Annotated in this window: 92 protein-coding genes (1 of these 92 only partly in view); 56 read left to right on the forward strand and 36 right to left on the reverse strand. The window is 64.1% G+C overall.

Annotated elements, in window-relative coordinates; genetic code table 11:
* On the forward strand, positions 1-401 hold the 3' portion of the coding sequence (gene trmD / locus CKW40_RS26120) for a tRNA (guanosine(37)-N1)-methyltransferase TrmD (RefSeq protein ID WP_095202706.1). The gene continues 298 nt to the left of window position 1, outside the view; only the last 401 of its 699 coding nucleotides appear in the window; the start codon falls outside the window, past its left edge; it ends in the stop codon at positions 399-401.
* On the opposite strand, the gene CKW40_RS26125 is transcribed toward trmD, so the two are convergent.
* Positions 383-1,135: a sulfite exporter TauE/SafE family protein gene (locus CKW40_RS26125; RefSeq protein WP_095202707.1), complete on the reverse strand. Its 753-nt coding sequence runs from the start codon at positions 1,133-1,135 to the stop codon at positions 383-385. The genes trmD and CKW40_RS26125 overlap by 19 nt on opposite strands.
* Positions 1,136-1,464: 329 nt before the next feature.
* Between CKW40_RS26125 and rplS the strand changes: the two genes are divergently transcribed.
* The 9 genes from rplS to CKW40_RS26180 all read left to right on the forward strand — a co-directional run bounded on the left by rplS (position 1,465) and on the right by CKW40_RS26180 (position 10,424).
* Entirely contained in the window at positions 1,465-1,998 is a 534-nt protein-coding gene (rplS, locus tag CKW40_RS26135) for a 50S ribosomal protein L19 (RefSeq protein WP_095202708.1), read from the forward strand.
* A gap of 155 nt (positions 1,999-2,153) precedes the next feature.
* Positions 2,154-2,567: an organic hydroperoxide resistance protein gene (locus CKW40_RS26140; RefSeq protein WP_095202709.1), complete on the forward strand. Its 414-nt coding sequence runs from the start codon at positions 2,154-2,156 to the stop codon at positions 2,565-2,567.
* A complete protein-coding gene (locus CKW40_RS26145; RefSeq protein ID WP_095202710.1) occupies positions 2,564-3,100 on the forward strand; it encodes a MarR family winged helix-turn-helix transcriptional regulator in 537 nt (178 codons plus the stop codon). Before CKW40_RS26140 ends, CKW40_RS26145 begins: the two co-directional genes overlap by 4 nt.
* Positions 3,101-3,258: 158 nt before the next feature.
* A complete protein-coding gene (locus tag CKW40_RS26150; RefSeq protein ID WP_095202711.1) occupies positions 3,259-4,056 on the forward strand; it encodes a transporter substrate-binding domain-containing protein in 798 nt (265 codons plus the stop codon).
* Positions 4,057-4,373: 317 nt separating this feature from the next.
* A complete protein-coding gene (locus CKW40_RS26155; protein WP_095202712.1) occupies positions 4,374-5,189 on the forward strand; it encodes an amino acid ABC transporter permease in 816 nt (271 codons plus the stop codon).
* Between the two features lie 50 nt (positions 5,190-5,239).
* Positions 5,240-5,875 (forward strand): class I SAM-dependent DNA methyltransferase, encoded by a 636-nt coding sequence (locus CKW40_RS26160; RefSeq protein WP_095202713.1) that lies wholly within the window; start codon positions 5,240-5,242, stop codon positions 5,873-5,875.
* A gap of 494 nt (positions 5,876-6,369) precedes the next feature.
* Complete coding sequence (leuC, locus tag CKW40_RS26170) at positions 6,370-7,779, forward strand: 3-isopropylmalate dehydratase large subunit (RefSeq protein WP_095202714.1); 1,410 nt, start codon at positions 6,370-6,372, stop codon at positions 7,777-7,779.
* Between the two features lie 162 nt (positions 7,780-7,941).
* A complete protein-coding gene (locus CKW40_RS26175) occupies positions 7,942-9,138 on the forward strand; it encodes a GGDEF domain-containing protein (RefSeq protein WP_095202715.1) in 1,197 nt (398 codons plus the stop codon).
* Between the two features lie 74 nt (positions 9,139-9,212).
* On the forward strand, positions 9,213-10,424 hold the full coding sequence (locus CKW40_RS26180) for a GGDEF domain-containing protein (RefSeq protein ID WP_095202716.1): 1,212 nt from the start codon (positions 9,213-9,215) through the stop codon (positions 10,422-10,424).
* Positions 10,425-10,485: 61 nt separating this feature from the next.
* Here CKW40_RS26180 and CKW40_RS26185 read toward each other — a convergent pair whose 3' ends face one another.
* Complete coding sequence (locus tag CKW40_RS26185) at positions 10,486-10,848, reverse strand: hypothetical protein (protein WP_095202717.1); 363 nt, start codon at positions 10,846-10,848, stop codon at positions 10,486-10,488.
* A gap of 261 nt (positions 10,849-11,109) precedes the next feature.
* Between CKW40_RS26185 and CKW40_RS26190 the strand changes: the two genes are divergently transcribed.
* The 9 genes from CKW40_RS26190 (at position 11,110) to CKW40_RS26230 (ending at position 17,545) form a co-directional block, all read left to right on the forward strand.
* Positions 11,110-11,550 carry a hypothetical protein gene (locus CKW40_RS26190; RefSeq protein WP_095202807.1) on the forward strand — a complete coding sequence of 147 codons (441 nt, stop codon included), beginning with the start codon at positions 11,110-11,112 and terminating at the stop codon, positions 11,548-11,550.
* A gap of 259 nt (positions 11,551-11,809) precedes the next feature.
* The gene (sdhC, locus tag CKW40_RS26195; RefSeq protein ID WP_095202718.1) at positions 11,810-12,229 is read left to right on the forward strand and encodes a succinate dehydrogenase, cytochrome b556 subunit; all 420 of its coding nucleotides are present in this window, start codon (positions 11,810-11,812) and stop codon (positions 12,227-12,229) included.
* Between the two features lie 2 nt (positions 12,230-12,231).
* Complete coding sequence (gene sdhD, locus CKW40_RS26200) at positions 12,232-12,630, forward strand: succinate dehydrogenase, hydrophobic membrane anchor protein (protein WP_095202719.1); 399 nt, start codon at positions 12,232-12,234, stop codon at positions 12,628-12,630.
* 1 nt (position 12,631) lies between these two features.
* A complete protein-coding gene (sdhA, locus tag CKW40_RS26205; protein ID WP_095202720.1) occupies positions 12,632-14,467 on the forward strand; it encodes a succinate dehydrogenase flavoprotein subunit in 1,836 nt (611 codons plus the stop codon).
* 1 nt (position 14,468) lies between these two features.
* On the forward strand, positions 14,469-14,804 hold the full coding sequence (locus tag CKW40_RS26210) for a hypothetical protein (RefSeq protein ID WP_095202721.1): 336 nt from the start codon (positions 14,469-14,471) through the stop codon (positions 14,802-14,804).
* 1 nt (position 14,805) lies between these two features.
* Positions 14,806-15,243 (forward strand): DUF3052 family protein, encoded by a 438-nt coding sequence (locus CKW40_RS26215; protein ID WP_095202722.1) that lies wholly within the window; start codon positions 14,806-14,808, stop codon positions 15,241-15,243.
* On the forward strand, positions 15,243-16,022 hold the full coding sequence (locus CKW40_RS26220) for a succinate dehydrogenase iron-sulfur subunit (protein ID WP_010912301.1): 780 nt from the start codon (positions 15,243-15,245) through the stop codon (positions 16,020-16,022). The genes CKW40_RS26215 and CKW40_RS26220 overlap by 1 nt, the downstream gene beginning before the upstream one ends.
* Positions 16,023-16,169: 147 nt before the next feature.
* The gene (locus CKW40_RS26225; protein WP_095202723.1) at positions 16,170-16,919 is read left to right on the forward strand and encodes a nucleotidyltransferase domain-containing protein; all 750 of its coding nucleotides are present in this window, start codon (positions 16,170-16,172) and stop codon (positions 16,917-16,919) included.
* A complete protein-coding gene (locus tag CKW40_RS26230) occupies positions 16,916-17,545 on the forward strand; it encodes a YceH family protein (protein WP_095202724.1) in 630 nt (209 codons plus the stop codon). The genes CKW40_RS26225 and CKW40_RS26230 overlap by 4 nt, the downstream gene beginning before the upstream one ends.
* 64 nt (positions 17,546-17,609) lie before the next feature.
* Here the strand turns inward: CKW40_RS26230 and CKW40_RS26235 are convergent, their stop codons facing one another.
* A complete protein-coding gene (locus tag CKW40_RS26235) occupies positions 17,610-18,035 on the reverse strand; it encodes an OsmC family protein (RefSeq protein WP_010912297.1) in 426 nt (141 codons plus the stop codon).
* A 220-nt stretch (positions 18,036-18,255) separates the two neighbouring features.
* Between CKW40_RS26235 and CKW40_RS26240 the strand changes: the two genes are divergently transcribed.
* From CKW40_RS26240 to CKW40_RS26250, 3 genes are all read left to right on the forward strand, one after another.
* Positions 18,256-18,483, forward strand: coding sequence for a hypothetical protein (locus CKW40_RS26240; RefSeq protein ID WP_095202725.1), 228 nt, complete (start codon positions 18,256-18,258; stop codon positions 18,481-18,483).
* Positions 18,480-18,836, forward strand: a complete 357-nt coding sequence (locus CKW40_RS26245) for a YciI family protein (RefSeq protein ID WP_095202726.1) — start codon at positions 18,480-18,482, stop codon at positions 18,834-18,836. The genes CKW40_RS26240 and CKW40_RS26245 overlap by 4 nt, the downstream gene beginning before the upstream one ends.
* Positions 18,837-18,988: 152 nt before the next feature.
* Positions 18,989-19,516 (forward strand): hypothetical protein, encoded by a 528-nt coding sequence (locus CKW40_RS26250; protein WP_095202727.1) that lies wholly within the window; start codon positions 18,989-18,991, stop codon positions 19,514-19,516.
* Positions 19,517-19,637: 121 nt separating this feature from the next.
* On the opposite strand, the gene CKW40_RS26255 is transcribed toward CKW40_RS26250, so the two are convergent.
* Positions 19,638-20,897 (reverse strand): ubiquinone biosynthesis hydroxylase, encoded by a 1,260-nt coding sequence (locus CKW40_RS26255; protein WP_095202808.1) that lies wholly within the window; start codon positions 20,895-20,897, stop codon positions 19,638-19,640.
* A gap of 99 nt (positions 20,898-20,996) precedes the next feature.
* Between CKW40_RS26255 and tesB the strand changes: the two genes are divergently transcribed.
* The 4 genes from tesB (at position 20,997) to CKW40_RS26275 (ending at position 24,479) form a co-directional block, all read left to right on the forward strand.
* Complete coding sequence (tesB, locus tag CKW40_RS26260) at positions 20,997-21,857, forward strand: acyl-CoA thioesterase II (protein ID WP_095202728.1); 861 nt, start codon at positions 20,997-20,999, stop codon at positions 21,855-21,857.
* A 289-nt stretch (positions 21,858-22,146) separates the two neighbouring features.
* A complete protein-coding gene (locus CKW40_RS26265; RefSeq protein WP_010912291.1) occupies positions 22,147-22,485 on the forward strand; it encodes a P-II family nitrogen regulator in 339 nt (112 codons plus the stop codon).
* Between the two features lie 31 nt (positions 22,486-22,516).
* Complete coding sequence (locus CKW40_RS26270) at positions 22,517-23,878, forward strand: ammonium transporter (RefSeq protein WP_095202729.1); 1,362 nt, start codon at positions 22,517-22,519, stop codon at positions 23,876-23,878.
* Positions 23,879-24,203: 325 nt separating this feature from the next.
* On the forward strand, positions 24,204-24,479 hold the full coding sequence (locus CKW40_RS26275) for a hypothetical protein (RefSeq protein ID WP_095202730.1): 276 nt from the start codon (positions 24,204-24,206) through the stop codon (positions 24,477-24,479).
* 70 nt (positions 24,480-24,549) lie between these two features.
* On the opposite strand, the gene CKW40_RS26280 is transcribed toward CKW40_RS26275, so the two are convergent.
* Positions 24,550-24,921 carry a hypothetical protein gene (locus CKW40_RS26280; RefSeq protein WP_095202731.1) on the reverse strand — a complete coding sequence of 124 codons (372 nt, stop codon included), beginning with the start codon at positions 24,919-24,921 and terminating at the stop codon, positions 24,550-24,552.
* Between the two features lie 197 nt (positions 24,922-25,118).
* Here CKW40_RS26280 and CKW40_RS26285 point away from each other — a divergent pair, with 197 nt between their 5' ends.
* The 3 genes from CKW40_RS26285 (at position 25,119) to CKW40_RS26295 (ending at position 29,571) form a co-directional block, all read left to right on the forward strand.
* Positions 25,119-27,782, forward strand: coding sequence for a DNA translocase FtsK (locus tag CKW40_RS26285; RefSeq protein WP_095202732.1), 2,664 nt, complete (start codon positions 25,119-25,121; stop codon positions 27,780-27,782).
* Between the two features lie 131 nt (positions 27,783-27,913).
* The gene (locus CKW40_RS26290; RefSeq protein ID WP_095202733.1) at positions 27,914-28,594 is read left to right on the forward strand and encodes an outer-membrane lipoprotein carrier protein LolA; all 681 of its coding nucleotides are present in this window, start codon (positions 27,914-27,916) and stop codon (positions 28,592-28,594) included.
* A gap of 170 nt (positions 28,595-28,764) precedes the next feature.
* Positions 28,765-29,571: an exodeoxyribonuclease III gene (locus CKW40_RS26295; protein WP_095202734.1), complete on the forward strand. Its 807-nt coding sequence runs from the start codon at positions 28,765-28,767 to the stop codon at positions 29,569-29,571.
* Here the strand turns inward: CKW40_RS26295 and CKW40_RS26300 are convergent, their stop codons facing one another.
* The 3 genes from CKW40_RS26300 to CKW40_RS26310 form a co-directional block, all read right to left on the reverse strand.
* Positions 29,572-30,063 (reverse strand): GNAT family N-acetyltransferase, encoded by a 492-nt coding sequence (locus CKW40_RS26300; RefSeq protein WP_095202735.1) that lies wholly within the window; start codon positions 30,061-30,063, stop codon positions 29,572-29,574.
* A 4-nt stretch (positions 30,064-30,067) separates the two neighbouring features.
* Positions 30,068-30,523 (reverse strand): Crp/Fnr family transcriptional regulator, encoded by a 456-nt coding sequence (locus tag CKW40_RS26305; protein WP_095202736.1) that lies wholly within the window; start codon positions 30,521-30,523, stop codon positions 30,068-30,070.
* A 124-nt stretch (positions 30,524-30,647) separates the two neighbouring features.
* Positions 30,648-31,331: a response regulator transcription factor gene (locus CKW40_RS26310; protein ID WP_010912284.1), complete on the reverse strand. Its 684-nt coding sequence runs from the start codon at positions 31,329-31,331 to the stop codon at positions 30,648-30,650.
* 144 nt (positions 31,332-31,475) lie between these two features.
* Here CKW40_RS26310 and CKW40_RS26315 point away from each other — a divergent pair, with 144 nt between their 5' ends.
* Entirely contained in the window at positions 31,476-32,012 is a 537-nt protein-coding gene (locus CKW40_RS26315; RefSeq protein ID WP_179298117.1) for a L,D-transpeptidase family protein, read from the forward strand.
* Between the two features lie 210 nt (positions 32,013-32,222).
* Here CKW40_RS26315 and CKW40_RS26320 read toward each other — a convergent pair whose 3' ends face one another.
* Positions 32,223-32,480: a hypothetical protein gene (locus CKW40_RS26320; protein ID WP_095202738.1), complete on the reverse strand. Its 258-nt coding sequence runs from the start codon at positions 32,478-32,480 to the stop codon at positions 32,223-32,225.
* A 130-nt stretch (positions 32,481-32,610) separates the two neighbouring features.
* Here CKW40_RS26320 and gcvA point away from each other — a divergent pair, with 130 nt between their 5' ends.
* A complete protein-coding gene (gene gcvA / locus CKW40_RS26325; RefSeq protein ID WP_095202739.1) occupies positions 32,611-33,540 on the forward strand; it encodes a transcriptional regulator GcvA in 930 nt (309 codons plus the stop codon).
* 27 nt (positions 33,541-33,567) lie between these two features.
* On the opposite strand, the gene CKW40_RS26330 is transcribed toward gcvA, so the two are convergent.
* The 7 genes from CKW40_RS26330 to tsaD form a co-directional block, all read right to left on the reverse strand.
* Positions 33,568-34,311, reverse strand: a complete 744-nt coding sequence (locus tag CKW40_RS26330; RefSeq protein WP_095202740.1) for a glycosyltransferase family 25 protein — start codon at positions 34,309-34,311, stop codon at positions 33,568-33,570.
* Between the two features lie 16 nt (positions 34,312-34,327).
* The gene (locus CKW40_RS26335) at positions 34,328-34,744 is read right to left on the reverse strand and encodes a DUF1761 domain-containing protein (RefSeq protein ID WP_095202741.1); all 417 of its coding nucleotides are present in this window, start codon (positions 34,742-34,744) and stop codon (positions 34,328-34,330) included.
* Positions 34,745-34,873: 129 nt separating this feature from the next.
* A complete protein-coding gene (locus CKW40_RS26340) occupies positions 34,874-35,572 on the reverse strand; it encodes a class I SAM-dependent methyltransferase (protein WP_179298114.1) in 699 nt (232 codons plus the stop codon).
* The gene (locus CKW40_RS26345; protein ID WP_095202742.1) at positions 35,527-35,952 is read right to left on the reverse strand and encodes an EVE domain-containing protein; all 426 of its coding nucleotides are present in this window, start codon (positions 35,950-35,952) and stop codon (positions 35,527-35,529) included. The genes CKW40_RS26340 and CKW40_RS26345 overlap by 46 nt, the downstream gene beginning before the upstream one ends.
* Positions 35,953-35,991: 39 nt before the next feature.
* Positions 35,992-36,288 carry a YciI-like protein gene (locus CKW40_RS26350; RefSeq protein ID WP_095202743.1) on the reverse strand — a complete coding sequence of 99 codons (297 nt, stop codon included), beginning with the start codon at positions 36,286-36,288 and terminating at the stop codon, positions 35,992-35,994.
* 37 nt (positions 36,289-36,325) lie between these two features.
* Positions 36,326-37,357 (reverse strand): NAD(P)H-dependent glycerol-3-phosphate dehydrogenase, encoded by a 1,032-nt coding sequence (locus CKW40_RS26355; protein ID WP_095202744.1) that lies wholly within the window; start codon positions 37,355-37,357, stop codon positions 36,326-36,328.
* Entirely contained in the window at positions 37,354-38,439 is a 1,086-nt protein-coding gene (gene tsaD, locus CKW40_RS26360) for a tRNA (adenosine(37)-N6)-threonylcarbamoyltransferase complex transferase subunit TsaD (RefSeq protein WP_179298118.1), read from the reverse strand. The genes CKW40_RS26355 and tsaD overlap by 4 nt, the downstream gene beginning before the upstream one ends.
* A 158-nt stretch (positions 38,440-38,597) precedes the next feature.
* Between tsaD and hemC the strand changes: the two genes are divergently transcribed.
* From hemC to CKW40_RS26390, 6 genes are all read left to right on the forward strand, one after another.
* Positions 38,598-39,524 carry a hydroxymethylbilane synthase gene (hemC, locus tag CKW40_RS26365; protein ID WP_095202746.1) on the forward strand — a complete coding sequence of 309 codons (927 nt, stop codon included), beginning with the start codon at positions 38,598-38,600 and terminating at the stop codon, positions 39,522-39,524.
* 2 nt (positions 39,525-39,526) lie between these two features.
* Positions 39,527-40,243, forward strand: coding sequence for a uroporphyrinogen-III synthase (locus CKW40_RS26370; protein WP_095202747.1), 717 nt, complete (start codon positions 39,527-39,529; stop codon positions 40,241-40,243).
* Between the two features lie 110 nt (positions 40,244-40,353).
* Complete coding sequence (locus CKW40_RS26375; RefSeq protein WP_095202748.1) at positions 40,354-41,823, forward strand: COG4223 family protein; 1,470 nt, start codon at positions 40,354-40,356, stop codon at positions 41,821-41,823.
* A 10-nt stretch (positions 41,824-41,833) separates the two neighbouring features.
* Complete coding sequence (locus tag CKW40_RS26380) at positions 41,834-43,435, forward strand: heme biosynthesis protein HemY (RefSeq protein ID WP_095202749.1); 1,602 nt, start codon at positions 41,834-41,836, stop codon at positions 43,433-43,435.
* Positions 43,436-43,487: 52 nt separating this feature from the next.
* Entirely contained in the window at positions 43,488-43,967 is a 480-nt protein-coding gene (locus CKW40_RS26385) for a tellurite resistance TerB family protein (protein ID WP_095202750.1), read from the forward strand.
* Positions 43,968-43,985: 18 nt separating this feature from the next.
* Positions 43,986-44,702: a glutamine amidotransferase gene (locus tag CKW40_RS26390; protein ID WP_095202751.1), complete on the forward strand. Its 717-nt coding sequence runs from the start codon at positions 43,986-43,988 to the stop codon at positions 44,700-44,702.
* Between the two features lie 53 nt (positions 44,703-44,755).
* Here the strand turns inward: CKW40_RS26390 and CKW40_RS26395 are convergent, their stop codons facing one another.
* The 3 genes from CKW40_RS26395 to CKW40_RS26405 all read right to left on the reverse strand — a co-directional run bounded on the left by CKW40_RS26395 (position 44,756) and on the right by CKW40_RS26405 (position 46,936).
* Positions 44,756-45,064, reverse strand: a complete 309-nt coding sequence (locus CKW40_RS26395) for an NIPSNAP family protein (RefSeq protein ID WP_095202752.1) — start codon at positions 45,062-45,064, stop codon at positions 44,756-44,758.
* A 48-nt stretch (positions 45,065-45,112) separates the two neighbouring features.
* A complete protein-coding gene (locus tag CKW40_RS26400; RefSeq protein ID WP_095202753.1) occupies positions 45,113-46,351 on the reverse strand; it encodes an MFS transporter in 1,239 nt (412 codons plus the stop codon).
* A gap of 159 nt (positions 46,352-46,510) precedes the next feature.
* A complete protein-coding gene (locus CKW40_RS26405) occupies positions 46,511-46,936 on the reverse strand; it encodes an Lrp/AsnC family transcriptional regulator (protein WP_095202754.1) in 426 nt (141 codons plus the stop codon).
* A gap of 136 nt (positions 46,937-47,072) precedes the next feature.
* Here CKW40_RS26405 and ctlX point away from each other — a divergent pair, with 136 nt between their 5' ends.
* Positions 47,073-48,035 carry a citrulline utilization hydrolase CtlX gene (ctlX, locus tag CKW40_RS26410; RefSeq protein WP_439331008.1) on the forward strand — a complete coding sequence of 321 codons (963 nt, stop codon included), beginning with the start codon at positions 47,073-47,075 and terminating at the stop codon, positions 48,033-48,035.
* A gap of 57 nt (positions 48,036-48,092) precedes the next feature.
* On the opposite strand, the gene CKW40_RS26415 is transcribed toward ctlX, so the two are convergent.
* The 6 genes from CKW40_RS26415 to CKW40_RS26440 form a co-directional block, all read right to left on the reverse strand.
* A complete protein-coding gene (locus CKW40_RS26415) occupies positions 48,093-49,193 on the reverse strand; it encodes an aminotransferase class I/II-fold pyridoxal phosphate-dependent enzyme (RefSeq protein ID WP_095202755.1) in 1,101 nt (366 codons plus the stop codon).
* Between the two features lie 123 nt (positions 49,194-49,316).
* Positions 49,317-49,775 carry a Ros/MucR family transcriptional regulator gene (locus tag CKW40_RS26420; protein ID WP_095202756.1) on the reverse strand — a complete coding sequence of 153 codons (459 nt, stop codon included), beginning with the start codon at positions 49,773-49,775 and terminating at the stop codon, positions 49,317-49,319.
* Between the two features lie 213 nt (positions 49,776-49,988).
* Complete coding sequence (locus tag CKW40_RS26425; RefSeq protein WP_095202757.1) at positions 49,989-50,687, reverse strand: ROK family protein; 699 nt, start codon at positions 50,685-50,687, stop codon at positions 49,989-49,991.
* 14 nt (positions 50,688-50,701) lie between these two features.
* Positions 50,702-52,078 (reverse strand): glucose-6-phosphate dehydrogenase, encoded by a 1,377-nt coding sequence (zwf, locus tag CKW40_RS26430; protein WP_095202758.1) that lies wholly within the window; start codon positions 52,076-52,078, stop codon positions 50,702-50,704.
* A 22-nt stretch (positions 52,079-52,100) separates the two neighbouring features.
* Positions 52,101-53,117, reverse strand: a complete 1,017-nt coding sequence (gene gnd, locus CKW40_RS26435) for a phosphogluconate dehydrogenase (NAD(+)-dependent, decarboxylating) (RefSeq protein WP_095202759.1) — start codon at positions 53,115-53,117, stop codon at positions 52,101-52,103.
* A 51-nt stretch (positions 53,118-53,168) separates the two neighbouring features.
* Positions 53,169-55,577, reverse strand: coding sequence for a glucan 1,4-alpha-glucosidase (locus CKW40_RS26440; RefSeq protein ID WP_095202760.1), 2,409 nt, complete (start codon positions 55,575-55,577; stop codon positions 53,169-53,171).
* 196 nt (positions 55,578-55,773) lie between these two features.
* Between CKW40_RS26440 and CKW40_RS26445 the strand changes: the two genes are divergently transcribed.
* The 5 genes from CKW40_RS26445 to CKW40_RS26465 all read left to right on the forward strand — a co-directional run bounded on the left by CKW40_RS26445 (position 55,774) and on the right by CKW40_RS26465 (position 62,440).
* Positions 55,774-56,787 carry an ABC transporter substrate-binding protein gene (locus tag CKW40_RS26445; RefSeq protein ID WP_095202761.1) on the forward strand — a complete coding sequence of 338 codons (1,014 nt, stop codon included), beginning with the start codon at positions 55,774-55,776 and terminating at the stop codon, positions 56,785-56,787.
* 49 nt (positions 56,788-56,836) lie between these two features.
* The gene (locus CKW40_RS26450; RefSeq protein ID WP_095202762.1) at positions 56,837-58,306 is read left to right on the forward strand and encodes a sugar ABC transporter ATP-binding protein; all 1,470 of its coding nucleotides are present in this window, start codon (positions 56,837-56,839) and stop codon (positions 58,304-58,306) included.
* 1 nt (position 58,307) lies between these two features.
* A complete protein-coding gene (locus tag CKW40_RS26455) occupies positions 58,308-59,288 on the forward strand; it encodes an ABC transporter permease (RefSeq protein ID WP_095202763.1) in 981 nt (326 codons plus the stop codon).
* Between the two features lie 3 nt (positions 59,289-59,291).
* Entirely contained in the window at positions 59,292-60,239 is a 948-nt protein-coding gene (locus tag CKW40_RS26460; protein ID WP_095202764.1) for an ABC transporter permease, read from the forward strand.
* Positions 60,240-60,367: 128 nt separating this feature from the next.
* Entirely contained in the window at positions 60,368-62,440 is a 2,073-nt protein-coding gene (locus CKW40_RS26465; protein WP_095202765.1) for a 3-hydroxyacyl-CoA dehydrogenase NAD-binding domain-containing protein, read from the forward strand.
* 27 nt (positions 62,441-62,467) lie between these two features.
* Here the strand turns inward: CKW40_RS26465 and CKW40_RS26470 are convergent, their stop codons facing one another.
* A complete protein-coding gene (locus CKW40_RS26470) occupies positions 62,468-63,280 on the reverse strand; it encodes a response regulator transcription factor (protein ID WP_095202766.1) in 813 nt (270 codons plus the stop codon).
* Positions 63,281-63,395: 115 nt separating this feature from the next.
* Here CKW40_RS26470 and CKW40_RS26475 point away from each other — a divergent pair, with 115 nt between their 5' ends.
* The 5 genes from CKW40_RS26475 (at position 63,396) to CKW40_RS26495 (ending at position 68,188) form a co-directional block, all read left to right on the forward strand.
* Entirely contained in the window at positions 63,396-64,532 is a 1,137-nt protein-coding gene (locus CKW40_RS26475) for an ABC transporter ATP-binding protein (protein WP_095202767.1), read from the forward strand.
* Positions 64,513-65,676 (forward strand): ABC transporter substrate-binding protein, encoded by a 1,164-nt coding sequence (locus CKW40_RS26480; RefSeq protein ID WP_095202768.1) that lies wholly within the window; start codon positions 64,513-64,515, stop codon positions 65,674-65,676. Before CKW40_RS26475 ends, CKW40_RS26480 begins: the two co-directional genes overlap by 20 nt.
* Positions 65,677-65,740: 64 nt before the next feature.
* Positions 65,741-66,604, forward strand: a complete 864-nt coding sequence (locus CKW40_RS26485; protein WP_095202769.1) for an ABC transporter permease — start codon at positions 65,741-65,743, stop codon at positions 66,602-66,604.
* Positions 66,604-67,416 carry an ABC transporter permease gene (locus CKW40_RS26490; protein ID WP_095202770.1) on the forward strand — a complete coding sequence of 271 codons (813 nt, stop codon included), beginning with the start codon at positions 66,604-66,606 and terminating at the stop codon, positions 67,414-67,416. The genes CKW40_RS26485 and CKW40_RS26490 overlap by 1 nt, the downstream gene beginning before the upstream one ends.
* Positions 67,417-67,426: 10 nt before the next feature.
* On the forward strand, positions 67,427-68,188 hold the full coding sequence (locus tag CKW40_RS26495) for an SDR family NAD(P)-dependent oxidoreductase (RefSeq protein ID WP_095202771.1): 762 nt from the start codon (positions 67,427-67,429) through the stop codon (positions 68,186-68,188).
* 19 nt (positions 68,189-68,207) lie between these two features.
* Here CKW40_RS26495 and CKW40_RS26500 read toward each other — a convergent pair whose 3' ends face one another.
* The 9 genes from CKW40_RS26500 to CKW40_RS26545 all read right to left on the reverse strand — a co-directional run bounded on the left by CKW40_RS26500 (position 68,208) and on the right by CKW40_RS26545 (position 76,539).
* Positions 68,208-69,716: an aldehyde dehydrogenase family protein gene (locus CKW40_RS26500; protein WP_095202772.1), complete on the reverse strand. Its 1,509-nt coding sequence runs from the start codon at positions 69,714-69,716 to the stop codon at positions 68,208-68,210.
* A 20-nt stretch (positions 69,717-69,736) separates the two neighbouring features.
* Complete coding sequence (locus CKW40_RS26505) at positions 69,737-70,081, reverse strand: cupin domain-containing protein (RefSeq protein WP_095202811.1); 345 nt, start codon at positions 70,079-70,081, stop codon at positions 69,737-69,739.
* Positions 70,082-70,098: 17 nt separating this feature from the next.
* Entirely contained in the window at positions 70,099-70,440 is a 342-nt protein-coding gene (locus CKW40_RS26510; RefSeq protein WP_095202812.1) for a cupin domain-containing protein, read from the reverse strand.
* Between the two features lie 93 nt (positions 70,441-70,533).
* On the reverse strand, positions 70,534-70,884 hold the full coding sequence (locus CKW40_RS26515) for a cupin domain-containing protein (protein ID WP_095202773.1): 351 nt from the start codon (positions 70,882-70,884) through the stop codon (positions 70,534-70,536).
* The gene (locus CKW40_RS26520) at positions 70,881-72,155 is read right to left on the reverse strand and encodes a glycosyltransferase (protein ID WP_095202774.1); all 1,275 of its coding nucleotides are present in this window, start codon (positions 72,153-72,155) and stop codon (positions 70,881-70,883) included. Before CKW40_RS26520 ends, CKW40_RS26515 begins: the two co-directional genes overlap by 4 nt.
* Before the next feature lie 10 nt (positions 72,156-72,165).
* Entirely contained in the window at positions 72,166-73,239 is a 1,074-nt protein-coding gene (locus tag CKW40_RS26525; RefSeq protein WP_095202775.1) for an ABC transporter ATP-binding protein, read from the reverse strand.
* The gene (locus CKW40_RS26530; protein WP_095202776.1) at positions 73,236-74,027 is read right to left on the reverse strand and encodes an ABC transporter permease; all 792 of its coding nucleotides are present in this window, start codon (positions 74,025-74,027) and stop codon (positions 73,236-73,238) included. Before CKW40_RS26530 ends, CKW40_RS26525 begins: the two co-directional genes overlap by 4 nt.
* A gap of 243 nt (positions 74,028-74,270) precedes the next feature.
* Positions 74,271-75,113: an ABC transporter permease gene (locus tag CKW40_RS26540; protein WP_095202778.1), complete on the reverse strand. Its 843-nt coding sequence runs from the start codon at positions 75,111-75,113 to the stop codon at positions 74,271-74,273.
* A gap of 361 nt (positions 75,114-75,474) precedes the next feature.
* Positions 75,475-76,539 carry a polyamine ABC transporter substrate-binding protein gene (locus CKW40_RS26545; RefSeq protein WP_095202779.1) on the reverse strand — a complete coding sequence of 355 codons (1,065 nt, stop codon included), beginning with the start codon at positions 76,537-76,539 and terminating at the stop codon, positions 75,475-75,477.
* Positions 76,540-76,776: 237 nt separating this feature from the next.
* Here CKW40_RS26545 and CKW40_RS26550 point away from each other — a divergent pair, with 237 nt between their 5' ends.
* Genes CKW40_RS26550 through CKW40_RS26565 form a run of 4 tightly spaced genes read left to right on the forward strand, consistent with a single transcriptional unit; the run spans position 76,777 to position 81,692 of the window.
* Positions 76,777-77,715 (forward strand): GntR family transcriptional regulator, encoded by a 939-nt coding sequence (locus CKW40_RS26550; protein WP_095202780.1) that lies wholly within the window; start codon positions 76,777-76,779, stop codon positions 77,713-77,715.
* 10 nt (positions 77,716-77,725) lie between these two features.
* Complete coding sequence (locus CKW40_RS26555; RefSeq protein ID WP_095202781.1) at positions 77,726-79,009, forward strand: nucleotide disphospho-sugar-binding domain-containing protein; 1,284 nt, start codon at positions 77,726-77,728, stop codon at positions 79,007-79,009.
* A gap of 5 nt (positions 79,010-79,014) precedes the next feature.
* Positions 79,015-80,391, forward strand: coding sequence for a glutamine synthetase family protein (locus CKW40_RS26560; protein WP_095202813.1), 1,377 nt, complete (start codon positions 79,015-79,017; stop codon positions 80,389-80,391).
* 2 nt (positions 80,392-80,393) lie between these two features.
* The gene (locus tag CKW40_RS26565) at positions 80,394-81,692 is read left to right on the forward strand and encodes an NAD(P)/FAD-dependent oxidoreductase (protein ID WP_179298115.1); all 1,299 of its coding nucleotides are present in this window, start codon (positions 80,394-80,396) and stop codon (positions 81,690-81,692) included.
* 237 nt (positions 81,693-81,929) lie between these two features.
* Here CKW40_RS26565 and CKW40_RS26575 read toward each other — a convergent pair whose 3' ends face one another.
* Positions 81,930-82,700, reverse strand: coding sequence for an IclR family transcriptional regulator domain-containing protein (locus CKW40_RS26575; RefSeq protein WP_095202782.1), 771 nt, complete (start codon positions 82,698-82,700; stop codon positions 81,930-81,932).
* A gap of 120 nt (positions 82,701-82,820) precedes the next feature.
* On the opposite strand from CKW40_RS26575, the gene CKW40_RS26580 reads away from it, so the two are divergent.
* The 4 genes from CKW40_RS26580 (at position 82,821) to CKW40_RS26595 (ending at position 86,861) form a co-directional block, all read left to right on the forward strand.
* Positions 82,821-83,678, forward strand: a complete 858-nt coding sequence (locus CKW40_RS26580; protein ID WP_095202783.1) for a CoA transferase subunit A — start codon at positions 82,821-82,823, stop codon at positions 83,676-83,678.
* A complete protein-coding gene (locus CKW40_RS26585) occupies positions 83,675-84,469 on the forward strand; it encodes a CoA-transferase subunit beta (protein ID WP_095202784.1) in 795 nt (264 codons plus the stop codon). The genes CKW40_RS26580 and CKW40_RS26585 overlap by 4 nt, the downstream gene beginning before the upstream one ends.
* A 1-nt stretch (position 84,470) precedes the next feature.
* Positions 84,471-85,676, forward strand: coding sequence for a 3-oxoadipyl-CoA thiolase (gene pcaF, locus CKW40_RS26590; RefSeq protein WP_095202815.1), 1,206 nt, complete (start codon positions 84,471-84,473; stop codon positions 85,674-85,676).
* Positions 85,677-85,829: 153 nt separating this feature from the next.
* Positions 85,830-86,861 carry a BMP family protein gene (locus tag CKW40_RS26595; protein WP_095202785.1) on the forward strand — a complete coding sequence of 344 codons (1,032 nt, stop codon included), beginning with the start codon at positions 85,830-85,832 and terminating at the stop codon, positions 86,859-86,861.
* Positions 86,862-86,919 lie beyond the last annotated feature (58 nt).

The following is an 86,919-nucleotide window of genomic DNA, read 5'->3' on the forward strand; positions in this document are numbered from 1 at the left end:
TGCGCGAGCTTGCCGCCGGGCCGGGCGCCGTCATCCTGTGCGGCCGCTTCGAGGGCGTCGACCAGCGGCTGATCGACGCGCGGGGATTAGAGGAAGTTTCGATCGGCGATTTCATCCTCTCCGGGGGCGAACCGGCAGCACTTGTGCTGCTCGACGCCGTGGTGCGGCTGCTGCCCGGCGTGATGGGCAATGCGGTGTCCGGCGAGGAAGAGAGTTTCGAGAACGGCCTGCTCGAACATCCGCACTACACGCGGCCGCAGGAATTCGAAGGGCGGGAGATTCCCGACGTGCTGATCTCAGGCAATCACAAGAAGATTGCCGCATGGCGTCGGGAGCAGTCGGAGAGGCTGACCAGGGAGAGGCGGCCTGATCTGCTCAGCGTTCAGCCCTTGCCGAAGTAATAAAAGGCGAGAAACAGGCCGACGGCGACGACGAAGCCGCGCACCACGTTCTGCGGCACGCGCTTGGCGATCCACACACCGGCATAGCCGCCGAGCGCACCGCCCGGGATCATGATGATCGCCTGCGGCCAGGCGACGACGCCGCCCGAGACGAAGACGACGATGGCGACCGCCGCGATGACCACGGCCAGCATGTTCTTCAGCGCGTTCAGCCGGTGGTAGTCGCCGGCCTGGGTGAGGCCGAGCGTCGCCAGCATCATCACGCCCATGCCGGCGCCGAAGAAGCCGCCATAGATGGCGGTGATGAACTGCGCCAGCGAACCGGCGAGCGAGCCGACCGCCGCCTCATGACCGGGTTTTGGCGCTGGCTTCAGCCACGGCCCGGCGGCAAACAGGGCGGTTGCGCCCAAAAGCAACCACGGCACCAGGGCGCGGAAGGACGGGTTGGACAGCGCCAGCAGGATCAGCGCGCCGGCCAGCGCGCCGATCGCCGATATGGCGCAAAGCAGCAGGGCACCGCGCCAGAAGTGGCGGATGTCGGTCCAGTAGGCCAGCGTCGAGGTGATATAGCCCGGGAATTGCGTCACCGAGGAGGTGGCGTTGGCGACGATCGGCGGCACGCCGACCAATGTCATGGCGCCGAAGGTGATGAAGGTGCCGCCGCCGGCGACCGCATTGGCGGCGCCGGACAGGAAGCCCGCCAGGAACAGCAGGATGGCGTCGAAGACAGACATGGAATGCCGCCGCGGAAAACTGTGTCATGTCAGGCTTAGAAAGGCCTGAGGGCCGGCGCAACCCGGCACGGAGCGATTACGATGGTGCCATGCCGGCAAAAAAGACTCGTGCGCGGGCGTGACAAAGCCCTGAAATAGCTGTATGTGCCCGCCGAACCGGAAGAAGAATCTGCCGGACCCGTCAACAATGACGGTGTAGTCGCCCCTGTCCGATGTCTTGGAGACAAAAATGTCTCAGAGCCAAAGGACATAGCCGAGCGGTCAATGGAACTGCAAGGCGAGTGTCGGACGCTCTGACTGTCGGAAGAACAAGAAGTGGATTACCCAAGATGGATCTCATCCGTCAGCTCGAGGCCGAGCAGGCCGCCAAGATCGAAGCCAAGCGCAAGCTCCCCGAATTCCAGCCCGGCGACACCGTGCGCGTCCAGGTCCGCGTGACCGAAGGCACCCGCACCCGCGTCCAGGCCTATGAGGGCGTCGTCATCGCCCGCGCCGGTTCCGGCTTCCAGGAAAATTTCACCGTCCGCAAGATCTCCTACGGCGAAGGCGTCGAGCGCGTGTTTCCGGTTTTCTCGCCGATGGTCGAGGGCGTCGAGATCGTGCGCCGCGGCAAGGTGCGTCGCGCCAAGCTCTATTACCTGCGCGACCGTCGCGGCAAGTCGGCCCGTATCTCGGAAAACACCGGCGTGCGCGCCCGCAAGCTCAACGATGAGGAGCGCGACGCGCTGAACGCCGAGAAGGCCCGCATCGAAGCCGAGAAGGTCGCCGCCGCCCAGGCGCTGGCCGCCGAGACGGCCGCCGAGAAGAAGGCAGCCGCTGAGGCTGAGGCCGCCAAGGCCGCGGAAGCGACCCCCGCCGAATAAGACTTCGGAAATCCCATTCAAAAAGGCGGCTTCGGCCGCCTTTTTTCGTTTCACCAGACTGTGAACGCTTTCAGCCCAGAAAATCGGATCCCGGCGTTGACGTCATATTATCTTGTGTACTAAATAATCGTTCACAAGATAATTGGAGATTTGATATGGCACTCTACACCACACAGGCTCACGTCACCGGCGGCCGCGCCGGCCATGGCGAGACCAGCGACGGTCTTCTCAAGGTCGATCTGGCGATGCCCAAGGAGCTCGGCGGGCCGGGTGGCGCCACCAATCCCGAGCAGCTTTTCGCCATCGGCTATGCCGCCTGCTTCGAAAGCGCCATCCGCTTCGTCGCGCGCAAACAGAAGCTGCCGCTCACGGATGCGGGGGTAAGCTCGACCGTCAGCCTGCTCCCCAATGGCGAGGGCTTCAAGCTCGGCGTCGCGCTCGCGGCGGAAACGAAAGGCCTTGATCAGGCGGCGGCGGAAGCGCTTGTATCGGAGGCGCACAAGATCTGCCCCTATTCCAACGCCATCAGGGGCAATGTCGAGGTGGCGCTTACGGTAAAGGCGGCATGACGGGAAAGACCACAAACAGCGCCAGCGACGTCCCTGCGGAGACCGCCGGGACGGTGAGGGTTCCGCGACTCGACCAGCAGCTCTGCTTCGCGCTCTATTCGGCGAGCGGGCTGATGACCAAGCTCTATCGGCCGTTGCTCGATCCGCTCGGCCTGACCTATCCGCAATATCTGGTGATGTTGGCGCTGTGGGAGCACGCGCCGAGCACGGTGGGCACGCTTGGCGAGGCGCTTGGCCTGGATTCCGCGACGCTGACGCCGCTGCTCAAGCGAATGGAGGCGGGCGGCCTCCTCACCCGTCGCCGCGATGCCGCCGATGAGCGCCGGGTGCTGGTCGAGCCGACGGCCAAGGGCCAGGCGCTGCGCGCACGCATCAAGGATGTGTCCTTGGCCCTTGCCTGCAGCGTGCCGCTGCAGCCTGGCGAAGCGAAAGCCCTGCACGCAACACTCACCCAGCTTGTTGCCGGTCTGCGCGACGCTGTAACGGAAGACGCGTCGGCGGATGCGGAAGCGTTGGTCTCTGGCTCGAGATAAGCAGATCATCCGGAAATCCCTGAATTGAGGGTATTGGAATCCCTTTTCGCGCGCGCTGACGCAGCGGACCGTCTTGCATGGCGCATGCGGAAAGCTAAAGTCGGCGCCGGATTTTCTTGTAAGCCCATCCGGGCGCTTTCAATTTTCGGGAGTGTGTCATGACCAAGTCGAAACTGCTGCTGGCCGGCCTGCTGGCCCTTGTGCTGGCGCCCGTTGCCGCCTTTGCGCAGGCGCTGCCCGATCTCGGCGGGAAGAAGGTGGTGGTGGTGACGGAGAACGCCTATCCGCCGCTGCAGTTCATCGATCCCAAGACGGGAAAACAGATCGGCTGGGAATATGACGCGATGAACGAAATCGCCAAGCGGCTGAATTTCAAGGTCGAGTACCAAAACACCTCCTGGGACGCGATGATCCAGGCGGTTTCCGACAACCAGTACAACATCGGCATGACCGGCATCACCATCAAGGACGACCGCAAGGAGAAGGTCGATTTCTCCGACCCCTATATGCGCTCGGAGCAGTTCATGCTGGTGCGCGGCGACGAAAGCCGCTTCACCGACGCCAAGACCTTCGGCGCCTTCAAGGACGGGCTGATCGGCGCGCAACCTGGTACGACGCCGTTCTACACCGCCGTCTACAGCGTGCTCGACGGTAATGAGCAGAACCCGCGCATCAAAATGTTCGAGACTTTCGGCGCCACCGTGCAGGCGCTGAAATCCGGCGACGTCGATGTTGTGCTGACCGACGGCACCGCCGGCAAGGGCTATGTCGATGCGTCCGAGGGCAAGCTGAAGCTCATCGGCGGCCCGCTCGGCACCGAGGATTTTGGCTTCATTTTCCCGAAGGGATCGGATTTGGTGAAGCCGGTCAACGCCGCGATCGCCGCGCTGAAGGCGGACGGGACGCTCGATACACTGAACAAGAAGTGGTTCCTTGATTACAAGATGGGGCAGTAGGTCCTGTTGTTGACGGGAGTGCCCGTGCGGGAAATCACGCTGAGTTTGCGCTTGAGCACCCCCCTCTGCCCTGCCGGACCTTCGTCGTTCGGAAAGCCAAGCAATTGGCTTTCCGTCCGCTGCGCGGACCACTTCCTCAACCCCCGCAAGGGGGGAGATTGGCCGCTTCGCGTACAGCGCTTCCTTTTCAACGTCGGTTATTGGCGAAGGCCAAGGCGACATCCGATCTCCCCCCTTGAGGGGGAGATGCCCGGCAGGGCAGAGGGGGGTGCCTCGGCGCTACCCTTTCGGGGCTTCCATTCTGGCGACATCGCCTGATGGCACCGCCTTCGTCCTCCTCCACCAAAGCCGAATTCCCCTGGTGGCTTGCCGTTGCCGCGGTGCTTGCATTGGCGGCGGCCTTGTTCATCGCGGCCAGCGATCTCTATGCCCAGGTCTTCGCCACGGTCGCCAAGGGCATCGGCATCACTGTCTTCGTCACCGTGATCGCTTTCGCGCTGGCATCGGTCATCGGTCTCGGCATTGCGCTGATGGGCCTGTCCGCTTCACCCTGGCTGCGCCAGATCGCCCGCTTCTATGTCGAGATCATTCGCGGCGTGCCGATCCTGGTGCTTTTGTTCTGGATCGCGTTTGCCGGCGCGCCGGCCTTTGTCGCGGCCTGGAATGTGCTGACCTCGCCGCTGCAAAGTGCCGGCTATTTCGGCGAGCTCCTGGTGCGCGACGTGTCGCTGTTGTGGCGAGCCATCATGGCGCTGACCATCGGCTACTCGGCCTTCATCTCCGAGGTCTTTCGCGCCGGCATCCAGGCGGTCGAGAAAGGCCAGATCGAGGCGGCCAAGGCGCTGGGCTTGAGCCGCGCGCAGCGCTTCCGGCTGATCGTGTTTCCGCAGGCGATCCGCACCATATTGCCGCCGCTCGGCAATGATTTCGTCGCGCTGGTCAAGGATTCCTCGCTGGTCTCGGTGCTCGGCGTCGCCGACATCACGCAGATGGGCAAGGTTTATGCCGCCGGCTCGTTCCGCTTCTTCGAGACCTATTCGATCGTAGCCTATATATATCTCATCCTCACCGTCGGCCTGTCGCTGGCGCTCAGGGCGCTGGAGCGGCGTCTGCGCCGCCAGCACGAGGAATAGTTTTTCGGCGAAGACAGCGTTACGATCCTGTCGACACAGAGGGAGGTCTCATGATCGTCGACAAGGCCAATGCGGCGCTGGATTCCGTCTATGGCGCCGACACGCCGGAAACGCTGGCGCAGGCTTACGCCGCCTGGGCCGCGACCTATGACAGCGAGACCGCCTCGCTCGGCTATCTCTTGCCGTTCCTGATCACGGCCTGGGTGGCGCGCTATGTTCCGGCCGGCGAAGGGCCGCTGCTCGACGCCGGCTGCGGCACCGGCCTGTCGGGGCCGTCGCTAAAGGCGTTGGGCTACGGCGACATTGCCGGGCTGGATCTCTCGGACGACATGCTCAAGATCGCCGGCAGCCGCAATGCCTATAGCGAGCTGAAGCAGGCGATGCTGGGCGGGCCGTTGCCCTGGCCCGACGGGTATTTCCGCGCCTTCTTCTCGACCGGCGTCTTCACCATCAGCCACGCGCCGGCGTCGGGCTTGCACGAACTGGTGCGCATCACCAAAAAGGGCGGCCACGCGATCTTCACCGTGCGCGACCAGGTGTTCGAGAGCGGCGGTTTTCAGGGCGTGTTCGATGAGCTCACGCAGGCGAAGAAATGGCGGCTGGTCGAGCAAAGCCCATGGTTCCGCTGCTACGCCATCGCAGAGCCGGATGCGCTGGTGAAGACTTTCGTGTTCGAGGTGCTGTGAGCCGGTAAGCTTGGCGCTGGTTCCTCGCCCCCGTGAAGCGGGGGAGAGGTGGCCCGGCGAAGCCGTGTCGGAGAGGGGGACGACCTACGCGAAGCCAGAACCCGGTGAAAGACGAAGCGCGAGACGGGCCAGGATCGAAGCTATCGGAAGGCAACAAATTCCAGACGCCGCGCAGGCCCCTCTCCGTCCCGGCTTCGCCGGGCCACCTCTCTCCACTTCGTGTGGCGAGGAACCCAAGTCCGGCCAAGCACGCCGCAATTGCCGAAAAGCCAAAACATTGGTATGAGCCACGCCATGGAAGAGCTTTTTGGCGATCCGGCTTACAAGGGGTTCGTGCTGCAGGACAGAAAACGCCTGCCGTCGCGCTTCTCCGCGCGCGTCAGCGGCGCTTTGACCAGCCGACTTAGCTAGGCCGACCTGTCCAGGTCGTTGCGCCGGACCAAGACCTGCCGGCATCTGCTCTTTCCCATTCTCATATCGACGGATTTACGCACATGAGCGCACCGCGCACCCTCTACGACAAGATTTTCGACGACCACGTCGTCGACCGCCAGGACGATGGCACCTGCCTGCTCTACATCGACCGCCATCTCGTCCATGAAGTGACCAGCCCGCAGGCCTTCGAAGGCCTGCGCATGAGCGGCCGAAAGGTCCGCCATCCGGAAAAGACGCTGGCCGTGGTCGATCACAATGTCTCGACCTCGCCCGAGCGCAAGTTCGGCATCAAGAACGAGGAAAGCCGCATCCAGGTCGAGGCGCTGGCCAAAAACGCCAAGGATTTCGGCGTCGAATATTATTCCGAGAACGATATCCGCCAGGGCATCGTCCACATTATCGGTCCCGAGCAGGGCTTTACCTTGCCCGGCATGACCATCGTCTGCGGTGACAGCCACACCTCGACGCATGGCGCGTTCGGCGCGCTGGCTCACGGTATCGGCACGTCGGAAGTCGAGCATGTGCTGGCAACGCAGACGCTGATCCAGCGCAAGGCCAAGAACATGCTGGTGCGCGTCGATGGCCAGTTGCCGGAAGGCGTCACCGCCAAGGACATCATCCTTGCCATCATCGGCGAGATCGGCACTGCCGGCGGCACCGGCTATGTCATCGAATATGCCGGCGAGGCGATCCGCGCGCTGTCGATGGAAGGCCGCATGACCATCTGCAACATGTCGATCGAGGGCGGCGCGCGCGCCGGCCTGATCGCCGCCGACGAGACCACCTTCGCCTATGTCAAGGACAAGCCGCGCGCCCCGAAGGGCGCTGCCTGGGATGCGGCACTCGCCTACTGGAAGACGCTGCAGTCCGACGAAGGCGCGCATTTCGACAAGGTCATCGTGCTCGACGCGGCGAAACTGCCGCCCATCGTCTCCTGGGGCTCCTCGCCCGAGGATGTCGTCTCCGTGCAAGGCATCGTGCCGAACCCGGACGATATCACCGACGAGAACAAGCGCACCTCCAAGCAGCGCGCGCTCGACTATATGGGCCTGACGCCGGGCACCAAGATCACCGACATCGCGCTCGACCGCGTCTTCATCGGCTCCTGCACCAATGGCCGCATCGAGGATCTGCGCGCCGCCGCCAAGGTGATCGAGGGCAAGACCGTCAATCCGCGCGTCAACGCCATGATCGTGCCGGGCTCCGGCCTGGTCAAGGAACAGGCGGAAGCCGAGGGTCTCGACAAGATCTTCCGCGCCGCCGGTTTCGACTGGCGCGAGCCGGGCTGCTCGATGTGCCTGGCCATGAACGACGACCGGCTGAAGCCGCATGAACGCTGCGCCTCGACCTCGAACCGCAATTTCGAGGGAAGGCAAGGCTTCAAGGGCCGCACCCATCTGGTGTCGCCGGCGATGGCGGCGGCAGCGGCGATCGCCGGCCACTTCGTCGACATCCGCGACTGGAAATAACGTCCCGTCTACACGGTTTATTGATTGCCAGACCCCGGATCGCATTGCGGTTCCGGGGTCTTTTTCATTCGCGCAGCCCACATATTCGCTTGCGCTTAACCGCTTGTTTGGGCTTGCGGCCTAGGGTCTTCCCCGACGTAAGTGAGGGGAAGTCACGGTCCTTTGGACACCGGCCTGTTCATCGCGCTGCTCAATCCGACGATCGCGCTGGCGCTCGGCTCGGCCTTCCTCGTGCTATGGGCCTATCAGCGCCACCGGCCCTATCTGGCCGTGCTGGCACTCAGCTACTGTCTTTCGGCATTCGGCTTTCTGTTCCAGTATTTCACCTTGCCCGTCGGCATGGTGCTGACCAAGCTGGTGTCCAACATCTGCTTCACCATCGCCGGCTGTTGCCTGTCGGGTGCCATCGTCGCCCGCTATGGCCGCAACGTGCCCTATGTCGGGATCGGCGTGCTGGCAGGTGGCGGGCTGGCCTCGTTCAGCTGGTTCCTGTTCATCGCGCCGGATCTCACCTGGCGTATCCTGGCGATGAACTTTGGCTTCGGCGGGCTCAGCCTTCTGGTCGGCGCCGAACTCAGGCCGGTGCGCAACAACGGCCCGACCGAGAAAATCCTGTTCGTGCTGTCGCTGCTGTCGGGCCTCAACTTCTTCGTGCGCACGCTTGTCGTCGTCATCGCGCACGGGCCGTTCACCAGCTATGACGGATTCTATGGCTCATCCTACTGGACGACGGCGCTGCTGTCGCACGCGCTCTTGTCGCTGCTGATCGCGCTTTGCCTGTTCAGCGCCGCGGCGCTCGACGTGATGAAGGCGCTGAAGGCCGAGACATATACCGATCCGCTGTCGGGCCTGCTCAACCGGCGCGGTTTCGAGGAGCGCGCCGAGTTCCTGTTGCAGCGTTGCGCCGCGGCGAAGTTTCCGGTGGCGCTGGTGCTGGCCGACCTCGATCATTTCAAGGCACTCAACGATGTGCACGGGCATGCGGCAGGCGATCGGGTGATCTCCGACTTCGCCGCCAAGCTGCGGGCGGCCACCGGCGCGCGCGGAGCCGCCGGGCGCATCGGCGGCGAGGAGTTCGCCGTGCTTCTACCGCTGAGCGATCTCGCCGCTGCGCGGCTGTTCGCCGAGGCGGTGCGCACGCTCTATTCGGCAGGCGGCGTCGATGGGCTTCCCCCCGGCACCAAGGTCACCGCCAGTTTCGGCGTGGCAGCCCGCAGCGGCGAGGAAGCGCTGCAGCCCTTGATGCGCCGCGCCGACGAGGCGCTTTACAAGGCCAAGAAGAACGGCCGCGACAGCGTACGCCTGTCCTATGAACGGCCCGAAACGCTGTTCGTGCCGGAACCGTCCAAGACCGCCTGACACCGGGCTTTCCAGCCCACGTTAACGTCTTTTTCGCCCGTCGATGTTTAGCTGCGGCACGGGGTACGAAAGAGATGAGCGGCGCGAACTTCATCCTGCTGATCAATCTGTCGGTTGCCGGCCTGCTGGCGGCATCCTTCATGGCGGTCGCGTTCCACGATGTCGGCCGCATCCCGGCGCGCTGGTTTGCCTTTGGCTATGTCCTGGGCATGGCCTATTCGGCCATCGAATTCAGCATTCCCGCCTTTACCGATGCCAGAATCCCGGTGGTCACCGCCTTCGCGGTCTTCCTTGGCGCCACCATGGCCTTCAATGCCGGGCTGGCCCGCAAATACGGTATCGCGCCGCCATGGCCGCCGATGCTGTTCTTCCTGGTCGCCGCCACCATCGCCGTCTATTTCGTCCAGGATCTGCCGCGCCAGTCGCTGGCCCGCATGATGGCCTACCAGCTTCCCTATGCCGTCATGCAATTCGTCGGATTGGCCATCGTCTGGTCGTCCAGGCAAAGGCGTGGCCGGCTCGAACGCATCCTGATGGCGGTGCTTGCCGCCAGCGGTGTGCAGTTTGCCTCAAAGCCGTTCATCGCCCACGCGCTCGGTGGCTGGGGCGCCAATCCGCAGGCCTATCTGCAAAGCAACTACGCGCTGGTATCGCAATCGCTCGGCACCGTCTTTGCCATGGCCCTGGCGCTGCTGATGCTGGCCATCCTGGTTCGTGAGGTGTTGGCCGATGTGACGTCGAAGTCGGAGACCGATACGCTTTCGGGACTGCTCAATCGCGGTGCCTTCACGCGCCAGGCCGAGCAAGCCGTGCTTGGCGCCATGCGGCAAGGCGTCCCGGTCACGCTGGTCATCGCCGATCTCGATCATTTCAAGAGCATCAACGACAATTTCGGCCATGCCTCTGGCGACCGCGTGATCGAGACCTTTGCCGGTTTCCTGCGCGGGGCGGCCGCCAGGCACCATGTCGCGGGTCGTATCGGCGGCGAGGAATTCGCCATCATCCTGCCGGGGGCCAACCTTGCCGCCGCCCGGCTGTTCGCCGAGGGCACACGCAGCGCGTTCGGCGCGCTGCCCATCGACGGTCTGCCGCCGGACAATCGCTGCACCGCGAGTTTCGGCATCGCCGAACTTCATCCCAGTGAGACCATTGCCGATCTCATGCGGCGCGCGGATGAGGCGCTTTATCTGGCGAAGAATGCCGGGCGCGACTGCGTACGCGCTTCAGCCGGGCTGGGAGGCGAGTGGCCGTCCAACGCAATCGTCGTCAACTCCAGATCAGGATGACCTTGGTTGAATCGTCATCCTGATCCATCTCTTCGCCGTTTCCGTGAAACGGCGAACTGTTCTAGCGGCAGGGGCTGAGTTCCGGCATTTCGCCGTCGGAAAGCCCGTACATGTAGCTGCGGCCTTTGACGAACACCGGCGGCCGGTAGCAATCGCTGTAGCCCGAAATCTCGTCGGATTCGTTCTGGTAGATCACCTTGGGCTGGCCGGCACTGGTGTAGTCGGACAGCTGCTTGGCCAGCTTGCCCTCGCCGACGATGATGCGCTTGTAGCCGGCGGCGCTGTCGATGACGAGATTGCCGAAGGAATCGGCGTAGACGCGATCCTGGTGGCGTCCATCGGCCAGCGTGGGCGTCGCCAGGCCGGCGACCGAGACCGCCACAATGAGCGCAGCACGGCGCAATCTGCTCGAGTTTGAACGCATGGCGTTTTCCTTGTTTGAGGCAAGCCTCCTCGAATCAGAAATTAACCCTTTCTTAACCTTTGTTAAGAGGCCGGCACGCTGCGCGGCGATGTCTCGGTAAACATGGTTAATTTCCGACTGGAGGGAAAACCCGATGGCCATCATTCGGCCATGCTTGGCGGCACCATCGCGGCCGGCATCGAATGGATCCAAAGGTGGCGTTGGGGCAACCTTGATCTTGGCGCAGCATCGTGGCTAGTCTGCCGCGCGGGGGGACAGCATATGGCGTTACGTCGGACGGTTTGGGTGTCCGTTTTCCCGTTGCTGGCCATCGTTGCTGCCTGTGTGCCGCAGGATGGCGCGCCGAAGGCGGCCAGTACCGTCTCGCCTGTGCCGGCGCAGCAGCCCATCGCGGCCGCCGCGCCGCCGGCATCCGCGCCTCCAGCACCGGCAACCAAGATCACCACCGATCTCACCGCGCCGCGATCCGGCATAGGCACGGCCACCTACAGATGCGGCAATAACGGCATGATCACCATCCAAAATCTTGGCACGGCGTTGCGTGTGGTCGGGCCCGACGGCGCGACCGAGGAGTTCGCGGCGTCGCCCGCCAACCAGTCCAGCCGCTACCAGGAGGCCGCCACGCATGACGCAATCGTGATCGACGGGCGTGAGGCGCTGGTGATGAAGAGAGGCTCGACGCCGCAGACCTGCAAGCGATAGTGCGAATCGCAACACAGCCGTGCTCCGGACCAGACATGCTGCACTGCAGCGATATAGAGTCGGCTGCAGGCCATCAGCCCCTAATCGATTGAAGCCCGAGCCTGCCTTTTTGTCAGACTAAATGACTTTTCCAAAACGATTTTCTGGCTTTGACGCGGTGCAAAAAGAGCATTAGAAACCGGCTGTCCGAAGTCGCAACCGGAAGCGGCAATGCCGCATTCCCAGCTGAGGCTCCAGAGACGCCGAACCTGGGGGAGCCATGAGCAAATCACCAGCCACCCGCGAATTCGCCAGACGTGAACGGCCGCTCTCGCCGCATCTGACGATCTACCGGCCGCCGATCACCATGACGATGTCGATCATCCATCGCATCACCGGCGGGGCGCTTTATTTCGGCACGCTGCTGGTCGCGGTCTGGCTGATGGCGGCGGCGAGCTCGCAACCGGTTTTCGACTGGGTCAACTGGGCCTTCGGCAGCTGGCTCGGCCGGCTCATCCTGTTCGGTTACACCTGGGCGCTGATGCACCACATGCTGGGCGGTGTGCGCCACCTGGTCTGGGATACCGGCGCCGGCCTCGAAAAGCACACCGCCTCGAAGATCGCCTGGGCGACGCTGGCCGGCTCGGTCCTGCTCACCCTGCTGATCTGGATCGCCGGCTACATGGCGCGGGGAGCCTGATCATGAGCGGCAAAAACAACACCGACATGCGCACGCCGCTGGCGAAAGTCCGCGGCCTCGGCTCCGCCCGCGAAGGCACCGGGCATTTCTGGCGCCAGCGCCTCACGGCCATCGCCAACATCCCGCTGACCTTGTTCTTCGTCGGGTTCCTGATAGCGCTCAACGGCGCCGGTTATGCGGAAGTACGGGCGGCGCTCGCCAATCCGTTCGTGGCTCTGGTGCTGGCCCTGGTGCTGGTCTCCGGGCTCATCCATATGCGGCTCGGCATGCAGGTGATCATCGAGGATTACGTGCATGGCGAGGGCATGAAGCTGGCGCTGATCGCGCTCAATACGTTTTTCACCATAGCGGTCGGCGTCGCCTCGATCTTCGCCCTGCTCAAGCTGGCATTCGGAGGCTGAGTTGGCCAAGGACGCGAAATCAGCCAACAAAGCAGGCTATAGCTTTGTCGACCACAAATTCGACGTGGTGGTCGTCGGCGCCGGTGGTGCCGGCCTCCGCGCCACGCTCGGCATGGCCGAGCAGGGCCTGCGCACCGCCTGCATCACCAAGGTGTTCCCGACGCGCTCGCACACCGTTGCCGCGCAAGGCGGCATCGCCGCTTCGCTGTCCAATATGGGCCCGGATTCCTGGCAGTGGCACATGTACGACACCGTCAAGGGCTCGGATTGGCTCGGCGATGTCGACGCCATGGAATATCTGGTGCGTGAAGCCCCGGCCGCCGTCTACGAGCTCGAGCATTACGGCGTGCCGTTCTCGCGCACCGAAGAGGGCAAGATCTACCAGCGGCCGTTCGGCGGCCACATGATGAATTACGGCGAAGGTCCGCCGGTGCAGCGCACCTGTGCCGCCGCCGACCGCACCGGCCACGCCATCCTGCACACGCTCTACGGCCAGTCGCTGAAGAACAACGCGCAGTTCTTCATCGAGTATTTCGCGCTCGACCTGATCATGGAGCCGGACGGCACCTGCACCGGCGTCGTTGCCTGGAATCTCGATAACGGCACCATCCACCGCTTCTCGGCCAAGATGGTGGTGCTGGCGACCGGCGGCTACGGCCGTGCCTATTTCTCGGCGACCTCCGCGCACACCTGCACCGGCGACGGCGGCGGCATGGCGGCCAGGGCCGGCTTCCCGCTGCAGGACATGGAATTCGTGCAGTTCCACCCGACCGGCATCTATGGCGCCGGCTGCCTGATCACCGAAGGCGCGCGCGGCGAGGGCGGCTATCTCGTCAACTCCGAGGGCGAGCGCTTCATGGAACGCTACGCGCCGTCGGCCAAGGATTTGGCCTCGCGCGACGTCGTCTCGCGCTGCATGACGCTGGAGATCCGCGAGGGGCGCGGCGTCGGCAAGAAGAAGGACCACATCTTCCTGCATCTCGACCATCTCGATCCGGCCGTGCTGCATGAGCGGCTGCCCGGCATTTCGGAATCGGCCAAGATCTTCGCCGGCGTCGACCTGACCAAGGAGCCGATCCCGGTGCTGCCGACGGTGCACTACAATATGGGCGGCGTGCCGACCAATTACTGGGGCGAGGTGCTCAACCCGACGACGCGGAGCCCGGACAAGGTGTCGCCCGGCCTGATGGCGGTCGGCGAGGCCGGCTGCGCCTCGGTGCACGGCGCCAACCGGCTCGGCTCGAACTCGCTGATCGATCTGGTGGTGTTCGGCCGCGCGGCCGCGATCCGCGCCGGCCAGGTGATTGACCGCAAGTCGGCCATCCCTTCGCCCAACGAAGCCTCGGTCGACAAGATCATGGACCGCTTCGACGGTCTGCGCCACGCCAATGGTTCGACGCCGACAGCGGTGTTGCGCGAGAAGATGCAGAAGGCGATGCAGGAAGACGCTGCCGTGTTCCGCACGCAGGAATCGCTGGAAAAAGGCTGCAAACGCATTTCGGAAATCTGGGGCGAGCTCAAGGACATCAAGGTTTCGGACCGCTCGATGATCTGGAACTCCGACCTGGTCGAGACGCTGGAGCTGGAAAATTTGATGGCCAACGCCATCACCACCGTCTACAGCGCCGAGGCCCGCAAGGAGAGCCGCGGCGCGCATGCGCGCGAAGATTTTGCATCGCGCGATGATGCCACCTGGCGCAAGCATACGCTGGCGCGGCTTAGCGAAGACGGCAAGGTGACGCTCAGCTACCGGCCGGTGCATACCGAGCCGCTGCTGGCCGAAAAGGACGGCGGCATCAGCCTCGCCAAGATCGCGCCCAAGGCCAGGGTGTACTGAGATGAAATACCTGGTGGCCGCGATGCTTTCGATTGTCGCAAGTGGCTGCACGACGACGGCAGCTACGTCGGCGGATACGGTCTACATCTATGATAACGCTGACAAAATCTCAAAGTCGGTGAACGACATTCCGGTTTGGAAGGATGCGTCCAGTGCGCAGTCGTCAAACAGGTTCTGGTTCAAGAAAGGCAACGGGCCCGTCAACTGCGTGGTGGGAGATGGCCATTTGCCAGCCCGTGCCGCGAAAAAGCAGACAATCGGCAAAGCCGTGGAAGTGCGCGTATACGGCAGTTGTACGGGATTCGTGAATTCCCGCTACGTTCACGTGGAGGAATAGGGTGGCGCTGGCAAGCTCGGGATATTCCGGCAAGCCCCTTCCGGCCAAGCTCGGCCTGAAGGACGGCATGACTGCCGCCTTCATTGCGCTGCCGGCGGAACTCGACGAATTGGTTGACGCCGTCGATTTTGCAGAGGTCGACCGGCTTGCCGAATGGTCCGACATTTCGGGCAGCCATCAGAGATACGACGCTGTCCATGCCTTCACCCGGCATCGCGCCGAGATCGAGGATCGCCTCGGCGATGTCGAGGCGGCGATCAAGCGCGACGGCATGGTCTGGGTGTCCTGGCCGAAAAAGGCATCGAAAGTGCCGACCGACGTCACCGAAGGCGTCGTCCGCACCGAAGCGCTGAAGCGCGACCTTGTCGACGTCAAGGTCGCCGCCGTCAATGAAATCTGGTCCGGGCTGAAGCTCGTCATCCGAAAGGACCTGAGGTAATGGTCGAACTGACGCTCCCCAAGAATTCGAAGATCCAGCAAGGCAAGACCTGGCCGAAACCGGAAGGTGCCACCAATCTGCGGGAATACCGCATCTACCGCTGGTCGCCGGACGATGACGAGAACCCGCGCATCGACACCTATTTCGTCGACATGGACGATTGCGGGCCGATGGTGCTCGACGCGCTGCTGTGGATCAAGAACAAGATCGACCCGACGCTGACCTTGCGCCGCTCCTGCCGCGAAGGCATTTGCGGCTCCTGCGCGATGAACATCGACGGCTCCAACACGCTGGCCTGCACCAAGGGCTGCGACGACATTTCCGGCGCCGTGAAAGTCTATCCGCTGCCGCATATGCAGGTGGTCAAGGACCTGGTGCCCGACCTCACCAATTTCTATGCCCAGCATGCCTCGATCGAGCCGTGGCTGAAGACGGTGTCGCCGCAGCCGGCCAAGGAATGGCTGCAGAGCCATGAGGACCGCGAGAAGCTCGACGGGCTCTACGAGTGCATATTGTGCGCCTGCTGCTCGACCTCGTGCCCGAGCTACTGGTGGAACGGCGACCGCTATCTCGGCCCGGCGACGCTCTTGCAGGCCTATCGCTGGCTGATCGACAGCCGCGACGAGGCCAAGGGCGAGCGGCTCGACAATCTCGAAGACCCGTTCCGGCTCTATCGCTGCCACACCATCATGAACTGCGCGCAGACCTGTCCCAAGGGCCTCAACCCGGCCAAGGCGATCGCGGAGATCAAGAAGATGATGGTGGAGCGCCGGGTCTAACCGCGATCGCTTTTCCTTTTTGCGCGCCTTCGGCGACGCGGCTGCGGAGATCAAGAAGATGATGGTGGAGCGCCGAGTCTGACGCCGAAACTACCCGCTGACTTTTCGCCGGACGCCGTCGCGGCCCTCCGCGCGCGCCTCGATCTGGTGCGAAGCCAGGGTGTAAAAATCCAGTTCGCCATCGAAAGCGGCAGTCGCGCCTGGGGCTTTCCGTCTCCGGACAGCGACTATGACTGCCGCTTTGTCTATATCAGGCGCGTGTCGGATCACCTCGTCCTGCAACAGCCGCGCGACGTCATCGAGTTTCCGATCGAAGGCGAGATCGATGCCGGGGGCTGGGATCTGCGCAAGGCCTTGCTCCTGGCGCTCGGCGGCAATGCGGTCATCGTCGAATGGGCAAAGTCACCCATCGTCTATGAGGAAGTCCCGGGATTTCGCGCACGCCTTCTCGACCTGCTGGCCGAGATCGTCGATCCGGCGAAGGTATCGCAGCACTATCTCGGTCTGGCGCGCTCGCATGTCGCCAAGATCGGCAGTTTTTCCGGCGAGGTGAAGCTGAAGAAGCTGTTCTATTTGATCCGGCCGTTGGTGGCCCTGGATTGGATGGAACAGCGCGGCTTTGCCGACCTGCCGCCGATGAACCTTGGCGAATGCCTCGACCAGACGGACGTGCCGGTGCCGGCAGCAGGGGAAATCCGCGCCCTGATCGAGCGGAAGAGCCAGACGCGGGAGATGGGGTCTGGTCTCATCCCCGCCGCCATCGCGCGCTATCTCGAAGCCCGCTATGGTCACCACGCAATGAACCTTGCCGCCACGGTCAGGGATGATGCCCGCCAGGCGCGCAAACATGCCCTTGCAACCGCGTTTTATCGTCAGGAGGCTGAACAACTTTCATGAGCGAAGACCTTCCCGTCCTTAATCCCGTCGAAGCCCGCGTGCTTGGCTGCCTGATCGAGAAGAAGGAGCTGACGCCTGATGTCTATCCGCTGACGCTCAACAGTGCACTTGCCGCCGCCAACCAGAAGACGGCGCGGGACCCGGTGATGGCGCTGGAACAGACGGAGGTGCACCGGGCGCTGAAGCTGCTCGAGCACAAGGGGCTGGTGCGGCAGATGTTCGGCTCGCGCGTCGAGCGCTACGAGCATCAGATGGCGCAGCGCTTCTCGCTGACCACGCCGCAGACCGCCGTGCTCGGCCTGCTCCTGCTGCGCGGGCCGCAGACGGCGCATGAGCTTTTGGCGCGAGCCGAGCGCATGGCGCGGTTTTCGTCGATCGAAGACCTGCGTGCTGAACTCGACATGCTGATCGGCCGCCGGCCGCCGCTGATCCAGGAAATCCCGCGCGGGCCAGGTCAGCGCGAGGACCGCTACGTGCATCTCCTCGCCGGACCGGTGGACGTTGCAGCCCTGTCGGCGCAGCGCAGTGCGCCGGCCATGCCTCATTCCGAGCTGGAGGCGAGAGTGGAGGCGCTGGAGCAGGAAGTCGCCGCTATGCGCGCTCGGCTCGACGCGTTGGGGGCTTAGGCCGCCAGCTCCGTCATGAAAACGCCGGCCCGAAGGCCGGCGTTGTCGCTTCAGGTCACCCTGCTCAGCCGAGCCTGGCGTCGAGCGACACCTTGATCGCACCAAGCGCCTTGGAGACCGGGCATTCGGCCTTGGCCTTCTCGGCCAGTTCCTTGAATTTCGCCGCATCGATGCCGGGCACCTTGCCGACCAGCGTGATCGCGCTGCCGGTGATGCCGGTGCCTGGAACCAGCGTCACCACGGCTTTGGCGTCGAGCTCGGCCGCGGGTGTGCCGTTCTCGGCCAGGAAGTGCGACAGCTGCATGGCGTAGCAGCCGGCATGGGCGGCCGCGATCAGCTCTTCCGGATTGGTGCCGGATTTGCCGCTTTCATCCTCGAAGCGCGCCTTGAACGAATAGGGCGTGCCCTTGAGCGTCCCGCTCTGGCTGTCAAGCGTGCCCTTGCCTTCTTTCAGATTGCCTTTCCAGACGGCGGTTGCAGTGCGGTCCATGAAGTCCTCCTTGGCCTCGATTGCGCCGGCCCGGCGCCAGCGTTCCTCTCAACTATAGCGCGGGCGCGAGGGAAGGCCATCGCGTCATCGCAGCGGAAATGGCGACATCGGCGTCAGCGGCGAAATTTTTTCCAAAAAAAGCGCATGCAAAAATGTCGGGTTCCATCCGGCCCGGCCGTCCTGCGGGCGGCCATGGGATTGTGGCCGGTTGGAGGTTCACATGGACAATCTGTTTTTCGCACTGTGGAAGAGGCCGGGCGATAGAGCCGGGCGACAGGAAGACTTCTGGATGGATCCGCCGGCGCCCGTCTTCGGCCGGTTGCTGGCGGCTGTTGCCATCATCGGGGTCGCGGCATGCCTTCTCGACCATGCAGCGGCGGTCGAAGGCAAGGGCGACACGCTCGTCGCCGCATCCTATGGTTCGTCACAGCAAGGGAGCTGGAAATGAAATATATGTGCCTGGTCTATGGTGAGGAAAAAGACCTTTACGCGCTCACCGCCGAGCGAGGGGCCAAGCTCGACGCCGATTCGCTGGCCTATGACAGGGCGTTGGATCAACAAGGCAAGCTGATCGTCGCCGAGGCGCTGCAGTCGGTGAAGACAGCCAAGACCGTGCGCCGGCGCCAGGGCAAGCGGCTGATCATCGATGGCCCCTTTGCCGAAACCAAGGAGCAGTTGCTGGGGTTCGTCATGGTCGAGGCAGACAGTCTCGAGGAAGCGCTGGACATCGCCGCCGGCATTCCGCTGGCCGAGATCGGCACGATCGAAGTGCGGGCGATCTACGACATACCGGGGTCATAGGCGGAGGCTGGCTTGGCGGCGTGGACCGGCTTGTTTGATCGCCTAAGCTTCACCAGCCGCAAATTGAATTTTCTTGGCCAGGGTCAACTCTCGCGTGTTGAAGCAAGGCGACAGTTCTCTTATCGTCCGTCGGATTCTTGGGGGATTTCGACATGCCTTTCCTGATTGCGATCCTTGGCGCGCTCGGAGCGGCGGCGTTCTGGTGGTACCGGATGAAGGCCATGAACGACGCCGCGCGCGAGGTCGCCGACGTCGTCGGGCGCGTGCAAGGCAACATCAGGCGCAAGAAGCTGCGCAAGCAGGCGGCCCTGTCGCCGCTGACGGCGATCGACGATCCGGTGGTCGCCGCGGCGACGCTGATCACATCGATCGTCTCCGAAAATGGACCCATCCTGCCGCAGCGCGAGGCCGTCATCCGCGCTGTCATTTCCGAGATCGCCGACAAGAAGAAGACCGACGAGGCGGTGATCTACGCCAAATGGGCGGCGTCACAGATCGACGACACCACCGTCGTCATCGACAAGCTGGCACCGTTCCTGCGTGAGCGTCTGGATGTCGCCGAGCGGAACGACCTGCTGCAGATGGTCAACCGCGCGGCCCAGGGCGGCGAGAAGCGCCTTGAGATCGCCGATCAGCGCATGCTGCGGCTGCGGCAGAAGCTGGGTTTCGAGGTGAATTGAGATCGCCGGCCTCGGCGATTGGCGCGAAACACCCTTTGCCTCGTCATCCTCGGGTCTTCGCCGCGTCGCTGCGCTCCTTGCTCCGCCAGTGGATGACGAAGTTGGGCGCGTGGCGAGACGGTCAGATCGCCTCGCCCTTCAACAGTCTCGGCGTTCCGGCGGAAAGCCCCGATGCCTGCCGGATGAAAAACGCCTTCAAGCGGGGCATGCGCTCGACCAGGCCAAGGCCGATGTCGCGGACGGTGCGCAGCGGGGTGATGTCGTTGGAAAACAGCCGGTTCAGCACATCCGTGGTGACGCCCATCTGCACCGTGTCGAAGCGGCGCCATTGCTGATAGCGTTCGAGCACGTCGAGCGCGCCGATGTCCTGGCCGAGCCGGTCGGCCTCGACGATCACCTCGGCAAGTGCCGCCACATCCTTGAAGCCGAGGTTGAGGCCCTGTCCGGCGATCGGGTGGATGCCGTGCGCGGCGTCGCCGGCAAGGGCCACGCGCGGCGCGACGAAGGCGCGCGCGATGGTCAGGCCGAGCGGCCAGGCGCGCGGCTTGTCGGCAACGCGGATCTCGCCGAGCTTCAGGCCGAAACGCTGTTCGAGTTCATGCTCGAAGACGAGATCGTCGCCTTCCACCAGCGTTTTGGCATCTTCCGCGCGTTCGACCCAGACGATCGACGAACGATTGGTGCCGTCCTCGTCGGGTTTCAGCGGCAGCGTGGCGAAGGGGCCGGCGGGCAAAAAATGCTCTTCGGCGCGGCCATTGTGCGGGCGTTCATGCGCAACCGTGCAGACGATCCCGGACTGGCCGTATTCCCATTTCACCGTCTTGATGCCTGCCATGTCGCGCAGCTTCGAGTTGACGCCATCGGCGGCGACCAGCAACCGCGCCGTCAGCGCCGCCCCGTCGGCCAGATGCACCGTGATGCCAGCGCCATTGGTCTCGAAACCCTGCACCGCGACGCCTTCGATGATGTCGATGCCGAGCTTTTCGGCCCTGGCCCGCAAGGCGCCGTTCAGCGACTTGTTGGCGACCATATGCGCGAAGGGCTCGCCCGGCGCCACTTCGCCACCGAAGGTCAGGAACACCGGGCGTACCGGATCGGCGCTGCGCGAATCGGTGATGATCATCTCGGTGATCGCCTGTGCCTGCGGCGCGATTTCGGCCCAGACGCCGAGCTGGTCGAGCATGCGGCAGGCGGCCGCGGCAATGGCCGAGGCGCGGCCGTCGCGTTGCCAGGCGCCGGCGGGCGCGGCATCGACCAGCGCCACGGCCAAATGGGGCCGCGCCTGCTTCAGCGAGACGGCAGTGGCCAGCCCGACATAGCCGGCGCCGGCGACGAGAACATCGAGCCCGGATCTGGTCTTGGCGTCCGCCTTGCGTTCCATTGTCTTGGCTCCTTGCGCGCCGGCCGCGGCTGGCGCCCTTGACGGCTCGTTCTTCCTGTCGGAAACCGCCATAGCAATTTTGCGGCGAGGTCACAAAACATGACGGCGGCGATCGACGAGCTTCTGCGCATTCTCGACCTCGAGAGGCTGGAACACAATCTGTATCGTGGTCGCAGCCCCCAGGTGGAGTGGCAGCGCGTGTTCGGCGGCCAGACCATCGCCCAAGCGCTGGTGGCGGCGCAGCGGACGGTGGAGCCGGACCGCTTCGTGCATTCGCTGCACGGCTATTTCATGCGGCCGGGCGACATCAGGGTGCCGATCGTCTACGAGGTCGACCGCATCCGCGACGGCGGCTCCTTCACCACCCGCCGCGTGCTGGCGATCCAGCATGGACAGGCGATCTTTTCGCTGGAAGCCTCGTTCCAGGTCGACGAGAAAGGGCTGGAACACCAGTTCGCGCTGCCCGACGATGTGCCGCCGCCGGAAGGGCTGCAGACGCAGCGGCAGCTGCTCGAAAGGGCCGAACGTGTGCCGGAGGCGGTGCGCCGCTTTTGGGCGCGCGAGCGGCCGCTGGAGCTCAGGCCGGTCAATCTCCAGCACTATGAAAGCCGCGACAAGCTGCCGCCCCGGCAGAACGTCTGGATCCGCCTTGCCGGGCCAGTTCCCGACGATCGCGCGCTGCAATCGGTGCTGCTCGCCTATCTCTCCGACATGACGCTGCTCGACACCTCGACCTTCGCGCATGGGCGCGGCCTGTTCGATCCCGACATCCAGGCGGCGAGCCTCGACCATTCGATGTGGTTCCACCGGCCGCATTCGCTCGACGGCTGGCTGCTCTATGCGCAGGACAGCCCGTCGAGTTCGGGATCGCGCGGCTTCAGCCGCGGCACGCTCTACGCGCGCGACGGCACGCTGATCGCCTCGATGGCGCAGGAAGGGTTGATCCGGCTCAAGCGTTGAGCACTCCGAGTCTTGTTTGAGCAGGAAACCGGGCCCGACTTTTCGGGACCATACCCAAAGCCGGCAAATTAGGCATTTTCGAAAAATTGCATAATTTTTAAGCATGTGGCGTGCCGCAGGCACCGGCACCGGCTGGCTTCGGCCGCCCCATTCCCTTTGTTTACAACAGGTTAACACGCTGCTTCGGCACTTGGCACGGAGCTTGAATCCTTGGGGGCACTCTCCGGCTCTTTGGGATCGGTGAAGTCGTGCAAACGCGGGGGACCGCAACAGCAAAGGGTGAAACCTTATGAAAATCGTGATGGCAATCATCAAGCCGTTCAAGCTGGACGAGGTACGCGAAGCGCTCACCGCCGTCGGCATCCAGGGCCTGACCGTCACCGAAGTCAAAGGCTACGGGCGTCAGAAGGGGCATACGGAAATCTATCGCGGAGCGGAATACGCGGTCAGTTTCCTGCCGAAGATCAAGATCGAGGTCGCGGTCAGTGCCGACACGGTCGACAAGGCCGTCGAAGCCATCACCGCCGCGGCCAAGACCGGCCAGATCGGCGACGGCAAGATCTTCGTTTTCGGCATCGACCAGGCGGTGCGCATCCGCACCGGCGAAACAGACACCGACGCGCTCTAAGCGGCGAACACGTATTCCAATGGAGAGTTCAATGAATATTTCTTCCACCTTGAAGACGACGGGACGGGCGGCCCTTCTGGGCTCGCTTGCTCTCGCAGCGTTGGGCAGCGTCGCCGCCTTCGCGCAGCAAGCCGCTCCGGCCGCTGCCGCCGCGGCGCCGGCTGCCGCTCCCACCCCGGTGCTCGACACCGGCAACACCGCCTGGATGCTGACCTCGACGGCGCTGGTGCTGATGATGACCATCCCGGGCCTGGCGCTGTTCTACGGCGGCATGGTGCGCAAGAAGAACGTGCTCGCCACCATCATGCAGAGCTTTGCCATCACCTGCCTGGTGACGGTGCTGTGGTTCATGTTCGGCTATTCGCTCGCCTTCACCACCAATGACTCCGCCAGCCTGAACAACTATATCGGCGGCTTCTCGAGGTTCTTCCATCACGGCATCACGGTCTCGACGCTGTGGCTGCCGGGGGTCTCGAACATCCCTGAATTCGTCTTCTCGATGTTCCAGATGACCTTCGCCATCATCACGCCTGCCCTCATCGCCGGCGCCTTCGCCGAACGCATGAAGTTCTCGGCGCTGCTGCTGTTCATGGCGTTGTGGCTGCTGGTCGTCTATTGCCCGATCGCGCATTGGGTCTGGGGCGGCGGCTTCCTTGGCGCGGCTGGCGTGCTCGACTTCGCCGGCGGCACGGTCGTCCACATCAACGCCGGTGTCGCGGGCCTGGTCTGCGCGCTGGTCCTGGGCAAGCGCGAAGGCTACGGCACCACCAACATGGCGCCGCACAACCTGGTCTATTCGGTGATCGGCGCTTCGCTGCTGTGGGTCGGCTGGTTCGGCTTCAACGCCGGTTCGGAACTGGCGGCTGATGGTCTTGCCGGCGCCGCCATGCTCAACACCCAGGTCGCCACCGCCGCTGCGGCTCTGGCCTGGATGTTTGCCGAATGGATCGTCGCCAAGAAGCCGTCCGTGCTTGGCATCATCTCCGGTGCCGTCGCCGGTCTCGTCGCGGTGACGCCGGCTTCCGGCTTCGTCAACCCGACCGGCGCGTTCATCGTCGGCATTCTCGCCGGCGTTATCTGCTACATCTCGGCGGTCAAGGTGAAGCATATGTTCGGCTATGACGACTCGCTCGACGCCTTCGGCGTTCATGGTATCGGCGGTATCGTTGGCGCACTGCTCACCGGCGCGCTCGCCGATCCGGCGATCAATGCGCTCGGCAAGGACGCTTCGGTCGGCAAGCAGCTCTATGGTATCGCCTTCACCATCCTGTGGACGGCGGTTGCCACCTTCGTGATCCTGTACATCGTCAAGGCGCTGGTCGGCCTGCGTCCGACGACCCAGGAAGAGGTCGAAGGCCTCGATATCTCCCAGCATGGCGAAGTGGTGCCGTAAGGCCAGCCTCGCCAACGGGGCCGGCGGAACCCTCCTCCCGCCGGCCCCATGATTCCCTCACGCAATTCCAGGAAACCCGCATTCGGCTTTCCCTGGAACTGCTCCAAAGATCCCGTCGTGACGTTCTCGAAAGAGGCTCACGCATTGAGGCCCGGAGCGATCCGGGCCTCTTTTTTGGCAAATTCGTCCCGATTGAGATCAATCTTGCGCAGTCACGTTCGCGTGAGGACGCTGTTCGAGGAAACATCGACCGGCCTGGCTCCGAACTGTGGATGCGATCGTCGTTCTGACGCTCGTGTGTAAAAACACAGGGAAGGAACTTCTCATGAACCTCAAGAACATCTGCCTCGGGGCACTTGCTCTTTCCATGGTCAACGGCGTTGCATTTGCCGGTGCACTCGATGAGCCGGACAATATGGCGCCGTTCTTTACCGATTCCAGCATGAAAACCATGAAGCCGATGGAAGAATTCAAGATGGTCTTCATGGCCATGCCGAAGGAGAAGCAGGACGCCATGATGAAGGAATGCAACGACGCGGCGATGAGCAAGCCTCATGCCGAGTTCTGCGCCAATGTGCACGCCCTCGGCGGTAGCAAGTAACACGCTGCCTGGCGGACTGTGTGCAAAGCCGCGCTTCCAGGAAAGGTGTGAGACGGGGTCGGCGGCAGGTCTATCCGCCGATCCCGTCGTCCATCATGGTGTTTGTCAGCGCCTCATAGGCGTTGCTGCAGGTCTGCGAATGGGGACAATTCCGGACAATCAACGCCGGCGCCACCGTCAGGATGGCCGCGATCAGAATTTGCAGGCCTAGACCCAGCACCCCAAATCCCTTGCCGAAGAGAGTTCTATACAGAAAATACAGGCCCTGTATCAGACAGGCTGCGGCAAGCAGGTGCAGGAGAGGGCCGGTCGCCCGCGCGAAGGGCGTGATGTAACCATCAGGAAAGCCCACCATGCCGAGGTCGACGAACCAATGCAGGGCGAGCAGGAGACTAAGCCCTGCCCAGGCGAGAGCCGCCACGCGAAGGAAGACAGATTGCATGCCTCTATCCACCTTGGTGGTCGCACGGCGACGTTGCACGCCCTGCCCGCTTCCGCTTCAACCTGAAGTGACCGGGTTTGATGATCTCAACCTCTTATAGTTAATGCGCCCTTAACCTTCCCACCGATAGTCTGGCATCCGAATCTGCCGGAGTGCCTCATGTGCTGCGGCCAGGCAAATCACTGACGGGGAAGAGCATGCGTTCAGGGGCTTCAGCACCGCTCGCGCTGACCGATACGGGGCACGGCATCCAGGCTTTCGCGCGGCGCCAGGTCGGCCGGCTGGTCGGCGCTGGTCTGTTCCTGGCTGTGGCCTTCGGGGTCGCCAGCCTCGCCACCTGGAACGTTGCCGATCCAAGCTTCTCGCACGCCACCAGCAACACCGTCACCAACGCCATGGGCTATGCGGGTGCCGTGTTCTCCGACCTTGCCATGCAGTTCTTCGGCCTCGCCGCGGTTGCCGCGCTGGTTCCGGCTGTGATCTGGGGGTATCTTTTGTTTTCGGCGCGCGGCGTCGACAGGCTGCCTAAGCGCGGACTGTTCTGGTTCGGTTTCGCGCTGCTCGCCGCGGCGATCGCCGGCTGCATCGTTCCGCCCAAGACCTGGCCGCTGCCCACCGGCCTTGGCGGCGTCTTCGGCGACATGGTGCTCAAGATTCCCGGTGTGCTCATCGGTGGCTATCCGACCGGGCTGATCGCCAGCGTGCTCGCCGTGCTGCTGGCCGCGCCGACGCTGTGGCTTTTCGCCTATGGCTCGGCGCTGATCGGGCGCAAGAATGGCTTCGCCGTGATGGAAGAGCCGGCGGCCGCGGACCCGCGCGAGGACGATCTTCTGTTCGACAATGACGAGGATGAGGGCGACGAGGGCATATTGGCGCTCGGTGCCATCACCCATTGGTGGCTGTCGCTGCGCGCGTGGATGCATCGCCGTGCGGTGCGCCGCAGGCAGGAGCGCGACGAGTACGAGCCGGAGATGGAGCCGCGCTCCACCGCTTGGCGGCGCGCCGCCGAACGGGTCGAATCGGCCGAATTCGCCGAACAGCGGATGAGTCCGGGTGGCCGCGCCCGCGTCGAACCGGAATTCTTCGCCGCCATGGTCAATGACCGCAGCGTTTCCGTCGATCCGGACGATGACGATATCTTCGACCGCGACGATGAGGACATGGATTTTGACGCGGAGCCCGTCAGCCAGCGCCGTGGGGCCCCCACGGCCAAGGTGCAGCAGTTCCGCTCCGATGCCGCAACCCGGGTCGAGGCGCCGGCGCCTCGCCCGGCTCCCGGCGCCCGCGTCCAGCGCGAGGCGCAGACCTCGCTGATCGGCTCGGACAAGTTCGAGATGCCGTCGCTGCATTTCCTGTCCGAACCGAAGAACGTCGCGCGGGACCCAAGTCTCTCCAAGGACGCGCTGGAACAGAATGCGCGCCTGCTCGAGGGCGTGCTGGAGGATTTTGGCGTCAAGGGCGAGATCATCGCCGTACGTCCCGGTCCGGTGGTCACTCTCTATGAGCTGGAACCCGCGCCCGGTATCAAATCGTCGCGCGTCATCGGCCTTTCGGACGACATCGCCCGCTCGATGAGCGCGATCGCCTGCCGCGTTGCCGTCGTGCCGGGGCGCAACGCCATCGGCATCGAACTGCCGAACGCCAAGCGCGAAACGGTATATTTGCGCGAGATCATGGCCAGCCGCGACTTCGAGACAACCAAGGCCAAGCTGGCACTGGCGCTGGGCAAGACCATCAATGGCGAGGCCGTCATCGTCGACATCGCCAAGATGCCACACGTGCTGGTCGCCGGCACCACCGGCTCGGGCAAGTCGGTCGCCATCAACACCATGATCCTGTCGCTGCTCTACCGGCTGACGCCGCAGGAATGCCGGCTGATCATGATCGACCCGAAGATGCTGGAACTCTCCGTCTATGACGGTATCCCGCATCTGCTCACGCCCGTCGTCACCGATCCGAAGAAGGCCGTGGTGGCACTGAAATGGACCGTGCGGGAGATGGAGGACCGTTACCGCAAGATGTCCAAGGTCGGCGTGCGCAACATCGACGGTTTCAACGCCCGCGTTCAGCTGGCCGAGAAAAAAGGCGAGAAGATTTCGCGCACCGTGCAGACCGGCTTCGACCGCCAGACTGGCGAGGCGATCTACGAGACCGAGGATCTCGATCTCGAGCCGATGCCCTATATCGTCGTCATCATCGACGAAATGGCCGACCTGATGATGGTTGCCGGCAAGGACATCGAGGGCGCTGTGCAGCGCCTGGCGCAGATGGCGCGCGCTGCCGGCATCCACGTCATCATGGCGACGCAGCGTCCGTCGGTCGACGTCATCACCGGCACCATCAAGGCCAATTTCCCGACCCGCATCTCCTTCCAGGTCACCTCCAAGATCGACAGCCGCACCATTCTGGGCGAGCAGGGCGCCGAGCAGCTGCTCGGCATGGGTGACATGCTCTATATGGCCGGCGGCGGCCGCATCCAGCGCGTGCACGGCCCCTTCGTTTCCGACGACGAGGTCGAGAAGATCGTCGGGCACCTGAAGCTACAGGGCGTGCCCGAATATCTCGACGCCATAACCGAGGACGACGACGAGGACGATGACGAACCGTCCGGCAAGGGTGGCGGTTCCGGTGGCGGCGGCGGTGGCAATTTCGAGGATTCCGACGATCCTTACGACCAGGCGGTGGCGGTGGTGCTGCGCGACGGCAAGGCGTCCACCAGCTACATCCAGCGCCGTCTCGGCATCGGCTACAACCGCGCCGCCTCGATCATCGAGAAGATGGAAAAGGAAGGCATTGTCGGCCCGGCCAACCATGCAGGAAAACGCGAAATCCTGGTGCCGACCGAAGACGACAAATTCTGATGGGGAGCCGGCCGCAACTTTGAACCGTGCGGCGCGTTGAAGCGAGGGAGCACCGTCCGTCCGCCAAACTTCAGCCCAACTGGGGGATCAGGACAACGACAGCTACAGGAATCACCAAGAGAGTGACCGCCATGAAAAACGATCTTTCCGCACTCGGCAATTTTGCCCCGACCCGCCGCCAGCTGCTCGGCCTCGGCCTTGTTGCTGCGGGTGCCGCCGCCCTCAATGTAGTACCCGGCTTCGAATTGCTGGCCTCGGCGCAGGCCGCCGTGCCCGCGGCCGCGCAGAAGATCGCCGACCATTTTTCCTCGGTCAAATCGATGAGCGGCGAATTCGTCCAGTTCGGCCCCAAGGGCGAGCAGACCGGCGGCAAGTTCTTCCTGGAACGGCCGGGCAAGATCCGCTTCAACTATGACGGAGCGTCGAACTTCAAGGTGATCTCGGACGGCAAGTCGGTGGTCATCCTCAACAAGAAAATGAACACATCAGACCTTTATCCGCTGTCGAAGACGCCGCTCAAGCTGCTGCTCGACGACCGCATCGATCTCTCCGGCGACCGCGTCAAAAGCGTCAAGGAAGAGGACGACCTCACCACCATCAAGCTTTCCGACAAGTCGGTGTTCGGCAATGCGATGATCACCATGATGTTCGATCCGAAAACCTACGATCTGCGCCAGTGGACCATCACCGACGCGCAGGGCAAGGACACCACGGTGATGATCTTCAACACCAAGGAAGGCGTCAGCTTTGCGCCCGACACTTTTGCGATCGATTACACCGCGAATCGCGAGCTCAACACCAAGACGCGGTAGACCGATCGCTCCAATAGCTGTGGAAAGTAATGGGCCGCGGTTCGCCGAGCGCGGCCCGGCTTGTATTTGCAGCCTTCGGCTGGCAGGTTCCCGGGACTGACTCCGTCAATAGGCGTCTTCTCCGCCAGAGCCCATCGGTCTGGCCGGATACACGCTGTCCTGGATTGCGAATGCCCTTTTCGATTGCCACCTGGAACATCAACTCCGTTCGCCTGCGCATGCCGATCGTCGAGCGACTGCTCGATGAGCACGCCCCCGATGTGCTCTGCCTGCAGGAAACGAAAGTTCCCGATGAGCTGTTTCCCGAAAAGGCATTCCGCAGGCTCGGCTACCAGCACATCGCCTTCCATGGCCAGAAGGGCTATCACGGCGTCGCGACGGTGGCGCGGCGGCCGATCGAGGTGGTCGAAAAGCGCCGCTTCTGCGAGATCGAGGACAGCCGACATTTGTCGGTGACGGTACGGGCCGGCGGCAAGACGATCCTGCTGCACAATTTCTACGTTCCGGCGGGCGGCGACGAACCCGATCCCGAGATCAACAAGAAATTCAAGCACAAGCTCGATTTCGTCGCCGAGATGAACGCCATCCGCGCCGAGCATAGCGAGGTGTCCGCCTCGGTGCTGGTCGGCGACCTCAACATCGCGCCGCTCGAGCACGATGTCTGGTCGCACAAGCAATTGCTCAACGTGGTCAGCCACACACCCATCGAGACCGAAAACTTCGAGGCGATGCGGCTCGCCGGCAACTGGGTCGACCTGATGCGGCTCGACGTGCCGCTAGACCAGAAGCTCTACACCTGGTGGAGTTATCGCGCGCAGGACTGGGAGGCGTCAAACCGGGGCCGTCGGCTCGACCATGTCTGGTCGTCACCAAACCTGGTGACCGATTTCGCCGGCTACGAAATCCTGAGGGCGGCGCGCGGCTGGGAGCGACCGTCGGACCATGTTCCGGTCATTGCGCGGTTTGATCTCGACTAATTATCCGGACCGGCGCTTTTCCCACTCCGGCCGCAGCTGCGCCATGACCAGTTCGTCGCGGTGCACACCGTTGAAGAATGCGCTGCCTCGCGCAATGCCTTCGGCCGTGAATCCAACCGCCTCATAGGCGCGCCGCGCGCGATTATTGTCCGGAAAGAGGCCGATGCAGAGCCGGTAGGCGTCGGTCTCGACAAAGACCCGATCAAACGCCGCCGCCAGCAGTATTCGGCCCTGGCCTTGCCCCGGCGCGACGACGGCAATGCGCTTGACCAGTGTCACACGTTCGGGGGAAGCCCAACCGCGCAGGATGACGAAGCCGATCGGCACGGAACCCTCGGTCCCTACGAAATAGGCGTGCGCGCCGTCGGAAAGGGCTTGGCGATGACGTGGCTCGTCCCAGCGCCCGACGAACGCGTCGTAGCCCTCGCGGCGTTCCGTGGCCATGATGAAGGGCAGGTCATTTTCGGTGGCGCGAACAAGCTGAAAGGTCATGTCCTCAGCCGGAAAACCGCGGCCCCAGCTCTTCGATGCGACGGATCATGGCCTGGAATTCCTCGGAGATACGCTTGTGCAGCTTCACCGCCACTTCCGGATATTCCTCCAGGATGCGGCGGAACATCTTGCGGCTGAGCCTGATGACTTCCGAGTCGATTTCGGCCGACGCGCTGGTCAGCCGGTTGGTGTCGGCGATCAATGCCAGTTCGCTGAGGATGGTGCCGGGGCCGGCGGTACCGATCGGGATACGTTCGCCACCCTGCTCGCGATAGAGCACGATGCGTCCGCTGACCACGACATAGGCCGAATCGGCCTCGTCGTCCTCGCGGTAAAGCTTGTGGTTGGCTTGCAGCAGGGTGTTCTCGGCGCCGAAGGCGAGCAGGCGCAGCTGTTCCTGCGTGAAACCCTGGAAGAGGCTCACGGCGGACAGGATGCGGATGTCGTCATCCAACGCCATCTCTAGCTGCGTCCCCGAACGGTCAGTCCAATCCCTCCTTCACGAGCAGATCCCGAAAATCTCCTCCAACAGGATCGCACCCGAAAGCGGCCCCGCCCTGACCGCGCATTGGATAATGAAATGTTTAAGGAACCAGCTTGTAGCCACCGCTTTCTGTCACAAGAATTTCCGCATTGGAAGGATCGCGCTCGATCTTCTGGCGCAGCCGGTAGACATGGGTTTCCAGCGTGTGCGTGGTGACGCCGGAATTGTAGCCCCAGACTTCCTCGAGCAGCACGTCGCGCGTCACCACCTTCTGGTCGGCGCGGTAAAGATATTTGATGATCGAGGCTTCCTTCTCCGTCAGCCGCACCTTGCCGCCGCGCGGGTCGATGAGCAGCTTCTGGCTGGGCTTGAAGGTGTAAGGGCCGACCGAGAAGGTGGCATCCTCGCTCTGCTCATGCTGGCGCAGCTGGGCGCGGATGCGCGCCAACAGCACCGCGAAGCGGAACGGCTTGGTGACATAGTCGTTGGCGCCGGCCTCGAGACCCAGAATCGTGTCCGAATCGGTGTCGTGGCCGGTCAGCATGATGATCGGCGCCTTGTAGCCGCCCTTGCGCAGGATCTTGACGGCCTCGCGGCCATCCATGTCGGGCAGGCCGACATCCATGATGAGCAGGTCGATGAGGCCGCCGCGCGCGGCGGTGACGCCTTTTGCCGCAGTCGCTTCCTGCAGCACGTCGAATTCCTCATAGAGGGCGAGTTGCTCGACCAGTGTGCCGCGCAGGTCGTCATCGTCGTCGACGATCAGGATGGTGCGTGAAGTCATGGATCAATCCGTTGTTTTGAAAAGTGAATTCATTTGACCGCTGCGTATTTATGCGGAAGCTGGCCAACACAATAGCCGATCACAGTGATTTGTTCCGTGGCACGATCATACAAGAAAAAACGCGATCGCAATGCAGCCGGCGCAATTTTGCGAAAACGGCTGCGTGTGCTGACCGTGCGGGCAAGGCCCGGCCACCCCAGCCAGGGCCTGCTGCAGGCCGGAAAAACAGTGTTTGCCTGTGCTCTGGGGCGCGGTGGCATCTCGGCCGACAAGCGCGAGGGCGACGGTGCCACGCCGCTTGGCTCGATGCGGATCCTGTCGGGTTATTTCCGGGGAGATGAGTTTGCCGGTGGCCGCAGGACCCGGCTGGCGATGACGCCGATCGGGCCCGATCTCGGCTGGTGCGAGGTGCCGGACGACCGCAACTACAACAGGCCGGTCAAGATCCCCTATGGCGCCAGCCATGAACGCATGCGGCGCGACGACCGGCTCTACGACGCCTGCCTGGTGCTCGACTGGAACATTTCGCCGCGCCGCCGCGGGCGCGGCAGCGCGATCTTCTTCCACCTGGCGCGTCCTGGTTTCACGCCGACGCAAGGCTGTGTCGCGGTGACCGCCCGCACCATGGCGCGGCTCTTACCGCTGCTGTCGGATAGGACGGTGATGAGGGTGGTGCGGTAGGGGCTGCCGATATTCAGGTGAGGCCGGCCTGCAAACGGCGGTTTCCTGCGCTTCCGGCCTTCGCCGGCCGAAGCACTCATGGGTGGCGTGGCTGTTGAGGCTATGGCCGGCGCAGGCCGGTGCTCACGTACCTCAGTACGCTCCGCTCCGGTTCTCGGAACCCACCGTTTTCGACTCGGCCTGACCTGAATCTCGACAGCCCCACATACGTCAAAGGTTCGGCCGCCTCGGCTGCTGCCAACCCGTGCCCAGCAGTCCGATTTCGCGAAGCTCCCGGTCCATCGCCTTGGCGATGTCGCGACGTTCGCCGCCGATATCGCGCAGTTCACGGTCGGTGAGGTCGTCGACCGATGCCAAGGGAAGCCTGGCTGCGACGTTGGCTTGGCGCAGCCAGTCGAACGTGGCGCGCAGCCACTGCGGGAGAGATGATTTCAGGGCGGTGTGGGACTTCAGAGCGATGTCGGTCATGACTTTATCCGGTTTCTCCGGATATCAAATCCGGTTTGAAGGTGTTTCGATGGTTCAATCATGCCGGATTGAAAAATAAACGGGAAACGAGTAGTTCTTTTCAGATCATCAAGTTTTATTTGGAGATCAGATGTCTCGCCTCCTGCCCGGAACGCGTGCGCTGAGGACCTTCGAGGCGGCAGCACGTCACCTCAATTTCACCCGCGCCGCCGACGAGCTTGGGCTGACGCCGGCGGCGGTCAGCCACCAGGTCAAGGAGATCGAAGACCAGCTCGACCTGGTGCTGTTCACGCGCACCAGCCGCACCATGCGGCTGACGGAAGCGGGAAACGTGCTTCACGAAGCGTCGATCGACGCGCTCGACCTGCTCAACCGGGCGGTGTCCCGCGCCCGCAAGATGACGCGCGGCACGGCGCTCTTGAAAGTGACGCTCGACGCGCAGTTCGCGACGAAATGGCTGATGCGGCGCATCGATGATTTCCGCCGTCAAAGGCCAGGCATCGAGTTGCGCTTCGACATCACCTACGATCTCAGAGACTTCGAGCGCGACGACGTCGATATCGGCATTCGGTTCGGCACCGGCAAATATCCTGGGCTTCGCACGCACCGGCTGTTCGACAACATCATCATTCCGGTGTGCAGCCCGGCGCTGCTCGCGTCAGGGCCGCCGCTCAGTGAACCGCGCGACCTCTTCCAGCACACGCTCGCGCATATCGAATGGTCGCGGCAAGGCGTCACCTGGCCGAACTGGAGCATGTGGATGCAGGCGGCCGGCGTCGACGATTTCGACGACAGCCGCACCCTCGTCTTCGGCTCCTCGACCGACGCCACGCAGGCGGCACTCGACGGCAATGCCGTGGCGCTGGCCGACTTCGCCATGGTCGCCAACGATTTGTCGCAAGGGCGTCTCGTCCGCCCCTTCGAGCTCGGCATCAAGGTCGCGCCGGAGTTCGCCTATTTCCTGGTTTATCCGGAAACCGCGAAGGACGACGCCCGCGTCGTCGCGTTTCGCGAGTGGCTTATCGAGGAGGCTGCAAAGCCGCATAGCACGGAGGCATGAGCCGGCGAGCCGAGCCCGGTCTTTCTGTCACGACCGGGCGTTATGGCCGAAGATCATGCGGGTGTATTTCTTCCATTTCCATTTCACGCTTTTGTACCACCGCGGATAGTTCTTCGCCGAAATGGACGTCTGGAAGGCGCCGTTCTCGCTGCCTTGTTCGACAATCGGCCGTTCGAACCACAGCATTTCAATGCCGAGTTTCTCGTCCATCTGTTCGACCTGGTGGTCGATCGAGGTGTATATCTTGTTCTGCTCGATCCAGGCGCAGCGGGCTTCGGCGACCGGACGGGTGATGAGGTAGGAATCGGTGCATCTGGCGTGCAGTGCCGGGTAGAGCCTCTGACCCTTCCGCAATTTCCAGCTCGGTGTGTAGTAGTTGCTGCCATTGCCGAGATAGATGACGGCCTTGCGCGTGGGGCCGCCGAGTTCAGCCAGTCCCTGCCGGAACTTGGCGACGAAGTCGCGCGCGAGGAAGACGTCGTCCTCGAAGACCAGGCAATAGGGCAGGTCGGTCTCGAGGAAATCGCGCCAGATGCCGAAATGCTTCAGCGCCAGCGAGACGGCCGGGGGGTGGGTAAAAGCGGGGGCGACCAGTTCGTTGCGGATTTCTGGGGTGATATCGGGCCGGTCCCAGTCCGTATAAAAATAGACCGGCACACCGCGCCGCTCGAATTCGCGGACAATGTGGCGGCGCCGGTCGTCATAGCCCTGCTTGACGTGGCAGATCCGGGTGAACACCAGGTCGCGTGGAAATCCGGACTCTTCCGCCATCGTCAACGCGCCCGTCTCAGCTTGCCGCGGCGCCGAACCAGCCGATCACCGCGCCGATGATCAGCAAGACGCCGAGCCAGTGGCCGCCGTCGATGAGGGTCAGGTCCCAGCCGAAATTCTCGTAGCGATGGTTGACCGAGAGCGTCGTGGCGACGAAACCCAGCCAAAGCACGAAGCCGAAGACAAGCCCGGCAAGCAGTGTCGGCTCACCGCCGGTCATCGCGCCGACAACCAGCGCCATGATGTAGGCCATGACCAGTTCGGCGATGAAGCTGATGACGAAAGGCAGCGGCGATTTCTTCATCGTCGCCGGATCGAGTTTGGCGGCCTTCAGCCACGGCTTGCTCAACGCCATGTACCAGGCGGCGCCGAACAGCCAGGCCAAGACGGCGGCGGCGATCACCGCCAGCCAGTTCACTGCTGAAAAATCCATGAGCTTCCCCCTCCAGATGCAGGTCGCGTGACATCTTTTTGTTTTTGACGCAATTCCTGTGGGAAAACCGCTAAGCACTTTTCCTGGGATTGCTCCATGAACTTTGTATCAAGCGCTTCGCCGATGGCGTCAAGCAAAGCGCCAGACGGTGGTGCGCTTGACCAGGGAATCCTCCAGCGCCCGGGTGACTTCCACCTGATAGACCGCAAGCGGCTCCAGCCCTGTCTTGGGCATATAAGACCGGCCGGGATCGCCGACGAAGATCTCGGCACCGCGCGCCTTGAGCGTCGCAAACCACGGCATCAGGCTATCGGCGAAGGATTTGTCGTAGAAAACGTCACCGGCCAGCACCACGTCCCAGCTCGCATCGGTGCCGATGCAGTCGCTGCCGAGGAAGTCGACCCCAACGCCATTGGCCTCGCTGTTGAGGCGGATCGCGGTGGCGCAGAACGGGTCGATGTCGGCGGCGATCACCCCGGCAGCGCCCGCCTTGGCGGCAGCGATGGCGACAAGGCCGGAGCCTGAGGCGAAGTCGAGCACGCGCTTGCCCCGCACCGTGTCGGGATTGTCGAGGACATAGCGGGCGAGGCCCTGGCCGCCGGCCCAGGCAAAGGCCCAGAAGGGTGGCGGCAGGCCGATCTCGACCAGTTCGTCCTCGGTCCGCTGCCAAAGATCGTGGGCTTCATCGGCAAGGCGCAGCAGAATCTCAGGCACATGCGGCGGCGCCATCAGCGCCGTGTTGTCGAGGATGAATTGCTTGGCGCTGTGCGGGGTGAGGGCCGTCACGGAGCAGGCGTCAGGCCGCCCATGCGGCAGACTTCCTTCCATTCGGCCGGGGTGACCGGCTGCACGGAAAGCCGTCCAAGCCGCACCAGCGCCATCTCGGCAAGCTTCGGATTGGCTTTTACCTGTTCCAGCGTCGGCGGGTTCGGCACATCGCGAACCGCGCGGATGTCGGCGCATTCCCAGCGCGGATCATCCGAAGTTGTGTCCGGATGGGCCAGCGCGCAGACCTCGGCGATGCCGACGATGTTGAGCCCCTCATTGGAGTGGTAGAAGAAGCCGAGATCGCCGATCTGCATGGCCTTCATGTTGTTGCGGGCGGCGTAGTTGCGAACGCCGTCCCACTGCGTGCCGGCCTTGCCCTTGGCCTTCAACGCCTCGAAGGAGAAAACCGAGGGTTCGGATTTGAACAGCCAGTAGTTCATGTTTTCTCCTCCGTGCGATCCAGGTGCGGGCAACCGGAATTAACTAGCCGCCGGCTTGTTGAACGTCCAGTTCCACTGACGGATTTCGACGCTTTCGAACAGGCCGGCCTTGGCATAGGGGTCGGCGGCCGACAAGGCCTGCGCCGCGGCCAGATCCGGCGCCTCGACGACCACGAGGCTGCCATTGGGCTTGCCATTGGCATCGAGGAACGGGCCGGCAAAAACCAGTTTCTTCTCCGCATTCAGTCCTTCGAGGAAGGCGACATGCACGGGCCGCGTGTCGAGGCGCACCTGCAGGCTTCCTGGCTTGTCCTTGCACACAAAAGCAAACAGCATGGTCTTTCTCCTGGTCTTGGGATTGAAGTTGGGCCGATCAATCGTTGGTTTCGGTCTTCAGCGGCCGGGTCATCAGGGCGGTCACGGCCTGGCGGATGGTGATGGTGCCGTCCAGTATGGCCGCGACGGCGGCGATGATCGGCGCGTCTATGCCGCGCTCGGCGGCGATGCGGGCGGCGATCGCCGCCGTCGGCACGCCCTCGGCCAGCGGCAATCCGGCAAGCGCCTTGCCTTGCCCGAGCGCCAGCCCGTAGGCGAAATTGCGCGATTGCGCCGACGAGCAGGTCAGCAGCAGGTCGCCAAGGCCGGAAAGCCCCATCAAGGTCTCGGGCCTGGCGCCGAAGGCGGCGCCGATGCGGCGCAGTTCGACGAAGCCGCGCGTCACCATGGCGGCCTGGGCGCTGGCGCCGAGCCCGGCACCGGTGACGGCACCGGCAGCGATGGCAAAGACATTCTTCAAGGCGCCGCCGATCTCGACGCCGATCAGGTCGTCGCTGGAATAACAGCGCAGGTTTTCGGCGGAAAAGCGGGCGGCAAGGTCGGCGGCCAGGGTCTCGTCGCCGGCGGCGACCACCACCGCTGTCGGCAGACCCCGGGCGACATCGGTGGCGAAGCTCGGGCCGGAGAGCGCCGCGACCGGGTTTCGCGGCAGGATTTCCTCGACAATTGCCGACAGCAAAGCACCGGTGTCGCGCTCGATGCCCTTGGCGCAGAGAACAAGCGGGATGCCGGATGGCATATGGTCCTTCGCGACCGCCAGCGTCGCCCGCAGCGATTGCGCCGGCGTCACTGCCAGCACACAATCGGCGCCGGCGAGCGCTGCCTCGATGTTCGATGTCGCCGCGATGCCGGGCGCAATCGCAATGCCGGGCAGATAGCGGGGGTTCTCGCCACGGCCGATCGCGGCCACGGTTTCCGGATCGCGCGCGAACAGGCGCACCGCATGGCCGGCGCGTAGCATGGCCAGCGCCAGCGCCGTGCCCCAGGCGCCGCCGCCGAGCACAGTGACGCGCCAGACGCCTTTGCCGTGATTGCTGATATCCTGGCTGCTCATGGCTTTACCCGTCATGCCTTGGCTCCGCGCCGGCCGGAACCAACCATCGGCGCCGAGATGCTGTCCAGCGGCCAGCGCGAGCGCGGCACGAAATCAAAGCCGTTCTCCTGCGCCATGCCTTCACGCAGCCGTTCGATGCCGGCCCAGGCGATCATCGCCGCATTGTCGGTGCAAAGTTTCAGCGGCGGCGCGACGAAGGTGAAACCGGCGTCAGTGCAGAGCCGTTCCAGCGTCGCCTTGATGGTGCGGTTGGCGGCGACTCCGCCGGCGACGACCAGCGCCGGGTTCTTCGTGCTGGGAAATGTCTGGCTGAATCGTGCCAGCGCGCGGGAAACGCGATCGGCCAGCGCATCGGCGACCGCCGCCTGGAACGAGGCGCAGATGTCGGCGACGTCCTGGTCGCTCAAGGGCTCGATCGCCGTCGCTGCCTGGCGCACGGCGGTCTTCAAACCGGAGAAGGAGAAGTCGGGTTGCGCCGAGCCCTTCATCGGTCGGGGAAAAGCAAAGCGCGAGGCATTGCCTGTCTGCGCCGCCTTCTCGACATTCGGCCCGCCGGGATAGGGCAGGCCGAGCATCTTGGCGGTCTTGTCAAAGGCTTCGCCGAGCGCGTCGTCGATAGTGGTGGCCCAGCGCTGATAGTCGCCGACGCCGCGCACGGCCAGGATCTGCGTGTGGCCGCCGGAGACCAGCAGCAGCAGATAGGGGAATTCGAGCCCGTCGGTCAGCCGCGCCGTCAAGGCATGGCCTTCGAGGTGGTTGACGGCGATCAGCGGCTTGCCGGCGGCGGCGGCGATCGCCTTGGCCGTCATCAGCCCGACGATCAGGCCGCCGACCAGGCCGGGGCCCGCGGTGGCGGCGATCGCATCGATATCGGCAAGGGCCGTGCCCGAATCGGCCAGTGCCGCCTCGATGATGCCGTCCAGCGCCTCGACATGGGCGCGCGCGGCAATCTCGGGCACGACACCGCCGAAGGCGGCATGCTCCTCGATTTGGGATAGCACGATGTTGGACAGGATTTTCGGCGCGGCATCGCCCTCCAGCGCCACGACGCTGGCAGCGGTCTCGTCACAACTCGTCTCGATGCCCAGAACGCGGATCAATTCGTCGCTATCCCAAGAGATTGTTTATCGGGCCTTTCCCCTTTAGGAGAAAGCCCGGAAAAGGCCTCGGTTATTTTAGCCGCATTTCTGCGACGCCAAGTGGCTTCACTTGGCTGCAAAATGCTCCGGCCGGGGGTTATCACGGACGGCGCGTCATGCAAACAACCTTGAAAATCGGAACACGCGGCAGCCCGCTGGCCCTGGCACAGGCGCATGAGACACAGGCGCGGCTGATGGCCGCGCATGGCCTGCCGGCGGAAGCCTTCGAGGTCGTCGTCATCTCGACCAGCGGCGACCGGATCCAGGACCGGCCGCTGTCGGAGGCCGGCGGCAAGGGTCTGTTCACCAAGGAGATCGAGGAAGCGCTGCTTGCCGGCGCGATCGACATCGCCGTGCATTCGTCGAAGGACATGCCGACGCAACTGCCGGACGGCCTGGAGCTTTCCGCCTTCCTGCCCCGCGAGGACGCGCGCGATGCCTTTGTCGGCAAGGCGGCCAAGACCATCGCTGAACTGCCGCGCGGGGCAAAGGTCGGCTCGTCGTCGCTCAGGCGGCAGGCGCTGATCCGTCGCATGCGGCCCGATCTCGACGTGGTGATGTTCCGCGGCAACGTGCAGACACGGCTGCGCAAGCTCGACGAAGGTGTCGCCGCCGGCACCATCCTCGCCTATGCCGGACTGAAGCGGCTTGGCCTGGAGCATGTCGCCACCGATCTGATGCCGCTCGACATTTTTCCGCCCGCACCCGGCCAGGGCGCGATCGGCATCGAGACGCGGATCGGTGATCGCGCTGTCGAAAAGATGCTGGTGGCGATCCACGATGTGCCGACCGGACAGGCGCTCGCCTGCGAGCGCGCCTTCCTGGCGGCGCTCGACGGCTCCTGCCGCACGCCGATCGCCGGCTATGCCTCAATCGAGGCCGGGAAGCTCAATTTCGCTGGGCTGATCATCTCGCCCGACGGCACGCAGTCGTACACGGTCGAACTGCAAGGGGCGGCACAGGATGCCGCCCGCATCGGCGATGAGGCGGCACGAACGGTGCGGGCCACGGCCGGTGAAAAATTCTTCGATGGTTGGCTCTGACCATGCTTCGCGTCCTGGTGACCAGACCGGAACCGGGCGCATCGCGCACGGCGCGGCGGCTTCAGGACATGGGCTTCCAGCCGGTCGTTCTGCCACTGACCGAAACCGTGGCCTTGCGGGCTGATTCCGGGTTGATCCCCGGTGACGCTGTCGCCGTTGCCGTCACCAGCGCCAACGCCGTGCGCCATGCCTCGAAAGATGTGATCGCGGCGCTTGCCGCCTTGCCTTGCCATGCTGTAGGCGCCAGGACCGCCGAAGCGGCACGCAAGATGGGGTTTTCTTCGGTCATTGAAGGCTCCGGCGATGCCGAGGCGCTGGCCAAAAGCATCGCGGCATCGCTTCCCGGCAAGGCAATCGCCTATCTCTGCGGTCGCGTGCGGTTTCCAGTGTTCGAGCAGAGGCTGGAAGCGGCTGCAGTCCAGGTCCGCGCCGTGGAGACGTATGACACGCACCCGGTGCGGCATTCGGACGAGACCATCCTCGCGCTGCTGTCCGGCCAGCCGGTCGATGCGGTGCTGCTCTATTCGGCCAAGGCGGCCGCCGCGCTGCAAATCCTGGTCAAGCGGCCTGCTCTGCAAGGAGCCTTTGAAAAGACACAGGTTTTTGCGCTTTCCGCACGCATCGCCGCTGCTTTCGACGGCAGCGCCGGCAAAGCAGTCAGCATTGCCGAGCAGCCCGACGAGGAGGCGCTGCTGGCGCTTTTGCGGGTGCTGCCCTGACCCGCGTCATCACACCGCCCCTTTTCACCGCTTGGTGATGTGCTAGACCCTTTCTGAACCATCACGCGCCGGCAGGCGTTGAGACGAAGCGAATTTTGCGGAGCCCAGGCATGGTCAAGACGCCGAAGATGCGACACTCGAAAAGCCGCCGCGAGCCGGTGACCATCGATCTCGAGCCCGGCGCGGTGTCACGAATCGTCGACGAGGATGCCGCCAAGGATGCGGCCCAGACCGACGAGGCGAAGGCCGAGGAAACCGCTGATGCCTCGCAGCCGGAGACGCCCGAAGAGCCGGTGCATGCCGATCAGACCGATCTAGAACCCTGGGAGCATGCCGATGCCGCCGCAGGGCAGGCCGGGGCAGAGCCGTCTGCGGAGGCCAAAGCCACTGAACCGGAACTGCCCTATCCCGGTTCGGATGCGCCGCCCGCCAAGCCCTCCGACTACAATTTCGAGGACGCATCGGCAAAGCGCACCGACGACAGCAAGGCAAGAACCGAGACACGGAACGAAAGGATGACGCCGACACCGCCTCCGGCAAAGCGTAGCGGCCTCAATGGTATCGCCGCCGGCATCATCGGCGGTGTCATCGCGCTCGCCGGCGCTGGCGGCCTGCAATTTGCCGGACTGCTCGGTGCGCCGGGCTCCGGCGCCGGTGTCTCGCTCGACGGTGTCAATGGCGAGATCGCCTCGCTGAAGACCGAGATTGCCGGGCTGAAGGAAACCGGCGGCAACAACGACGCGGCGGCCAAGGTGGTCGGGCTTTCCTCTGGACTGGAGCAGGTAAAGGCCGATGTCGCGGCGCTGAAATCGGCGGTCGAAAAGGGCGGCGCGGGCGACAATGCCGGGCTTGCCGCCCTTGGCGACAAGGTCAAGCAGATCGAGACCGCGGTCGCCGCCCTCGGCAAGGCCAGTAGCGCGGCGCCGGTCGATCTCGGCCCGCTCAACGAAAAACTGGCCGATCTCGACGCGCAAGTGAAGTCGGCCGGCGAGGCGGCGAAAGCCTGGGATGGCCGGCTCACCGCGCTGGAACAGTCGGTGTCGCAGCTTTCCGGCAAGGTCGAGGCGCAGGCGTCGCAGCCGAAAATCGCGCTTGCCATCGCTGCTTCGGCGCTGAAGTCGGCGCTCGAACGCGGTGCGCCATTCTCGGCCGAACTCGATACGCTGGCCGCGATCTCTCCCAACGCACCCGAGCTCGCGACCTTGCGGCCCTATGCCGAAAAGGGCGTTCCGACCCGCACCGAGATCGCCGCGCAGATGGATGCCGCCGCCAATGCCATGGTCGCCGCCGCCACGCCGGTCGACGAGAATGCCGGCTTCCTGCAGAATCTGATGTCGAGCGCCGAATCGCTGGTCAAGGTCAGGCCGATCGGCGCCGTCGAAGGTCCCGGCGCGCCGGAAACCGTGGCGCGCATGGAGGTGGCGGTCACGCAGGGCGACTATGCCAAGGCGCTCAGCGAATACAATTCGCTGCCTGAAGCGGTGAAGGCTGCAGGTGCCGATTTTGCCGGCAAACTGAAGGCGCGCATCGAGGTCGAAACCCAGGTCGACGCGCTGATCTCCGGCGCGATGAAGGCATGAGGGCAACAGTATGATCCGCCTGCTCGCCTTCCTCATCGTCGTCTTCGCGCTCGGGCTCGGCTTTGCCTGGCTGGCCGACCGGCCGGGCGACATGGTCGTCACCTTCAACGGCTACCAGTACCAGGTCAGCCTGATGGTGGCGGCGGTGGCCGTCGTCACCGTCGTTGCCGCGGTGATGATCCTGTGGTGGCTGATCAGGTCGCTGTGGAACAGCCCCTACACCATCTCGCGCTATTTCCGCGTTCGCCGCCGCGACCGTGGCTATCAGGCGCTGTCGACCGGCATGATCGCCGCCGGCGCCGGCGATGGTGCGCTGGCCCGCAAGAAGACCAAGGAAGCGGCCAAGCTGATCCGCTCCGACCAGGAGCCGCTGATCCATCTGCTCGAGGCGCAGGCATCGCTGCTCGAAGGCGACCATGAGGGCGCGCGCCAGAAGTTCGAGAGCATGCTCGACGATCCCGAAATGCGGCTGCTTGGCCTGCGCGGGCTTTATCTCGAAGCCGAACGTCTCGGCGACCGCAATGCCGCCCGGCACTATGCCGGCCGGGCCGCCGCCGTTGCGCCGCAACTGGCCTGGGCGGCCGAATCGACCCTGGAGGAGCTGACCGCGCGCGGCGATTGGGACGGCGCGCTGAAACTGGTCGATGCGCAGAAGTCGACGCGGCAGATCGAGCGCGATGCCGCCAACCGCCGCCGCGCCGTGCTGTTGACTGCCAAGGCGCAATCGCTCGCCGACAGCGATCCCACGGCCGCCAGGACAGCGGCGCTAGAGGCCAACAAGCTGCGGCCGGATTTCGCGCCGGCCGCCGTTGCCGCCGCCGCGGCGCTGTTCAAGCAGAACGATGTGCGCAAGGGCTCCAAGGTTCTGGAGACAGCGTGGCGGGCCGAGCCGCATCCGGAGATCGCCGAGCTCTACACCCATGCAAGGCCGGGCGACGCGGTGCTCGACCGCCTCAACCGGGCGAAGAAGCTGCAGGAGATGAAGAAGAACCACGCCGAATCGTCGATGACGGTGGCGCGTGCCGCGCTCGACGCGCAGGATTTTTCGACCGCCCGCAGCGAGGCCGAGGCGGCGATCCGGATGGACCGTCGCGAGGGCGCCTATCTGCTTTTGGCCGACATCGAGGAGGCCGAGACCGGCGACCAGGGCAAGGTGCGGCAGCTGCTGTCCAAGGCGGTGCGGGCGCCGCGCGATCCGGCCTGGGTCGCCGACGGCGTCGTGTCGGAACGCTGGGCGCCGGTGTCGCCTGTCACCGGGCGGCTCGACGCCTTCGAGTGGCGCGCGCCGATGGAGCGGCTTGGCCAGTTGATCGACAGCCGCGACGAGGCGGCGGATGCCGCCGTTGTGGCTATCGAAGCGCCGGCCAGACCGGTGTCGGAAAAGCCGATCGCTGTCGTCGATCCTGCGGTCTCGGCCAGCGAGACAACGGGCAAGGGAACCGATAGAAGCGAAGACCAGGTCACGCCGGTGACTGCGGCTGCGTTCGCCGCGGTGCCGGCCGATGCCGAGGCGGTCGAGCCGGCGGAAGAACTGGCGCGCTTGCCGGACGATCCGGGCGTCGATCCGGACGAGGAAGCGGAAAAGTCGCCGCGCCGGTTCCGGCTGTTTTGATTTTGGCCTTCGGGTGATTGACTTGGCCCTTGGGCCGTTGGGGAATGGATTGATGTTCGAACGCGTTCTGTCATTTCTCAGGGATTTGCCGGCCGGACCCGGCGCGCAGGCCAGTACGGACGATCCGCGCGTCGCCGCCTCGGCGCTGCTCTACCATGTGATGAATGCCGATGGCGTGCGCCAGGATGTCGAGTGGGAACGGTTCAAGGCGGTGCTCTCGGAGAGCTACTCGATCAGCGGTGCCGAACTCGAAGCGCTCGTCGCCGCCGGGGAGCGGGCCGACAATGAGGCGATCGACCTCTATGCCTTTACCAGCGTGCTCAAGCGTCACCTCGACGCGGACGGGCGCAAGGCTTTTATCGGCCTGATGTGGGAGATCGTCTATGCCGATGGCGAGTTGCATGAGCTCGAGGACAATACGGTGTGGCGCGTCGCCGAGCTGATCGGTGTCGAGCGCCACGACCGGGTCGAGGCGCGCCGCAAGGCGGCGGCGCAAGCGCCGGGCGCGCGTGGAACTTCGAGCGACGAATAGACGGGATCTCGCCCACCGATGCCGCGCAGACAGAGTTCGAAGCCAAAAATCCTAATCGTGCTGCATCAGGAGAATTCGAGCCCCGGACGCGTCGGCCACATGCTCATCGAAGAGGGTTTCGAGCTCGACATCCGCCGCCCGCCGCTCGGCGACGCCTTGCCGGAGACGCTGGACGGCCACGCCGGCACGGTGGTGTTCGGCGGGCCGATGAGCGCCAATGACGAGGACGAATTCGTCCGCCGCGAAACCAATTGGCTGGAAATTCCGCTCCGGGAGAACCGGCCATGCCTCGGCATCTGCCTCGGCGCGCAGATGCTGGTCAACCATCTCGGCGGCAAGGTCGAGGGTCACGGCGAAGGGCTGGTCGAGATCGGCTGGTATCCGCTCAAGGCGACCGAGGCCGGCCGGAAACTCATGCACTGGCCCGAAATGGTCTACCAGTTCCACCGCGAGGGCTTTTCGTTGCCGAGGGACGCGACGCTGCTGGCGACGGCCGACACCTATCCCAACCAGGCCTTTCGCTATGGCGACAATGCCTGGGGCATCCAGTTCCATGGCGAACTGACCCGGGTGATGATGCAGCGCTGGGTGGTGCGCGGCGCGCATCGCTTCGAACTGCCGGGCGCGCAGCCCGGCCGCGATCATCTCGGCGGCCGGCTGATCTGGGACATGCACCTGAAGCGCTGGCTGGACGAGTTTTTGCGCATGGTGTTTGGGATGCCGGCGGTGCGATAGCTCCGTCTCGCAATTCCGGACGGCGAACTGTTTCGCGTTGCCCTACAATTTCTCTAGGGCTCGAGCACCGGCCGCAGGAAGCTGCGCTCATAGCTGAGAATGCTGCGATTGCGCTTTTCCGTTTCAAACACCTCCTGGCATTCCGGGTCGGCAGCCATCCGCTTGCGATAGACCTCGTAGTCGGCAAGGCTCGGAAAGCTGAACATGGCATAGGCGATATTGTTGGCCCCTTCGCTCGGAAGGAAATAGCCATGATGGTTTCCGCCGAGGCGATTGACCAGACCGATCCAGCGGCGGCCATATTCTTCAAACTCGGCGAGCTTGTACGGGTCGATGACATATTTCAGGTAACAGGTGATCATGGGAGTTCCTGTGACAGGGTGATGTATCTTGCTGACCGTCAGCGAGCGTCAGTTCCGGCCGTTGAGGTGGCGTACTTTACGCAGTTGCGGGAACAGCACCATCCACAGCCCGGCAACCGCGATCGCGCCGATGCCGCCGATGACGACGGCCGGAACCGTGCCGATCAGCGCCGCCATGGTGCCGGCGCGGAATTCGCCGACTTCGTTGGAGGCGCCGACGAAAACCTGGTTGACGGCGTTGACGCGGCCGCGGACATGGTCGGGCGTCCACAACTGGATCAGCGTTTCCCTGATGTAGACGCTGAACATGTCGGTGGCGCCGAGGAAGACAAGTGCCGCGATCGACAGCCAGGTGATGGTCGACAGGCCGAACAGCACGGTGAAGGCGCCGAACGATGCGGCGGCACCCAGCATGATCATGCCGGCGTGGTTGCGGAGCGGATGGCCGGCCAGCCAGATGGCGACGCAGATGGCGCCGACGCTGGGCGCCGAGCGCAGCAGGCCGAGGCCCCAGGGGCCGAGCTGCAGGATGTCGCGCGCATAGACCGGCAGCAGGGCCGAGGCGCCGGACAGAAGCACGGCGAAGAGATCGAGCGAGATGGCGCCGAGCACGATCTTCTCGCTCCAGATGTAGCTGAACCCGCCAAACAGGTTCTGCAGCGTCGGCTTCTCGGTCTCGGTGCGTTGCGCAGGCTTTGGGATGGTGAAGATCAGCAGCCCCGACGCAAGCATCAGCACGGCGGCGGTGCCATAGGCGGCCTCCGCCGATACGCCGTAGAGCAGGCCGCCGGCGACGGGGCCGACGATGGTCGCGGTCTGCCAAGCCGACGAATTCCAGGCGATGGCGTTGGCGAAATCCTCTGATGGCACCAGATTGGCGAACAGCGAAGCCGAGGCCGGGCCGAAGAAGGCCCGCGCCACGCCGAACATGGCGAGCACGGCGAAGATTGGCAGCGGTCCGCTGATGCCATGCAGCGTCAGGGCGAGCAGCGCCAGGGCGCAGATCGCCTCCACCACAACCGCCAGCGCCATGATCAGGCGGCGGCCGAAGCGGTCGGCGACGACGCCGGTGACCAGCACCAAGAGTAGCGAGGGCAGGAACTGGACGATGCCGACCAGGCCGAGATCGAGCGGATCGCGGGTCAGGTCGTACATCTGCCAGCCGACCGCGACGGACACGATCATGGTGGCGAATGTGGTGAGGAAGCGCGCCGCCCAATAGCTCAGGAAGGAGCGGTGGCGGAACGCGGCATAGCGCTGGTCCGGCGATATCTGTTCGGCTGTCATGGAGTGAGGCCCCGTTGCGATGGCATCAGCTGGCGGGGCACTTCCACGATGGGCGCTGGTCCGGCTGGAGGAACTTTTAGCTCAGTTCGGTGCGGGATGTGCGCCAAAATCAGCGCTGGATCAAGAAATTTCTGCCCGCGGCGCGTGTTGGCGAAAGGCCTATACGCTGCTCAGCATCAGGCTGGTTTCGCTGTTGAGGATGCCGTCGATTGCCCTGACTTCGCGCAGCACACGGTCGAAGTCCGAAAGGCTCGCCGCATGGATCTCGGCGATCAGGTCCCAGGTTCCGTTGGTCGTATGCAGCGAATACAGCTCCGGTATGCCGCGCAGCCGTTTGATGATCGTGGTGGTGGATTCTCCGGCAACTTCGATCATCATGATGGCGCGGATGGCCCGATCGTCGACATCCTGACGCACGCGGACGGTAAAGCCGAGCACGGCGCCCGACGACAGCAGCCTGTCCAGCCGCGCCTGCACCGTTCCGCGAGAAACATCGAGCATGTCGGCAAGCTTTGACACAGGCGCGCGGCCGTCCTCCCTGAGGACCGAGATCAGCCGGCGATCGATTTCGTCGAATATATGCATGTCAATGTTGCAAGTTTGGAGCGGAAATATTGCAAGATTCGGGCATCGATTTCGAGCACTTTGCAGGTTTCTTGTGAATTTTGCTACCTCTATGGTTCCGTCTTGTCAAAATTCCTTTTCGAGGTGGAGCGCATCGATGATGCAATATGTCGGCTTGCGTGGTGGAATAACCATGCCTTCGGTTTCCGCACAGGCGCCACGTGGTGTCGTCATGATCCGCCCGCATCACTTCATCCCAAACGAGGCGACGGCCGCCGACAACGCATTCCAGAACCGCGACGAAACGCGGACGGTCGCCCTGATCCGCACCGAGGCCTATCGGGAATCGACACGCATGGCGGAGCGCCTCCAGGCGGCCGGCGTCACCGTCCATCTTTTCGAGGACGAGACGGAAGGGCGGCCCGATTCCGTCTTCCCGAACAATTGGTTCTCGACCCATTCCGGCGGCCATATCGCCGTCTATCCGATGTTTTCCCCCAGCCGGCAGGCGGAACGGCGATGGGACATCATCGAGTTCCTCAAGCGGCATTATCGCGTCCAGGACGTCATCGACTATTCCGGGCTGGAGCAAGATGGCATCTTCCTCGAAGGCACCGGCGCCATGGTCCTCGACCATATAGAGCGCGTCGCCTATGCCGCTCGGTCGAACCGCACCAATGAGGTGGCGCTGGAACGCTTTTGCACCCATTTCAACTTCGAGCCGATGCTGTTCGATGCCTGCGACCGATCCGGCCGGCCCATCTACCACACCAACGTCATGATGTGCCTCGGCACCGAGCTCTGCCTTATCGGCCTCGCCAGCATCACGTCGGATCGCCGGCGGGCCGAAGTCCGTGAACGGCTGGAAGCGGGAGGGCGCACGGTGATCGACCTGACGAACGAGCAGATCGAGGCTTTCGCGGGCAACGCGCTTGAACTCCAGGGGCGCGACGGTCGCCTGCTTGCGATCTCATCGCGGGCGATGCGGTCACTCCGACCTGACCAGATCGCGGCCATCGAGCGCTGCATCGCCCCGCTCAGTCTCGACATTCCGACCATCGAACTCGCTGGCGGCTCGGTCCGTTGCATGCTGGCAGGAATCCACTTGGCGCTGCGCTGAATAGGGAGTCTCCCCAGGAGAGCGCGCTCGCGGCAAATCCAGACACAGCGACTGCGCTCAGTCGCGCAAAGCAGCCGAGATTGCCTCAAGACCGCCTCGCAACTCGGCTTCCGTCGGCCAGCCAAAGCCGACGCGGAAGAAGCGCCTTTCCATTTCGAACCAGTGGCCAGGCCCGACATAGGTGCCGTGGTTTTCCAGCAGGTTCACATAGAACCGGTCGAGGTCGAAGCCGGGTTCGACGTTGAGGCGCGGGAAACCGACGACACCGCCTTCGGGCCTGATCCAGTCGACCAGCGGCTCACGGTCGATCCAGGCCTGGACGATGTCGCGGCGCCTGGCCATCTCGGGCAACAACGTCGCCAGGAAGGCGTCCCGGCGTTCCAGCATGCCGCGCGCAATGCCTTCGTCGATGACGCTGCCGCAGATGCCGATCTGCTCCTTGGCGGCGAGGAATGTCTCCTGAAGCGCTGCATCCCTGGTGATCAGCCAGCCGATGCGGATGCCGGGAATGCCGAAGGCTTTCGACAGCGACGAGACGCTGATCGCCTTCTTGCTGAGCGAAGCCGCCGACGGCAGGCGCCTACCATAGGAAAGGTCGCGATAGGTCTCGTCGACCAGCAGATGGCAGTTGCTGGTCTCGGCAAGCGCCACCAGCGCGTCGAGATCGGCTCGGCCCATCATCGTTCCGGTCGGATTGTGCGGGCAGGTGACGCTGATCAGTTTCGTGTTCGGCCGGATCGCCGCTTTTATGCGTTCGACATCGATGGCAAAGCCGTCCTCGAAGGCGAGGTCGACGAAGCTGATGGCGCAGCCGATCGCGCGTGGGGTTTCGATGTTGGTGGCGTAGTTGGGCCTGATGACGACGAGGTGATCGCTGGCCGTCAGAAGGGAGGTGGAGATGATGAACAGCGCGCCGGCGGCACCGGCGGTGACCAGCACATCGTCAGGCGAGATGCCGGCATCCTGCGCCGCGATCAGCGCGCGCAAGTCCTTGTCGCCGCGATGCTCGCCATAGAACAGCGTGAGATCGGGCAGCGACAGGCCGATGTCGGAGAGTTTCTGGTCGGCGATCGAGCTTTCGGAGAGATTGTAGCGGATACGGTCGTAGCCGTATTCCTCCGGCGCCTCTTTCTCGATCACCATCCTGGTGTAGTTCATGGCTTCCCCCAGATCCCCTTTGTCTGGTCTATCAGAGCCACAAAAACACGAAGCCTGCCAAGGCGGTTTCGCCGGCAGGCTTCTGCTCCAGTCGTTCTAAATATTGGCTCAGGCCTGATTTGCTCAGGCCGCAACCTTGGCCTTGCGGCCCTTGGCCTTGACGGGCACCACCTCGACGGCCTTGCGGCCGAGGCCGATCGACTTCGCCAGTTGCGAGCGCGAAGCCGCGTAGTTGGGGGCAACCATCGGATAGTCCGCCGGCAGGCCCCATTTGGCGCGGTAGGCGTCCGGCGTCAGGCCGAAATGCACGCCGAGATGGCGCTTCAGCGATTTGAACTTCTTGCCGTCTTCGAGGCAGATGATGAAATCCGGCGTCACCGACTTCTTCGGGTTGACCGCGGGAACCAGTGGTGCTGCCACCGGCACGGCTGGCTTGCCGAGCCCGCCGATCGAAGTGGCGACGCTGGCGATGAGGTCGGCCAGGCCGGAGGCGGGCAGGCGGTTCTTCTCAACGTAAGCGGACACGATATGGGCGGTCAGTTCGAGAAGGTCGATGCGAGCGTCGTTGCTATCGTCGGTCAATGTTTCCTCCGTCTATGGTGCACGGCCTCGAAAATCGGGAGCGTTTTCGAAAGGACGAGGCACAAAAAACAAAAAATGCTGAAGCGTCTTTAGCGTGTTCCGAGGAGCACACCGGACAGTGCGCAAAATTCCTAGTCGGCAAATCTGCGCAAGGCAATGATTAAACGCGGCGTCACACGTTATTTTGAACGACTATACTAAACTGTAATAATATCAGACGATCAGGGCCTTGTCTCGCCACAGACGAAATCCGCCTTCGAAGGCGCGTGTGTTGTCACCGCGCCTGGAGTCGGCCGGTAACTCGTCGAGCTTGTCGACATTGCCGCCGCCAATGACGACATAGTCTGGCTGCAGGGCGGCGCGCAGCCGGTTGACGACGTCGAAGACATATTTGCGCCACTTCTTCTTGCCGCGCTTTTCCAGGCCGCGCTCGCCGACATAGTCCTCGAAACTGTGGCCTTTCCTGTAGGGAAGATGGGCGAGTTCCATTGGCTGGCCGACATTGTCGAAGACCATCGCCGCGCCGAGGCCGGTTCCGAGACCCAGGAACAGCATGCGCCCGCCCTCATAGCTGCCGATGGCCTGCATCAGCGCGTCATTGACCACCTTGACCGGCTTGCCGAATTGCGCGGCGAAGTCGAAGCCGGCCCAACCCTTGCCGAGATTCATCGGGTCGAGCACCGGCTTGTTGTGACGCACCGGGCCGGGATAGCCCATCGAGATGACGTCATAGGACAGGCCGTCGGCGAGCGTCTTGACCTTGTCGATCATCTGCTGCGGCGTCAGGTCCGGGCCGGAATCGGCCCGGCGCTCCTCACCGCCGGCGCTGGTCAGTATCTTGACGTGCGAGCCGCCAATGTCGATCGCCAGTACGATCTGCTCGGGTGCTGTCTGCTTCACCGCCTTGGCCATCGTGTCCCCTTCCCTCATGCCACCGGGTCGATCCAACCGTTGGGCGGCCCGAAGCCGGCCATGGCGTCGGCCGGCCCCCATGTTTTCGGCTCGTAGAGATGCGGCGTCGTGGTGTCGCCGAGCACCGGCCCGACAATGCGCCAGGCGAGCTCCGCCGCGTCCTGGCGGGTGAAGAGCTGGCCATTGCCGTTCATGGCGTCGCCGATCAGGCGCTCGTAAGGCGGCATGTCGCTCTTCGAGTCGTCGAGCGCCGTCAGTTCCACCTGCTCGCCGACCATGTCGTCGCCGGGCGCCTTGCGCTGCGCGCCGATGGCGATCACCACCTGCGGGTCGATACGGAAACGCACGTAATTCTGGTCGGCGGGCTTGATCGGGTCGAAGACGTCGAGCGGCGGACGCTTTAGCCGCACCACCACCTCGGTGACATGTACCGGCATGTTCTTGCCGGCGCGGATGAAGAACGGCACGTCCTGCCAGCGCCATGTGTCGACGAAGAAGCGCACCGCGGCGAAGGTCTCGACCGGCGAGTTCGGCTTAACGCCGGGCTCGGCGAGATAGCCGGTGAACTGGCCGCGCACGACATCGTCTTTCGTCAGCGTCCGAATTGCCCTCAGCACCTGGACCTTCTCGTCGATCAAATCGTCGGCCGAGCGGCCGACCGGCGGCTCCATGGCCAGCAGCAGGAGGATGTTGAGCAGGTGGTTCTCGATGACGTCCCGGATGCAGCCGACATCGTCATAGAATTTACCGCGCCCTTCGACGCCGAAATCCTCGGCCATGGTGATCTGCACGCTCTCGACGTAGTTGCGGTTCCAGATCGGTTCGAGCAGGGAATTGGCGAAGCGGAAATAGAGCAGGTTCTGGATCGCTTCCTTGCCGAGATAGTGGTCGATGCGGAAGATCGACTGTTCGTCGAACACCAGATGCAGCACCCGGTTCAGCCAGCGCGCCGACTGCAGATCGTGGCCGAAGGGCTTTTCCACCATCAGCCGCGCGCCATGCGCGGTGCCGGATTGCTCCAACCCTTGCACGACCGTCTCGAACATGGTCGGCGGCACCGCCATGTAGTGCAGCGGCCGCTGGGCGCTGCCGAGCGCGGTCTTCAGCTTCTCGAAGGTGGCCGGATCGCGATAGTCGCCGCTGACATAGCGCAGCAGCGAGGCGAATTTGGCGAACACCTTTTCGTCGATCTTGCCCAGTCCATTGACGATGCCGTCGCGGGCGCGGTCCTGCAACTGCTTGATATCCCAGGCGTCGAAGGCGACGCCGATCACCGGTTCGGTGAGCGTGCCCTTGGCGACCATCTGGTACAGCGCTGGAAATATCTTCTTATGGGCGAGGTCGCCGGTGGCTCCGAAGAGCACCAGCGTGTCGGACCGTTCCTGGCTCATGCGTGCGTCTCCCGCTGTGGCGTCACTTGCCGGCCTTCGGCTTCTCGACATGGCCGCCAAAGGCATAGCGCATGGCGGACAGCAGCTTGTCGGCGAATTCGGATTCGCCTTGTGAGGAGAAGCGGTCGAACAGTGCCGAGGATAGAACCGGCGCCGGCACGCCGGTGTCGATCGCCGCCTTCAACGTCCAGCGGCCTTCGCCCGAATCCGAAACCCGGCCGCCGAACTGCGCCAGGCCCGGATCGCTCTTCAGCGCGCCGGCGGTGAGATCGAGCAGCCACGAGCCGATGACACTGCCATGGCGCCAGACCTCGGCCACCTGGGGAAGGTCGATGTCGAACTGGTAGTATTGCGGGTTTTCCAGCGGGCTGGTTTCGGCATCCGCCGTGCGTTGCCGCTTGCCGGCATTGGCCGACTTCAGGATGTTCATGCCTTCGGCATAGGCGGCCATGACGCCATATTCGATACCGTTGTGCACCATCTTGACGAAGTGGCCGGCGCCGCTCGGTCCGCAATGCAGGTAGCCGAAGGGCGCGGTGCCGGCAGCCTTGTCCGGAGTGGGCGCGCCGGTATCGGCGCCCGGCGCCAGCGTGGCGAAGACCGAATCGAGGTGCTGCACCGCCACGTCGGGACCGCCGATCATCAGGCAGTAGCCGCGCTCCAGGCCCCAGACACCGCCGCTGGTGCCGACATCGACCAGATGGATACCCTTGGTGGCCAGTTTCGCCGCCTGGTCGACGGCGTCGTGATAGTAGGAATTGCCGCCGTCGATGACGATATCGCCGGGCTCCATCAAGTCCGCGACCTGATCCATGATCTTGCCGGTGATCGCCGCCGGCAGCATCAGCCAGACGCAGCGCGGCTTGGCGAGCTTGCCGACGAATTCCGTCAGGGATGCCGCCCCCAGGGCGCCGTCGGTCACCAGGGCCGCGACGCTTGCGGGGTTGATGTCGTAGACGACGCATTCATGGCCGTCGCGCATCAGGCGGCGGACCATGTTTGCGCCCATCCGGCCCAGTCCCATCATTCCGATCTGCATGGTTTCGTCCCGATTGCTTGAGGAAAGAAGAAATCTAACGGTCCCGCCTAATCATGATGCGTCAATGCCGACGCTGAAGTCGACATTCTCCCAACGCATCGCATCGGGCCAGAAAAAAGTGAAGACGATGGTGCTTCCCGTCTCCAACCCGGCGACCGGCAGGTCGACCAGATGGACGCCGAAAGCGTTTTCCCTGGTTTTGTGATCCTGGATCGTCAGCCAATTGTCGCTGCTCCAATGGACGACGCCCGGCGCCGAAAGCTCGACACGCAAGGCCTTGCCGGCCGGGATGGAGCGCATCTTGTTGTTGAAGCGCCAAATCCTGAGCGGCGAGCTCGTCTTGCCCTGGATGTAGCGCTCGACGCCTTGCGGCGGCATGTCGAAAACCGCGCCGTCGCGCAGCGATCGCAACAGCTTGATGTGCTCGGCATGCGCCCAGACCAGCGGCATGGCGCTGCCGGAGGGTTTGCCCAGCCACAGTTCGCGGTCCGGCACATCCGGGCTGTCCCAAACCTGTTCCGGCAGCAGCCCGCCTATACCCGCCGAGCGCTCGAAGGTCTCGAGAAGCTCCTCGGCTTTGTCCTTGCGGCCGGCGGCCAGCTCATAATGCGCCCGCTCACCGGTGAGCAGGGGCCAGGCGCGTCCCTGGCCGGTGCCGTCAAAAGGCGTGCCATCCTCGTGCTCACCATAGCCGTCGCCGGTGTAGCGGTACCAGACCGGGCCTTGCGGCAGATCGCAACGCAAACGGGCATCGACGGCCTTGACGGTATCGACGATGCGCGGATCGTCGGCCGCCCTGAGGCCAAAGCGAACCAGGGCGAGCGCGTCAGGGCTGATGATGGCTTCCGCCGGCTTGTCGGTGTCGCCTGGCGGCCGGTTCTTGATCGGCACGAAGCCGTCCTTCGGCGCGGCGGCGCCAGCATCGTCCGGCGGCGCGATGCGGACATAGTAGCCTCCGACGCCTGCCTCGATGCAGAGCTGAGTGCCCGTCACATAGGTCCAGCGTTCGATCTGATCGTTCCAGCAATCAGCGGTTTCGCGCAGGTAGTTTGCCGGCTCACTCTTTCCGACGACGTCCAGCATGTCGGCGGCGGCAAGCAGCGCCGCGATCTCGACGGCCAGCGTGAACGGGCTGTAGCCGGCGTCTTCCTCCCAGCGGTCCTCGCCGGTGACGGGGCCGTTGCGCACGACATAGGAGGCGGCGGTTTCGATCATGGCCAGGAAGTCGGCGAGCCTGGCGCGCGGCAGGTGGCCGGCGCGGCGCAAGGCGTCGGCCAGCAGCAGCGGAAAGGCGCATTCATCCATCTGGATGCCGGGCCAGTAGGCGGTGCCGTTTGACCAGACATTCTGCGGCCAGTGACCGTCCGGCTGCTGGATCGAGCGCAGATAGGTCAGGATCTGCAGCGCCTGCTTGCCGTCGCCGGCGGCAAGGAAACCGCCGGCGGTCTCGACCAGGTCGCGCGGCCAGACCAGATGGTAGCCGCCGAGATCATCGTCGCCCTTGTTGAAGCCCCAGGGGATCGACAGGCTGGCAACGGCAGCACCCGGCCTCGCGACCGACAGATGGGAGGCCAGAACCGCGGTGCTCACACGATAGGTGTTCAGCCCGGAGGCGGTGTGGCGGTCGAGCTTCTCAAGTCCGGCCTGGAATGTCCGCCAGTTCTCGACATAGGTCGCGGCGGCGGCTTCGAAACCCTGCTTGAGACTGGCCAGCGCCAGGTCGGCGGCTGCTTCCGGCGACGCGCCGAAGCCGAGCGCCAGCAAGGCCGTGGTTTTGTCGGCCGAGAAGCCGATCTCGCCGGTCAGCGCGACATTGCCGTCTTCCGCCCGTTGGCAGGAGGGATCGAGCGCACCGCCGTTCTGCAATTGCTGCCAGCCGTCGGAGAAACCGACATAGCCGGCCGAACAGCTATGCCAGGGCAGCGAGGAGACCAGCGCCAGCGAGACACCGCGCCCTGTGGCGAAGAGCATGCGCTGGCCCTTATGTTCGCTGGCCCAGGCAGTGTTGCCCATGCCGGCGTTGACGAGGTGCGGCGCAAGCAGCGCGTAGACCTGGTAGTCGGCCGCCGAAGCCTTCAGCGGAACGAATGCAATCTCCTGCAGCAGGACGGGCCGTTTCGGATCCGTAATGATGCGCTTTTCGATATGGTAGGCGCCGTCTGTCGCGGTGTTGGTCAGCCTGTATCCCGGCACGCCGTCCTCGAAGGGCGCGACTGCGTGCGCGGCGTCGCGCTTCTCTTCCGAGAAATAGCCGCCAGGGCCGGTGACGATCAGCTCCATGTCGCGCGTGCAGGCGCTGTCGAGACGCGGATAGTAGATCTCGTTCAAGATGCCGTGACTGATCGTGAACCAGAGCGGGCTCTTGGCTGAAAACGCGGTGCCGACGCCACTCTTGGCGCTTGATGTCCAGCGGGCCGGTATTCCGGGCGCGCCTTTTGCAACGGTCGGCGTTCCTGCCATCAATTGGCCTCCTGTCGTGCTCCTAGACCATGTGCCGGCGGCTTTTTCAATCATTGCACCGCAAGTTGATCGAAGGCATGCCAGCCTTTGCAGTTGGCGGCTTGCGGTTCGTCTGAATTTGTCTGACAATAGATAAAAAACAGGGACTGCGCGTAACCATCATCAGGCAAAACTAGCAACTTTGGGAGGAAATCATATGAAGAAACTGCTCGTTCTGGGTGCGCTGGCGGCCATGTTGGCCTCGGGCACGGCCCTTGCCGACACCAGCGGCAAGAAGATCGCATTCTCCAACAATTACGCCGGCAATTCGTGGCGGCAGGCGATGCTCGACAGCTACGGCATCGTCACCAAGAAGGCGGTGGACGACAAGATCGTCGGCGCGGCCGACATCTTCACCACCGCCGACAAGGAAGTGCCGACGCAGGCGGCGCAGGTGCAGAACCTGATCCTGCAGGGCTATGACGCCATCGTCATCAACGCGGCCTCGCCGGATGCGCTCAATGGCGCCATCAAGCAGGCCTGCGATGCCGGCATCACCGTCGTCTCCTTCGACGGCACCGTCACCGAGCCCTGCGCCTACCGCGTCGTCGTCGACTTCAAGGATATGGGCAAGCAGGAAGTCGAGCAGATGGCCAAGTTCCAGCCCAAGGGCGGGAACCTTCTTGAAATCCGCGGCCTGGCCGGCACCTCGATCGACGATGCCATCCATGCCGGCATCCTCGAAGGCGTCGCCGCCCATCCCGAATTCAAGATCGTCGGCTCGGTGACCGGCGACTGGGACCAGACGACGGCGCAGAAGGCGGTCGCGACAATCCTGCCCTCGCTGCCCGATGTCGTCGGCATCGTCGACCAGGGCGGTGACGGCTATGGCGCCGCACAGGCTTTCGCCGCCGCCGGCAAGCCGCGTCCGACCATCATCATGGGTAACCGCCAGGACGAACTGAAGTGGTGGAAGGAACAGAAGGACAAGGACGGCTACAAGACCTGGTCGGCTTCGATCGCGCCCGGCGTGTCGTCACTCGCCTTCTGGGTGGCGCAGCAGGTGCTCGATGGCCGCAAGGACATTCCGCACGACCTGCTGGTGCCGTATCTGGCCTTCACCCAGGACGACTTCGAGGCAGCCCTGCCTAAGATCAAGGAAGGCGGCGTCGCCACCCACGAATACACACAGGAAGACGCCCTCGCGGCGATCAAGGCCAACATCAAGTGACTGTCGTGCCAGCGTTGCCCTTCGTACCATCGCGCGGATATCGTTGAGTATGCCTGAGGCGAACGCTGACATCATAAGACTGAACGGCGCCGAAAAACATTTCGGCGCCGTTCGCGCGCTGGGCGGCGTGGACTTCCATGTCCGGCCCGGCGAATGCGTCGGCCTGGTCGGCCACAATGGCGCCGGCAAATCGACGCTGATGCACATGGTGGCGGGCACGCTCGTGCCCGACAGCGGCAAGATCGGCGTGCATGGCGGCAGCGAGGACAACTACTCGGTGTCGCGGGCGCAAAAGCTCGGCATACGCTGCGTGTTCCAGGAACTGTCGCTGTGCCCCAATCTCAGCGTCGCCGAAAACACGCGCATCAACCACGCCTCGCTCTCGGGCCTCGGCTGGCGGCGCAAGGCGGCAGCACTCATCACCGCCAAGCTTGACGAAATCTTTCCGGATCATGGCATCTCGGCCTGGGACATTGTCGGCGACCTGTCGATCGGCCGGCGCCAGATGGTCGAGGTGGCGCGTGCCTTCACGGTCACCCAGGACCGGCTCGACCTCGTCATCCTCGACGAGCCGACATCGTCGCTCGACGCGCATACATCAGGCCAGTTGCTGGCCTTTGTGCGCCGCTTCGTCGCCGGCGGCAAAAGCTGCATCCTGATCTCGCATGTGCTGGGCGAGGTGCTGAAAAATGCCGACCGCATCGTGGTGATGCGCGACGGCAAGGTGGTTGTCGCTGATGCGGCAAATGCCTTCGACCGCGACCGGCTGGTGACGGCGATGGGCGGGGCGGAGGCACGGCAGAAGATCGCGGCGGCGATTGCCGCCGCCAAGCCGGCGGCCAGTCCGCTGCGGGTGCGGGCGCGTCCCGCCGCGCAGAAGGACGGCGCCGACCTTGTCGCCCGCGCCGGCGAGATCATCGGCCTTGCGGGGTTGGCGGGACACGGCCAGACCGACCTGCTGCTGGCGATTTTCGCTGCTGCTTCCCGCGCCAGGACCGGCATCGAAGTGACCGCGCCAGTGGCGCTGGTGGCCGGCGACCGCCAGTCGGATGGCATTTTCCCGCAATGGTCGATCGCGCAGAATATCGGCATCCGTTCGCTGGCGCGTTTGCGCAATGGCCTGTTGATCTCGCCGCGGCGCGAGGCCGAACTCGCCGAGGCCTGGCAGAAGAAGATCGGCATCCGCACGCCCGACATGAACAACAACATTTTTTCGCTGTCGGGCGGCAACCAGCAGAAGGCGCTGTTTGCCCGCGCGCTCGGCTCGGATGCGGAAATCGTGCTGATGGACGATCCGATGCGCGGCGTCGATATCGGCACCAAACTAGAAGTCTACGACCTCGTGCGCGAAGAGGCTGGCCGCGGCCGCACCTTCCTCTGGTACACCACGGAAACCGAGGAACTCGACAATTGCGACCATGTCTATGTCTTCAAGAACGGCCGCATCGTCGCCAATCTGGGTCGCGACGAATTGACCGAAGAGAAGATCATCCAGTCCTCGTTCGGCGACGCGGCCTGAGATGACCGCCGCCAGTCTCGACACCACTGCCAGGAGTTCCGCCGAGCGCGGCGCGCTGGCCCGTGCCCGGCTGCTGCGCGGGCTCTTGCCGGCGCTGTCGCTGGCATTGGTGCTGCTCGCCATTGCCTGGCTCAACCCGCGTGCCATCAGCTATTTCGGCTTCAGCCTGATGCTGAACCTGGCGATCCCGATCGCGCTGGCGACGATCGCGCAGATGTTCGTCATTGCAGGCAACGAGCTCGACCTGTCGATCGGCACCTTCGTCGGTTTCGTCGGCTGCGTCACCGCGACCTGGCTGAAGGACGCGCCGCTCATCGGCGTCGCCATCCTGCTCGGATCGATCGGCATCTATGCGCTGCTCGGTGCGCTGATCCATCTGCGCAATCTGCCGTCGATCGTGGTGACGCTCGGCATGAGTTTCGTCTGGCAGGGGCTGGCCATCCTCGTCCTGCCCAAGCCCGGCGGCAAGGCGCCGGACTGGCTGCTGGCGATCATGTCGTTCAAGCCGCCCTTCATTCCCTTCCCGATCATCGCGGCGCTGCTGATCGGCCTCGTCGTCCATTTCGGCCTGATGCGCACCTCCTATGGCGTGATCCTGCGCGGCTCCGGTGGCAATCCGGCCGCGCTCAAGCGCGCCGGCTGGTCGCTGCTCAAAACCAAGATCGTGCTGTTTGCGCTGGCCGGCCTGTTCGGCGTGCTGTCCGGCATGGCGCTGATCGGCATCACCACCTCGGCCGATGCCAACATCGGCAATGGCTACACGCTGCTGGCGATCGCCGGCGTCATCCTCGGCGGCGGTGAATTCGTCGGCGGCCGGGTGTCGCCGATCGGCGCCGTGATCGGCGCGCTGACACTGGCGCTGGCGGCCTCGCCGCTGCTCACCTTCATGCACATTCCGCCGGACTGGCAGGTGGCCGCCAACGGCGCCATCCTGATCATCGTGCTGGCGGCGCGGGTGCTGATCAGCCGCAGGGAGAGGTGAGCGATGATCTTGGTGAAATCGCTGGCCGGCAAACCCTGGGTCTGGTCGTTCCTCGGCGCGCTTGTCGTGTGGCTGGCGACGATCGCCTTCACCGGCGGCTATGGCGCCGGCGGCATGGTCACGGCAGCCCTTTCGTTGGCCGTGTTCACGGTCATCGTCGGCGTCGGCCAGATGTTCGTCATCACGCTTGGGCCGGGCAATGTCGACCTGTCGCTGCCGGCCAATATCGGGCTCGCCAGCGCTGTCGCCATGAAGGTGATGGCCGGCAGTGATTCCATGATCGTCGTCGGGCTGCTGGCTGCGCTCGCCTGCGGTGCGGCGATCGGCGCGGTCAATTACCTGCTGATCTGGGCGCTGCGCATTCCGCCGATCATCGCCACGCTGTCGGCGAGCTTCATCATCCAGTCGATCGACATCAGCTATGGGCGTGGGCTGCAGATCAAGCCGCCGCCGGGCTTCGCCGATTTCACCAATTGGCAGATTCTCGGCATTCCGGTGCTGGCGATCCTCACCGTTCTGTTCACGATCGGGGCGGCCATCGCCCTGCAGCGCATGATCTATGGCCGCTCGGTGCTGGCGATCGGCCAGAACATCCGCGCCGCCTGGCTCGCCGGCGTCAATGTCGGCCGCATCCGCTTCCTCACCTACACGCTGTCGGGGGCGCTCGGCGGCATCGATGGCGCGCTGCTCGCCGGCTATTTCCGCGGCGCCAATGTCGATATCGGCAATGAATATCTGCTGGCCTCGATCGCCGTCGTTGTCATCGGGGGCACGTCGGTGGCCGGCGGCAAGGCCAATGTGCCGGGAGTGTGGGGCGCGGCGCTGTTTCTGGTGCTGCTCTTGACCATGCTCAACACATTCGGCGTCAGCGCCGGCGTGCGGCTGCTGCTGACCGGGCTGATCATTGTCGGGGTGATTACGGCGGCGGGTGGCGAGAAGGCGGTGCGGTAGTGTGAAGGATCACGACGCGTTCACGGAGCCCCCGGACAATCGTTGGGCCAGCCCAACAGCGGGTTCCCATTCACGGCGGGGCCTAGTAAACCCTTCCGCGATCTCAGTCGGTCCCGGGAGGGCTCTGCTTGTCCAGTTCTGTCAGCGTCGTGAACGACAATGGCGTCGCCATCGTCACCATCGACAATCCGCCGGTCAACGCGCTGAGCTTTCATGTCCGCGAGCCGCTGATGCAGGCGCTCGTTGCCTTGCGCGATGACGCGTCGGTGGCGGCCATTGTGATTGCCTGCGCTGGACGGACCTTCGTCGCCGGCGCCGACATCACCGAATTCGGCAAGCCGGTGCAACAGCCCGATCTGCGTGCCATCGTGGCGATGTTGGAAACCATCGCCAAGCCGACGGTTGCCGCCATCCACGGCACGGCGCTCGGCGGTGGGCTGGAACTGGCGTTCGGCTGCCATTTCCGTGTCGCCGATGCCGGCGCCAAGCTCGGCCTGCCCGAAGTCAAGCTCGGCATCTTGCCAGGCGGTGGCGGCACGGTGCGGTTGCCGCGTCTTGTCGGCGCGGTGAAGGCCCTGAAGATGATTGTCTCGGGTACGCCGATCGGCGCGACCGAAGCGCATGCCGGCGGTCTGGTCGATGCCGTTTTCGAAGGCGATCTGACCACGCACGCCGTGAACTTTGCCCGCGAAATCGCCCGCAAGGGTGGTCCGTTCACGCCGGTGCGTGATCGCGATGACTTGCTTGGCGAAACGGATCTCACGGCTTTCGATGCCGAGGCGGCGGATCTCGCAAGGAAAGCGCGCGGGCTCGAAGCGCCGGTCGCCTGCGCGCAAGCGGTGCGCAATGCCGTCACGCTGCCCTTCGACGAAGCGCTGGCAGAGGAGCGCGTGCTGTTCGCAAAACTGGTCGCCAGCGACCAGTCGCGGGCGCAGCGCCATCTGTTCTTCGCCGAACGTGAGGCGGCAAAGCTTCCCGGCAAGGACACGCCCAAGCGCAGGATCGCGCGCGTCGGTGTCATCGGCGCCGGCACGATGGGCGGCGGCATCGCCATGGCCTTCGCCAATGGCGGTTTCTCGGTCACTTTGCTGGAAACCAGCGCGGAAGCGCTGCAGCGCGGGCTGGGCACGATCGAGAAGAACTATGCCGTTTCCGTTTCGCGCGGTTCCTTGACCGAAGACGCCAAGCATCAGCGGCTCGCCCAGTTCAAGGGCTCGACCGACTATGCCGATCTCGCCGAATGCGACTTGATCATCGAGGCGGTGTTCGAGGACATGGCGGTGAAGAAGGAGGTGTTCGGCAGGCTCGACGCCGTGACCAAGCCGGGCGCCATCCTCGCCACCAACACCTCCTATCTCGACATCAACGAAATCGCCGGCTCCATCTCGCGACCGCAGGATGTGCTCGGCCTGCATTTCTTCTCGCCGGCCAATGTCATGAAGCTGCTGGAGATCGTGCGCGCCGACAAGACCGCGCCGGATGCGCTGGCGACCGTCATCGATCTGGCACGGCGGATCGGCAAGGTGGCTGTCGTCGTCGGCGTCTGCCATGGCTTCGTCGGCAACCGCATGCTGGCCGCGCGCGGTTCGGAATCGGAAGCGCTGCTGCTGGAGGGCGCGACACCCAGCCAGATCGACAAGGCCTTCACCGATTTCGGCTGGCCGATGGGGCCGTTCCAGATGGGCGATCTCGCCGGCCTCGACATTGGCTGGCGCAACCGCAAGGCACGCGGCCTGACGGCCGTCATCGCCGACACGCTGTGTGAGCAGGGGCGTTTCGGCCAGAAGACCGGCCGGGGGTTCTACCTCTACGAGGCCGGCGCGCGGGCAGGCGTTCCCGATCCCGAGGTCGAGGCGCTGATCCGTGACAAGGCCGCTGAGCGTGGCATCGCGCCGCGTGCCATCAGTGCGGAAGAAATCATAGAGCGCACGCTCTATCCCCTGGTCAATGAGGGCGCGAAGATCCTCGAAGAGAAGATCGCGGCCCGCGCCTCGGACATCGATGTCGTCTGGGTCAATGGCTACGGTTTTCCGATCGGCAAGGGCGGGCCGATGTTCTGGGCTGGCCTGGAAGGGGCGGCAAAGATCGTCGAACGGCTTGAACACTGGCATCAGCGGACCGGCAAGGATGTGTTCAGGCCGGCACCGCTGCTGAAGCGGATGGCCGAGACCGACTCCTGGGAAGCAGAGGCAACAACCTGATCAGACGACCGCCGAACGCAGTGGCGATTATCGAATCCGCGCGTCGATGATCTCGACGAAGCGGGCGAACAGACCTGCCTGCGACTTGATCTTGAGCTTGCGATAGATGTTGCGGCGGTGAACTTTTACCGTTCCCGGCACGATGCGCATGGCTCTCGCGATCGATTCCGTCGAGTGCCCTTGCAGCACCAGGTCGACGACATGCTTTTCGCGCGGTGTCAGCGACAGGCTCTTCCAGATATGGGCGCGGTCGAATTCGTTGACCGCAGCGATTGTCTCGTCCTGTTTCGCCTCGGCCGGTTCGTCGGCTGGGAGAGAAGGCCAGCGCAATCGCGCGAAACTGATCACCGCCGGCGCCATGTCGCGCAGCAGCCTGGCATCGGCGGTGCCGAACGGGCCGGAGGCGCGCAGCCGCATCAGCGACAGCACCAGCGCGTCCTTGCCGGGCAGCGGCACGAAGAAGCCGACCTCTTCGGCCAGCCTGGTCTGGCTGTAATAGGAGCGAAAATATTCGCTGGCGTAGAAGCGGTCCGGCGCCAGTTCGCGCATGCGCCAGAACCCTTCCTTGCGCTCGACCGCCGCGTGGTGGAACGGGTCGAGCAGATAGGGTCCTTCCTGATAGAGCGCGACGAAGACATGGCTTTCGGCCGGCGAGAAGGTCTCGAACAGCAGCGGCGGTCGTGACGCGCCACGATAGCCGAAGATCACGCAATGGTCGAAGTCGATATGCTGGCGTAGCCAGTCGACCATCGCCTTGCCGAACTGATCGCCGCTCGTCTCCCGCGTCGCGGCGACCAGGGCGGCGAGCCGGCTGTATTCGTCGCTGCGGGATGCGCTCAATCCCTACCCCCTTAAACGATAAAATAGATCAGATATACCACCCGCGAGGTATATACTAGCTGGTATTGGCTCTGGTAGCGTTCTGAAATTGCCCTGTCGCTGGAGCCCGCAGCCTTTGACCGCAGTGCCCGACATCGAGTTTCGCGGCGTCACCAAGCGCTATGGCGCGGTGACCGCGGTCAGCGGCATCGATCTCGCTATTCCACCCTCCGCTTTCGTCGCCCTGCTCGGGCCGTCCGGCTGCGGCAAGACGACGTGCCTGCGCATGATCGGCGGTTTCGAACAGCCGAGCGAAGGCCAGGTGTTCATCCGCGGCCAGGATATGGCCGGCACGCCGCCCTACCGGCGGCCGGTCAACATGGTGTTCCAGCAATACGCGCTGTTCCCGCATCTCGATGTGGAAGCCAATGTGTCCTACGGGCTGCGCCAGGCACGACCGCGCCTGTCGTCGCAGGAGATCGGCCGGCGCGCCGGCGAAGCGCTCGAAATGGTGCGGCTCGCCGGCTATGGCGGCCGCAAGATCCACGAACTGTCCGGCGGCCAGCAGCAGCGCGTCGCGCTGGCGCGTGCATTGGTCAACAAGCCGGCGGTGCTGTTGCTCGACGAGCCGCTGGCGGCGCTCGACAAGAAGCTGCGCACCGACATGCAGATCGAACTGCAGAACCTGCAGCGCGAGATCGGCATCACTTTCGTGCTGGTCACCCACGACCAGGAGGAAGCGCTATCGATGAGCGATTTCGTCTGCGTCATGAATGGCGGCCGCATCGTCCAGCTCGGCCAGCCGAGCGAAATCTATGACGAGCCGGCCGATCTGTTCGTCGCCGATTTCGTCGGCAAGACCAATCTGTTGAGCGGCACCGTCACCGGACACTCAGGCGATCTGGTCGACATTGCGCTTGCCGACGGCACCGTCATTGCGGCGCGCAAGCGCACCGCCTTGCGCCAGGGCGAGACCGTTTCGGTCAGCCTGCGCCCGGAATCGCTCAGCCTCGGCGCTCCAGCAGGCGGTCCGCTCAAGGGCATCGTGCGCAACCGCATCTTCCTGGGCTCGACCGCGGAATACGCGATCGAGGTCCAGGGCATCGGAACGCTGCTGGCCAAGGCCGATCACCTGATCGGCCAGGGCAATCTCTTCAAGCCGGGCGAACCCGTCGCCATCGGCTATGCCTCGGGAACGCCGCTGGCGTTTCCGGAGACCAAGAACAACGGGACCAACCAGAGGGTAAACCAACATGTCGAAATCATATCGTGACGGACTGCCGATAAGCCCCGAAAAATTCGTAGACCAATTGATGCGCTTGAAGCGCGGCTCGATCGGCCGCCGCGACTTCCTTGGCCTCACCGGCCTTGGTATCGCGACGGCGGTGATGGCGCGCGAGATCGGCATCATGCCGACGCCGGCCTTTGCCGCTGAAAACCTTGGCGACCGCATGTCGATCGCCACCTGGCCGAACTATCATGACCCGCAGACTTTCGAGAACTTCAAGAAGGACACCGGCGTTGCCGTCGAGGTCAATGTCTTCGGCTCCAACGAGGAGATGCTGGCCAAGCTGCAAGCCGGCGCCTCGGGCTGGAGCCTGTTCGTGCCGACCAATTATACGATCTCGACCTACAAGAAGCTCGGCATCATCGAGCCGCTCGACATGGCGAAGCTGCCGAATTTCGACGGCACGCAGGAAGATCCGCGCTTCACCTCGGAAGGCACGATCGACAAGGTGATCTACGCCGTGCCGAAGAACTGGGGCACGACGGGTTTTGCCGTCAACACCAAGAAGCTGACCAAGCCGATGACGAGCTGGAAGGAGTTTTGGGACACGGCGATGGCCGAAGGCGACGGCCGCACCATGGTGCACGACTACCAGCTGACCACGATCGGCAATGCGCTGAAATATTATGGCTACTCGTTCAACTCGCTCAAGCAGGACGAGCTCGCCAAGGCGGAGGAGCTGCTGCTCAAGGTCAAGCCGCATCTGTTCGCGGTCTCGTCGGACTATCAACCGGGCATGCGCGCCGGCGACGCGTGGATGACGATGTGCTGGACCAATGACGGCGCGCAGCTGCATCGCGACATTCCCGAGATCGCCTATGTGCTGGGCAAGGAAGGCGGCGAGATCTGGACCGATTTCTATGCCATCCCGAAGGATGCGCCCAACAAGCCCGCGGGCTATGCCTTGCTCAACTATCTGATGAACCCGCAGGTCGCGGTGAAGGAGCACCTCGCCAACGGCGCGCCCTCGACCGACGCGCGGGTCAACAAGCTGCTGCCCAAGGAAGTGCTCGACAATCCGATCCTCTATCCGGCGGCGGATCTGCTGACGCCGCTGGAATTCGGCGCCGCGGCAACGCTGACCGATCCGGGCCGCGCCGAATTGATGGCGCGCTTCAAGTCGGCCTGAAGGCTGGCCTGGCGCAGACAATGGACCGGCGGGCACGGGTCCGCCGGCATCGGGGCGGTTTTCAATGCACGGCAACAGATTTCGTCACAATTTCCTGACCGCCTTGCTGCTCGCTCCGGCAACGGCGTGGCTGGTGGTGTTCCTGGTGCTGCCGTTCATCGCCATAGCCATCTTCAGCGTCGGCGAGCGGGCGCCGGAGGGCGGCTATCAGGCCGCCTTCACCTTCGCGCAATATGCCAACCTTCCGGCACGGGCGACCGCGTTCTGGAACACGATGGTGCTGGCGCCGGTGGGCGCGCTCGCCTGTCTGCTGGTCGCCTATCCCGTCGCCTACTACCTTGCCTTGCGTGCGCCTGCGCGCTGGCGGCTGATCCTGCTGGCGCTCGTCGTCATTCCGTTCTGGACCAGCCTTTTGATGAGGACCTATGCCTGGATGTACATTCTGGGCGGGCGCGGCATCCCGGCGCTGCTCGCCTTTGTCGGCATCGAGGATGTCAGGCTGATCAACACGCCGGGCGCCGTGCTGCTCGGCATCGTCTATGGCTATCTGCCGCTGATGATCCTGCCGATCTATGTCAGCCTCGAGCGGCTCGACCGCAGGCTGCTGGAGGCCTCCGCCGATCTCGGCGCGACGCCATTATCGACCTTTGTCGGGGTGACGCTGAAACTGTCGCTGCCGGGGGTGATGACCGGCTTCTCGCTGGTCATGATCCTGCTGCTTGGCGAGTATCTGATCCCGACGCTGCTTGGCGGCGGCAAGGTGTTCTTCATCGGCAACGCGCTGGTCGATTTGTTCCTGCAGTCGCGCAACTGGCCGTTCGGATCGGCCATCGCGATCACGCTGGTGGCGGTTTCGGTGGTGGTGCTGATTGCCGCCAACCGCATTTCGACCCGGGTTTCGGGCGCCCGCCGGGTGGATTTGATCTGATGCGCGCCTTCGTCACCGCAGTCTTTGCCTTCCTCTATCTGCCGATCGCGCTGGTCGTGCTGTTTTCCTTCAATGCCGGCCGCCATGCCAGCGAGTTCACCGGCTTTTCGGTGCAGTGGTACGGCACGGCGCTGTCCAACCCGTTCCTGGTCGAGGCGCTGAAGAACAGCCTGTTCATCGCCACCACCAGTGCCTTGCTGGCGGCGGTGTGCGGCACGGCAGCGGCTCTCGGCCTGGCACGCGTCGGCGTCAGGACCCGTGCTGTCTTCGACGCGCTGCTCGGTGCTGCGATCGTCGTTCCCGGCGTCGTCATCGGCATCTCGACGCTGGTCGCGCTTGTCCAGCTGTTCGCTGTCGTCAATCCGTTCCTCGCCTCGATCTGGCCGGGCGATCAGCCGCCCAAGCTGTCGCTCGGCTATGGTTCGATCATCGCCGCGCATGGCCTGTTTTCGATGGCGTTGGTGACGATGATCGTCGGCACGCGGCTCGGCAGCCTCGACCGCAATCTGGTCGAAGCCTCGAGCGATCTCTACGCCACGCCGCTGACGACGTTCCGTTCGATCGTGCTGCCGCAGATCATGCCGGCGGTGGTTGCCGGCTTCCTGCTCGCCTTTACCTTCTCCTTCGACGATTTCATCGTCGCCTTCTTCGTCGCCGGCGCGCAGACGACGCTGCCGATCTATGTCTTCGCCTCGATCCGGCGCGGCGTGACGCCTGAAATCAACGCCATCGCGACGATCGTGCTCGTCGCCTCGGTCCTGCTCGTGGTGCTTGCCCAATGGCAGCTGCGCCAGCGCAAGCCGTCCAACTGAAAGCTGCATCATGATCCTCAAAGACCGCATCGCCGTGGTGACAGGCGCCGGCTCCGGCATCGGACGCGCCGGTGCCATGATCATGAGCCGAGAGGGCGCGGTGGTGGTCATCGCCGACAGGGATCAGGCCGCAGGCGAGGCGACAGCTGCCGACATCCGCGCCGCGGGCGGCAGGGCAGAGGCGATTGCCACCGACGTCTCCGACGACGCGGCGGTGGACGAGCTGATTACCGGCAGGCTCGGCAAATATGGTCGCATCGACATCTTGCATAATCACGCCGGCATCCAGGTCGGCGGGACGCTGACCGAGGTCGGGACCGACGGCATGGATGCTTCCTGGCGCATCAATGTGCGGGCGCAGTTCCTGGCGGCGCGGATCGTCATGCCGTCGATGATCGCGCAGGGCGGCGGTGTCATCCTCAACACGGCTTCCAATTCCGGCGTGTTCTACGACCGCGAGATGATTGCCTACGCGACATCGAAACACGCCGTGGTGGCGATGACGCGGCAGATGTCGCTCGACTATGCCCGCCACAATGTCCGCGTCAACGCGCTCTGCCCGGGCTGGGTCGACACGCCGTTCAACGAGCCGTTCATCGCCCAGATGGGCGGGCGCGAGGCGATCGAAACCTATGTCCGCACCAAGATCCCGATGGGGCGCTGGGCGAGCGCGGACGAAATCGCCGAGGCGATCCTGTTCCTGGTCTCCGACCGGTCATCCTTCATGACCGGCCAGGCGCTGGTGATCGATGGCGGCGAAAGCATCGGCTGAGCGGCATCTCGGCCTTTGTTCACACATGCTTGCGGCCGCCGGTCTCGCGGAACCAGCTGTCGGGATAGGGGTACCACCAGTCCTGGATTGCCGGTTTGTGGTCGATGATGACCATCTTGGAACGGCGAAAGGCGTCGAGCCCCTGCCGCCCGAGCTCGCGGCCAAGGCCTGACGCCTTCCAGCCGCCGAAGGGCAAGGCGTCATTGTCGATCAGCGGATTGTTGACCCAGACCATGCCGGTCTCAAGCCGTTCGGCCGCCTCATGCGCTTCGGCCAGATCCGTGGTGAACACCGAGGCGCCAAGCCCGAACGGGCTGTCATTGGCAAGCCGGATCGCCTCGTCGAAATCCTTCACCCGGCAGATGGCGGCGACCGGCCCAAAACATTCCTCGCGCACGATCGCCATGTCAGGGGTGACGCCGGTCAGGATGGTCGGTTCGTAGAACCAGCCGACATTGTGCGCGGGCGGGATCCGCCCGCCGGTGATCGTCCTGGCGCCGCAGCGAACAGCATCGTCGACCAGCCGCATCACTTTCGCACGGGCAGCCTCGCTGACCAGCGGGCCGATCTCGGTCTTGTCCATGCCGTTGCCGATGCGCAGCGCCCGTGTCCTTTCGGCGAACAACTCGACGAAGCGATCATGCACGGCATCGACGACGAAGAAGCGCTCGGCCGAAGTGCAGACCTGGCCTGTGAGGTGGAAGGCCGCGGTGACGCTGCCGGCCGCGGCGACCTCCAGCGGCGCGTGCTCGCTGATGATCAGCGGATCGCTGCCGCCGGCCTCGATAACGCACGGCTTCATGCGTTCGGCGCAAGCGACGGCCACCGCCTTGCCGGCGGCCACCGAGCCAGTGCAGGCGACGGCATGGGTGCGATCGGAAGTGATCAGCGCCTGGGCGGTCGCGGCTCCGCCGGGCAGGCACGAGACGAGCCCTTCCGGCAACGAGCGGAATACGGTCATGTAGTCCAGCGTCGACAGCGTCGTCGCCTCGGCCGGCTTGATGATGCAGGCATTCCCGGCGGCAAGCGATGCCGCGACGGTCCAGCACATCAACAGGATCGGAAAATTGTAGGGCATGATGTGGACGGAGACGCCGTAGGGTTCGTAGCGCGCATACTGGAACGAACCGGCTTGCGTCGTGCCGGCGATCTTGCCGGCATCGTCGCGCGCCATCTCGGCATAGTAGCGGAAGATCGGCGCGCAATTGGCGATCTCGCCGATGGCTTCGGGATAGGGCTTGCCCATCTCGCGCACCATCAGCTCGGCGCAGCGGGTGAAGTCGGCGGCCTCGATTGCGTTGGCGACGGCGTGCAGATGCTTTGCCCGGCTCTTGGCGTCGAGTTTTTTCCAGGTGGCCTGCGCCCTGGTTGCGGCGGTGAGCACGGCGTCGATCTCGCCATCGCTGGCCGCGGTGATGGCGCCGACGGTTTCGAGCGTCGCCGGATCGATCACCGGCTTGGTCGTGCCAGCCATCGGCCGGTAGTCCGGGTTGACGAAGAAGGTCGGCCGGTCAGGGGCGAAATCCATAGTCGTCCTTTCAGGTCCGCTCAGCGGATCATGTAGACCTTCTTGATCGTCTCATGGACGGTGCAGACGCCTTTCCAGTCCTGCGGAAAGAAAGCCGCCGTGTCCGGCTCGATCTCGATGACCTCGCCGGATTCATGGACATAGGTGCAGCGGCCTTCGAGGAAGTGGCAGAACTCGTCGCGGGTGACATGGCAGTGCCATTTGCCCGGGGTGCAGACCCACAGACCGCATTCGGAGCGGCCTTCCGGTCCCTTGTGGAGCAGCTTGCCCGAGGTGTGGGACTGGCCCTCGATCATGGTTGGGATAACGCCCCAGTCCACGAGGTCAGTAATGGCGAGCGGCGATTGCATGATGGGCGTGGTCATAACGATTTCCTTGGAGCTCAGCGGCACATGAAGGCCTTGGTCAGCGTTTGCGTGATGATGGAGATGCCGGTCCAGCCGGCGGGAAAGAACACGAGCGTTCCTGCGATGACCGGAATCTGTTCGCCGTTGTCATGGACATAGCTGCCTTGCCCCGACAGGAAGTGGCAGAACTCGTCGGCGCCGAAGGTCACCTTGCGGGTACCAGGCGTGCAGGACCACAGGCCGCATTCGCTCGATCCATCCGGGTTCTGCGACAGGATCCGGCCTGAAGCCCGCGGCGCGCCGGCAAGCGTGTTGCTGCCCGCGCCCCAATCCTCCAGTTCCATGGCCGAGGCCTGCGGCCAATGCGGTGTCGACATGTCTTGCTCCGATTCTTGCTTAAGCATGATCTCTGGACAAACGAAAACCGTTTGTCCGAGAAAACCGGGTCCCACTTTTCGGGATCATGCTTCTCAGGCCAGCATGTAGACGTTGCGCATGGTCTCATGCACCGTGCACTCGCCCGTCCAGCCGGCAGGGAACATGACCACGGTCCCGGCCGACACTTCTATCACTTCGCCGACATCCGATCGGTAGGTCGCGCGGCCGGCGACGAAATGGCACAATTCGTCGCGCGGGATCGAGAGTCGCCAGCGGCCCGGCGTGCACACCCAAATGCCGGATTCCGGCTGGTTGTTCGGACCCTTGTGTACGAGTTTGCCGGTGGAGTGCGATGCGCCTTCCAGCGAATCGGGCTGGGCGCCCCAGTCGACGAGATCGGTGCGGGTGGAGGCCTGGTGGAGGTGTGGGGCAGACGAGGTCACAGCAGCGCCTCCAACAGCCCTGCAGCCTTCTCAGGCCCATTCTGCGCGTGCATCTGCGCCGAAGTCTTCGCCAGCTTCGCGTTCATTTTGGGATCGGTGAGGCAGGTCTCGATCTTCGCGACCAGCTCGGCATCGCTCCAGTCATAGCGCGGCATGCCGAAGCCGTGGCCGGTCTCCTCGACGCGGGTGGCGTTGTCGTGGCCGTCCCAGACATAGGGCATGATGATCGCCGGCTTGCCGAAATAGAGGCACTCGGTGAACGAGTTGTTGCCACCATGGTGGATCACCGCATCGACCTGCGGGATCACCGAAGGCTGCGGGAACCAGCTCTCGACGATGACGTTGCCGGGCACGTCCGCATACTGGTCCTTGTAGCCGCCGACATTGACCAGCGCGCGGTAGCGCGTCTTGCCGATCGTGGCGATGATGCGCTTCAACAGATCGACATCGCCGGCGCCGAGGCTGCCGAAGGAGACGTAGAGCAGCGGCCCGTCATTGTTCTTGGCGAAGGTCGGTATCGTGTAGGGCTTCTCCTGCCGCACGCAGCCTTCCAGATACTGGAATTTTGCCGGATCGAGCGGATGGCGGCGCTTGAACTTCGCCGCTTCGGGGTAAAGCAGCAGATTGAGATAGGGCGACGCCTCGAAGAACTGGCCGATCGGGTAGGCCGCCTCGTTGTTGGCCTTCAGGAAGGCATTGAAGTCGTCATGGATCGGCTTGATCACCGCGTTGAAATGGTCGCGGTAACGCTGGTGGCCGGCATGGTCGTTCTCGCCGCAGCCGGAGAGATGCGGCGGGATGTCCTCGTCCTCGATCTCGTTTTCCGAGCAGGAGATGACGCGCACCCATGGCTTGCCGAACTGTTTGATGGCCGGGAACAGGATGACGTTGTCGACGCAGATCACGTCGGGCTTGATGGCGGCCAGCACGCCGGGCAGGTCCTTCTGCGCCCATTTGGCGCTGTCGACGATCGCGGTCCAGCAATCCTTGACGTAATTGTCGACTTGGTCATAGGGCGATTTGCGGAAATTCGGGATGTGGCCGTTGATGAAATCCTCCCAGAATTTCGCCATCTGCTCGGGCGGCATCGGTTCGGACAGGTTCACCGGATGCGCCTCGAAGCCGTAGCCCCTATAAACCTCGACGAAGCCGGGATCGGACAGGAACACGGCCTTGTGGCCACGCGCCTCGACGGCTTGCGCGATGCCCACGGAATTGAGCGCCGGGCCGTAGGCGGCTTCCGGGAAAAAGGCGATCGTCTTCTGCGCCATCAAGCTTCTCCTATTCTGCGAAAATTCTGACATCGGCGGCATCCCAGCCGAGTTCGACCTGGTCGCCGGATTCGACAGGCCTGCGGTCGGCGGCATCGGCAGTGATGCGCACCAGGAACGGTTTTGGCGATAGCGGCGTGCGGATATGCAGCTGCAGGTCGAGGCCGTGATAGGCCAGCACCTCGACCGTGCCGGTTGTTCGGTTGGCGGTCAGAGTCTCTGGGAACAATCGGATGCGCTCGGGCCGCACCGAGGCAACCGCCGATGCGCCTGGTGTGAGCGCTGCAGGGACCTTGCCGGCAATGCGCGTGCCATTCGCCGCTACCACGCCATCGGGAGACGCCTTGCCCGTTATAAAATTCATCACGCCGATGAAGTCGGCGACGAAACGGTCGGCCGGATGCTCGTAGACCGCGTGTGGCGTGTCGCATTGCAGCAGCTTGCCGTCCTTCAACACCGCCATGCGGTCGGCCATGACAAGCGATTCCTCCTGGTCGTGGGTGACGATGACGAAGGTGATGCCGACCTCGTGCTGCAGGCGCTTCAATTCCAGCTGCATGGCGCCGCGCAGCTTCTTGTCGAGCGCGCCGAGCGGTTCGTCGAGCAACAGCAGCCGGGGCCGCTTGACCAGCGCGCGGGCGAGCGCAACGCGCTGCTTCTGGCCGCCCGACAATTGCTCCGGTTTGCGGTCGGCGAAGGGGACAAGCTCAGTGGTCGCCAGGATGGCATCGACGCGGGAGCGGATTTCCTTAGCCGGCAAGCGCTCCATCTCCAGCCCGTAGGAGACATTGGCGCGCACGCTCATATGCGGGAACAGCGCGTAGGACTGGAACATCAGATTGACCGGCCGCTTGTTGGGCGGGGTCCTGGCGATGTCCTTGCCATCGAGCAGGATGCGACCGTCGCTCGGCGTCTCGAAACCGGCCAGCATGCGCAAGAGCGTGGTCTTGCCGCAGCCCGAGGGGCCAAGCAGCGCGAAGAACTCGTTCTCGCGGATATCGAGCGAGATGCCGTCGACGGCGGTGACGCGGCCGAAATTCTTCGACACATGATCGATGGCCAGCAGCGTGCGCGGTTCGCTCATTGGCCGATCATTCCCCGGTTAAGCCGCTGCGACAGGGTCAGCGCGGTGATCGAGACCGCCATGACGATGGTCGCCAGCGCGTTGATCTCCGGCGTGATGCCGAAGCGGATCATGGCGTAGATCTGCATCGGCAGCGTGGTCGAGGCGCGACCGGCGCCAGCGGTGAAGAAGGCGATGATGAACTCGTCGACCGACAGCGTGAAGGCAAGCAGCGCGCCGGCGATCACCGCCGGCGCGATGACCGGCAAGGTCACGCGCCGGAAGGTGGTGAGCGCGGAGGCGCCGAGATCGGCGGAGGCCTCGACGATCGACCAGTCGAAGCTCTTCAGCCGGGCACGCACCACCGAGCAGACAAAGGCGAGGTTGAAGACGACATGGGCGAGGATGATGGTGTGCAGCCCCATGGTCAAATTGAGCATGGAGAAGAACGACAGCAGCGCGATCGCCAGCACGATGTCGGGGATGATCATCGGCGCGAAGATCAGTGCTTCCAGACCCCTGCCATATTGCCGGCGCATCTCGACGCCGATCGCCAGCAGCGTGCCGAGCAAGGTTGCGATGGCCGTGGAGACCAGCGCCACGATCAGCGTGTTGAGCGCGGCGGACAGGATCGCCGAATTGTGGGCGAGTGAGGCGTACCATTTCAGCGAAAAGCCCGACCATGCCGTGGGCAGTCCGCCTTCATTGAAGGACAGCGCCACCAGTACGGCGATCGGGATGTACAGGAAGGCGAAGACGAGGATGAGGATGGTCCGCATGCCAAGGGTGCGGGTGAAGGATTGGGTCATGGCTGACCTCCGGAACAGTGTCCTTCTCCCCGGTTACGGGGGTGAGGCGTGGTCCGCGTAGCGGACGAAAAGCCAATTGCTTGGCTTTTCGAATAACGAACGCCCGGAGCGATAGCGGAGGGCCGGGATGCCGGCAGGCAGATGAGGGGCAGCGCTGCGCTTCGCAAAGGTTGGCGCCGCCCCTCATCCGCCCCTTCGGGGCACCTTCTCCCCGTAAACGGGGAGAAGGCAAAGCGCGCGCCCTCAACCATTCGCGCCATCCCTTGTTTCAGCCGTCTGCCCCGAGGCGCGATTGGCGGCCATCGCCTGCGCCATCAGCACCAGCAGCATGATGGCGATCAGTGCCATCGCCAAGGCGGCACCGAACGGCCAGTCATTTGCGGTCAGGAACTGGTCGTAGACCAGATTGCCGATCATCTGGAAGCGGCCGCCGCCGAGCAGCGCCGGGGTGACGAAATTGCCGATCGACAGCACGAAGACGAAGACCGCGCCGGCGGCGATGCCGGGCACGGTCAGGGGCAGGATGACACGGCGAAAGGTGGTGGCGGCCGAGGCACCGAGATCGCGTGAGGCTTCGGCAAGCTCCGAGTTGAGCCGCGACAAGGGCGCATAGCAGGCGAGGATGACGAAGGGCAGATAGTTGTAGACGAGGCCGGCGATGACCGCGCCTTCGGTGTAGAGCATCGACGGCGGTTCGCCGGTATAGCCGAACCAGCGCAGGAGCTGGGTGATCAGGCCTTCGCGGTTGAGCAGCACGATCCAGGCATAGGTGCGGATCAGGTAGTTGGACCAGAATGGCAGCACGGCGAAGAACAGGAACACAGGCTGCCAGCGGCGCGGGGCGGCTGCGATGGCGTAGGCGGCGCCATAGCCGATCACCACCGCGATCAGAGTGGCGGTGCCGGCGATGCGCGCCGATTTGAGGAAGATGCCGGCATAGAGCGGGTCGAAGACCAGCCCGAAATTCTCCAGCGTGAAGGTGTAGTCGATGCCGCCATAGATGCCGCGCCGGAAGAAGGCGAGCGCCAGCACCAGCGCACACGGCACCACCATCAGCGCGGCCAGCCAGACCAGCGCCGGGGCCATCAGGAGGGAAGAGCGGGATGGTCGCGTCAAGTGGCACCCCTGCCGATTATCTCAACTGCATCGAAATGGTGTCTCGGCAGCTGCCCCCTCACCCGGATTGCCAACCGAATTGCGAAGGGCAATTCGGGGCAATCCGACCTCTCCCCGAGGGGAGAGGAGGTCGCTAGCGTTGACGCCAGTCTCTTCTCCCCCACGGGGAGAAGGTGGCCGCGAAGCGGCCGGATGAGGGGGCGCTGCGCCGACGATTGGCGAAAAGCCGCAAGCCGGCGTATCTCCCCCGCTAAAGGGGAGATGGCCGGCAGGCCAGAGAGGGGCACGAAGGAATGCAAGCTTGCTTCCAGTAATCGAAGTGGCAGGCCGCTTACTGCGCGGCCTTGATCTCGCTGACGATCTTGGAATAGTCGCGCTGGGCCTCGCCGACATCACGCAGCTGCTCGAACTTGACGAGATCGGCCACCGGCATCGCCATGTTGGGGAATTTGGCCAGGAAATCGGCCGGTAGGCTTTCCATCGCCGGCTTGTTCGGCACCTTGTAGTCGATGTTCTGCGCCGCCCAGGCGTGGTTCTTGGCGTCGAGCATGAAGTTGATGAACTTGAAGGCGTCGTCCTTGTGCTCGGATGCCTTCATCACCACCATCGTGTCGACCCAGAGGTCCGAACCTTCCTTCGGAATGACGTATTTGATCTCCGGCTTTTCAGCGATGCCGTAATTGCACCAGCCGTCCCAGGCCTGCACCATCAGCGCCTCGCCGGACACCAGCTTGGAATAGAAGGTGGTGTCGTCATAGGCGAGCAGGGTCTTCTTGGCCGAAATCAGCAGGTCCTTGACCTCGGCCATCTTGGCCGGATCGGTTTCGTTGACGGAAAAGCCCTTGTCGAGCTGGCCGGCCGCCAGCAGCCAGCGGTCGGTTGCCAGCATGGTGGTCTTGCCCTTCAGCGCGTCGGAAGGGGCGAGCAGGTCGCTCCAGCTCGTCGGCGCCGTCTTGACCAGGTCCGAGCGGTAGCAGAGGCCGGTCGTGCCCCATGTGTAGGGTACGGAGAAAGTGTTGCCGACATCGTGCGGCAGCTTGGTCGCTTCGGGATAGAGGTTGGCGAGGTTGGGGACCTTGGCGTGGTCGATCGGCTCGGTCAGGCCGAGCTTGTTCAGCACTTCGGCGAAGGGCGAGGAGACGAAGACCACGTCATAGCCCTTGCCGCCGGCGGCAATCAGCTTGCCCATGATCTCTTCATTGGTGGCGTGCACCACCACTTCGCCGGAGACGCCGGTCGCAGTCTTGAAGGCGGTCATGGCGTCGGGTGCCATGTAGCCGTCCCAGTTGGAGATGACGAGGTCGGCGGCCATTGCCGGCGCAGACAGCGCCAGGGCAAGGCCGACAGCGATTGAAGAGACCTTGAGCGCACGGCGCCGCGGGCTGGTAGCGGTCATGGCAGACTCCCATTCCGGTTGATCGTCAAATTCTGTGCTGGACCGGGCGCGACCCATGCCGCTGCCTTCGGTCCTGTTCCCTCGGTCTTTTTCTCGCCGATTGCCCTGACAGTACTATTGCAGAAAAAAGTACGTCAATCCATAATTTGCCAACCGACCAAGGATTCTGGCCGATTGCGTCCGCGAGGCCGATCGGTCAAAGCATATCGACCCCACGTCCGCCCACCGAGACCAGTCATGCAAGCCGCAGCCCGACGACCTCGCACCAACCATCTCGACCTGGCGCAGCGCATTCTGGATGTGGCGCGGCAGCGCGGCTTCGAGCCCGGCGCGCGCCTGCCCGAACAGCAGATCGCCTCGCTGTGCAATGTCTCGCGCACGCCGGTGCGGGCGGCGCTCAGCCTGCTGGCGGAGCGGGGCGTCGTGCGCTGGCAGGCCGATACCGGCTATCATCTGGCTGTGGACCTTACCGCGCAGTCGGCCATATCAGCCGAATTGCCTGCCGCGGAGGAAGACGAGCTCGCCGAAGCAATCCTGCGCGACCGGTCGGCGCGGCGATTGGACCAGACAGTGACCGCCGCGGGGTTGATGCGGCGGTACAGTGCCGAGAGAAAGACGGTACTAAAAGCGCTTAATAAACTGACGGAAGAGAATCTACTGGATCGCGCGCCCGGCCAGTCCTGGCTGTTCCGCCGCGCGCCCGACGATCCAGAGGCACAAGGCGAAAGCTACGAGTTCCGCTTGCTGCTGGAGCCGGCGGCGATCCTGACGCCGGGCTTCCGGCTGGACGGTGCACGGGCGGCGGCCTTGCGTCAGGGCATGGACGCCTTGTCGGCGCTGCCGGACGCCGCCTTCGACACGCGCGAATTCCAGCGGCTGGACATGGATTTCCACGGCATGATCGCCGAGGGCTGCGCCAACCGCTTCGTCGCCGACGCGCTGGCCGATCATCTCCGTCTGCGCCGGCTGCCGGGCATCTATGCTGGCGTCAACGTCTTCCGGCTGCGGCAATCCTTGCTGGAACACCTGAACATACTCGACCATCTCGAAAGCCGGCAGTATGAGGTGGCTGCCGATCTGCTTCGCATCCACCTGCGGCTTTCCCGCAACCAGCGACCGCAAGCGGCCAGCCGCGGGGCGCCCGCCCTGTTCGGCATGATCAGCCGGCCGGAATGAAGAGGATTAATTGACGCGCAAAGCCAGCCCGACCATCGCGCTGTTTCCCGAAGCAAGCTTCGGTGCCGCGTTGAATTGCGTCGGCATCGCGCAGGCATTGCGTGCCAAGGGCGCCCGGCCCGTCTTCATCTGCCATGCCGGGTTTTCCGGCGTCTTTGCCGACTATGGTTTCCAGGAATACCAGCTGCCGACCGATGAGCCGCTCAGCGACAGTGAGCGCCAGAGCTACTGGCAGGCTTTCGTGCGCCGGCATTTGCCGCATTTCCGGCTGAGCCCGATCGATCAGCTCGAAACCTATGTCGCGCCGACCTGGCAAGCGATCGTCGACACGGCGGTCAATGCCGAGGCGCCGCTGCGGCAATTGCTGGCGCGGCTGAAGCCGGACGCGGTGGTGCTCGACAATGTCATCATGTTCCCGGCAATCGCCGCCGCCGGCTGTCCCTGGGTGCGCGTCGTCTCCTGCGCCGAGACCGAGCTGCCCGACGCAGAAGTGCCGCCCTATCTTTCAGGGATGGGGGCCGATGACCCGCAACGCGCGGCATTCGAGGCCCGTTATCTCTCGGCCTCTGCCCCGGCGCATGACCGCTTCAACCGCTTTCGCGTCGATGCCGGCCTGGCGCCATTGCCGAAAGGCCTGTTCCTCGAAAGCTCGCCCGATCTCAATCTGCTGTTGACGCCGACGATCGTGCGGCGCGAACGGGCCGAGCCGCTTGATCCCCAGCGCTTCGTCTATCTCGAAGGCTGCGTGCGCTCGGAAGGGCCGTTCGAGGTGCCGGTGTTTCCGCGCAACAAGGGACCGCTGGTCTATGTCGCCTTCGGCAGTCTCGGGGCCATGGATGTCGGGTTGATCGAGCGCATGCTTGCCGTGTTCGACCGGCTGCCGGCGCGTTTCATCGTCAATGTCGGCGGCCTGCGCGACGCCTATCGCGCGGTGCCCGACAATGTCTATCTCGACGCCTGGTTTCCGCAGCCCTCGGTGGTGGCGAAGTCGGACCTGTTCATCCATCACGGCGGCAACAACAGTTTTTGCGAGGCGCTGCGCTTCGGCGTGCCGTCGCTGATCATGCCCTATTGCTGGGACGGACACGACAATGCGCGCCGCGCCGAAGAGACCGGCACCGGCGACCATATCGGCCGTGACGGCTGGACCGAAGGAGTATTGGAGAGAGCCATTCTCGGCCTGCTGGCCGACGACGCCATGCGCGCCCGCCTGAGGGACAATGCAGCCCGGATGGCGCTGCAACCCGGAACGGACGTGGCCGCGCAAGCCATACTCTCTCTCATACGGACTTGAACGACATGCCTGACAAGATAACGAATACCGTCACAGCCTCCAACGATCCCAAGGCCTGGCTGGCACAGCACGGCATCAACGAGGTCGAATGCCTGGTGCCAGACATGAACGGCGTGCTGCGCGGCAAGGCGCTGCCGACGGCCAAATTCCTCAAGGCGCTGGAAGACCGCGCGCTCTATCTGCCGAGCAGTGCTTTCCTGGTCAGCATCGACGGCCGCTATTCCGGCTCGATCGACGAGGGTTTTGCCTATTCGGACCCGGACATGCGCATGGTGCCTGACGTTTCGACGCTGTGCCTGGCGCCGGGTGCCGGGGCGGGGAAGGCCTATGTCCTTGCCGACGCCTTCCACATGGACGGCAGGCCATGGATGGCCTCGCCACGCCATGTGCTGCGGGCCGTGCTCGATCTCTACCGCCAGCGCGGCTGGCGCGCGGTGGTGGCGCCGGAGCTCGAATTCTATCTCACCGCGCCCAACCCCGATCCGGACAGGCCGCTGACCGCGCCGGTCGGCGCCAATGGCCGCACTGAAACCGTGCAGCATCCCTATGACATGGTGGCACTGGAAGAATTCGAGCCGGTGATCCGCCGCGTCTATGATTATGCCGCGGCCGCCGGACTGCCGCTCGACACGCTGATCCATGAATCGGGCACGGCGCAGCTGGAGATCAATCTCCTGCATGGCGACGCGCTGCCGCTGGCCGACCAGGTGCTTTTGTTCAAGCGGCTGACGCGCCAGGCGGCGCAGCAATGCGGCATGCACGCCACTTTCATGGCCAAGCCGATCGCCGCCCAGGCGGGAAGCTCGATGCATCTGCACATGTCTGTCATCGACGAGGCGGGCAACGCGCTGTTTGCCACCGCAGGCGATGCCGACACCGAGATGTTCGGCCATTTCATCGGCGGCCTGCAGAAATATGTGCCGGAGATCATGCCGCTGTTTGCGCCCAACGTGAATTCGTTCCGCCGCATAAGGCCCAACCACAGCGCGCCGGCCAACATCGAGTGGTCGCACGACAACCGCTCCTGCGGCCTGCGCGTGCCGGCCGGAGGCCGCGCGGCGCGGCGGGTGGAGAACCGGCTGCCGGGCGCCGATTCCAATCCCTATCTGGCAATCGCCGGTTCGTTGCTTGCCGGCTATCTCGGCGTCGAGCAGAAACTGGCGCGCTCGGCCGAGGCTTCAGGCAACGCCTACAAGATCAAGAGCACGCTGCCGAAAACCATGGAAGAGGCGCTCGACCGCTTCACGGCTTGCGAGCCGGTGCGCAAGCTGCTCGGCGAGGATTTCTTCCAGACCTATCTGCGCGTCAAGAGCGTCGAACTCGACCTGTTCCAGAGCGTGGTGACGAGCTGGGAACGCGATCATCTGCTGCTGAAGGTGTGATCATGGCATCTTCAACAGGTTTCAATTCCGGTCTCGATATCGGCAAATCCTACTATGTCGCCACCGCCAATCCGGCGCCGGACCATCCGGCGCTTGTCGGCGAAGTCGACGCCGACCTGGTCGTCGTCGGCGGCGGCTGCACCGGCCTGTCGGCCGCCCTTCACGCCGCCGAGCGCGGCCTGAAGGTGGTGCTGCTCGAAGGCGGCAAGATCGGCTGGGGCGCATCGGGCCGCAATGGCGGCCAGATGATCCCCGGCCTGCGCAAGGGCGCCAAGGGCCTGGTCAAACTTTACGGGCCTGAACGCGCCAAGGTGCTGTTCGACCTGGCCTTCGAAGGACGCGGCCTGGTGCTCGACATCATCGAGCGCCACGCCATCGATTGCGATCTGCGGCTCACCGGCCATCTGGTCGGCGCGGTCAACGGCTCCGATCTCGGGGATTTGGAGGACGAAGCAAAGTGCCTCGAGAACGTGATGAAGTTCCGCGATGTCGAGATCCTTTCGGCGGCGGACGCCCGCGCCAAGGTCGACACATCATATCACGGTGCGATGTATGAGCCGCTTGGCGGCCACATGCATCCGCTGAACTACACGCTCGGTCTTGCCCGCGCGGCAGTTGCGGCCGGCGTCGTCATCCACGAGAATTCGGTGGCGGTGAAGCTGGAGCGCGAGCCTTCGATCCGGGTCTCGACGTCAAAGGGGTCGGTGCGCGCCAAACATGTCGTGCTGGCGGGCGATGCGCTGCTGCATGGGCTGGAGCCGCGCGTCAACAGCCGCATCATGCCGGTCGGCAACTACATCGTCGCCACCGAGCCGCTGGAGGGCAAGCGCAACGTCATCCCGGCCAATGTCGCGGTGTCGGACACGCGCTTCGTCGTCAACTATTACCGCATGTCAGCGGACGGACGGCTGCTGTTCGGCGGCGGCGAACGCTACACGCCGTCACCGCCGGCCGACATTGCCGGTTTCGTGCGGCCACACATGGAAGCGACGTTTCCGCAGCTCAAGGGCTGCCGCATCGACCATGCCTGGGGCGGGCTGGTCTCGGTGACGACATCCAGGCTGCCGCATGTCGGGCACTACGGCGAGGTCTATTTCGCGCATGGCTATTCCGGCAAGGGCGTCATCCTGTCGACGCTGTCGGGCAAGCTGCTTGCCGAAGCGATCACCGGCGATGCTTCGCGGCTCGATCTGTTCTCGACGCTGACCCCGCTGCCATTCCCCGGCGGTACGGCGCTGCGCGGGCCGCTCTATGTGCTGGGCATGCTTTGGTACGCGATGCGGGATCGGATCAAGCATTGAGGGTTGGCGCGGGGCGCCGAGGCGCAAGCGCCGGCGTTCTGTCACGCCCCCCTCTGTCCTGCCGGACATCTCCCCCACGAGGGGGGAGATTGACAGCTTCATCGCTTCACTCACTCTTTCGACGATGGAGATTGGCGAAAGCCGGCGTGACGTCCGATCTCCCCCCTCGTGGGGGAGATGCCCGGCAGGGCAGAGGGGGGCGCTGTCCCGCCGACGTTGAAGGTTGGATGAAGTCTCTTAGACGACGAAGAAATCCTCAATGCGGTGCCTGGCCTCAAGCAGCGCCGGCAGAATCGCCTTTTCCATCTCCGCGACCGAAAATCGCGCCGACTGGGTCGAGACATTGATCGCCGCGACCGTGCTGCCAGCGCGGTCGCGGATCGGCACGGCGATGGAGCGCAGGCCGAGCTCCAGTTCCTCGTCGACGATCACAAAGCCGTTCGCCTTCGCCTTGCCGATGGCCTCTGCCAGCAGCCTTGTGTCGGTGATCGTCTTCGGCGTCCGTTTCTCGATGGTCGCTTGGTGCAGAAATTTGTCGAGGTCCGCTGGCGTCAGGCCGGCGAGCAGCATGCGCCCCATCGAGGTGCAATAGGCGGGCAGCCTGGTGCCGATGTCGAGCGACACGCTGAGGATGCGGCGGCCGGGAATGCGGGCGACATAGACGACATCCTGGCCCGACAGGATCGCCGCCGAACAGGCCTCGTTCAACTGCGTTGCCACAGCACGCATGATCGGCGCGGCGAAGCTCCAGAGCGAGCCGCCGCCGAGCCAGGTGCGGGCAACGGTCAACAAGCGCGGCGACAGCGAGAACACACGGCCGTCCTGGGTGGCATAGCCGGTGGCGACAAGCGTCAGCAGGAAGCGGCGGGCGCCGGCACGGGTCAGGCCGGCCTCCTCGGCCATTTCGGTCAGCGTCATGCCGGAGGGGTGGCGTGCCAGGATCTCCATCACGGCAAGGCCGCGCTCCAGCGAGCCGACATGGTCACGGGAAGCAGCCTCTTCGTCCATCTCACCTCCGCCAAACGGCATCGTCGCCAGGATTGACTCCGCGCCATAGGGTAGCTTAGAAAGTATCCTATGTAAAACAAATGTTCGCAATACGAACTTTTTGAATCCGGAGCCCGATCGATGGTCAAGTTCCTGCCGCTCAAACAGGCCGTGGCCGAGAATTTGAACGATGGCGACTCCGTCGCCTTCGAAGGCTTCACCCATCTGATCCCGACAGCCGCCGCGCATGAGGCGATCCGCCAGGGCTTCCGCGACCTGACCCTGATCCGCATGACGCCGGACCTGATCTACGACCAGATGATCGGCATGGGCATGGCGAAGAAGATCATCTTCTCCTATGTCGGCAATCCGGGCGTCGGCCTGCTGCGGCGCGCCCGCGATGCCATCGAGAACGGTTTCCCCCGGTCGATCGAGGTCGAGGAGCACAGCCATGCCGGCATGGCCAATGCCTATGAGGCGGGCGCTGCCGGTCTGCCTTGCGCTGTGTTTCGCGGCTATCGCGGCGCCGGCCTGGCCACGGTCAATCCCAACATCAAGTCGGTCACCTGTCCGTTCACTGGTGAGGTGCTGGCGGCCGTGCCGTCGATCCGGCCCGATGTCACCTTCATCCACGCGCAGAAGGCCGACAAAAAAGGCAATGTGCTGGTCGAGGGCATCATCGGCATCCAGAAGGAAGCCGTACTGGCGGCCAAGCGCGCCGTGGTGACGGTGGAGGAAGTCGTCGACAATTTCGACGATTTGCACCCCAATCTGACCGTGCTGCCGCGCTGGACGATTGCGGCGATATCGGTCGTGCCCGGCGGTTCGCATCCGTCCTACGCTCACGGCTATTATGCGCGCGACAACGCCGCCTATCTCGAATGGGACGAGATCGCTGCCGACCGCGGGAAATTCCAGGCCTGGATGCAAGCGAACGTCATTGAGAAGAACGCCGATGACTTCGCGGCCCGGGTCGACCATCTGAGGAAAGCGGCATGAGCGAGTTCGGCTTCACCCCTAACGAGATGATGACGATCGCCGCCAGCCGTGCGCTGCGGAATGACGATGTCTGCTTCGTCGGTATCGGCGCGCCGTCGGCCGCCTGCAATGTGGCGCGGCTGACGCATGCGCCTGATATCACGCTGATCTATGAGAGCGGAACGATCGGCACGGCACCTGATGTGCTGCCGCTGTCGATCGGCGATGGCGAATTGTGCGAGACCGCCGTCACCACCGTCGCGGTGCCGGAAATGTTCCGCTACTGGCTGCAGGGCGGCCGCATTTCCATCGGTTTCCTCGGCGCCGCACAGCTCGACAAGTTCGGCAATATCAACACCACGGTCATCGGCGATTATCTCCATCCCAAGACCAGGCTGCCCGGCGGTGGCGGCGCGCCGGAGATCGCGACCTCGTCGAAGGAGATCTACATCACCATGGCGCAGACCAAGCGCGGCATGGTCGAGACAATCGACTTCTTCACCTCCTTCGGCCATGGCGAGGGCGGCGATCACCGCAAGCGGCTTGGGATAGACACTGCCGGGCCGACGCTGCTGATCACCGATCTCGCCATCTGGAAGCCGGATCCGGTGACCAAGGAATTCACCGTCGTGTCGCTGCATCCCGGCGTCACGCGCCAGCAGGTGCAGGAGAGCTGTGGCTGGGTGGTCAAGTTCGCCGAGGCGCTTGACGAAACACCGGCGCCAAGCGAACTCGAACTCAATACATTGCGCGACCTGCAGGCCCGCACCAAGGCGGCGCATGAGGGAACCGGAAAAGCAAAGGCTGCATGACATGGCCGAGGCCTATATTTGCGACTATATCCGCACGCCGATCGGCCGCTTCGGCGGCTCGTTGTCTTCGGTGCGATCGGACGATCTCGGCGCCATCCCGCTGAAGGCGCTGGTCGAGCGCAATGCCGGCATCGACTGGCAGGCCGTGGACGACGTCGTCTATGGCTGCGCCAACCAGGCCGGCGAGGACAACCGCAATGTGGCGCGCATGGCGCTGCTCTTGGCCGGCCTGCCCAAGGAAATCCCGGGTTCGACCGTCAATCGCCTGTGCGGCTCCGGCATGGATGCGCTGACCATCGCCGCGCGTGCCATCAAGGCGGGCGAGGCGGAGCTGATGATCGCCGGCGGCGTCGAATCCATGAGCCGGGCGCCCTTCGTCATGCCAAAGGCCGATACGGCGTTTTCGCGCAATGCCGAGATTTACGACACCACGATCGGCTGGCGCTTCGTCAACCCGCTGATGAAGAAGCAATATGGCGTCGATTCGATGCCTGAAACCGGTGAGAACGTCGCCGAGGATTTTGCTGTCTCGCGCGCGGATCAGGACGCCTTTGCGGTGCGCAGCCAGGACAAAGCGGTCGCGGCACAAGCCAACGGCCGGCTGGCCAAGGAAATCACAGAGGTGACGATCCCGCAGCGCAAGGGCGATGCGGTTGTTGTCAGCAAGGATGAACATCCCCGCGCGGGCACCACGGTCGAGGCGCTGGCCAAATTGCCGACACCGTTCCGGCAGGGCGGCACGGTGACCGCCGGCAACGCCTCCGGCGTCAATGACGGGGCGGCGGCACTGATCGTTGCCTCGGAGGCGGCGGTGAAGAAATACGGCCTGACGCCGATCGCCCGCATCCTCGGTGGCGCTGCCGCCGGCGTCGCGCCGCGCATCATGGGCATCGGCCCGGCGCCGGCGACGCAGAAACTCTGCGCGCGGCTTGGCCTGACGCCGCAACAGTTCGATGTCATCGAGCTCAACGAAGCCTTTGCCTCGCAAGGCATCGCCGTGCTGCGCCAGCTAGGCATCGCCGAGGACGCCGAGCACGTCAACCCGAATGGCGGCGCTATCGCGCTCGGCCATCCCCTGGGCATGTCGGGCGCCCGCATCTCCGGCACGGCGGCGCTGGAGCTGCGCGAACGCGGCGGCCGCTATGCGCTGGCCACCATGTGCATCGGCGTCGGCCAGGGCATCGCCATCGCGCTCGAACGGGCCTGAGCCATCGCTCTCCTGGCTGGCCAGTAGAGCTGGGATGATCGGGCCTGCCAAATTTGACCATGTGGACAAAAGTCCGCACCCGTTCCATAGTTCCCCGTCTGACATTTCTAGGAACAGCCGGCTCGACACGGCTGTCGAACAGAGGGGAATGCAATGGAAAACCGGAAGAACAAATTCCAGATAAAACGCGAAGGGATTTCACGTCGCAACGTGCTGGAGCTGAGCGCGCTTGGCTTGGCAGCCGCGCTGCTGCCGGGCGCCGCCTTCGCCAAGGACAAGAAGCTGAAAGTGGCGGCGATCTTTGCCACGCCGATCGAGGAGCCGTGGGACAACCAGATCCATGTCGCCCTGCAGAAGGCGGAAAAGGAACTCGGCATCGAATACAAATGGTCGGAGAAGGTGCAGACCGCCGATTTCAGCCGTGTCATGCGAGAATATGCGCAAGGCGGCTACCAACTGGTGCTGGGCGACGCCTTCGCCGCCGAGCGTGAATCGCGCCGCACCGCCAAGCAGTTTCCGAAGACCGCCTTCCTGTTCGGTTCCGGTGCCGGCCCGGCTGAACCCAATTTCGGCGTCTTCGACAACTGGATCCACGAGCCGGCCTATCTCTCGGGCATGATCGCCGGCAAGATGTCGAAGTCGGGCACGGTCGGTGCGGTCGCGGCGATGGGCATTCCGGAAGTGAACCGGCTGGTCAACGCCTTCTTTGCCGGCGCCAAGGAGGTCAATCCGAACGTCAAGAAGAAGGTCGCCTTCATCGGCTCCTTCTTCGATCCGCCCAAGGCCAAGGAAGCGGCGGTGGCGCAGATCGATGCCGGTGTCGACGTCATCTATGCCGAGCGCTTCGGCGTCATAGAGGCGGCGGTCGAGAAGAAGATCCTCGCCATCTCCAACATGTCGGACCAGTCGAGCCTCGGCCCCGACACGGTCATCACCGGCCCGGTGTGGGACATGTACCCGACGGTCGAGCAGGCGATCAAACTGGTCAAGGCCGGCGTCTACACGGCGCAGGACTATGGCGATTTCTCGCGCATGGCCAAGGGTGGCTCCTATCTCGCCCCCTACCACAAGTTCGACAAGACGCTGCCGGCCGAGGTCAAGGATCTGGTCGAGAAGAAGAAGGCCGAGATCCTGGAAGGCAATTTCCGCGTCGACGTGGATGAGAACACGCCGGTTTCGGATTGAGTTCTTTACCCTCCCCCTTGTGGGGAGGGTCGATCCGCGAAGCGGATCGGGGTGGGGG

This window comes from Mesorhizobium carmichaelinearum (assembly GCF_900199455.1).
Classification (GTDB): Bacteria; Pseudomonadota; Alphaproteobacteria; order Rhizobiales; family Rhizobiaceae; genus Mesorhizobium; species Mesorhizobium carmichaelinearum.

Excerpts from the sequence above, each read along its gene's own strand:
- CKW40_RS26355 (WP_095202744.1), bottom strand. The coding sequence starts at position 37,357 with ATGACGGGTAAAGCCATGAGCAGCCAGGATATCAGCAATCACGGCAAA.
- CKW40_RS26320 (WP_095202738.1), bottom strand. The coding sequence starts at position 32,480 with ATGACCGACATCGCTCTGAAGTCCCACACCGCCCTGAAATCATCTCTC.
- CKW40_RS26380 (WP_095202749.1), top strand. The coding sequence starts at position 41,834 with ATGATCCGCCTGCTCGCCTTCCTCATCGTCGTCTTCGCGCTCGGGCTC.
- CKW40_RS26345 (WP_095202742.1), bottom strand. The coding sequence starts at position 35,952 with ATGAACTACTGGCTGTTCAAATCCGAACCCTCGGTTTTCTCCTTCGAG.
- CKW40_RS26550 (WP_095202780.1), top strand. The coding sequence starts at position 76,777 with ATGCAAGCCGCAGCCCGACGACCTCGCACCAACCATCTCGACCTGGCG.
- CKW40_RS26305 (WP_095202736.1), bottom strand. The coding sequence starts at position 30,523 with ATGGCGTTGGATGACGACATCCGCATCCTGTCCGCCGTGAGCCTCTTC.
- CKW40_RS26545 (WP_095202779.1), bottom strand. The coding sequence starts at position 76,539 with ATGACCGCTACCAGCCCGCGGCGCCGTGCGCTCAAGGTCTCTTCAATC.
- CKW40_RS26160 (WP_095202713.1), top strand. The coding sequence starts at position 5,240 with ATGATCGTCGACAAGGCCAATGCGGCGCTGGATTCCGTCTATGGCGCC.
- pcaF (WP_095202815.1), top strand. The coding sequence starts at position 84,471 with ATGGCCGAGGCCTATATTTGCGACTATATCCGCACGCCGATCGGCCGC.
- CKW40_RS26145 (WP_095202710.1), top strand. The coding sequence starts at position 2,564 with ATGACGGGAAAGACCACAAACAGCGCCAGCGACGTCCCTGCGGAGACC.
- CKW40_RS26395 (WP_095202752.1), bottom strand. The coding sequence starts at position 45,064 with ATGATCACCTGTTACCTGAAATATGTCATCGACCCGTACAAGCTCGCC.
- CKW40_RS26285 (WP_095202732.1), top strand. The coding sequence starts at position 25,119 with ATGCGTTCAGGGGCTTCAGCACCGCTCGCGCTGACCGATACGGGGCAC.
- CKW40_RS26350 (WP_095202743.1), bottom strand. The coding sequence starts at position 36,288 with ATGCTGTTTGCTTTTGTGTGCAAGGACAAGCCAGGAAGCCTGCAGGTG.
- CKW40_RS26525 (WP_095202775.1), bottom strand. The coding sequence starts at position 73,239 with ATGAGCGAACCGCGCACGCTGCTGGCCATCGATCATGTGTCGAAGAAT.
- CKW40_RS26300 (WP_095202735.1), bottom strand. The coding sequence starts at position 30,063 with ATGACCTTTCAGCTTGTTCGCGCCACCGAAAATGACCTGCCCTTCATC.
- CKW40_RS26595 (WP_095202785.1), top strand. The coding sequence starts at position 85,830 with ATGGAAAACCGGAAGAACAAATTCCAGATAAAACGCGAAGGGATTTCA.
- CKW40_RS26585 (WP_095202784.1), top strand. The coding sequence starts at position 83,675 with ATGAGCGAGTTCGGCTTCACCCCTAACGAGATGATGACGATCGCCGCC.
- CKW40_RS26250 (WP_095202727.1), top strand. The coding sequence starts at position 18,989 with ATGCCTTTCCTGATTGCGATCCTTGGCGCGCTCGGAGCGGCGGCGTTC.
- CKW40_RS26455 (WP_095202763.1), top strand. The coding sequence starts at position 58,308 with ATGACCGCCGCCAGTCTCGACACCACTGCCAGGAGTTCCGCCGAGCGC.
- CKW40_RS26295 (WP_095202734.1), top strand. The coding sequence starts at position 28,765 with ATGCCCTTTTCGATTGCCACCTGGAACATCAACTCCGTTCGCCTGCGC.
- CKW40_RS26255 (WP_095202808.1), bottom strand. The coding sequence starts at position 20,897 with ATGGAACGCAAGGCGGACGCCAAGACCAGATCCGGGCTCGATGTTCTC.
- CKW40_RS26450 (WP_095202762.1), top strand. The coding sequence starts at position 56,837 with ATGCCTGAGGCGAACGCTGACATCATAAGACTGAACGGCGCCGAAAAA.
- CKW40_RS26235 (WP_010912297.1), bottom strand. The coding sequence starts at position 18,035 with ATGGACCGCACTGCAACCGCCGTCTGGAAAGGCAATCTGAAAGAAGGC.
- CKW40_RS26140 (WP_095202709.1), top strand. The coding sequence starts at position 2,154 with ATGGCACTCTACACCACACAGGCTCACGTCACCGGCGGCCGCGCCGGC.
- CKW40_RS26575 (WP_095202782.1), bottom strand. The coding sequence starts at position 82,700 with ATGGACGAAGAGGCTGCTTCCCGTGACCATGTCGGCTCGCTGGAGCGC.
- CKW40_RS26490 (WP_095202770.1), top strand. The coding sequence starts at position 66,604 with ATGCGCGCCTTCGTCACCGCAGTCTTTGCCTTCCTCTATCTGCCGATC.
- CKW40_RS26220 (WP_010912301.1), top strand. The coding sequence starts at position 15,243 with ATGGTCGAACTGACGCTCCCCAAGAATTCGAAGATCCAGCAAGGCAAG.
- CKW40_RS26415 (WP_095202755.1), bottom strand. The coding sequence starts at position 49,193 with ATGAACTACACCAGGATGGTGATCGAGAAAGAGGCGCCGGAGGAATAC.
- CKW40_RS26565 (WP_179298115.1), top strand. The coding sequence starts at position 80,394 with ATGGCATCTTCAACAGGTTTCAATTCCGGTCTCGATATCGGCAAATCC.
- zwf (WP_095202758.1), bottom strand. The coding sequence starts at position 52,078 with ATGAGCCAGGAACGGTCCGACACGCTGGTGCTCTTCGGAGCCACCGGC.
- CKW40_RS26180 (WP_095202716.1), top strand. The coding sequence starts at position 9,213 with ATGAGCGGCGCGAACTTCATCCTGCTGATCAATCTGTCGGTTGCCGGC.
- CKW40_RS26230 (WP_095202724.1), top strand. The coding sequence starts at position 16,916 with ATGAGCGAAGACCTTCCCGTCCTTAATCCCGTCGAAGCCCGCGTGCTT.
- CKW40_RS26390 (WP_095202751.1), top strand. The coding sequence starts at position 43,986 with ATGCCGCGCAGACAGAGTTCGAAGCCAAAAATCCTAATCGTGCTGCAT.
- CKW40_RS26275 (WP_095202730.1), top strand. The coding sequence starts at position 24,204 with ATGAACCTCAAGAACATCTGCCTCGGGGCACTTGCTCTTTCCATGGTC.
- CKW40_RS26540 (WP_095202778.1), bottom strand. The coding sequence starts at position 75,113 with ATGGCCCCGGCGCTGGTCTGGCTGGCCGCGCTGATGGTGGTGCCGTGT.
- CKW40_RS26580 (WP_095202783.1), top strand. The coding sequence starts at position 82,821 with ATGGTCAAGTTCCTGCCGCTCAAACAGGCCGTGGCCGAGAATTTGAAC.
- CKW40_RS26425 (WP_095202757.1), bottom strand. The coding sequence starts at position 50,687 with ATGGCCAAGGCGGTGAAGCAGACAGCACCCGAGCAGATCGTACTGGCG.
- CKW40_RS26400 (WP_095202753.1), bottom strand. The coding sequence starts at position 46,351 with ATGACAGCCGAACAGATATCGCCGGACCAGCGCTATGCCGCGTTCCGC.
- CKW40_RS26330 (WP_095202740.1), bottom strand. The coding sequence starts at position 34,311 with ATGGCGGAAGAGTCCGGATTTCCACGCGACCTGGTGTTCACCCGGATC.
- CKW40_RS26370 (WP_095202747.1), top strand. The coding sequence starts at position 39,527 with ATGCTTCGCGTCCTGGTGACCAGACCGGAACCGGGCGCATCGCGCACG.
- CKW40_RS26385 (WP_095202750.1), top strand. The coding sequence starts at position 43,488 with ATGTTCGAACGCGTTCTGTCATTTCTCAGGGATTTGCCGGCCGGACCC.
- CKW40_RS26440 (WP_095202760.1), bottom strand. The coding sequence starts at position 55,577 with ATGGCAGGAACGCCGACCGTTGCAAAAGGCGCGCCCGGAATACCGGCC.
- CKW40_RS26265 (WP_010912291.1), top strand. The coding sequence starts at position 22,147 with ATGAAAATCGTGATGGCAATCATCAAGCCGTTCAAGCTGGACGAGGTA.
- CKW40_RS26505 (WP_095202811.1), bottom strand. The coding sequence starts at position 70,081 with ATGACCACGCCCATCATGCAATCGCCGCTCGCCATTACTGACCTCGTG.
- hemC (WP_095202746.1), top strand. The coding sequence starts at position 38,598 with ATGCAAACAACCTTGAAAATCGGAACACGCGGCAGCCCGCTGGCCCTG.
- CKW40_RS26335 (WP_095202741.1), bottom strand. The coding sequence starts at position 34,744 with ATGGATTTTTCAGCAGTGAACTGGCTGGCGGTGATCGCCGCCGCCGTC.
- CKW40_RS26480 (WP_095202768.1), top strand. The coding sequence starts at position 64,513 with ATGTCGAAATCATATCGTGACGGACTGCCGATAAGCCCCGAAAAATTC.
- CKW40_RS26340 (WP_179298114.1), bottom strand. The coding sequence starts at position 35,572 with ATGGAAGGAAGTCTGCCGCATGGGCGGCCTGACGCCTGCTCCGTGACG.
- CKW40_RS26485 (WP_095202769.1), top strand. The coding sequence starts at position 65,741 with ATGCACGGCAACAGATTTCGTCACAATTTCCTGACCGCCTTGCTGCTC.
- CKW40_RS26530 (WP_095202776.1), bottom strand. The coding sequence starts at position 74,027 with ATGACCCAATCCTTCACCCGCACCCTTGGCATGCGGACCATCCTCATC.
- CKW40_RS26280 (WP_095202731.1), bottom strand. The coding sequence starts at position 24,921 with ATGCAATCTGTCTTCCTTCGCGTGGCGGCTCTCGCCTGGGCAGGGCTT.
- CKW40_RS26405 (WP_095202754.1), bottom strand. The coding sequence starts at position 46,936 with ATGCATATATTCGACGAAATCGATCGCCGGCTGATCTCGGTCCTCAGG.
- CKW40_RS26240 (WP_095202725.1), top strand. The coding sequence starts at position 18,256 with ATGGACAATCTGTTTTTCGCACTGTGGAAGAGGCCGGGCGATAGAGCC.
- CKW40_RS26290 (WP_095202733.1), top strand. The coding sequence starts at position 27,914 with ATGAAAAACGATCTTTCCGCACTCGGCAATTTTGCCCCGACCCGCCGC.
- CKW40_RS26125 (WP_095202707.1), bottom strand. The coding sequence starts at position 1,135 with ATGTCTGTCTTCGACGCCATCCTGCTGTTCCTGGCGGGCTTCCTGTCC.
- ctlX (WP_439331008.1), top strand. The coding sequence starts at position 47,073 with ATGATGCAATATGTCGGCTTGCGTGGTGGAATAACCATGCCTTCGGTT.
- CKW40_RS26210 (WP_095202721.1), top strand. The coding sequence starts at position 14,469 with ATGAAATACCTGGTGGCCGCGATGCTTTCGATTGTCGCAAGTGGCTGC.
- CKW40_RS26190 (WP_095202807.1), top strand. The coding sequence starts at position 11,110 with ATGGCGTTACGTCGGACGGTTTGGGTGTCCGTTTTCCCGTTGCTGGCC.
- CKW40_RS26375 (WP_095202748.1), top strand. The coding sequence starts at position 40,354 with ATGGTCAAGACGCCGAAGATGCGACACTCGAAAAGCCGCCGCGAGCCG.
- sdhC (WP_095202718.1), top strand. The coding sequence starts at position 11,810 with ATGAGCAAATCACCAGCCACCCGCGAATTCGCCAGACGTGAACGGCCG.
- CKW40_RS26460 (WP_095202764.1), top strand. The coding sequence starts at position 59,292 with ATGATCTTGGTGAAATCGCTGGCCGGCAAACCCTGGGTCTGGTCGTTC.
- rplS (WP_095202708.1), top strand. The coding sequence starts at position 1,465 with ATGGATCTCATCCGTCAGCTCGAGGCCGAGCAGGCCGCCAAGATCGAA.
- CKW40_RS26310 (WP_010912284.1), bottom strand. The coding sequence starts at position 31,331 with ATGACTTCACGCACCATCCTGATCGTCGACGACGATGACGACCTGCGC.
- CKW40_RS26560 (WP_095202813.1), top strand. The coding sequence starts at position 79,015 with ATGCCTGACAAGATAACGAATACCGTCACAGCCTCCAACGATCCCAAG.
- tesB (WP_095202728.1), top strand. The coding sequence starts at position 20,997 with ATGACGGCGGCGATCGACGAGCTTCTGCGCATTCTCGACCTCGAGAGG.
- CKW40_RS26520 (WP_095202774.1), bottom strand. The coding sequence starts at position 72,155 with ATGGCGCAGAAGACGATCGCCTTTTTCCCGGAAGCCGCCTACGGCCCG.
- leuC (WP_095202714.1), top strand. The coding sequence starts at position 6,370 with ATGAGCGCACCGCGCACCCTCTACGACAAGATTTTCGACGACCACGTC.
- sdhD (WP_095202719.1), top strand. The coding sequence starts at position 12,232 with ATGAGCGGCAAAAACAACACCGACATGCGCACGCCGCTGGCGAAAGTC.
- CKW40_RS26500 (WP_095202772.1), bottom strand. The coding sequence starts at position 69,716 with ATGGATTTCGCCCCTGACCGGCCGACCTTCTTCGTCAACCCGGACTAC.
- CKW40_RS26270 (WP_095202729.1), top strand. The coding sequence starts at position 22,517 with ATGAATATTTCTTCCACCTTGAAGACGACGGGACGGGCGGCCCTTCTG.
- gnd (WP_095202759.1), bottom strand. The coding sequence starts at position 53,117 with ATGCAGATCGGAATGATGGGACTGGGCCGGATGGGCGCAAACATGGTC.
- CKW40_RS26495 (WP_095202771.1), top strand. The coding sequence starts at position 67,427 with ATGATCCTCAAAGACCGCATCGCCGTGGTGACAGGCGCCGGCTCCGGC.
- CKW40_RS26510 (WP_095202812.1), bottom strand. The coding sequence starts at position 70,440 with ATGTCGACACCGCATTGGCCGCAGGCCTCGGCCATGGAACTGGAGGAT.
- CKW40_RS26445 (WP_095202761.1), top strand. The coding sequence starts at position 55,774 with ATGAAGAAACTGCTCGTTCTGGGTGCGCTGGCGGCCATGTTGGCCTCG.
- CKW40_RS26245 (WP_095202726.1), top strand. The coding sequence starts at position 18,480 with ATGAAATATATGTGCCTGGTCTATGGTGAGGAAAAAGACCTTTACGCG.
- CKW40_RS26185 (WP_095202717.1), bottom strand. The coding sequence starts at position 10,848 with ATGCGTTCAAACTCGAGCAGATTGCGCCGTGCTGCGCTCATTGTGGCG.
- CKW40_RS26150 (WP_095202711.1), top strand. The coding sequence starts at position 3,259 with ATGACCAAGTCGAAACTGCTGCTGGCCGGCCTGCTGGCCCTTGTGCTG.
- gcvA (WP_095202739.1), top strand. The coding sequence starts at position 32,611 with ATGTCTCGCCTCCTGCCCGGAACGCGTGCGCTGAGGACCTTCGAGGCG.
- CKW40_RS26155 (WP_095202712.1), top strand. The coding sequence starts at position 4,374 with ATGGCACCGCCTTCGTCCTCCTCCACCAAAGCCGAATTCCCCTGGTGG.